Genomic DNA, 82,443 nt, shown 5'->3' with positions numbered 1-82,443 from the left:
CGAGCAGGCTCCCTCCCACAGTTTTCGTAAAGGCACTATGGACGAGCAGCGCAGCACACAACAGATTCACCTGAAACGATAAAAACCGTATCAGGGCGCGGCAGAACGCCGCAGTCAGCACTCCAATCTGATCCGTACAAATGAAAGATTCCTGAGCCTGTTTTGTTTCTGGCGGTATTCCTACAGTGCAGCTCGTGCCAGACCAGGGTGGCCTGGCAAGACTTTGCAACCGTGGAAGAACTGACCATGAGCACAGCAACAATCGGACAGGCTTATAACTACAAGGTCGTCCGCCAATTCGTTATCGCGACGGTGTTCTGGGGTGTCGCCGGCATGGCGATGGGGGTATGGATCGCCTCGCAACTGGTGTGGCCGGAGATGAACCTCGACCTGCCCTGGACCACCTTCGGCCGCTTGCGGCCATTGCACACCAGCCTGGTGATTTTCGGTTTCGCCGGCAGCGCGCAATTCGCCGCCAGTTACTACGCGGTGCAGCGTACCTGCCAGGTGCGGCTGTATTCGGACAAGCTCGCGGCCTTCACCTTCTGGGGCTGGCAATCGGTGATCGTGATCATGCTGATCACCCTGCCAATGGGCTACACCACCACCAAGGAATACGCCGAGATCGAATTCTCCGGCGCGGTGTGGATGGCGGTGGTCTGGGTGGCGTATGCCATCGTGTTTTTCACCACCGTGGTGCAGCGCAAGACCAAACACATCTACGTCGGCAACTGGTTCTTTGGCGCGTTCATTCTGGTGATCGCCATGCTGCACGTGGTCAATCACCTGTCGATCCCGGTGGACTGGTTCAAGTCCTATCCGGTGTATTCCGGGGCCACCGATGCCATGGTGCAGTGGTGGTACGGGCATAACGCGGTGGGGTTCTTCCTGACCACGGGCTTTCTCGGAATGATGTATTACTTCGTGCCGAAACAGGTTAATCGCCCGGTGTATTCGTACCGGTTATCGATCGTGCATTTCTGGGCGCTGATCACCCTGTACATCTGGGCCGGCCCGCACCACTTGCACTACACCGCGCTGCCGGACTGGGCGCAGTCCCTCGGCATGGCGATGTCACTGATCCTGCTGGCGCCGAGCTGGGGCGGGATGATCAACGGCATGATGACCTTGTCGGGCGCCTGGCATAAGTTGCGCACCGATCCGATTTTGCGCTTCCTCGTCCTATCGCTGGCGTTCTACGGCATGTCGACGTTCGAAGGGCCGATGATGGCGATCAAAACCGTCAACGCCCTCTCCCACTACACCGACTGGACCATCGGCCATGTTCACGCCGGGGCCTTGGGCTGGGTGGCGATGATCACCTTCGGCGCGACGTATCACATGGTGCCGAAAGTCTTTGGCCGCGAGCAGATGTACAGCACGCCGCTGATCAACCTGCACTTCTGGCTGGCGACCATTGGTACGGTGCTGTACATCGCCTCGATGTGGGTCAACGGCATCACCCAGGGCCTGATGTGGCGGGCGATCAACGAGGACGGCACGCTGACCTACTCGTTTGTCGAGGCGCTGCAGGCCAGTCATCCGGGCTTCATCGTGCGCTTTGCCGGCGGGGTGTTTTTCCTCAGCGGCATGCTGCTGATGGCCTACAACGTCTGGCGCACGGTGCGGGTCGCCGACGTGGCGCTGGCGCGCAGTCAGGCGCAGATCGCCTGAGGCAGGGAGCCGAAGAGGATGGAGATTTTCTTGAACGTGTTGGGGGTGGTGTTTCTGTGGCTGGCGGTGGAGTACTGCCTGCGCCATCAGACTTCAGAGAGCCTCGACGATGCGAGCATGGTGCCGTTTGCTGATGATCCGGAGGTGGCACGGCGGGTGGAACTGGCCACCGGCAAAACCGTGAAAGCGGTGGCGCCGGAAGAGGCGAAACCGGGCTGGATCAATCTGGAGATGTGAGGGGTGTCAGTGACATGCCCCTCACCCTAGCCCTCTCCCAAGGGAGAGGGAACTGACCGCGTTGTACTTTCGAGATGCACCGACCTGAGATTCCGAGCCGAACTCAAGTTTTCGAATTGCACCCGGTAGGCTCCCTTCCCCCTCGCCTCCTTGGGGGAGAGGGTTGGGGTGAGGGGGGGGTTAGCGCTTGATCTTAGGCGCGGTCGCGGGGAATCAGGCTCTGCAACTGCTGTGCAAGAAAGTCCGCATCAAACACAAAGGTGTCCGGATCCTTCAGGCCATTGGTTTTGCGCCACTGCCACTCGCCGCTCGGCAACCCCACCAGCGAAATGCTGCCATAGCGCGCCGCGGTCAGGCCCATCACCGCCAGAGAAATCTGCCCGGCGCTGCCCATCACGTCCGGCACGAATTCCACCATTTTGCCGGCGATCACGATGCTCAGTTTTTCGGTGTTGAAGGTCGAGGTTTCCACCGGGGTGCTCGGCCCGAATGCGACGTAAGCTTCGCGGCTCACCTCCAGCAGGTTCGGTGCCTGCACCGGTTCCAGCCATTGCTGGATCTGGCCGAACAGTTCGGTGATGCGGCTGGCCCACGCCTGCGACTGGGTTTGGAACAGTTGCTTCTTGTGCGCTTCACTCTCGGCATAGTGACGAAGCATTTCGCCCAGTTGTTGTACGTCGTTCATCGGTACGTTCCTCGGAGAGAGCCTGCGAGAGTCGATAGTGACAGATCGGCGTACCGGCGTACGTTTAACCTCGAACGTCGACACCGTGACACTTGGCAAATGGATCAACGGTACAGTTGCTTTGTACTGGCATCCGTCGTGCAACCGATGGACACTCGGCCGGAGCCCGACTTTTCCAATACGGGCCATTGAACGAGGAATTTCAATGCGTACCATCGGCTTGATCGGCGGCATGAGCTGGGAATCCAGCGCTGAATATTATCGACTCATCAATCAACAGGTCCGCGACCGCCTCGGTCCGCTGCGCTCGGCGCAAATCCTGATGTACAGCGTCGACTTCGGCCCGGTCGAACAGGCCCAGCACGCTGGGCGCTGGGACGATGCGGCGGCGATTCTGGTGGATGCCGCGCGCAGGCTCGAGGCCGGCGGCGCCGAATGCGTGGTGCTGTGTACCAACACCATGCACAAGGTCGCGGCGCAGATTCAGGCAGCGATCAGCATTCCGTTCCTGCACATTGCCGAGCCGGCGGCGCAGGCAGCACTGGCCATCGATGCGCGCACGGTCGGTCTGCTCGGCACGGCGTTCACCATGGAGCAGGACTTTCTCAAGCAGCGCCTGATTGCGCAGGGTCTGACGGTACTGGTGCCGGACGACGCCGAGCGCAAGGACGTGCACCGGATCATCTATGACGAATTGTGCGTCGGAGTGATCAGTGACGAATCACGCAAAATCTATCAGCGAGTGATCGAATCGCTGACCACGCGCGGTGCCCAGGCGATCATCCTCGGCTGCACGGAAATCGGTCTGCTGGTCAAACCCGAACACAGCGCCCTGCCCCTGCTCGACACCACCGAGCGGCATGCGCAGGCGGCGGTGGCGTTCGCGCTGGGTGACTGACCCCACAGGATTTTTTGGCTTATCGACGGCGCAGGCGGGCCATGCTCAGCGTGTCGACCCATTGCCCGTCGCGCACCGCGTAGTCACGGAACAGGCCTTCGTTCTCGAAGCCGAACTTGCGGTACAGACCGATGGCCGCCTCGTTGTCGGCGTACACCGAGAGTTCGACCCGGTGCAGGTTCATCCAGTTGTCGGCGACGTCCAGCGCCGCCGCCAGCAGTGTCGAACCGACCCCTTTGCCTTGCCACGCCACGGCGACCGCCATGCCGACACTGCCGGCATGGGCGCGACGGATTCGTGAATAGTTTTCCAGGCCAAGATGACCGACCACCGCGCCCTGATGCAGCGCCACCAGTTTGACCATCCGCTCGTTCTCCGCCAGCAGCCGCTGACGCCAGATCTCGGTAGATTGAAACGGCATCTGCAACACCTGCCGGGTCACCGCCGGATCGTTGTACAGAGCGGTGACGGCCTCGATGTGCGATTCATTGAAGCGTTCAAGGGTGATGGCGGGGTTGTGCTCGGGCATGGCGGATCCTTCCTGGATCGATGGGTGGCCAATCACTCTAAACTGCTTGTTCAAACACATACAAACTGTAGGAGCTGCCGCAGGCTGCGATCTTTTGATCTTGTCGTTTAAAAGCAAGATCAAAAGATCGCAGCCTGCGGCAGCTCCTACAGGGATTGTGGGCAAAGGGGATCGGGTCAGGTCTGAAACCACTCCTGGCGCTCGTTGAAGGTGTGTTGAATCAGTTCGACCAGAGTTTGCACTTCGCCGACGTGCCGGGATTCAGCATTCACCGCCAGCCATGCCTGCAACTGCATCGGCTCGTCAAACAGCCCTGGCAGCGCGATCAACCCGCGATCGAAGCGGCTCATGTACGCCGGCAGCAGGCCGATGCACGCGCTGCAGCGGATCATTTCCAGCATCAGCTCGTAAGACTGCATCTGCACCACACCGGCCAGGCGCTGTTCAACCAGTTCATTCCACGGCCGAAAGCTGTCGATCTGCCGGTCGTGCTGCCATTGCACCAGCATGAAATCGCTGAGGTCGTCGGCACTGGCCGGGCGCGCGGTGACGCGGGAATAGCGTTTGGCGATGTGCGGCAGGTAGTCAAGCCGCGCCAGCGCCTGCGGCTGGCTGGTGGCAAAGGTCGGGCCGGGGCTGGGGGTTCCGCCGTGGGCCAGCCACAGCACCACGTCGGCACTGACCGCGCGCAGCGCCAGTTCGCTGTCCAGCGCAATGATCTCCAGGCGCACGCTGGCATTGCGCCGCAGCAACGCGATCAGGTCGCGACCGAGGATGTCATGCAGAATTGATTCGGCAACCGCCAAGCGGATCAGCGGCTGCTCGACCACCGGCAGCCTGCGTTCGTGGGCCAGCGCCACCAGTTGCGCCTGCAACTGCTGACCTTCACGGGTCAGGCTCAAGACGCTGCCTTGAAAGCTGAACAGCGCGTGCTGCAGCGTTTGCTCAAGCTGCGCCAATTGTTTGCGCAGCAAGGTCGAGCGCACGTTGAGGCTGCGCGCCGCCTGCATAAAGCAACCGCAGCGAGCACTGACCAGAAAATATTGCGCGACCTCGGCTTCGATGGTCGCGGCTTGCGCCAGCCACGGCTCGCGCTCGCCCTGTGCCCAGCGATAGTCGGGGCTACCCTGTCGTCCTGCGGGTTCGGTGAATGACATCGATGACTCCCTGTCGATCTTTGTTGTTGATGCTTCCGGCGCGGTATGGAACGTCTGAACCGGTGAAGATCCTGTGGGAGCTGGCTTGCCAGCGATGGGGGACTCACATCCAGCCCCTGTGTTGCCTGACTCTCCGCCATCGCTGGCAAGCCAGCTCCCACAGGGTTATTGGTGGGTTTCGAGGACCTTGTTCAGCTCAGCCCCGTCGATACTCAGCGTCGCGGTATTGAGCATCCCGTCCAGATACGCCTGGGCAATCTGCTCCTGGCGTTGCGCCCGCAAGGCCTGGGTCAGTTGATCGCGCAGTTCGTCGAGGGTCGCGGTACGCGCCGGTTGCTGTTCGGTGAGTTTGATCACATGGAAACCCGCCGCGCTCTGCACCGGCTCGGACACCGCACCGACCTTCAGTTTCGCCACCGCACCCCGTACCTCCGGCACCAGTTGCTGCAACGGTTGCAGCCCGGTGTCGCCGCCGCGTTCGGCGGTCAGGCGATCCTGCGAATACTGAGTCGCCAGCGCGGCAAAATCCCCCGGCGTGTTCTGGGCTTTCTTGCTCAGCTCGGCCGCCTGTTTGCGCACGGCGTCCAGGCTCTGGGCATCCGGCACCGCGAGGAAAATCTGGCTGACCCGATACAACGGCGGGGTCATCCAGTTGGCTTTGCCGGCGTCGTACGCCTGTTGCAACTCGGCCGTACTCGGGTAGTCCGCCGGCACGGTGCTGACCGAGCGCAAATAATCGCGAAAGACGATCTGCTCAGTGGCAGCGCGGGTTTGCCGCACCACGTCCGGACGCTGCGCCCAGCCCTGAGCATCGGCCTGCTCCAGCACCGCTTTCTCTGCCAGACGGGTACGAATCCAGCGCTCCAGTGCTTCACGGTTGCCGCGCAGTTGCTCGGCACTTGCCGGTGGCAATGTCGCCAGCAATGCCTGCAACTCCTGTGGCGTCACCTGCTGATTGCCCAACCGCGCCACTGCCGGCCCCGCAGCAACCGCCGCCAAGGGCGACGATTGCTGGGCGGCAACCGGGTCAGTGCCCGGTCGCAGCACCAGTGCCACGGCTACCACCAACAGCGCCACTGCCCCGGCGCCGATCACCATGGCAGGCTTTTTCACAGCGCGACTTCCTCTTGTTCGGCGACCGCGACTTTGGCTGTCGAGGCTTGCGCGGCCTGGGTGAAATCACGCAGATAGACGATGAACTCCTGCAGCAAACGGTCCCACAGCTCCAGGCTGCCACGCAGGTGATCGTTGCTCACACCCGCCGCGACCACCACGTCCATTTCCATCACCAGAAATTCGCCCTGCAATGACAACCGGGCAAAACGCCGGGTGGCGTTCCACTGCTCGGCCACACCTTGTGGCAACTCACCTTGCACCCGCAGCGCGCAGCTGAAGGTGAAATCGACATAGCTGCCCTGCTCCACCGCCGGGTTGCCGAAACGCACGGCATAACCGATGCCCTGACTGGCGCTGAGCAACTGCACGATGCCGTTCTGTTCGGTCTGGTTGACGCGATAACCGGCCGCTTGCAGGACTTCGGTCAGGGATTGCGGGGACACATGGCTGATCAATTGAGTCATGACTTCTTCCTTGTTTGTTAATCAATGCGCGAGCGCGGCTCGCGGCGCGTCGAATTGAGTCTTGTAGAGCTCGTCACCGAAACCTTGGGCCAGTTCATCGAACTTGACCCGGGCGCTGCCCGCGAAGGGCTGGCGGATCTTCATCACCTCGGCGACATCGATGTTTTCGTAGGCGCTGAGGATCTGTTTGGCGACGCCGTACATCTGCTGATTCTTGACTGAACATTGCTGCACTTGTGTGTCACGTTCAGCCAATTGCGCTTGAAGCTTAGACCGTTCTGCCTCTTTGGCACGGGCCATGACCAGCAACTCGTCGTAGGCCTTCTTGAATTTGCCGACCTGTTCGCTGCTGGCGGCGACTTGCGCTTGCGCCTGGCTGTGCAGATTCTGCTGCTGGCCGGCCAACTGTTCGGCCACGCCTCTGGCCTTGGCCAGTTCAGCGGTCAATTGCTTGATCTGCGCCTGCGCGGCCTTGGCCTCATTCTGCGCCGCCAGTTGCGCGGCGCTGGCCTGGGCCTGCTGACTTTGCAGGGCCTGCAACTGCTGAGTGGTGCTGCGCAACTGGGTACGCAGACGCTCCTCCATGCCTTCGGCGTGCGCGCCATGTGCAATGAAAAAACTCAGCCCCAACAGTAAAACTCGTGCGTGCATGACCGTACTCCCGGCGCCTTAGAAGCGCGTGTTGATCTCAAGCTGCAAGACGTCGATGTCGAACGGCGCACCGTACACGGCCTCGGTGCTCATCCAGCGGCCGGTGGCGTAGACGTTCTTCGCCAGACCGTAGTTGCCGCCGAGGATATAGCCCTTGGCGTTGGTGCCGCCGAGGTGGAACGACGAGTCGTTGAAGCCATCAGGCAAGGCGTCCGGCTGGATGTACTTGTAGCCGGCGAACAGGTTCCAGTCGCCCTGCTTCTTCAGGTCCAGCGCGTTGCCAAGGGTGAACTGGACCATCCACGCATTGGCGCCGCTTTGGATCTCGCCGTTGCTGTTGAGGTTGTTGACGATCTGCCCCTCGGAGCGCTTGCGCATGTCGCCTTCGTCGTAACCGAGGTTGTGGATGTAGTTGCCCTGGCTGCGCAATTTGAAGTCTTGCGGCAGATCGGCGTCCCATACCAGGTTCAGGTCGAGCAGGTTGAATTCCGACGCAAGACCAACGAATTGCGGCTGCGGCGTGGTGGTCGGGTTGGCCGGGTTCGGCGTGATGTCGCGCAACAGGAACACGCTGTTGCCCTTCTGCATGAACGCCGCTCGAGTGCCGTCGGTGTCGCAGCCCGGAGCGCCGGCCCACGGTGCGCAAGGGCTGGAGCGTTGGCCTTGAATGTCGTCGAAACGGTAATAGGCCAACGCACCCTTGAGGCGGTTGTTGCTGTTGATCGCCCACTTGGCGCCAAGCTGCGCGCCGTACAGCCACTTGTTGTCGCTTTCTTCCTTGTCGAAACCGTTGCTGGTGGTGGTGTCGTTGGTGTAATCCACCGGGAACGCACCGACGGTGCCGAACACGCCCCAGTCGTGGTTGAGCTTGTGGTCGAAAATCGCCGCCACACCGTCGAAGTTGAGGTCGTTGGAATAGAGCATGTCGGTGGACATGAACGGGTTGGCGAAACGCCCGCCGGTCAGGGTCAGCTCATCGGTCGGTTTCCAGTTCAGGTAACCCTGATCGAGCCAGATGTCTTTCTTGGCAAAACCGCCGCCGAGGTTCTGCGTGGTCGATACCGGGTTGTTGTCCGAGCCGGTGCCGATGCGGATGCCGGCAGTCCATTCTGGCGAGATCACCGCTTTCATCCCTAGCCGCGCGCGCAGCCGGAACAGGTTGGTGCGGTCTTCACGGGTATTGAGCAACGGCGGCAGGTTGGTGCTGCTGTTGGGGTTCACGTCGTACGGGCCGTTGTTGTTGAGTTTGGCGAAGTCGACGATTTCGTTGCTGTTGCTGCCCGAGTAGTAGCGCGATTCGTCACGCAGACGAATGTCGCCGTCGAAGCTGATGCGCGATGCCCAGTCCGGGAAGGTGTTGGGCGCGGCCCAGTTTTCCTGCTTGGCGGTGGCCATGACTTCGGCCTTGACCTGATCGCGGATCTGGTCGCGTACCGCGGCCGGCACGTACTGCACGCGCACATCGCCCGGTGCGGCCACCGGACCTGCCACCACCGCAGTCGAAGCCGCAGCCTGCTTGGCCTGGGCGGCTTCGTTCTGCGCCTGGGCGATCAGCGCATCGGCCTTGTCCTGTTTCAGAATGCCCTGCTCGACCAGCAAGCGGATCAGATTGATCGTGGCGTTCTCCGAGGGCGCAGGCGCTGCCGCGGCCTGACCGACCAGGGTCGCGATGACCATGCCGACCGCCAGGGACAATCGATTCACGTTGGAAATCATCTGCACACAACTCCTTTTCATACAGCTTTATGAATTCGGTTAACCCGGACGCCGCCCTTGCAGGGACAGGCGCACAGGCAAGGTAATGGAGGCCGGTGGCCGTTCGCTCAGATGGGGCGCGTTACGCAATGCGGCCAGCACCTGAGTGTCGATCTCGGGCTTGCCGCTGGACTTGACCAGCTCGACCCGGGTGATTTCGCCGACGCTGCTCAGCCACACATCGGCCTGCAGCGAAAACGCGAGGTTGCGCAGGTCCGGGTTCTCGCGCAGCAAACGCTGAAAAGTGAACGCGAGGAACTGGCTGTAGGTGCCAGTGCCCAAGCGTCCGCCACCCGCTCCGGCCATGCCGCCGCCCTTGCCGGCGCCGATGTTGAAAGCGTCATTGCCGCTCTGGGCGTCGCCTTCGATTTGCATCGGGTTGGCCAGATCGTCCGCCGGTGAAGGCGGCGCCTCCTCCTCGGGCTTGACCTCTTGCGGCTCGGGCGTGGGCTCGGGCTCGACGACTTTTTCTTCCACCGGGGTTTCCGGCTCCGGTGGTTTTTCCGGAGGTGGCGGCGGCGGTGGCGGCAATGGAATGATCGTCGGCACCTTCGGCGCTTCACGGCGGATGCCGCTCATGTCATTGGCCCACTGCCACAGGAACCACGCGGCGAGCGCGCCGAGCAGCAGCCCGGCGCCCCACTTCAGGTAACGCAACGGCGAGCGCTTCACCGGCAGTGGCTCAATCGGGAGTTGTGCGGTCATCACTCAGCCCTGCGTCGGTTTGCCGGTCACCAGACCGACCTGAGACAGTTCGAGCCGGCGCAACAGATCCAGCACTTCAATGACCTTCTGGTACTGCACCGTGGCGTCGCCGCGCACGATCACCGGGAAGTCCGGGCTCTGCGCCTTCTCGATACGCAGGCGTTCTTCCAGCTCCGCAAGGGTCACCGGGTAGGCGTCGAGGAACACCTGACCGCCGTCATTGACCGAAATCGCCTTGGTCTTGGCCTCCGACAGCGACACCGCGGCGCTGGCCTTGGGCAGGTTGATCTGGATCCCGGAGACCTGCGCGGTGGCGGTGAGGATGAACATCACCAGCACCACCATCAGCACGTCCACCAGTGGCGTGATGTTGATGCTGTCCACCGCTGCATCTTCGTCATCGTCGTGGGAGGCATTTACGGACGCCATGGCAATGCTCCTCAGGCGGGTACGGAGTGGTTGGCGTGATGGCTGCGCTGATGCGCCGCTTCACTGGACTGACCTGCACCGTGCATCTCCGCCAGACGGGTAATGAACTCGTCGACGAACACGCGCATGTCGGCGCTGACTTCCTTGTTACGGGTGATCAAGCGGTTGTAGCCAAACAGCGCCGGGATCGCGACAAACAGACCCATCGCCGTGGCGAGCAACGCCGCCGCCATGCCCGGCGCGATGGCATTGATGTTGACGTCGCCGGCCATGGCGGTGCCGAGGAACACCACCATGATCCCCAACACGGTGCCGAGCAGGCCGATGTACGGGCCGCCAGCGATGGCGTTGGACAGGGTCGAGAGTTTCGAACTGAGGGCCTGGTTCTCGCGAGTGCGCACGCCGTCCATCGAGCAGCGAATGGCTTCGATGGTCGCGGCAGACACCGAAGAGGTATCGGCGCCCTGCTCGCGGCGAGTACGGATTTCCTTGACCGCCACCGAGTACAGGCGCCACAGCGGCGAGTGTTGCAGACGCTGGGCCAGTTGCGCGTCGTCGGCGAACATCTCCAGACGGGTGCCGACCTTGGCGAACTGCTCGCGGAAGTCTTGGTTGGCCTTGCTCACGCGGCTGAGGGTGCGGTTCTTGCGCAGCATGATGATCCACGACTGGAACATCATCAGCACCAGCACGGCGATGATCACCCAGGCGTCCACCGGTACGGCGTTGAGCAGGAAACCGAGGCTGCCGAAACCGAAGCCGGACTGCTCTTCGTCGACGCCGTAGGCCACCAGTTTCGACTCCGCGCCTTGCGAGGTTGCATCGGCCAGCAGCAACGCTGCGGGACGGGCGACTTTCGACAAGCGCAGTTCGTCGATGGCCCCCACAAATGGCTGGTACGGGCCAGCGGCCAGATCACCGCCAACCGCCATCACTGAATTGAACGCCGGCATCGCTTGCGCGAGGGTCGCGCCCTCACGACCGTTGATGTACAGGCTGACTTTCGAACCTTCGGCGGTCAGCGCGACATGCTGCCATTGGCCGGGATTCAATGGTTGAGTAGCCACCGCGCGCTGGCCGTCGATCTCCACGAACGGCACGCCTTGATTGACCCCGACCAGCAGACTGTTGGCGCCTTCACGGCGGGCCAAAATCAGTTGTTCGCCATTGGCCTGGTCCAGCCGCAGCCACGCACTGAAGGTGAACGCGCTGCCCGCGTTGTGCTGCAACGATGGGCTGGCCGGCAGCAGCAACGGCTGGCCGCTGAACTGCAAGGCGCGCCCGACTACACCGTCAATCGCCGCGCCAGTGGCGCTTTGCGCGGTGTTGCCGTAGGCGGTGGTGTCCTTGGCCGGGGTGCCGGTGGCGCCGTCGAAGTGATACAGCGCGGTGTAATTCGGATCGAACGTCAACTGGCCGTTGCCGGTGGCCGGGGCCTTCTGGTTGCCGTAATACATCCAGATGTCCTGACGCTGGCCGCCCTCGACATTCGGCACATCGACCCAGATCAGCGCCATGCCCATCAACGCGTCGAAGCTTTCGATCTGGTGATTGAGCACGGTCTTGTCATCAGCGGCGACGAAGCGCAGGTCCGCACCGTCTTCCTTGACGCCATCGAAGGTGAAATTGCCGGTGTGCAGGCGCACCAGCAGCGCGGTGCGGCCCAGCGCCTGGTTGATCCCGGCACCCTGCGGCGTGGTGTCGACGGCGATCTGTTTGCGGTAATGCCAGTCGTCCTGCCACCAGGCCTGCGCCGTGGCCGGGAGCACGAAGCCCAGGCAGATCAACAACGAAAGAATGAGGCGCTGCATGAACTTGCTCCTTTAGAACGTGGCTTGAAGGTTGAAGTGCAGGCGCGACGCCTGCTTCGAGGTGTTCGGCCCTTCGAGTAGCGGGTAGCCCCAGTCGAGGCTGCCGGACAGCCATTTGCTCAGGCTGGCGCGGGTGCCGAGGCCGACGCTGGCCAGGGCGTAACTGGCGTCCTGATCCGGCAACTCGTCACGCAGGTACAGTTGCGCGCCTTCGGCGAAGGCGTAGAAGCGCCATTCCTGCATCCAGCTGCCGGCGTATTTCGCCAGTGACGGCGTGCGCAGTTCCTGACTGAGCAGCACCCCGTCATCCCCGGTACGTTCCGCCGCCAGATAGCCGCGCACCGAAGTAGCGCCGCCGGCGGAGAATTGTTCGTTGGAGACCAGTGGCCCCGACGCCAATTGGAACGCGCCTTTGCTCGCGCTTTGCCAATCGTTGTCGAAGGTCCAGGTGAAGTTGCTGTCGCCCTTGACCACCGCGAAACTCGGGTTGGCGCGGTAGCGTTTGTAGTCGAAGTCTTCGTCGGAACTGCCGTAGCCGAAGATGCTGCGGGTGGCCGCTACCAGACTCAGGCCGAGGCCTAGCTGGCTCTTTTCGGTGTAACGGAAGCCGTTGTAGGCGAAGGTGAACGGCGCGTATTTCAGCGGCACCTTGTCGCTCTCGCCGGACAGGGTCAGGCGTTCGTCGAAATCCTTGAAGTCGATGCCGGCCGACAGCGAGTTCGACCAGTTGCCGCTGGATGGCAGCGTGTAGATTGCCGACACGCCGTAGGAATGGCCCTTGCCCAACACGTTGCTGCCGCCGAGGGTGGCGACGTTGCTGTCGGACTGATAACCGGAGAATTGCACGCTCCAGCGCTCGGTCAGCGGCGCTGTGTAGGAAGCCGACCAGACCTTGGCGTTGTCGGTGTCTTGCGGCGCGGTGAAGTACGTCAGGTTGATGCTGTGGCCGAGTTGCCAGAGGTTGTTGTAGCCGAGGCTGGTCACGGCGCGCAGCTTCTCGGTGTCGGCGCTGTAATCGTTGTTGAGGCCGACGCTGGCGCTCCACGGGTTGTGGTCTTCGACCTGCAAATCGACGTCCATGGTGCCGGGGCGCTGACCTTCGCGCACCAGCGGCATGACCTGACGGCCAGGGGTTTTATTGAGCTGCGCCAGTTCGCCCTGAACCTTGGCGAAGTCCGGCACCTCGCCTTCTTTCAGGGCCGGGACGTTGTCGCGGATGTCCAGCGGCGAATAGTGTTTGGCGCCGACCACACGCACGCGGCCGACCTTGGTTTCGCTGACTTGCAGGTAGACGATGCCGTTGGACACCGCTTGTTCCGGCAGCTCGACGAACACCGATTGGTAGCCGCGCTGCTGATAAGCCTTTTGCAGGGCATCGCGGGCGCCTTCGATGTCAGTCATGGCTTTTTGCGGGCCGAGAAACGGGTACACCGCTTCTTCAATCGCCCGCGCGTCGAGCACAGTGTTGCCGCGCACGAAGTATTCGTTGACGTCCACCAGACGTTGCGGCGCAGCAGCTTCAGCAGCTTCTTCGGCGAATGCCGGTTGCGCGCCGGCCGTCACCAGCAGCCAGCCCCACAGCGCCAGCCGTGACGTGAAAATCTGATCCACACTACCCCCTGAATTCGCGATGACCTGGTGGCGCTGTTGCGCGCCTTGTGTGTTGCGTCAGTTGCTGACTGTCGAGGCACCGCTGTGCTTGCCGAGCCAGGTGTGCAGCAGCGCGAAGTTCAAGGAGAACTCAGGCATTTGCAGCAAAGCACCGCAGAACACTTCGCCAATGATTTTTTGAATGAGCAGCACCGCACGTGGCTCGTTGAGCAGCGTGGCGATGTCGCGACTGAGGACATTGAAACTCCAGACTTTCTGGTTCAGGCCAAGACCGACGAACCAACGGAACAGCAGGTTGTAATTGAGTTGTTCATACAGTTGCTGCTCGCTGGGCACCGAATACAGCAGTTGCAGGAGCAGGATGTGCATGACGGTTTGTGCGGGGATGAGCATGCCGGGCTCGGCATTGAGTTCGTGCAGCAGGCCTTGGTGGGCCGCAAACAAGTCGTCGATTTGCGGGCGCAGCAACACCAGCGAATGGCCTGGCGGAATGTAGCTGGAGACCTCTTTCAAGGCGCCCTGCCAGTCATCCTGCGAGACGATCCAGACCCACGGTGCGCCGTAGCGATACACCGACACCGGTTTCTTGCGCGCCGCTTCGACGATCTTCGACAGGCGCTGATCGAGCTCCTGCATGCCCACTTTCGAGTAGCGTTCCATAGTCCCCATTGCCTCACTCCCGGCGTCCCGCCTCGGCTTGTGAAAAGCGCCCTGTTAGGCCCCTCAAGCGCGTTACATAGGCATGACCGGACTGGCTATGTGCTACCGAACTTTTGTCATAAAAGCTTCATTATTGGAGTTTGGCTGGCGGGAGGATTCAGGTGTAAGTAGATCAAAATGCTGGAGCGAGCCTACTCAGGAAGCGGTCTGCATCGGCTGACACACCGTAATGTTGAGCATTTGGTTTAAGAATATTGCCATTTAAAACGGTGCCATCTAAATGATAACCAACCGAGATGACACCGATAACTTTCACGGCCTGAGTTTTTTTTCATATTACCGAAGTCAGTAACTTTCAATGACAGCGCTATATTGCCTTCAAATTAAAATTTCCGGAAATTGTAAAAACATCCGGACCGGGTATGGGGCGCGGACTTCCTTCTAAACGCCCTACCATGGTAAAATCTCCCGATGCTCGGCGAGGGGAATCCTGATAGCTTTTTACTGTGACAGTTCCACTCTCGGCAATAAACACATAATCGTGCCATTCAGAATAGTCCGCATACAGGACACGCTTCAGTTGTTTGATGTCGTATACTGCAGGAGCAAGTTTATCAGGGAATTCGATAAAAAAGACCTTTGTAGGCGGCATACTTCCCGGAGGATCGTCCTTGACTCCGATTTCGAAACCCTTTTCCTTTTCTCGAAGATAGAGATCACGTTGATTGATCTGCCCGTGTCCATCCACATTTACTACAAACTCACCCGCTGCATCTGATTTTGCTTCAATGCGCTCTTTATAATCGCTTTTCATAGCTATTTACCTTTTTTGATAAATTATTCAACGGCACAATTTTTTAAATCATGCGGTCGAGGTTATTTATCACAGAGGGTAAAGTTTTCCTCAACTGTCAAATCTGACAGTTGACAAGGAAAATATTTTAAATGTGAAAATAGAGATCGCAAGCAACATGAAAGATCAAACCATCCATGCACAGTGACTACATCCGTCCCCGGCCCGACTTTATCTGCTTCATACCCAGATTAAACATTCCAACCGCCTTTTTGACGACAGGACAATAAATATGTCTGCGCCATCCCAGTCACACTTTTCTTTATACAAATAGTCCGGAGAGTTATCCGAGCTTCCAGCAGTGAAAGCCACCGCAGAAAAATGCTGACTACGATCAGAAAACCTCAAATAAAAACTTTCAGTCTTCCAATCAATATCAATAATCGCGCAAGCCATTAAATCACCTGCAATTATCGAAATCGACGTCAGGAATAAACAGGCCAATTGGTGATGACCTTGCCCTTACGCACCGCCAATAAATCACCAAACTGCAATAACACTGCTTCAGTCTGGGTCGGACGCAGGAACACTTGATCTTCGACGGTCAGGCCGACCGCGTCAGAACCGTTGACCATTTCCTGATTCGAACTGCGGCCATACACGCCGTTGCTCTGTAGTCCGGTCGGTGATTCGAACTCGGCCATCCAGTTGCCGCCGTAAATGAAAAAGGTCTGGCGCTGATTGACATCCCACCACGACAGCAGCTTCGACTGGTCATCCAGCGCCGGGATGTTCACCGCGCCGGTGCTCTTCAACACCGGGGTGGCGATGTAGGTCGCCGGCACATGGTCAACCAGCGACGGCAGGTCGTAATGCGTCGGTTTGAGCATCGCCGTGCCCACCGACACTTCGGTGCTCAGTGTCTCGTTTTCGTGAATGCGGTAACTCGGGCTGCCGGCGGTGTTAAGGCACAAGTGGTCATTCCATAACGCCGGAAACTGCTGGCGGGTGAAATCCACGCAGCGCTGATAAATCACCATCACCTTGGCGAACAGTTCCTCGGGCGAACCGAGAATCCCCGGCACGCCCATGCCCACGAACGGGTCGTAGCCCATGAACCCGGCGAACTGCAGATGCTGTGGATTGGCGCAGATCAGCGTGAGCATCTGCCCCAACACATTCACATCACTGACCCCGCCGCGATGCAGGCCGACATCCAGCTCGATGTTGATGCGCATCCGTGTGCCGAGTCCCTGCGCCAGCGCCAGGTATTGCTGCAGACGTTCGGGATTGTCGATCAGCCATTGCAGTTGCTTCGTCGGGTCGAACGGACCTTTGTGGGTTTGATAGAACAGCTGTGCCGAACGCACCGGCAGCGGCTTGCCGAGCAGGATGTCGGACTGGGGAAACGTGACAGCGTCGTGATTGAGGAACGGCTGGTGAAACGACATGAGCTTTTGCGTCCCGGCCCGTTGCGCGATGTAGCTCAACAGTCCCGGTGACGGCAGGGATTTCTCCACCAATCGCAATTGCTTGCCGCCGCGTCGCACCGACTGCATGACCACGTCGATGTTGTGGTCGAGCCGATCCAGATCGATCAAAAGCACCGGACGCATTGGGCCGTGGTCTTTCAACTCTTTATTCAGCGCGCGAAAATACTCGCTGTACGGGCCGCCACGATCACTCGGTCGCAGCCAGGCGCCCACGCCCACTAACAAAGCGCCGACACCCAGCGTGCCGAGGAGAAAATTGCGTCGATTGACCGCCATCAGTTCACCCCCAGAATTGACGACAGATGCGCATTGAGAAAACGTCCGCTCGGGTCCAGTGCCTGGCGTACGTCGAAAAACTCGCGCCAGCGCGGGTAAAGCGGTTGCAGGGTGCGCGCATTGAGCGTGTGCAATTTGCCCCAGTGCGGGCGGCCGTTGTACTTCCAGAAAATCGGTTCGACCGCGGCGAAGAAGTTGTGATGGTCCATCTCATAATGCTGGTGCACCGAGATCGAACAGCTGTCGCGGCCCTCGAACATGCTCAGTGGAATGTCGTCGGCCTTGACGTAGCGGTACTCGATGGGAAACCAGGTGCGCAGGTCCTTGTCCTGAATCAGCTTGAGGATTTCACGCAGGCAGGCTGGGCCGTATTCGGCGGGCACCGAGTACTCCATCTCGTTGAAGCGCACGGTGCGCACGTTGGCGTAGATGTCGAACGAGTCACCGACTCGATCATCGAAACTCGCCAGATGCCGCAAGCTGTTGAGCAACGAGGTGCGCAGGCCGGGGAAGTCACTGCCGTACTTGTCGATCTTCTCGATCAGGGTCACGAACTCGTTGCCACCCTCCTCCTCGGGCGGGATCGGCGGTGTGGCCGGGTCGCCGGTTTCGTTGAGGGCGATGGACAAGGCGTAGTCGGAATGGGTGACCACGAGCATTTCCCAGTGCTGGTTTTCGCGGGTGTTCTTGTCCAGATCTTCAAGCAGCTCTTCGGTCTTGGCGATCCACTGGGTTTCCCGCAGACGATACGCCGGACGGTTTTGCAAGCGGACTTTAGTGGCAACACCCAACGCACCAAGGGATACCCGGGCAGCGTTGAATACGTCCGGATGACGCTGGCTGTCGCAGTCCAATACCTCGCCACTGGCGGTCACCAGCTGCATCCCGCAGACGTGCGCCGAATAAGACTGAAAGTTTTTGCCGGTACCGTGAGTCGAGGTGGAAATGGCGCCGGCGAGGGTCTGGTAATCGATGTCGGCCATGTTTTGCAGGGCCTGGCCGATGTCCTTGAGCGGCTTGCCCATACGCGACATCGGCGTACCGGCGGCGAATTCGGCTTGCAGGGTTTTCGGGTCGTGATCGAGCAGACCGTTGAAGTAGCTCAGCGACAGCAACGTACCGTCGGTGGGCACCAGCGCACTGAAGGAATGCGCCGAACCTACCGGACGAATCTTGCCCGGTGCCTGTTGGATGACTGCGGTCAATTCATCCAGATTCTTTGGCGCTACCCGCGCCGCCGGCAGGCAACTCTGCCCGCCCGACCAGTTGCGCCAGGGAATCAGCCGTGGCGCGCGCATCAACTGGCCCAGCGCCGGATTGGAAGCCAGCGCGCTGAACGCGCCGACGATACTTGCCCGTTGCAACAACTGACGGCGTGTCAGATCCATGCTCATGCGCGCGCCCTTATTGTGGGAGGGGCTGATCGGCCATGAAGCCGATCAGTTGCAGGAATTGTTCTTCCGAACACTCGACGCACTGGCCCATCGGCGGCATGCCGTTGTAGCCGTTGATGGCGTGATCAAGCAGGGTGTCGGTGCCCTGCCGCAGGCGTGGTTCCCAGGCCTTGCGGTCGCCGGTCAACGGCGCGTTGGCGGCCGGGTTGGCGTGGCACAGCTGGCAGCTGTTGGCGTAGATCTGCGCCAGTGCCGGGTCGGAGGGCGTGGCGTTGTGAGTGGTCGCCGGCGGTGCAGCTTTTTCGCCGCAGCCGCACAGGGCGACAGACAGCGCCAGCATAAAAGTGAGTGGGATTGCCCGCATAACGATCCTCGCCTGGGTAGCGCTTATTGTTGTGATCACACCTTAAGGCAGGCACGGCAGCGGGTTGAGGGCATTGCCGGACAACGAGGGGGCCATCCGGGGCCAGCCAGGATTGAGCTCGGGCTCGGACAGCACCACAAAACTTGTGGGAGCTGGCTTGCCAGCGATAGCGGAGTGTCAGCCAATGAAAGTCGCGCAAGTGCCGGCCTAATCGCTGGCAAGCCAGCTCCCACAGGGTAAACGGCGTTGCTGATTCCGCTCTGTTCCGCCTCTCTGCGTGACATTCGCGTGACATTCACGGGTTTAAATTCCCGCGTATTCAGGCGTATAACCTGTACAGACTTTTGGATCTGCATACGGACATCAATACGGGGTAGCGACATGACCACAGCAAACATCCTTGGCAACCTGTTCCCTTCTGTCAGCGACATCCCGGAAAAATACCGCCTCGACGGTCAGGTCGAGCAACGCGAATACCTCGTCGATGGCCAACTGCGGCGCTGGGACGGCCCGCTCGCCACGGTACGCAGCCCGGTGTACCTGCACGGCGAGAATGGCGATGAACAAGTGATTCTCGGCAGCACCCCGCTGCTGGATGCCGACACCGCCCTCACCGCCCTTGATGCCGCCGTGCGTGCCTACGATCGCGGTCAGGGCCTGTGGCCGACCATGCGCGTCGCCGAACGCATTCAGCACGTCGAAGCGTTCCTCGGCCGTATGCGCCAGCAGCGCGAAGCCGTGGTCAAATTGCTGATGTGGGAGATCGGCAAGAACCTCAAGGACTCGGAAAAAGAGTTCGACCGCACCTGCGATTACATCGTCGACACCATCAACGCACTCAAAGAACTCGACCGCCGCTCCAGCCGGTTCGAACTGGAACAGGACACTCTCGGCCAGATTCGTCGCGTGCCGCTCGGTGTCGCGCTGTGCATGGGCCCTTACAACTATCCGCTGAACGAAACCTTCACCACGCTGATCCCGGCGCTGATCATGGGCAACACCGTGGTGTTCAAACCGGCCAAGCTCGGCGTGCTGCTGATCCGCCCATTGCTTGAAGCGTTCCGCGACAGCTTCCCCACCGGCGTGATCAACGTGATCTACGGCAGCGGCCGCGAAACCGTCAGCGCGCTGATGGCCAGCGGCAAGATCGATATCTTCGCCTTCATCGGCACCAACAAGGCCGCCAGCGACCTGAAAAAACTGCACCCGAAACCACACCGTTTGCGCGCCGCGCTGGGTCTGGATGCGAAGAATCCGGGCATCGTCCTGCCCGAAGTCGATCTGGACAACGCAGTCAGCGAAGCGGTCACCGGTTCGCTGTCGTTCAACGGCCAGCGCTGCACTGCATTGAAGATCCTGTTTGTGCATGAGGATGTGGTCGACGCCTTCATCGAAAAATTCAACGCCAAACTTGCCACGCTCAAGCCAGGCATGCCGTGGGACAGCGGCGTGGCACTGACCCCGCTGCCGGAGTCGGGCAAGGTCGACTACCTGCACGGTCTGGTGGCTGACGCGCAGAGCAAGGGCGCACAAGTGGTCAACCCGAACGGCGGCGCCAGTCGCGAGTCGTTCTTCTACCCCGCCGTGCTGTACCCGGTGACGCCGCAGATGCGTGTCTACAACGAAGAACAATTCGGTCCGGTGGTGCCGATCGTGCCGTACCGCCACCTCGATACCGTGATCGATTACGTGCTGGAATCGGACTTCGGCCAGCAACTGAGCCTGTTCGGCACCAACCCGGTGGCGATCGGCCGACTGGTCGACACCTTCGCCAACCAGGTCGGGCGGATCAACCTCAACGCCCAGTGCCAGCGCGGCCCGGACACCTACCCGTTCAACGGGCGCAAGAACTCCGCCGAAGGCACGCTGTCGGTACACGATGCACTGCGGGTGTTTTCGATCCGCACACTGGTGGCGACCAAGTTCCAGGACAGCAACAAGGACCTGATCAGCGAAATCATTCGCGGCCGCGATTCGAGCTTCCTGACCACCGACTACATCTTCTGACGAGGACTTTGCACTGAGCACCTTCAGCACCCACCGACTGCCACCGCTGCTGCGGCGAATCCTGCGTCCGTTGCTGGACCCGTATCGCCGCTACCAGCACGCCCGACTGATTCACGCGGTGCGGGTAGCGCTGGGTCTGCTGGCAACTATCCTGCTGACCACCGGCATCAACCTGCCCCACGGCGAGTGGGCGTCGGTGACCATGCTGGTGGTGATTGGTGGCCTGCAGCACCACGGCAACATCGGCAAAAAAGCCGCCGAACGCGCCACCGGCACCCTGATCGGTGCCGGCGTCGGACTGGTGCTGGTGGCGCAACAGGCATGGCTGGGCCTGCCATGGCTGACGTACTTTGCCATGGCGGTGGTCTGCGGATTTTTCTCCTATCACGCCATCGGCAAGGGCGGTTACACCGCCCTGCTGTCAGCGATCACGGTGTTCATTGTCGCCGGACATGGCGACAACCCGATCACCGACGGCTTGTGGCGCGGGGTCGACATCCTGATCGGCATCGCCCTGGCCCTCGCCTTTTCCTTCGCCCTGCCGCTGTACGCGGTGTATTCGTGGCGCTACAACCTGGCCGATGCCCTGCGCGATTGCGCCACCTTGTACGGGCGAATCATCAGCGGTCAACCGGTCAGCGCCGATGAACATCTGAAGCTGATGGGCCGGGTGGCCACGGTGATGGTGCAATTGCGCTCACTGATGCCTTCGGTGTCCAAGGAAGTGAAAATCTCCATGACCGAACTAGACGCGATTCAACGCAACCTGCGCATGTGCGTCAGCACGCTGGAGATCCTCGGCAACACCCGCCCGGATGCCAACGACCCCGACGCTATGGCGCACCTGCAGTCAGCGCTGCGGGCCGAGCACCGGGTGATCCGCGTGCAACTGATCGGCATGGCACGGGCCCTGAAGTCCGGCGCCACGCAACGCCTGCAGCGACCGCTGGAATTACCGGACGCCAGCCTCGACACGCCGGTGTACAACACGCTGGACGGTTACCGGTTACTGACCCGACAACTGGCCGCGAACATTGGCGAGCTGCGCCAACGCCTGGCGATGACGGCGCCGCGCTGGAACATCTGAATCAGCGGAAAAATCCATGTAACAAAGCCGACATCATCACTACAATGCGCCGCACAACGGATGTGACATGGACGCATAAATGCAATTCAGGAAGAGTATCAACGCCCTGCGGGCACTGGCCGTGCTGTCGGTCGTGCTGTTTCATTTCAAGGTGCCAGGGTTCGAGGGCGGGTTCGTCGGCGTAGACGTATTCTTCGTCATCTCCGGCTTCCTGATGACCGGCATCATCGTCAATGGCGTGCAGCAGCAGAACTTTTCCCTCCTCGGTTTCTACGCCTCCCGCGCTCGCCGCATCATTCCTGCCCTGCTGGTACTGTGCGTTACGCTGCTGGTCTTCGGTTACTTTTACTTGCCGCTGGACGACTTGCGCGAAACCATCCGCACGATCAAGAGCAGTCTGCTATTCAGTTCGAACTTCAGTTTCGCCGAAAGCGGCAATTATTTTGCCGCGCCACTGCATGAAAACTGGTTGTTGCATACCTGGTCACTGTCGGTCGAATGGCAGTTCTATCTGCTCTATCCCGTGCTGATCATGGGTTTGCACAAGTGCTTCGGCGCCGATAAAACCCGCTTTGCCCTGGTTGTCTTGGCGTTGGTTTCGCTGCTGGCGTCCGTCGTCATGACTCGCCTCAACCCGACTTTCGCGTTCTACATGCTGCCCACCCGCGCCTGGGAAATGATCGCTGGCGGGCTGGTTTTTCTGTTTCCCCTAAGATTGAGCCCGCGCGGCGGCGCGATTTGCGAAAGTCTCGGCCTACTGGCGATTGCCGTCAGTGTGCTGGGCTTTTCTGAAGCCGATCCGTGGCCGGGCTACTTGGCACTGCTGCCGGTGCTAGGGACGATGCTGGTGATTCACGGCAATACCCGGTCGGTGTTCAGCAGCAATTCTGCGCTGCAATTTGTCGGGAGTATTTCCTACTCGGTGTATCTGTGGCATTGGCCGCTGGTGGTGCTGCTGTACTTGTGCGGGCTGTTGACCAGTTGGCCACATGTGATCGGCGCGATCATCGCCTCTTTCGCGCTCGGCACCCTGTCCTTCTACAGGGTTGAGTCGAAGGTGAAGAAAGGTACGACCGCCACACGCACAGTAATCAAGTTCGCGTCGCTGACGGTGGCTGTGGTTGCCGTGTCGGCAGTCACGTCGTCGCTGGTCAAGCAGCATCCCGATTGGCGCCCGGCGCTGGTCGAACTCGGTCAGCCGGAATACACCAGCAAGCTGTATCCGCAGGAGTGCTACCCGAATGCCTATGCGGCGGCGGATTGCAAACTGGGCACGGGGGATGTGTCGGTGATTTTGTACGGCGACAGTCATGCGCAATCCACAGCAGCGGCGGTGCAGATGGACAACCCGCAAGCGGCACTGTCATGGTCACGGGGCGGTTGCCCGACCCTGACGCACTTCGCCATGCACGACAAGACCGTCGAAAGCCAATGTCGAGGCTTCAATCAGGAAAAGCTGCAACAACTGAAGGCCGGCTATGCCGGGATCCCGGTGGTGCTGTTCAGCCGCGCGGCGCTGTACGCGGATTCAGGGCGGGATAACAGCTATCGGATTTCCTTTCCCGAGCGCCAGACCGCGTTTGCCGAAGCCTATACCGAAGAGTACGTCAGCACGGTCTGCTCGATCGCTGAAAACCATCCGGTGTATATCGTCAAACCGATCCCGGAAATGCCTTTCAGCGTCTACAAGGGTTTGAATCTGAATCAGCGGTTGTTCCGGCAAACCTCGGACATTTCCCTGCCGTTACAGGCTTACGAGAGACGCAATCGCATCGCCATCGCGACCATCGAAGCTGCGGCCAGCCGCTGCAACGCGACGGTAATCGACCCGACGCCGTACCTGTGCCCCGATGGCCACTGCATGGGCTCCATGGACGGCGTCCCGCTGTACTTTGACGACAACCATCTGGTGGATGCCGGCAATCAGCAGCTTAAAGGCCTGTTCAAGGATCTGCTCAAACCGATCTGAGCTGGCGCCGGGCTTTCAAGCCCCAGCCCTGTTGCATCCCGGCGGCGGCCAGCAGAATCGCCGCCACGCCGACCCATTGCAGGATTTGCAGACGATGGCCGAAGGCAAACCAGTCGACGAAGATCGCCGCAATCGGGTAGATGAACGACAGTGCGCCGGTCAGGGCGGTCGGCAGTTTCTGGATCGCGCCGTACAGCAACACGTACATCAGGCCAGTGTGAACAACGCCCAGCGTCACCAGGCTGGCCCAGGCTCCGTTGGTTTGCGGCAGACCGTTGAAGTGCGCGAACGGCGCGAGCAACAGCACTCCGGTGCAGACCTGGATCAGCGCGATCAGATGCGGTGGCGTGCCGGTGAGACGCTTGATGATCAGCGCCGCGATCGCGTAAAGCAACGCCGCGCCCAGCGCCAGCGCGATCCCCAGCAGATATTCGTGACCGCTCTCGCCCTGCCCGCCGTGGGCGCTGACGATCGCCAGCATGCCGAGGAAGGAAATCGCTAGCCAGAACAGCTTCTGCAAGGTGATTTTATCGCCGAGAAACAGTGCCGCCAAGCCAACCAGCATGAACGGTTGTACGTTGTAGACCGCCGTGCCGATGGCGATCGAGGCCCGGGAATACGAGCCGAACAACAACACCCAGTTGCCGACAATCGCCACCCCGCTGAGCACGGCGAGCAGGAACGTGGTGCGGGTCAGAATGCCCGGACGCAGGAAGCCGAACGCGGCGCAGATCAGCAGCAAGGTACCGGCGCCGAACACGCAGCGCCAGAACACCACGTCCAGTACCGGCTGCCCGGAGACCAGCACGAACCAGCCAATGGTCCCGGAAATCAGCATGGCGGCGGTCATTTCCAATGAGCCACGGCGGATTGAGTTGTCCATCATCGATCTCCCTAAACGTTTTGACGAAAGCGTGGCCAAAGTATGCCAAGCAGGCTCTTTGCGCCTCCAGCGCAAAAAGCAGGCTAAACTCGGTTTCTACCTTTTTTATCGCGGGTGGTTTCCCGCAAATGCCTAATGCCGGAGTTGCGCCATGACCGACGATATCGACCAGATCCTCATCAGCGCCCTGATGGAAGACTCGCGCCGCTCGCTCAAGGCACTGGCGCAGATCAGCGGCCTGTCGTCGCCCAGCGTGGCCGAGCGCCTGCGTCGCCTGGAGGAGCGCGGCGTGCTCAAGGGCTATACGGTTGAGATCGACCCGAAATGCTTCGGCTATCAACTGCAGGCCATCGTTCGGGTGCGACCGTTACCGGGGCAATTGCAGGAAGTGGAACGACAGATCCTGTCGATTCCGGAATTCACCGAGTGCGACAAGGTCACCGGGGAAGATTGCTTCATCGCCCGCCTGCACGTGCGCTCGATGGAACAGCTCGACACTCTGCTCGACCGCCTCAACACGCTGGCCGAAACCAACACCGCGATCGTCAAGAAGACACCAGTCAAACGCCGGTTGCCGCCGATGGCGTGAGTGCTTTTTGCGCGTGTTCGGCGTAGATTGGGATTTTTCCGGCGAAGGATTGGCGGTAATGAAATTTCAGGCATTGATGCTGTCGGCAGTATTGCTCACCGGGTGCGGGACGGTGCAAACGGTTGCGTTCAACGACAAGTTTTCCGTGGACCAGCTGAAAACCAAGAAAACCTATTGCGGCGCCGTTCCGCGCATTTACAGCGGTGCAACCTACGACTTTTGCATGCTGCACGCCGAAAAACCGGATGGCGTCGACGCGTTCAATTACAACAATGCTTCTTTTGGTCTGGTGGTAGATGCCGCGGTTTCGGGTGTGCTGGATACATTTCTGCTGCCCTACACCATTTACAAGCAACAGGCTGATGGCAGCATCGTGATCAATTGATCCGCGTTTCGCAGACAACAAAAAACCCGCCGAAGCGGGTTTTTTGTTAATTCAGGCCAGCGATCAGTCGTCGCGGCTCATGATGCCGAAGATCTGCAACAAGCTGATGAACAGGTTGTAGATCGATACATACAGGCTGATGGTCGCCATGATGTAGTTGCGCTCGCCACCGTGGATGATCGCGCTGGTCTGGAACAGAATGCAGACCGACGAGAACAGCACGAAACCGGCGCTGATCGCCAGTTGCAGGCCGCTGATCTGGAAGAACATGCTTGCCAGCGTCGCTCCCAGCAGAACGAAGAAACCGGCGGTGATGAAACCACCGAGGAAGCTCATGTCCTTGCGGGTGATCAGCACATAGGCCGACAGACCACCGAACACCAGTGCGGTCATCGCGAATGCCGAACTGACCACTTCAGCGCCGCCCTGCATGCCCAGGTAACGGTTGAGGATCGGGCCGAGCAGGAAACCCATGAAACCGGTCAGCGCAAAGGCGGACACCAGGCCCCATGCCGAATCACGGAGTTTGTTGGTGAGGAAGAACAGCCCGTAGAAGCCGATCAGCACCACGAAAATGTTCGGGTAGCCAACACGCATCTGCTGCGCCACGAAAGCCATCACACCGCTGAATGCGAGGGTGAGCGCCAGCAAGCCGTATGTGTTGCGCAGGACGCGGCTAACCTCTAGCTGCTCAGCCTGCACGCTGTTGTGAACTGCGTAATCCTGTTCGCGCATGGCGACACTCCTGTTGGTTTGAAACGTTCAGTGGCAAAGATCATAACAGACGCTCTGTAACAAGCCATGCACAGAGTTTGACAGTGTGTTTCATTCAGGTATTATGGCGCCCGCAACGCAAACGGAGGTGTGGCCGAGTGGTTTAAGGCAACGGTCTTGAAAACCGTCGACTGTAACAGGTCCATGAGTTCGAATCCCATCGCCTCCGCCATCTTATGTACGACAAAGCCCTGATTATTCAGGGCTTTGTCGTTTCTGGCGTTTACGAAAATTTCTGCCTTTCGATATGTGTTCCATAACTTTTGTGGATGCGTTCCATAACTCCGACCGATTTCTCCCCTCTCCGGCGTCCTGCCAATCGTTAAAACACTCTTCATGTAACACGGTGCTACGCTGATTCCTTGGCCGCCAAGCAAACCAAAATGCCCAACTCCGACCTGCTCCCTTCCCTGCTCTTCAAGATCAACGAAAACTCGCCCGGGAGTGGTTGGACCCGGCCACGCGGAAAGAACGCGCCGAACAGATGGCGCTGCACCAAGGTGAACCGACAGAGGCGTTCGAGTGGTTCAAGGTTGACCGGGCCGTGGGGAACGTCCGGAATCAAGGCCCCGACCTGATTAAGCCTATCGGATGATTCAGGTCTGAGTGAGCGTCTTCAGGCGTTCAACTACGGCGGCTTCGAAAATGATGTACAGCCTTTCAGCATCGCCGGCGCGCAAAGCCCCGCCGGTTTCCAGCCCAAGCACGAAGCCATCCGCCCGTGCTCCCGCCTTTACAGCGATGATCATCGAATCAGCCCGGACAATCTGTGCCAGCAGCCGATCCGCCTCTCGTTTCTGCTTTTCACTCAGCACCACGCCTTCCACGTCAGTCACCTATTACCTTCACTACGACATCCATTAAATGGTAGGAAGAACGACTGAAACCCAGATAATCGTCATAACAATTGAGTAGCCGGCCGACTGTTTGTCCATTGCTGAACTTGTTAGCGTCGGTTATTTGTCGAGCTGGACCCGACAATTCACATATGCATCGCTACCTGGCGAGACCCCATACGAACGACACTTCGCGTCGTCATTAGCATTTTTGGCGGCGCGAAGCGCCTCAATGTTATCCACTCGTCTTTGGTGCTCAGCATAGCCATTGGTTCCCGGTAAGCAGTCAGCCCGCGGCGTGCCCAGAGCACAGTCCAAGGGATGGTTAGAACAGCCGGTGACCAACAACGCCAGAACGCATGCCCACAGGATTTTCATGGTAGCCCCTATAAAAAATAGGAGTGTGCCGCCGCGAATGCAAAAATGAGCAGCGTTACTGAGAAATTTCATGCACATAGGCTAGCTCGGAAGAATGGGTGTGGGGAGCCGGAAACGAAAAAGCCCCGGCAAATGCCGAGGCTCGTTGACTTCCTTAACACGAAAAACTCGTCTTCGCGACACTCTTTGCACGAAAAAATCGAAAATCAACTGAAATTTATAGCAGTCTTTGGCCTGCCTTCACTCGGACGACTTAACTTATGACCAATCTGCAGAGCACGTGTAATATTACGTCGCCATCAGCCCACTGCTGATCGAGCGCTTTGGAAAGCGCCGGAAACAACCAATGCTTTCAAGAATGGAGTTATAAATGCGCAAGCTCTTCGCCTTTGCACTTGCATCTGCCCTGTCTTTTACCGCCCAAGCAAACGAGTGGCGGCAGTTCACCTCAACGATGTACGTTCTCGACCCGGCCGGAGAGCAACCGTTGCTTGCGATGGCAAGCTTGTTTGAAGGCGAACACGTGGTCATGAATTTGGTGGACTTGTCGGGGGCATTTTGTGAAAAAGGGGAAAACTCTAATCCTAGACCCGCAGGCCCTTTTCAAATAAACGGAACCAATGTGAAGTTCGTTCAAGCCTGCCTCGGTGGGAAAAGAGTTCTGTCTCCGGAGACTGAAAAAGGAAAAGCCTTCTTGGCTAATGCAATCCTCGGCGGCCCAGCAACCGTAGTGATTGAGGGCGGCGACGTCGTCAAGTTCTCTTCAGAAAACTTCGAGGCTGCGAAAAAGGCAATGCTCGATACCAATTCGGCACTCTGATCCAAAAAAATGATCTAGGAGGCGCCGAGCAGGATTCATGCTCAGCGTCTCCAGCTTTAAATCTCGCCCCACCCCGAAAGCAAGTTTGAGGTCAGGGTACGCGGGCTGCCGGTGTTGATTCCGTACGTCGCACTATCCGGCTATCGATGTCCAGCCATTCCCGAGTGCTGCCCTGGCTACAGGTGAATTCGAGGCATAAAAAAACCCGCAGTGGGCGGGTTTTCTGTTACCTGACACTACTTATTTTCCTGGCGGCTACTCGCGAAACCTTGAGTACTACCAGCGCTATTAGCGCACCGACAACCCCGCCAAATAGTCCCATCTGAAATGCTGCTGATGGCTCCATCCAACAAGGGCTCAATGGCTTAAAAGGATAGTAGAGGCATGGCTCAGGAAAGAGTGCCCGCCATACTGGTAACGCACCGCCGATCATCAGCAACCCTATCGTAAAAAGCGCAAAAGCTTTCCATTGCGGTATGACGAGAAACTGCCTCCGAAGCACTGCTAAGGCGATGACTAATACAAACGAAAAGAAACCGGGAAGGTAAAGTGTCACGAAGTAGATTTGGTCGAGCTCGTGGCCGGCAGTATCCATATCACCTCAGCAAAAAAACCGGCGATTGGCCGGGCTTGAATGTCTATGTGCGTTTCGCGTTACTTTTGCACCATGGGAAAACTACCTTACAAATCCCAACATAGAAATACCTTTATGCCGCATCTTCAGAATTTTCATCAAAGATGACCTGCCACACAGGCTTTAACGCCTGAACATCCACTTCTGAAATAGCTTCACGCAGGAAATTCCACACCTCCTTCCAGTCGCGATCCCAAACTTTCGGCTCGCCATGTATGCCTATGAGTCCCTACACAGAAAGCTCACCCAGGCGCGCAAGGAGTACTGCTCGGCAGTCAGGTCTGGAGTTCGTCGCAGTGACCAAGCGCTGCGCCAAGAACAGCCGACGCAGGTGGCGGCGTGAAGCGCTTCATCCGCCGCAAGGTTGAGGCCTGGTTGATATTGGTGGCCGCGAAGATCCTCGAAGGCCGGAACGTCCACCGCTCGCCCGTCGTCTTCCGACATCACTTGTTCGACCTTGAAATGATGGGAGATGTGGCTGTCTTCGACAGGCAACTTTCGGCTGTGGATTCAACTGGTCGGTGAGGCACTGCGCGAGTCCAATCCGCTGCAACTGCCGCGTCTGATCGACGGCCAATAAGGGGTCTCACAGATGGCGGCGTCCTGATTTGACGCCGCCTCAGGTCATTACACGACTACGTTCAACAGCAACACCACAATCAAACCGACCACGGCGACGATCGATTGCACCACCGAAATAGTCTTGGTGGCTTCGCCCATCGTCATGCCGAAGGATTCCTTCACCATCCAGAAACCTGCATGGTTGGCGTAGTTGAAGAACAACGAGCCGCAGCCAATGGACAAGGCCAGCAGCGGCAGGTTGAGGCTGGGATCAGCACCGGCAAGCGGTGCCAGCAAGCCGGCAGCCCCCACGATACCTACCGTGGCAGAACCGGTCGATACCGAAAGCAACATGGCGATCAACCAACCGAGGATCAGCGGAGGGAACGCCGACTGCTGAGTCAGGTGCACAATCGCATCGCCCACCTTGGCGCTGGTCAGCAGTTCCTGAAAGGCACCGCCGCCGGCGATGATCATGATGATCGAGGCGATTGGCTTGAGGCTCTTGCCCAGCGACTCACGCAATTGCTCCGCATCGCCGCCGCGCGCGAGTACCAGACTGGCCCCGGCGAACAGCACGCCCAGCAACATCGCTATCAGCGGATTGCCGAGGAAACCGGCCATTTTCAGCAGCGCATTGTCCTTGGCCAATACCATCTCGGCGACGGCATGGATCAGCATCAGGATCGCCGGCAGCAAGGCTGCCAGCACGCCAAGGTATACGCTGGGGCTTGGTTTATCGTCGGCTTTTTCAGCCAGGGTGAACTGATCCAGCAACACCTGATCGGGCCGAGTGCTCATGCGCGGGGAAATGAATGCGCCATACAATGGGCCGCCTAAAATCATGGCCGGAATAGCCGCCAGGAAACCATAGAGCATGGTCGGACCGACCGAGGTTTTCAGCGCGGCAATGGCCGTCAACGGGCCAGGGTGCGGCGGAACCATGCCGTGCATGGCGGCCAGTGCGGCAATCACCGGAACGCCCACATAGACATACGCTGACCCCTTGAAGCGCGCCTGACTTTCCAGCTTGCGCGCCACGCTGAAAATCAGCGGCAGCATGATCACCAGGCCGACCTCGAAAAACATCGGAATGCCAATTACAAACGCGACCATCATCATCGCCCACGGAATCATCCGATCCGTTGTGCGCTTGAGGATGACCGCAGCAATCTGCTCGGTGACGCCGGCGTCAGCAAGAATTTTGCCGAGCATCGCCCCCAGCGCGATGACCACCCCCACTGCCCCCAATGTTTTGCCGGCGCCGGTGACCAAGTGGGAGACGATGCCATCTGGCTCCATACCGGTTGCAAAGCCTACGCCGACGGAAACTACCAGCAAAGCCAGCAGCGGGTGCATTTTGAGGCGCGAGACGATCAGCGCTACCAGCACCAGGACGCTGATCAATGCGGTCAGTAACAGATCTATATCTAAGGGAGTCATGAAAGGTTCTCGGTTGGGCTGGTGCCCAAATTCTTGTAAGTGGGTGAGATGAATGGCATCTGCAACGGCTGAGTTTCAGCGTTCGACTTTCTAAAAACCGAATAACCTTCGAGGCGCTTGCACCAGCAGCGAGTCGCTGGCTTGCGCCGAAAGTTCCAAGGCTTGCAACTGGTCGACGACGGTGGCGAAACCGATGCTTTGCTCATGCTGCGTATGCGGCCAGTCACTGCCCCATACCAACTGATGCAGGCCGAAGCTTTGTTCCAGCAACGGTAATGCCCTTCGAGCGAAATCAATGTTCTGTTGTGGCGTACCTCCCAAACGATAGATTCCCGATACCTTGATCCAGATCGGACTTTTAGATCCGGCCTCAAGCAACTCGCCAAACCCGGGCTGATCGAGACCCGCATTCGCGTCCGGCCGCCCAAAGTGATCGATCACCAACTTCACGCCGAACGGCGTCAATTGCTGGATCAGACCCGGCAGATCCCTGACTTCCCGGTGCAACTCGACATGCCAGTCGAGATCAGCGATATCGCTGAAAAACCCTTGCCAGGCACTGTCACGAAAATCAGGTAACGCCTTGCCGATCAGGTTCAGGCGCACGCCGACCACGCCCAGTCGAGCCATGTCATTCAAAGTAGAACGACTGACGCTTGGCTCCAGCACCACCACACCGCGCAACTGCCGCGGTGCTTGCTTCAACGCCGCCAACAGGTAGCTATTGTCGGTGCCAAGGAAACTGGGTTGCACCAATACACCGTGACTCAGACCATGCGTTTGCAAATGCTCAAGGTACTGGCCAAGCGTAGCGTCGTACTCAGGGGTGTAGCGCCGTGCACCGATCAGATGCAGATCACGGTCGAACACATGGGCATGGGAGTCGATGCCGGTGATCGACTTGGAGCGGGTATCTGACATGGGTTTTATCTACTGAAGGTTAGGATCATCACGCCCGAGCGCGTTGATTGCCGTTGATACCGGCCGAAACGGAGGTGGCATTGGCTTCAAGGTTCCTGCCCCGGGTTTCAGGCAGGCAAAGTGCGGCAAGCACCGCCACGCCGTAGGCGATCCCGGCATCGATACCAATCGCCGAACCCAGCGACATGGAGTCACTCATGTGCCCGACCAGGAATGGAAATACAGCGGACAGCACCCGGCCAAAGTTGTAGCAAAAGCCAACGCCGGCGCCACGTACATCGGCAGGGTAAAGTTCGTTGAAGAGCGCTCCCAGACTGGCCGGAATACCGGCGGCGAAGAACCCCAACGGGAACCCCAGGAACAGCATCTGCGTATTGGTCAGCGGCAAAAATACGTAGCACTGCACCGTGACCACGCAGCACAAGGCAAACAGCAGAATGTTTTTACGACGGCCAATGCGATCGATCAAATAGCCGCTGGTCACACAACCACACCAGAAGGCGAAGATGATCACCGCCAGATACGCGCCCGAGTTCAGCACAGAGAGATTGCGCTCGGTCTTGAGGAAGGTCGGCAACCAGGTCATTACCGCGTGATAGCCACCGTGCGCGCCCAGTCCCAGCAGCCCGCCAAACAGGGTCACGCGAATCAGTTCCGGGCGAAAAATGCCGGCGAGCGACTTGAAGAAACTCTGTGGGATGGCGTTGTCTTTTTGCAGACGCTGGAAGCTGTCCGGCTCCTCAACGTTACGACGTACCCAGATGATCAGGAACGACGGCAGCAACCCGACAAGGAACATCACACGCCAGGCCATGTCCTGTGGCACCCAGGTATAGATCAGCGTGAACACCCCGACCGCCAGGCCCCAACCCACCGCCCAGGCACTTTGCACAGTACCCATGACCTTGCCGCGATAGTGCGGATTGATCGTCTCGGCCATCAGCACCGCACCGGCCGCCCACTCCCCGCCAATCCCGAAACCCTGCAGCGCCTTGACCACCAACAGCTGATTGAAGCCCGTGACGAAGGCCGAGAGAAAGGTGAAGAACGAGAACCACACAATCATCAACTGCAACGTGCGCACACGACCATAGCGGTCAGACAACGTCCCACCCACCCAGCCACCGAGTGCCGAGGTGACGAGGGTAACGCCGCTGATCAATCCGGCATCGCCCTTTGTCAGTGCGAAAGCGGCGATCAGCACCGGAATCGCCAGACCGAACATTTGAACTTCCAACGCGTCGAGCGACCATCCGCCGAAGCAGGCCCAAAACGTTTTGCGCTCCCGAGGAGTGACTTGGCGATACCAGCTGAACATGATTCTTATCCTTATAGGTGTTACGCAAGGCAGCCGACAGCCAACCGCACCGCGACAGGGTCAGCTTTGGCAAACAAACAGAAATCGGGCGGCGATCTAGCCGCCGCAGAACGCTCCGCTACGCAGGCAAGCGTCAGCGAATATCCACGCTGTAGCGAAAGTGCTCCGCGTGACCGCGCGAGCGACGCCATTCCAGCGGGCTCCCCGCGTAATCGCGGGCCAGACGCTCGATCACGATCACCGGACTGTTGACCGCTACCTGGAGCAATCGGGCATGCACGTCATTCACCGATTCAGCGGTCAGCGTTTCTTCGGCCGATGCAACAACCTGTCCGCACACTTCTTCGTAGATCGGATACAGCAGCGGCCCTTCGCGACCGAGGTCGATCTCCAGCAGCGCCTGAAACCGCTGGCGGGGCAACCAGATTTCTTCGGCGAGCACCGGCTTAACATCGAGCAGACGCACACGGACAATACGAATGACCGGCGCATCGGCGGGCAACCCCAGTGCTTGCGCTACGGCCGACGGTGCGGCAACGGGCTCGATCGAGAGGATGCGACTCTCCGGGACCTGGCGCTCACCGGAAATAGTCTGGAATCGGAAGAAACGAAACAATGAGGATTGAAACTGCGCCCGGCGAATGAACGTCCCTCGCCCTTGCTGACGCTCCAGAATGCCCTCACTGACCAACGCATCAATCGCCTTGCGCACCGTGCCGGTGGACAGTTGGTATTCCGCAGACAGCGCCGCTTCAGTAGGGATCGCCTCCCCCGGACGCCAGCGATTATTGGCGATCTGCTCAGCCAATTGGTCACGCAGGCGTTGATACAGCGGGAGTCGGGCATCACTGGATAAAGAATTCATCGACTTTATTCACCTTGTTATCTAGTCATCTATATGAATCGTGCGGCGAGTATTTGCCCAGATAACTTGCCTGTCAAGGAGGGGCTTTTCGTCCTGCTGACGAATGGCTGCCCCACTGCCCTTTTCATAGACATGTGGGTTCTCGCCGGCAATGTCAGATTCTGGCCGCATGTGGACGGTCAGGAGTGACAGCTATCGACCGTTTACCGACTGTCACGACTAACTAGGTTGGCTGCAAAAATCCCACTTCAGATGAAAGTCGCTTTCCATTAAGCGCAGTCTCTCTGCAGCTATGGCCCGGCAGCGCAACAGCACCGGGCGAGGAACAGTATCCGAGGGCAATAGCCATCCAGCAGAGAGAAAATGCGAGAAATCAGCAGCAAAAGGCGCTGTATCGGGAGTCGAGAAGTTTGCGGTTGAGATGGCCAGAGTGTTTAAGCCCTCAAACAAGTCATGAAGGCCCACGAACAAGCAAGAGGTGTAGCAGAAGATCCTGAGAAATCGGATCGTCTCCGACTTCGAAACGCAAGCCTGGATGCTGTGCGGTGCCAAGACACCTTACAAGCCATGCGAAAAGGTGTTGCGACGGTTGAGCGCTACCGGGTTGCAGCACTTGGCGAAGCACCCCGGTGAACCAGAAGACGAAATCTTCGAGCCAATCCGAAACCCGATCAGGCTTCTTTAGAAATCGTTCGTCTGCCCAGCAAAACTGCGCGATAAGCATTCTGCAACTCAATGCTCGCTCGTGTAGGCACCGCTCCGACACCTGACGAATCGTGCGGATAGTCCGCCGTCATGGACAGGGCGCGCGTGATCAACTGTTCAAGATTGACTCCCTGATTTTCCGACGCAATCAGCACGGAAATTAATGCGTCTTGCAGTGCATCTTCGCGAATAACGGCCATTTCGTTCTCCATTCGGCGTCTTGCCGAACGGAAACATAACCGAATTGACACGATAGTGCCATCAAAGTGTGCCACCATTGGTCACGAAGGTGCGGTGTTCGCAGCAGCTTGACTTGAAGAGATCGCCGCGACTGGGTTCAGACCCGATCCCACTTATCGACCTCTCGCCGCGCAATCGTTATCCCGTCTTGGTAAGGGTCGACATTCCCGTGCATCTCCAATGACACTTGTAAAAAAATTGAATTAGCCAATTGCCCTCTCGGTCAAGAATTATGAACGCAGTAAATCTGACGAGGTGACAGCAATGACTATCCAAGCAGAGACACTCGTACAACTGGCCCAAGCGCTCCAGGGGCGAGGCATGAATCTGGTTTCAGATGTTCACTTCACTCGCGCGCCATACCGGCAGCACCAGCGCTGGATCTGCATCGTAGAATGACTATGCTCATTGCCAGCGGCTCGGGCCAAGACTCTATCACCCGCCCACTTTTTTCGCGCTGCGCCTTCCCCCGACTGACCCGAGTGCAATTTCTTCAACGCGTAAAGGCAGTCAGCGCAGCGGATCGATGCCGTCGAAATTTTTGGGTCATCAATGATGAAACCTCTCCAACTTGAGATGGTGCGATCGGCATGTTCAAATGAGTAATGGCCTTTTGCTACGGTACTCTCAATTGAAACAGAATCGCGGAATCATCCTATTTTTTTCGGCTATGACTTTGCTCTTTATCCTGGTACAGGTATGGCACGCAAAATCTGGCCAGGAAGAGAAAAAGCAGGAGCGGGAGCGCCAACTCAAAGGGCTCACGCTCATCATGAGTGCGCTGTCCGGAAAAGTATCTGATGACTCAACTCGCGTCGATTCTGTGACCTACAGCGATGAGGTCATGCGTATCTCTTACACACTCACAAAAGTTACCAAAGACGAAATCGATTCTGATGAATTCACCAAGGATGCAAGAGCGATTGCAGCTTCTGCATTCTGTAATGAAAAAGGTTTGGGACAGTTCGTGAAATCGGGTCTTTCCATTGACCTCCTCTACAAAGATTCAACCAGTTCACCGATCGTCAATTTTCAGATAGGCAAGTCCGACTGCCTCTGAAGCCCCCCTTGAAGCCCGCCTCTCTCGCGGGCTTTTTTCGCCGTGTCGTACCACAGTGAGTCCACGCAGCAGACACAACTTCCGGTGGCTGCATCAATCATTTCTGATCGGAAGATCTGTCAATCCCCTCACGCGCAGGCGTTGTCCAGTCAGTGGCACGCCTTTCATCAATTGAGTCGTGCTTGTGTTTTCCATAAGCAGGCATGCGGAGTTACTGCACGCCGTGCTCAGGTAACGCAAAGGCCATCACATAGTCCCCCTTTTGCGTCGTCGCCGAGTTACCGCCGGCACTGATGACCAAAAATTGTCTGCCGGTGTATGGGGAAACATAAGTCATTGGAGTCGCTTCGGCTCCGACAGGCAGACGGCCCTTCCACAGCTCTTTGCCGGTGCGAACATCAAGGGCACGGAGGTAAAAGTCCTGAGTGCCGGCCATGAACACGAGGCCGCTTGATGTAGTCACCGGACCGCCCCGAGTGGGCATGCCAATCGGCATCGGCAAGTGCGTGGCAATGCCCAGCGGACCCGTTTGCTCGGTGGTCCCCAGGGGCATCGACCAAGCCACCTTTCGAGTCGCCAGGTCGATTGCACTGATGGTGCCGAAAGGCGGCTCCTGGCACGGAATACCCAACGGCGACAGGAAGCGGCCTTGCTCGATACCCCACGGTGTCCCCGCCTGCGGAGCGTTCCCTTCATGGCCGCCGCCACTAAGGGTTTTCGCGTCATAAGCGGCACGGGGGATCATTCGGTTCCAGATGGCTACCCGGGTGTCATTGACGATCATGTAGCCGAGGTTTTCCGCAATGGACACCGATCCCCAGTTCATGCCGCCCAACCAGCTTGGGTACTGGAGCGTCAGGTGCTCGCTCGGCGGCGTGAACTCACCTTCATATCTAGCCTTGCGAAAGTCGATCCGGCATATCAATTGGTCCAGCGGCGTAAGCCCCCACATGCGCTTTTCGCTGAGCGGCTCAGTGCCGATGGCGGGCATTCCGGTCGAATAGGGTTGAGTCGCAGAAATTCGCTCATCCGCCACACCACCTTGAGGAACAGGGTGTTCTTCGACTGTCGCAATTGGATTTCCGTTACGCCGGTCAAGCATGAAGATCTGGCCACGCTTGGTGGTCTGAATCAGTGCCGGGAGCGTTCCTCCATGGCCATCAGGAACATCGTAAAGCGCTGGTTGCGAAGGTACATCGTAATCCCAGAGATCGTGGTGAACCGTCTGGAAGCGCCAGCGCTCGAGGCCAGTCGCGATGTCGAGTGCGACGACGGAAGACGAGTAGCGATCATCGGCCTCGGAGCGATGACCGCCCCAAAAATCCGGAGTGGCATTGCCGGTGGGCAAGTAGATGAGTCCAAGCGCATCGTCAAAGGCCGGTGTCGACCAGACATTCGGCGTACCTGCGGTGTAAGTCTGCCCCTCGGGAGGCTCGCGGGTAATCGCCGGATTGCCCAGATCCCAGGCCCACACCAATGCCCCCGAGCGCACATTGAAGGCGCGGACCACGCCAGACGGTTCACCTGTTTTCTGGTTGTCCCACACCAGCCCACCGACCACTACCAGATCACGCACAACCGTCGGTGCGGCCGTCGGAAAGTACAAATCCTGATCTGTATCGCCCACGCCGATACGCAGGCTTACGCTGCCATGCTGACCAAAATCGCTGCACGCCTGGCCAGTCTGCGCGTCTACTGCAATCAACCGTGCGTCAACCGTGGTCGCGATGATTCGCCGCAAACAGGGCTGCGCTGCAACAGCGTTGTTTGAGGCGGCCAGCTCGTGGGCTTCTTCGTAATAGCCCACGCCTCGGCAACGCGGGTAAACATTGTTTGCCTGGGTTTTGGGGTCGTGATGCCAAATCTCTTTGCCGGTATCCGCGTCCAGGGCGAACAACTGGCTCGACTGCGTACAACCGTAGAGCACGCCATTGACGTGAAGGGGGGTCACCACATGCCCTTGCGCACCTTTGGGTATTTCACCTGTGCGATATGTCCAGGCAAGCGTCAGATTCGACACGTTCTGCGGCGTTATCTGATCGCTCACGGCATGTCGTGTTCCTGAAGGTGTATGACCGAAATAACGCCAGTCGGTCGTGGGTTCGACTGTGCCGACCGCTTTCCCCGGTACAGGCGCCGGCATCCTCTCGGCGGTCAGAATGGGTTGCGGTTGCAAGGCTGCGTAGAGCGTTGCGCACAGCCCCACGACCATGCCCGCAGCCGCCACGCAAGCCAGCCGCGCCAGTGTGCCACGCTGGCGACTGCGCAAATACGGGATCGCCACCAGCACCGGTACGCTGATGACAGCCAGCGCGAAGAGGCGCGAAAACAGCGGCCAGAACGTCAACCCCACATCCAGAACCGACCAGCAGACAGAGCCGGCGAACACCAGCAGGTACGCCAGTGCTCCGGATCGACGTCGACGCAGCATCAACACACCACTGATGGCCAATCCTGCACCTGCCAGGGCGAAGTACCACGAGCCGCCCAGCGCAACGAGATAAAAACCACCCGCTAGCAGCGAAAGTCCGATGAGCAAGATAAAGGAGCCAAGGACAATCAGCAGCGTGGCGGTTAACCGGGAAGTGTTCGATGGCGGCATGGCTTACTCCTTTAAGTGATTACCGACAGAGCCTGCGGTTGGCCGATCGTCAGGCCGTATGTTTCGACCTACCGATACTTCGGTGGACGCGCCTCAGCGCATGACAAAACCACCATCCACCGAGATGGACTGCCCCGTGACGTAGCTTGAGGTCGAGCTGCTCAGCCAAAGCACAGCGTCAGCGATTTCTTCCGGCTTGCCGTGACGTCCCATGGGGATAGCCTTGGTCATGCCTGCCAGCGCTTCACCCTGCCCCGCTTCGACCATCCGCTCGGCCATCGGCGTCCAGATCAAGCCAGGGCACACCGCATTGACGCGGATGTTGCGTGCGGCATACTCCAGCGCTGCGCTTTTGGTCAGGCCGAGGACACCGTGCTTGGCCGCGTGATAGTTGCCCCGCTCGGCACCTCCGATCAGACCGCCCAAAGACGAGCAGTTGACGATCGTTCCGCCGCCCTGGCGGCGCATATGTTCGAGTTCGAATTTCATACACGCCCAGACGCCGCGCAAATTGACCGACATGACCCGATCGTAATCCTCGACCGTGACGTCGGCTGTCTCAGCTAACAGGTTCTGAATACCGGCGTTGTTGAACGCAGCGTCCAGACGACCGAATGTCGCGACCGTTTCCTTGACCATGGCTTGAACCTGACCGACGTCCGCCACGTCGCAGCGAATGCCGATAGCGCGATGTCCTGCAGCTATCAAGGCCTGCGCCGCTGCCTGTGCAGCGCCGCCATCGATATCCGCCAACGCTACGGCAGCGCCGGCCCGTGCGAACGCCTGCGCGGTGGCCAGACCGATACCGGAAGCCGCGCCGGTCACCAGGGCGACCTTGTTCTCGAACGAAAAACTCATCGAATGTTCCTCACTTTGCAACTGCGCAGAATGTTTATGAGCAATAGCCTCATAACGCACTGAGCAGACATTGTTTGATGCAACCAAGGTAATCGACGCTCGGAGAGCTGAATACCGGCCCTGAGTGGGATGTTCCGATGAGCAATACTCATCAATCGTGAAGAAAGGCGAGATCGCCGTGACAAAACACCGAGTGCGATGAAATAGACGATTAGTGAGCGCTGCTCATCGTTTCATGCAGGTTTTTCCCGGTAGTCGCGCGGAAGTTGGTGCACTAGCGTGGAGGCGCATTTCTTCAATCAACAGGAATCTGCCGATGAAAACACGTGTCGCCTTACCCATGCTGGCAATGACCTTGATGCCTGCGTTCGCAAGCCATGCTGCCGAACTGCCTGCCGACGAGACTATGAGCGTGGTCAGAAATGGCGAACAAGCATCCATCACCGGGGCGCCCGGCAACTTCGTTGGCAACGCGCGCATCGATCCACTGTTTGCAGCGCAGGCACCCTCGACTGTTTCGGCAGGCGCAGTGACGTTTCAGCCCGGCGCACGCTCGGTCTGGCATACCCATCCTCTGGGCCAGACGCTGGTGGTCACCTCAGGCACAGGCTGGATACAACAAGCCAGGGGCGAGAAGATCGTCATCAAACCGGGTGATGTGGTCTGGACACCACCGGGCGTGAAGCACTGGCACGGCGCCACATCCACGAACGGCATGACCCACATTGCCATTCAGGAAGCTCGGGACGGCAAGAACGTCGAGTGGCTGGAACCGGTGACCGACGCGCAGTACCAGGCATTGCTTGGCACACAACACTGAAACGTTGCGCCGAGCTCAGGCGTGGGCGCATCGATGCCCGCCGCGACACCTCGCGGGTATCAGGCCGGAAGCAGGCAACGCGTCACGGGCTTACGCCTGGTAATCGCCGATGGGCTGAAGCTCACGGATCAAGTCAATCAACAGACGCAGCCCTACCGGCAATTGACGGTGACTGGGATAGTACATGTGAAACCCGGAACCTGTGCTGGACCAGTCGTCGAGCACCCTGATCACCTCACCACTTTCGAGCAGCGGCATCATCGCCGGCTCAGGGGCGTACATGAGGCCCGCGCCTTGACGAGCCAGTGAAAGTCCGACGCGAGTTTCATCGATGGTGATGCCCCCCGGGACAGCAATGGAGAGCTGCTGTCCTTCTTTCTCGAACTCCCAATCGTACATGGCGCCATTGCCCAGCCGAATCCGCAGGCAACGGTGGTGCATCAAGTCGTTCGGATGTTGGGGAACGCCGAAGCGTTCAAGATAGTCCGCGCTACCCGCGACCACCCAGCGGATATCCGGTGACAAGCGCTGAGCGATCATGTCTTCCGGTACCGTTCCGCCATAGCGGATCCCGGCATCATGGCCGCCGCCGATCACATCGACGATGAGATTGGTGACCGTCAGATCGACCTGGATTTCCGGATACCGATCATTGAGCACCGGCAATACGGGCCCCAGTAACAAGTCGGCAGCATCGCTTAAGGTATTCAGACGAATACGTCCGATCGGTTCATCGCGAAAGCGATTAAGCGCTTCCGTCGCCAAACCGATTTCATCCATGGGTTTGCTGATGACGCTGTGCAGCTCCTCGCCCGCAGCGGTCAAGGTGACACTGCGCGTCGTTCGGTTCAGCAGACGGACCCCCAACCGCGACTCAAGCCCCTTGATCGCATGGCTCAACGCCGAAGCACTGATACCGACTTCCTTCCCGGCGCGACTGAAACTCTGGTGGCGAGCAATGGCCAGGAAATAAACGAAATCGGCAAGATTGGCACGACTGGCCTGCATTGGATGCCTCAATGGGGTGACGGGAGAGAATCATTCGCGGTGCGGCGGCTTCGTGCTTGATACTAACCAAGACAAACCGCAAACACTAATCAACTGGATTCGACAGACAGCGGTGCTTGGCTCACCGGTCTTGACCTGCCTGCAAAATACAGTTGAAGCCTGACAAGCCGCTCAAGACCGTGAAAGCGTTTTCAGACGCTCCACCAAAGCCGCTTCAAAAATGACGTACAGCTTTTCAGCATCGCCGGCACGCAAAACCTCACTGGTTTCCAGCCCAAGCACGAAGCCATCCGCACGCGCCCCCGCCTTCACCGCAATGATCATCGAATCTGCCCGGACAATCTGCGCCAGCAGCCGATCAGCTTCACGCTGCATCTTTTCGCTCAACACTACGCCTTCCACTTCCTCACCTTGCCTTCAATGCGATATCGAACAAATGTGTGTTCAAGGCTACGCCGCCGAAAACGGCGCCTCAAGCCACACGCAAACGATCCTTCATTATGGTAGCCATCAGAACCCTTCAAGTGAACGAATCCGTTTTGCCGGGAATCCAACGCGAAGTTTCAAACGCGTTTAGCCGTTGCCAGCTCGAACAATCATGACCGGAGCACACTGCATGCCTCTCAGTGACACCATTCACAGAGCGTTGCTAAGCGCAGAGGAACGTTCCTCTATCGCTGAAATTGAAGCCACTACCAATATTCTGCAACTGGTCACACGCATGACCGGGACGCGCTTCGCGGCGATCGCCAAATTCACCGACACGGAATGGATTGTCTGTTCCGCGTACGATCCGATCGAGCTTGGAATCCACACCGGTGACACGCTGGAACTGGAAACCACGCTGTGCAGTGAGTTTCGCAGAGACCCTCAAGTGCTGTTCGTGCCACAAATCAGTCGCGATGGCAGGTTTTCCACGCGTCCCGTGGTGAAGCAATATTTGATTGAAAGCTACGCCGGCGCGCCCATTTTCCTTCCCGATGGACAACTGTGGGGTGCGCTGTGTGCCTTGGACTCCAGGGCGGTCATATTCGACGACCCGGATCTGGCGGACACGTTAGGCCTGTTCGCGAGGCTGATCGGCTGCATCTTTTATTCGAATCTGACGGACATCGGCAGCGGCTACAGCAAGAACGGATGAAGTATTTTCGAATAACTAAAAAACAGCCCTGAATATTCAGGGCTGTTTCATTTCTGGCGTGTGAGATTGGCGCTCCATCCATGGATCACAAGAGCATCGAGATCAAACGGTCGAACGGCAGCCTGATCATCAGGGCGAGTAAGTTTCGCGCTGTCGTACCCCTTGCCGGGAAACCGGCAAGGGTTTTTTACCGCCGCCCTTTGCACAACTACTGCAAACGCTGGCCGGACGGACTCACTATTTGCGGCTGGCCTTTTCCAGCATCCGGCTGGCGCGTTCATTGGCCTCATCGGCCGTACGTTGTGCCTGACTGGCTGCAGTGGCTGCCTGATCCGCCCTGGAGTAAGCCGCGTCGGCACGGGATTGTGCCGCGCTTGCAGTGCTCTGGGCAGCGTCGATTCGCGTGTCCATTTCCTGCGCCTTTTTATTGCTGCACCCGGCGCTCATCGCCAAAAGGACGCTGAGCAGAACCACAGATAAACGCTTGTTCATGATGACTCTCCTTGGGTCATTGCGCCGGGAAAAATCCGGCCACCCCTGAAGTATCTGGCGTGAACACGGCCGGCCTCTGATTTTTGTCAATGAACGGCTAACCGGCAGGCAACTGCCTGTTGGCAGTGTGAATCACCGGTCGACACTGAAATCAGCGCAACAAGTCCATCACGGCATTTGTCGTGGGCAGACGTCGCTGTCAGACCGCCAACAGATTGCACGGCACCTGATAAAGAATATGTTCGGTGGTGCTGCCCAGCAGCTTGTCCAGCCCATGGTATTGCACCCGGCCCATGACGATCACATCCACATGCTGTGCATCGGCGAACTCACTGAGTGCGGCAACCGGGTGGCCGACCACGAAATGCCGGCGCTCGGCGGGTACTCCATAGCGCTTGGCCAGGTCGATATACGCGCTCTCGAACTCTCTGCGCAGTTCCTTGGTCAGCTCTGAAACCGTCAAGCCTTCGCCCAGTTCCTCCAGGTACTCCTGCGAAATGTCGTAGGCGTACAACAGATGCAACTCGGCGTCACACTGGATCGCCATGGCCGTGGCCTGATCGATGATGCGCTTGTTCAATTGGTCGTTGACCGGGTCGCTTGCAGAGGCGTCGACCGCTGCCACGATCTTGCGTGGCAATGCCTGGCCTGCCCCGCCCAGCAGATAGACCGGGACCGGGCAATGACGCAACAGGTGCCAGTCCAGCGGGGTGAACAAGGCGCGTTTGAGCAACGACTCATGCTGCACTTGCTTGATCAGCAGGTCGGGCATCATCTCGGTGACGAGGTCGAGGATCTCTTGCTTCATGTCATCCGACCAGGCGACTTCGACTGTCACGTCAATGCCTCTGTCGCGCAGGTTGCCGGCCTGATATTTGAGCCAGTCGCGGTGATCCTGCAAATAGTTCGCCCGGGCTGTTTCCCGGTCGCCTTCTTCAAGCAACCAGAGAATGTCCAATGACTTGACCAGCGCCACGATATGCAAGGTCGCCCCGCTGGCCTTGGCCAGAGCAGCCGCATGGCTGATCGCCGGAGAGCGGCGCAGAGCCGGATTGATTACCAGCAACAGACTTTGATATTGGCTCATGAATGTTCTCCAGTCGGATGAACCATGCGGGACGGTCAAGATCGTCACCAGCGGATTTGACGCTGTCACTCCTGCCGTTCGGCTGAAGGCGCATCGGCACCCAGTTCGGCGCTGTCCCGGTACTCCGGCACTGACACCGACCAGCCCAGTTCCAGGCTGATACGCCGCCGCAAAACATCCGAGGCGTTGGGTTCGCCATGCACCACGTAGGTGTGTTTCGGTGCACGTTTGAAACCGCGCAGCCACTGGATGATTTCATCGGCATCGGCATGCGCCGACAGGGTCTGCATCGGTACCACTTCGGCGCGGATCGGCACCTCCTGACCGTGGATACGCACTGACGGCGCACCGGCAACGATCTGTGCGCCCCGCGTGCCGCCGGCCTGGAAACCGGGCATCAGCAGCGAGTTGACCGGATTCGGCGCCAATGCCTTGAGGTGGTGCAGCACCCGTCCGCCGGTGGCCATGCCGCTGGCGGCAATGATCACGGCCGGAATGCGCTGATGATCGAGATCGATCGACTCCTGGGTCGAACGTATGAAACGCGTGCCTTGGCACATTCCCTCGCATTCTTGCAGCGACAACCGGTGCTCACTGCTAAAACGCTGATACAGACGCGTGACATCCGTCGCCATCGGGCTGTTGAGGTAGATCGGCAGATCCGGAATCGCGTGTTTCTGCTTCAAGCGATACAAGTGATACATCAGCAGTTGCGCCCGACCGACCGCAAATGACGGTACCAGGGTAATGCCGTGGCGCAACGCCGTGCGGTTGATCACGTCGGTCAGTTGTTGCTCGGGGTCGTCGTCAGGGTGCTGGCGGTCACCATAGGTCGACTCGATCAACAGGTAATCCGTGTGTTCGATGGTTTCGGGGGCAAGCATCAACGGGTCGTTGGGCCGCCCCAGATCGCCGGAACAGACCAGCGTGACACCGTCGGCAACCACCTCGACCGTGGCCGCGCCCAGAATGTGTCCGGCACCGCGCAGCAAGATGCTCAGGCCGGGAACAATCTCGACCCGATGATGCAGCTCCACCGGCTGCAACAGTTTCAATGCCTGCTCGGCGTCCTGCTCGGTGTACAGCGGCAACGCCGGCGCATGCCTGGAAAAACCATGGCGGTTGGCGAACCCGGCCTCTTCTTCCTGCAGGCGCCCACTGTCGAGCAACAGAATTTTCACCAGCTCACAGGTCGCAGCGGTGGCATAGATCGGGCCACGGTAGCCGTTGCGCACCAGCACCGGCAGGTAGCCACTGTGATCCAGATGAGCGTGAGTCAGCACGATCGCGTCGAGATCCCGCACGGGCAGCTGGAAAGGATCCCAGTTGTGCAGGCGCAATTGCTTGTAACCCTGAAACAGCCCGCAGTCGATCAGCACATGCCGGTCGCGGTGATCCAACAGGTATTTGCTGCCGGTGACGGTGCCAGCCGCCCCCAGAAAAGTGATTCGCATGGCCGTCTCCTGAATGTGGATGAGAACGCCGACGCCTTCAGCCATACGCCGATTCATGGCTGCTTCGGGATTGTTGCCAGCTACAACGCACTCAGCACGACAATCGGCAAGCGCTTGTTCATGGTTGTTCCCTCGATTGCTCACGACGGCAAAGGTAATGATTCGAGTATCTGGCGTTATCCGGTCACCACTCTGATCTTTGTCAAACAATCACCGACTTGCAGACGCCATCAGCCAATGCGAGGGCGAGGGCGAGGCCGGCATTGTTGATATACCTCAATGCGCGCGCGTCGCTGCGGTGTAGAAAAACAACAACAGGCACGTTTGACCGATCGACACCTGCCCGGAAGAGGACACCGCCATGAGCGACTTGAACCTGCGCAAAAATATTCTCGAAGAACTCGAGTTTCAGCCTGAAATCGATGCCGAGCGCGCGGCCTGGTCAGTGCCCGACGTCGGCAGGGTCGAAGACCATCTGCTGCTGGCGTGACACGCTCGTCTTCCTGGAGCCAGGCCAATGCTTGCCGTCACGCTGATCAACAGCCTGGTCGTGATCATCGCAGTAGTGATCCACTATGAGTGCCTGCTGCGCCTGAATGACTGGATGCCGCGCCTGAAAATCTGGAGCCGGTTCAGAATCGTTGTCGGTGTGTTGGGCAGTCTGTTGGCCCATGCCATCGAGGTCTGGGCGTTCGCCGTGGTTTATTTCCTGATGTCCCGTGCGGGCGAATGGGGACAGCTGACCGGCAACTTCGACGGTTCTTTGATGGATTGCGTGTACTTCTCCTTCACGACGTACACAACCATCGGTTTCGGCGATATTTCGCCGGTCGGCCACCTCAAGTACCTGACCGGGCTTGAGGCCTTGACCGGCCTTGTCCTCATAACCTGGACGGCGTCGTTTCTGTTTCTTGAAATGCAGAAATACTGGAAGCACAAATAGCCGCTCATGGCGTCTGGCGGGGTGTCCATTGCCAGTTGCGTACTTCGGGAAGGTCTTCGCCGTGCTCAATGAGGTACCGCTTGTGTTGCTCCATGTCTAACGACTCAGTGGTCGCGCGCTCCTCCTTGAAACCTCCGGTCATCGAATGACGCCCAAAGACTTTGCGGGATACGCCCGACGCCACTGATTGACAACGTCCTGTTCGCCCCCGTCACCACTCGGCCGGTACAAACCGGTTACGTCCCGACGTCTTGGCGTTATACAGCGCCTGGTCGGCCACCTCGATCAAACCTGGCAGGTGATCCAGTCGTGCCCCCGACGCCGCCGCAATCCCGATGCTCACGGTCACACGCCCGACCGGGCTGGAGGCGTGCGCAATATGCGCTTGCGCCAGACGATCAAGGATCAGTTGCGCAACGACCGTTGCACCGGCAACGTCGGTGTCCGGCATGATCACCGCCATTTCTTCTCCGCCATAACGCGCCAACAGATCCGACGGACGCCTTACACAACCCTCGAGGATTCTGCCGACCTTCTGCAGGCAAGCATCGCCGGCGACATGCCCGAATGAATCGTTGAACAGCTTGAAGTAATCGATATCGATCATCAGCAACGCCAGCGTCGTGCCGTCACGTTGGCCGCGCCGGGCTTCCATGGCGAGGCTCTCATCGAAGCAGCGCCGGTTGGCCAGACCGGTCAGGGCATCCTTCATCGCCAGCAACTCAAGCTGGCGATTGGAGGAGAGCAACTGTTGCTGCGTGCCGCGCAGTTGCTCTTCAGCCCTGGTACGCCGGCGGATATCCAGCATCAGGCACCAGCCGATCAGCCCGGTAAGCCCCAGCAATCCCGTGACCACCACAGCCGACAACCAGGCTTCCATGCGCCACGCCGCGAGCGCCTCGCGCTTGCCGAGAGCGACGGTGGTAATCAGCGGCAGCCGGTCGCTCTTGCGGAAGGCGTAAAGCCGCTCGACGCCGTCCAGGCTGGAGGTAAACGACGCGGTGCCGACGGATCGATCGACCAGATACTTCGCATAGATCGGCGACTTGGAAAAGTTGCGCCCCATGTCCTGCTCGCGGAAGGGATAGCGCACCAGCAACGTGCCGTCGGTGTAGGACAAGCCGATGGCGCCCTCCTGCCCCACATCGATCTTGCCGAACAGGCGCAGAAAGTTTTCGACCCCCAGCGTCACCGCCACCACCCCGGCAAACTCGCCGTGCGCATCGTTGAAACGGCGGCTGACGGTAATCACCCACTCCTGATTGGAGCGGCTCTGGATCGGCGGACCGATAAAGGTCTCGCGGCTCGGATCGTCGCGATGATGGATGAAGTAGGCGCGATCACGGCTGTTGGCCCCGGCCGGAATCGGTCGGTTGGACGACATCAGCCAGCGGCCCTGATTGTCGTAGATGGTGATGCCACTAAGCTGCGGCATCAGCGGTTCCTGACGGTTGACCAGTGCGCTCAGACGCTGGATCTGTGCGGGGCCACTGCCTTCGGTTTCCAGACGTTCGACGAGTCCGAGCAGCAGCAACGAACTCTGGCGCACGATCCCTTCGGAATACGTCGCCAGCGCCTGGGTCAGGTTCAAGCCATGAACGTTGACTTCCTCCAGCGCACGCTCGCGAGAGGCCAACACTTTCCATACTGTCAGCGACGCGAGGGAACAGCCGATCACCAACAACAACAGCACTACCAGGCGGGTATCACGCTTCACATCACTACCTTTGGGAAAATCCGGTTTCCGTTCCTGCGGCGGGTCGACCGACTCGATGACTACAGCCGCTTGTCCTTGTCGCGGGCAAGGATACAAGTCGCACGGGCTTGCTGCAGCAACAGAATAGGTGGCGCAAAAAAACACGCCGCAGACTTCAGAAAAGCCATCGCGCCTGGGGAAACGATGACAAGCATGCCAGACCAAACCATCGCCAGGCTTTCAGGATTGGACGGGTGAAGCGCGGCAGAAGCCAACTTTCTGACGCCTGTTTCACGACCCTTGCCCGAAGATTCGCCGAGCAAAAAAAATTGGCACTTTTGCACAACAAGTTGACATCCAAAAGCATGCTACGGGCGACCGATATCATTAGAGTATGCGCCCTTAAAAAGGAAAGGACTCTTGATGACTCAGTCACTCTCACGGCGCGTTGTGGCGATTACCGGCGCCCTGGGGAATCTCGGCGAGACCCTGGCGGACATGGCCGCCGCCCGGGGCGCGGATCTGGTGCTGATCGATCAGGCGACGATTACGCTGCCCAGTTCCCATAACCGACTGGTCCTGTCCGGCATCGATCTGACTTCCTTTGCCGATTGCCAGGAAGTCGCCCACCAGATCAATCGCTACTTCGGGCGCCTCGATGCATTGGTAAACGGCGCTGGCGGTTACGCGTGGGAGCCATTGCTCGGTGGTGCGATAGAGGCTTGGGATCGGCTCTACTCGCTGAATCTGCGAACCGCCTTGAATGCCAGCAAAGCCCTGCTGCCGTTGCTGCTGCAATCCTCGGCGGGGCGCATCGTCAATATCGGCGCGAGCATGGCAGCCAGGGCCGGACTGGGGATGGGCGCTTACGCTGCGTCGAAATCCAGCGTACTGCGCCTGACCGAAAGCCTCGCCGAAGAGCTCAAGGACATGAGCATCACGGTCAATGCCGTGCTACCGAGCGTGCTCGACACCCCGCAAAACCGTGAGGCCATGCCCGACGCCGAGCACCAGCGCTGGGTGACACCCGCGCAGCTGGCGGCGGTCATTCTGTTTCTGATTTCGGAACAGGCGTCTGCGGTCACCGGCACCGGCATTCCGGTGATCGGGCGCATGTAGGGTCTACTGACGCCGCGCGCCTTGGCGACGTCGCTTTCTTCACCTTTCGGAAAAGCAAGATCACCGGATGACCGGACTTCCCCTCCCCCCATGCGACCCGCCACTTCCAGCGCTGCTTTCGTGAACCACGTCCTTGATGTCGCCGAGCAACACGGCTGCGATGGCGACTGGCTGTTGCAGCAGACCGGACTCTCACGCGAGCAGTTGTCCGATTCGATTGTGCGCATTCCCATGCGCCAACTGCGGACCTTGCTGGAACTGGCGGCGCGCAGCAGCAACTTGCCGCATTTCGGTCTGCTGGTCGGCGCCGCCGTGCGCCCCGGCACCTACGGCGTACTGGGTTACGTGCTGATGACCAGTGCGACGCTCGGCGAGTCGCTGAACATGATTCTGCGGTTCGGCAAGATCGTTTACGACAGCCCGTCCAGCCAGACCCGTATCGTCATCGGCGACGGCCGCGTAACCCTCGAAGATCAGCGCATCAATGAACTGGAGCCTTACTGCGCCCTGCATCAGGAAACGTTAATGGCCGGCTGGGCGGCGTTCGGCCGCTGGTTGATCGCCAGCAACTCGCCGATGCTGGAGGTCAGAATGAGGCATCCGGCGCTCGGCGAGCCGGCACTCTACGAAGCGTTTTTTGGTTGTCCGGTGCAGTTCGAAGCCGGGAGCAACGCGCTGGTGTTCGCCGAGTCGACCCTCTCGTCACGCATCCAGGGCGCCGACCCGCGCATGCATCGCAGCATGCTGCTGGAGGCCGACTGGCAGCTGTGTCTGTCGTACCCGGCATTTTCCGTGACCGACCGCTTGCGTGCCTTGCTCACCGAACAGTTGCCGACCGGCGATTTCAGTTTGAAAAGCCTGGCCCGGCAGCTGGCGATTTCGCCGCGCACCTTGCAACGCAAACTGGCGGCGGAAGGGGAAAACTTCAATCAGGTGCTGGAAACCATGCGCATGGAACTGGCTGACCATTACCTGCGCCGCACCGAGACCAGCATCATGAACATCGCCCTGATGCTGGGTTACTCGCAGGCCAGTTCTTTCAGCCATTCCTTCCGTCAGGCCCGCGGGATTTCGCCGGTGGATTACCGCAAGTTGCTGCGCGCCAGATAAGCCCGATCACGGTTTCAGCTCCAGCAGCGGCTGGCCCTTTTTCACCACATAGGTCGCCAGTTCCACGCCGTGGTCCTGGCCGACGTTCCTCGCCACATGGGCCACGCCTGCCGGGATGAACAGTGAGTCGCCGGCCTTTAGCGTGACCGCCGGGCGCCCCTCCAGTTGATACTCCAGCGTGCCGCTGAGCACATGCGCCACCTCGACACCCGGATGCGCATGCCGCGGCGCCGTCACGCCCGGGTCGAAGTCGATACGCGCCTGGATCACTTCGCGATCCGCGTCACCCAGGTCCTGACGCATCAGCTCGGTACGGCTCAGGCCCTGTTGCCAGCTCATGGCCTGAGCGTCCGCCGCTTGCACCAGACCGGTGAATGAAACCAGCGCGGCCACAGTGGCCAGAATCAGTGTGCGTTGCATGCAGTTGCCCTCTCGACAGTGGTGGTGTGAAGGCCTGCACTGTGACCGCCGGGTGTAGCGCCGATGTGTCGAAAAACCCGGGTTTGGTCTCGCCATGTATCGTGCGCAACGCTGAATACACGGCCATACAAAGCACACTGGCTATGTATCACAGTGTGTACAGACACCCCGGCGATACATGAACTTGAATCACCGCGTTTTTTCGACATGGGCCAGATACGTCCCGGCGTTCCAATGCCTGCAAGGTTTGCCGGGCTCAGCCCGCACCTGCCCCCGACAGGTTTGCCAAGGAGACTTCAACATGAAAAACGCAGCACTCAACCGTATGAACATCCTCGCCGTGGCGCTGTTCGGCGCGCTGGCGGCGACGCAAATGCCAGTGGCCGCCGCCGCGCAGCCGGCTCCCGCTAACCCCGGCGTCAGCTATGCCGCGCCCTCGCCGTTCGGCCCGCTCAAGCATGTGCAGGCCGGCCTGCTGGATGTAGCCTACGCCGAAACCGGTCCGGCGCAGGGGCCGGTGGTGATTCTGCTGCACGGTTGGCCGTACGACATTCACAGTTACGACGAAGTCGCGCCGTTGCTGGCCGCCAAGGGTTATCGGGTGTTGATGCCATATGCGCGCGGTTATGGCGACACGCATTTCCTCTCCGATCAGACACTGCGCAACGGGCAGCCTGCGGCGCTGGCCAGCGACGTGATCGACTTCATGGATGCCCTGAATATCCAGCAAGCGGTGCTCGGTGGTTACGACTGGGGCGCGCGTTCGGCGGACATCGTTTCGGCGTTGTGGCCGGAGCGGGTCAAGGCATTGGTCTCGGTCAGCGGCTACCTGATCGGCAATCAGGCTGCCGGGCAGAATCCATTGCCGCCCAAGGCCGAATTGCAATGGTGGTATCAGTTCTACTTCGCCACTGAACGTGGTCGTGACGGCTACCGGAAAAACACTCACGACTTCGCCAGACTGATCTGGCAGCTCGCCTCGCCGAAGTGGGCGTTCGATGACGCCACGTTCGACCGTAGCGCCAAAGCGCTGGAGAACCCCGATCACGTCGCGATCACCGTGTTCAACTACCGCTGGCGTCTGGGCCTGGTGCAGGGCGAACCGCAATACGCGGCGCTGGAACAGAAACTCGCCAGCGCCCCAACCATCAGCGTGCCGACCATCACCCTCGAGGGCGATGCCAACGGCGCGCCGCACCCGGCGCCCGAGGATTACGCCAAGCGTTTCACCGGCAAGTACCAGTTCCGCCTGATCAACGCCGGCATCGGCCACAACCTGCCGCAGGAAGATCCGCAGGCGTTTGCTCAGGCGGTGATCGACGCCGATCACCTCTGAGACCGAAGGCAGAAAACGCCACGGTCTATTTGACCAGGCGTTTTTCCTTGGACGGTCGATAACCGAAAAACGCGCTGTAGCACTTGCTGAAATGGCTCGGCGAAACGAAACCACAGGCCACCAGCACTTCCATCTGCGACAGCTCGGTGTGCTGCAACAGGCGCCGGGCTTCAGTGATGCGCAATTCCAGGTAATAGCGTTGCGGCGTGGTGCCCAACTGCTCCTTGAACAAACGCTCCAACTGGCGCCGCGAGCGCCCGGCGTAGACCGCCAGTTGCTCCAGCTCCAGCGGCTCTTCGAGGTTGGCGTCCATCAGTTTGACCACCTCGCGCAACGGTGCGCTGACGCAGAGGTTTTCATCCGGTTTGATCCGCCGATAGCGCGACTCCTCGAACGCCAGAATGTCCTCGATACCCTCGACCAGCGCCTTGCCGTGCAGGCCCTTGATCCAGTCCAGCGCCATGTGGAATGCGCCGGACGGGCTCGACGCCGTGAGCCGGTCGCGATCGATCACATAAGGTTCGCTGCTGACCTGGGTGGCCTTGGCAATTTCCGTGAGCGCCGGACGGTGTTCCGGATGAATCGCGCAACGGTAACCATCGAGCAGGCCGGCCCGCCCGAGAAACCACGCACCGTTCCACAATCCAGCCAGACTGACACCGCGTTCCGCTGCCGTGCGCAGCAGGCTGATCAACTCTTCGCTGGCCTTCAGCTCAGTGCGGTAACCGCCACACACCACCAGCAAGTCCAGATCCGCAAGGCTGGCGGCGTCAATCCGCGCATCCGGGCGAATCACCAACCCCAGGTCGCTGATCACCTCTCCCTCGCCCAGCCCGAACGTACGCGAGCTGAACAGTCCGGCGCGCAACAGATTGGCGGTGATAATCGTGTCCAGCGTCTGGGTGAAGGCCGGCAGTGAAAAGTGCTCCAGCAACAGGAAACCGGTGCGGGTGATGCGGGTCTCGGCGGCTTGCTCATTCAGATAGCGGAGGTTTTTGCCCTTCATGCCTCCGCTGAATTGACGTCGTTCGATCAAGGTCTGGCCCATCGGTCATGTTGTTATGCGCCGATAGTTGGCTTGATGGGCCAAAGAGTCAATCACGCTTGCGGCTGATGACTGGTCACGCAGTGAATCCCGCCGCCACCGGCAGCGATCGCATCGATGTTCAGCAGCTCGACTTTGCGCTCCGGGTACAGCTTCGACAACAAGTCGTAAGCCTTCTGATCGGCTGCCTTGTCGCCGAATTCCGGGGCGATAATCGCACCGTTGATCACGAAGTAGTTGATGTAACCGGCGGCGAAATCCGGGTTGTTCTGGTTGAACTTGCTCTTGCGCGGTTTGAGTGGCGGCGAAATCGTGTGGACCTGCAGCGGGCGACCGTCAGCGTCGGTGGCTTTCTTGAGAATTTCCAGGTGCGCCAGCGTCACCTGGTGATCGTAGGACTGTGGATCGGTGTCGAGGTTGACGATCACCACGCCGGGCCTGACGAACCGCGCATAGAAATCAACGTGGGCGTCGGTGATGTCCTTGCCCTTGATCCCCGGCAGCCAGATGATTTTGCGCAGGCCCAGACGCTCCTTCAGTTCGGCCTCGACATCGGCCTTGCTCCAGCCGGGATTGCGATTGCTGTTGATCCAGCTGCTCTCGGTCATGATCCCGGTGCCGTGGCCGTCGACTTCGATGCCGCCACCCTCGCCCACCAGCTCGCTACGCAGGTAGGTCGCCTGTGCATCGGCGGCCACTCGCGCGGCGATTTTCGCGTCCTTGCTGTGCCGCTGCTTGTTGCCCCAACCGTTGAAATTGAAGTCCACGGCGCCAAGCCCGCCCTTGTCGTCGATGACGAAATTGGCGCCGATGTCACGCATCCAGATGTCGTCGAGCGCGGCGGTCACGTAGGTGACGTTGCGGGTGCCGCAATATTCTTCGGCGAGGCTGCGTTCGCCACTGCGACACAACACCGTGACCGGCTCATAACGGGCAATGGTGCGGGCGATGCGGCCCAGCGCGGCTTGCACATCTGCGGTGAAATCCTCCCAGATTGCATCCTGCGCGCCGAACGCGATGAAGGCGCGCTCGTGCGGGTCGCCCTCGTCGGGCATGAACCAATCCCCCGCGCTGGCCGCCAGCAGTTTGCCGGGGGCCAGGCCAAGGCCCATGACCGCGGCGCTGACACCTGCAGCGACCGATACCTGTTTGATGAACTCACGACGCGTCGACATAACGGGCTTTCCTGAAAGGGGCCGGCGACCGGGCGCCGGCCGTTGAATCATGGGTGGGTGGCGGTTTTGAATTTGGTCCAGGTGCGCATGCGGGCGCGCATATCAGCCTGAGGAATGTCCTTGCCCGGGATCAATCGAGCATAGGTCGCCTCGTCGAGGTAGATGTCCGGGTTATTGCGCATCGCCGCGTCGACGCTGGCCCGTGCCTTGGCGTTGGAAGTCGGGTAACCGGTGAAATTACTGATCGCCGCCATGTTCTCCGGGCGCATCACGAAGTTGATGAAGGCGTAGGCGTATTCCGGATGCCGGGCATCGACCGGAATCGCCATGGTGTCCATCCACACCGTGGTGCCTTCGCGCGGGATGCGGTACTCGAAGCGGGTGCTCTTGCCAGCGCTGTCCGAGGTGCGCTGGGCCTGGGTCATGTCGCCGCTGTAACCCAGCGACAGGCACAGGTTGCCGTTGACCAGATCGGTCACCGGTTGCGACTGAAACTTGCGCACGTACGGCCGCAGCTTCATCAGCACCTCACTGGCCGCCGCCAGATCCGCCGGTTTCGCGCTGCGCGGGTCTCGGCCCAGATAATTGAGCACGACTGCCAGCACTTCGTCCGGCGAGTCGATCAACGAAATGCCACAGTCGGCAAACTTCGCCGCCAGCTCCGGTTTGAACAGCATGTCCAGGCTATTGACGGGTGCATCGGCCATGCGCTGTTTGATCTGCGCTGCGTTGTAAGTCAGGCCGATGGTGCCCCAGGTGTAGGGCACGGTGGCCTGGCTGGAATGTTGGTAATGGCTGCGCAGTTTCTGCAGACCGGGCTCGATGTCGGCCAGCGCTGTCAGCTTCGATTGATCCAGCGGCATCAGGCTGCCGGCACGCATCAGGCGCTCGGCCACGGTGTCGCCGGGGAAAATCAGGTCATAGCCGCTGCCACCTGAAAGCATCTTCGCTTCGAGGGTTTCACTGCCGTCCATGACGTCGTAGATCACCTTGATCCCGGTTTCGGCGGTGAAGCGGCTCAGGGTGTCTTCGGCAAAATAATCGGCCCAGTTGTACAGCCGCAGGGTTTTGTCCTCGGCATGCAGCGACGGGATCACGCAAATCAATGTCAAGCCCAGAACACCGAGCGGTCGTTGGTGGTGCGAAGCCATGTTCAAACCCCTTGAGTGGTCCAGCGTGCGTGGAGGTGGTGGCCGTCCTGACTGAGCAGCGCGCCATACATGTCCGGGCGCCGGTCGCGGTAAATGCCCCAGCTCAGGCGCTCTTCGCGCATCGCGTCGAGATCGAGGCTGTGCACCAGCACGCCAGTGCTGTCGCGGTCGGCTTCGGCCAGCAACTTGCCCTTGTGATCGCTGATGAACGACGAACCGTAGAAGTTCATCTGCAGCGCCTGATCGGTGCTCGCCACTTCTCGCCCGACCCGGTTGGCCGCCACCACCGGCAGCAGATTGGCGGCGGCATGGCCGCGCATGGTCATCTGCCAATGGTCGCGAGAATCCAGCGCCACGCAACCCGGCTCAGAGCCGATGGCCGTGGGGAACAGCAACACTTCAGCGCCCATCAGCGCCAGACAACGCGCGGTCTCGGGAAACCATTGATCCCAGCAGATGCCCACGCCGAGGCGGCCGAACGCGGTGTCCCAGACTTTGAAGCCGCTGTCGCCGGGGCTGAAATATTCCTTCTCCTGATAGCCGATGGCGTTGGGGATGTGGGTCTTGCGATACACCCCCGACAGACGCCCGTCGGCGTCGGCCACGCTCAGCGAATTGAAGTAGGCATTGCCAGCCTTTTCAAACCAGCTCAGCGGCAGCACCACGCCCAGCTCTTTGGCCAGCGCGGCGAAACGCTGCAGCAGGCGGCTGTCGCGATACTCTTCGGCCAGCGCCTGATGTTTGTGGCTCTGTTCGATGCAGAAATACGGGGTGGCGAACAGCTCCTGCAACAGGATCACCTGCGCGCCCTTCGCGGCGGCCTCACGCACCAGTTGCTCGGCCTGATCGAGGTTGCGCGGCAGGTCCCAGGTACACGACATCTGGGTGGTGGCGATGGTCAGATGGCTCATCGCTCAACCCTCCACTGGCCAGGCGGGTTGCTGCTGGGTGATGCAGTGCACCCCGCCGCCGCCATGGGCCAGATGATTGATGCGCACCGGCACCACTTCGCGTCCGGGGAACGCCTGCGCCAGCACTTTCGCCGCCGCTTCGTCGGCCTCGATGCCGTAGGCCGGCATGATGATCGCGCCATTGGCGATGTAGAAATTGGTGTACGAGGCGCAGAACACTTCGGCTTCGGTATCGACGGCTTCGCTGGCTTCGTAGAGTTCGATCAGCTCGAACTTGCGCCCCTGAGCGTCGGTCGCCAGCTCCAGTGCGCGGCGGTTTTCGCGCACCACTTCGGCGTACACCGAGCTTTGGTCGTGGGTCGCATCCACCAGCAACACGCCGGGACGGGCGAAGGCGCAGACGCCATCGACGTGGCCATCAGTCATGTCGCCGGTGACGTAATCAGGATCGCCCGGCAACCAAATGGTTTTCTTCACGCCGAGCAAGCGACTGAAGATTTCTTCCATCTCAGCCTTGCCGATGTCCGGGTTGCGATTGGGGTTGAGCAGCACCGACTCGGTGGTGATCAGCGTGCCTTCGCCATCAACGTGAATCGCCCCGCCTTCGTTGCTCAGCGGCGTGCCAAAGCATTCCAGCCCCAGGTGATTGAGTGCCCGGCGTGCCAGGCTTTCGTCCAGCTCGTGCGCCGACTTGCCGCCCCAGGCGTTGAAGCGCCAGCTGACACCGGCCAGCCCTTGTTGCGGGTGGCAGACGAAGCTCGGGCCAGAGTCGCGGCACCAGCTGTCGTTGACCGCCAGCGGGATCAGCTCGATGTTCGGCCCGCACAGCGCTTTGGCACTCGCCAGCGCCGACGGATCGACGACCATTTTCACCGGCTCGAAACGGGCGATGGCGTTGGCGACCCGGGCGTAATCCTCTTGCACCTGCGGCAAAGTCACACGCCATCCCGATTCCCACAGCGCCTGATTGTGCGGCCAGACCATCCAGGTGGCAGCGTGGGTGGCCCACTCCGCCGGCATCATCCAAGCGCTGCTTTTATTGTCATTGTGCTGCATGATATGTCTCGCAAGTTAAGCCAATGTGTTCACGCAGACCATGCTACGGACGCGCAAACAGGCAAACAAACGATGGATTTTGCGCAGAAATGATTAGAGGAACTTATCGATATGCTCAAACACTGGCCACCGCTCAGCTCCCTGCGCGGCTTTGAAGCGGCGGCGCGCCTCGGCAGTTTTCACAAGGCGGCCGATGAGTTGCACCTCACCCAATCGGCAATCAGCCAGCAGATCCGCAGCCTTGAGGCGTACCTCGAACAGCCGCTGTTTTTTCGCAGCGGACGCAGCGTCGCCCTGACCGATGCCGGCCACGATTTGCTCAGCACCACTCAGGCGATGTTGCAGCAACTGGCGGTCGGCATCCGGCGTCTGGGGCAATATCAGAAGCCCAATCAACTGGTGCTCAACACCACGCCAGCCTTCGCCCGACATTGGTTGTTGCCGCGTCTGGCGGATTTTCGCGCTCGATATCCAGAGGTGGACCTGTGGATCTACAGCACCGATGAAGTGCCGGACATGGCCACGCAAACCATCGATCTGGCAGTGCGCGACGACATCAGCTCGCAGGCTGAATGCAGCTTCAAGGTGCTGCATGCCGACCGCCTGTTTCCGGCGTGTCATCCAAGCGTTTTGGCGCAGCCTGCCGCGCAGCGCACCACCCTCCACGGTGAGCGGGAAATGGACTGGAGCCATTGGGCAGTGGAAGCCGGGGTCGATGTCGGGCAGCAGGATCAGGGGCTGAATTTTTCCGATCCGGGCTTGTTGCTCGATGCCGCTGCGGCAGGGTTGGGGATCGCGCTGGTCAGTCAGTTGCTCAGCCAACAGGCGCAGCAAAACGGACTGTTGCTGCCCCTGGTGGAGCAAACCATTCGCGGCCCGAACTGGGCGCTGCTGACCCATCGCGACAGCGAGAATGACCCGATGGCGCGATGCTTCAGCGAATGGCTTTCAAGCCAACTGGCGGGACCTGATCACGGTCAGACCACGGTGAGATAGCCCGCACCAAGCCGGCCTTCCAGACGACCGAACAGCACGTAATGCTGATATCCACTGGTGAACGCGCCGGTGGAAATCGCGTTTTTGACGTCCTGGTTCATCTGCAGGTATTGCGCTTCGTCGAAGTTCTCCGCACTGACTTCGCCGGCTCTTCCAAGCTTTTCGCTTTCGACCGGCAGCCCCATGATCGTGCGCCGCTGGAAGTCGATAATGCGGTTGACGGCGTGACTTTCCAGCGGCCCCCGATTGGATTGGGTCGAGTAGATGTGCAAGCCGTTTTTTGCGCAACGATTGCACATGTCGATGCAATTTTTCTGGGTGGACTTGAGGCCGGTCAGGTGCGCCAGAGGCATGTCCAGATACTTGCCGACCTGGTATTCGGTCTGATTGAAAACCGAACAGCACAAAACGGTATTGCCGTTGCAGTCGAGCACCAGCCAGTCATCCTTGAGCGAGCACGCCTGCTTGGGATACTGACGGACCAGATTGACCAGATCGTCGAAGGGCGGCAGCGCCAGTCTTTTCAGGGTTTCATGATCGGTATCCGTCACCGAAGGATCGCGTTCGATCAGCGCCAGCGTTTTCTCCAGCGGCATCATCACTGAATATCCGGTCGAGAACTCGAAACCCAGACGCTGGGCGAATTCGCGCATCAGCCCTTCTTCTTCCATGTTGTCCAGATAACGGTGGTAGTACACCTCGATCCGCGTACTCAAACCATGTTGCTGTTTGAGTTCATGCAGTTTGATCATATTGGCCTTGACCACTTCAATGTCGCCGCCCACGTGCCCCTGTTGGTAAGTCTCCTGGTAAAACCCGGACAACGAAATACGGAAGAACCATGGATTGGCCAGCATGGCGGTTTCCATGTTCTTGGCCAGGTTCAAGTTGGAACTGATACCGCTCTGCAAACCGGCGGCATTGATGATCTCGACAAACTCACCGATTCGCGGGTGGATCAACGGCTCGGTCCAGTTGTACAGAAAGATCGTCTCGACACCTTCGTTGCGGGCCTTCTCGACGATCTTGCGGAACATGTCGACTTGCATGGCTTTCTTGAAGTTGACGTTTTCCGAGTTGCCCATCGGGCACGAAGGGCAGCTTAAATTGCACGCGCCGACAATATCGATGTACATGTTCATGACGGGTGACGCTCCTTGAGTGAATAGCGGTGCATCCAGAGCAAGCGACTGTCATGGTTGGCGTTATTCGTTAGTTATTTGACAGTCCCGGAGCGCGGCTCAGCAAGTTCTGGGCCATTGCCATGGTGCGCCATCAATTCCACGATCCAATCGATAAATACCCTTAGCTTTTGGCTGATATGCCGGTTCGGCGGGTACGCCACATAGAGCGGCATCGGCTCGAGTTGCCAGTCCTCGAACAGCGGCACCAACTCACCCCGAGCCTGATGCGCGTGCGACATGTACCGGGGCAACCAGAGCACGCCCATGCCGGCCAGCCCTGCCGCAAGGTAGGCGTTACCGTCATCGACGGCCAATACGTGGCGACCCTTGATCTGCAGGTGTTCGCTGCCATTGCGCAAGGCGTAAGGCACGGGTTTGCCGGTGCGCGCCCAGAGAAATCCAACCACCCGATGATGGGAGTCTTCCAGCTCGCGGGGATGCTGCGGCGTGCCGGCGCGGGCCAGGTAAGTTGGCGCGGCGAAGACCCCGAGCTGCAGGTCGGCCACCCGCCGGGCCATCAGTGACTGATCGAGCAGTTCACCGCCGCGCACCACGCAATCGACGTTCTCATCGATGATGTCGACGATGCGGTCGCTGACGCCCATGTCGATCTGGATATCCGGATAACGCGCGTGAAACTCAGGCAACGCCGGCATCAGAATCAGCCTCGCCAACGGGCTTGGCACATCGACGCGCAAGCGCCCTCTTGGCAATGCCGAAGCGCCGGACAGACTGGTTTCAGCGTCGTCCATGTCGGCCAACAGTTTGATCACTCGCTCGTAATAGATCGCACCGTCGGCCGTAACGTTGACCTTGCGCGTGGTGCGGTTGAGCAACTTGACCCGCAGCCGTGCCTCCAACTGCTGCACCAGCTGCGTCACCGTGGTCTTGCTCATGTGCAAGGTCTCGGCGGCCTTGGTGAAACTGCCCGCCTCGACCACCCGGGCGAACGCCTGCATTGCATCGAAACGGTCCACTTCGCGCCCTCTGATTGTTTGGAAAATGCAAACAGTGAACGCCAAGGTTGCGCGTTTATCCCCCCTGCGCAAGCCCCTAAAGTCACTCCATCAACAACCACCAAACAATGATGGAGACACCCATGACCCAACGCGACGTCGTTTTCCCGCCTGCCCGCCATGCGCTTTATGAGCGTCATCGCTATTCACCGGCCATTCGTTCCAATGGCTTTCTGTTCGTCTCCGGGCAAGTCGGCAGCCGTGAAGACGGTTCGCCCGAGCCGGATCTGCAGGACCAGGTACGCCTGGCGTTCAACAACCTCAATGCGATCCTCGATGCCGCCGGTTGCAGCTTCGCCGATGCGGTGGACGTCACGGTGTTCATGATCGATCCGCAAGCGACCTTCGAAACCATCTGGGCAGTGGTCCCGGAATTCTGGGGCAGCGCGCCTTATCCGACGATTACCGCGGTCGGCGTGACCTGGCTGGCCGGGTTTCAGTTCGAGATCAAGGTGATTGCCAGAATCCCCGTGTAGGAGCTGCGGCACGCTGCGATCTTTTGATCTTCAATCGAAATGTAAAGATCGCAGCCTCGTTTCACTCGACAGCTCCTACAGGTGTTTTCGTGGTGACAGCGGCAGTGGGCTGCAGGAAATGTGGAGCAAAACATCGCCGGACAAGCGCGCTGGCCTTTCACGGCGCGGCTGCGTATAACCTGGCCGTTTCGTCTAACCTGATTGAGCGCCCGCGCGCGACACCGCGCCCGGTGGCGCTTAGAATGCGACGCTCATGAAACGGAGATTTCCATGCTCAAACGAACCCTGGCACTGACTGCTGGTCTGGCCCTGTCTTTTTCTGCTTTGGTGGCGCATGCCGCCGATGTGTTGCGGGTCAGTGCAATTCCCGATGAAGCCCCGACCGAATTGCTGCGCAAATTCGAACCACTGGGGGCCTATCTGGAGCAGCAACTGGGCATGAAAGTGCAGTTCGTTCCGGTGGCCGACTACCCGGCAGTGGTGGAAGCGCTGGCGACCGATCGCCTCGACATGGCCTGGCTGGGCGGGTTCACTTTCGTTCAGGCACGCCTGAAGACCGACGCCACCACCCCGGTGATTCCGCTGGTGCAGCGCGAGCAGGATGCGCAGTTCACCAGCAAGTTCATCACTGCCGACCCGAACGTGAAGAGCCTGGCCGACCTCAAGGGCAAGACCTTTGCCTTCGGCTCGGTGTCGTCGACCTCCGGCAGCCTGATGCCGCGTTACTTCATGCTGAAGAACGACAACATCAAGCCTGAAGCCTATTTCAGCCGTGTCGCCTACTCCGGTGCGCACGACGCCACCGTCGCCTGGGTCCAGGCCGGCAAGGTCGATGCCGGTGTGCTGAACGCCAGCGTCTGGCAGAAACTGGTGGACGCCGGCAAGGTCGATACCAGCAAGGTGCACGTGTTCGCCACGACTCCGGCCTACTTCGATTACAACTGGACCGTGCGCGGCACCCTCGACCCGGCGCTGGCAGCGAAGATCAAAAAAGCCTTCCTCGACCTCGACCCGGCCAACCCGGAGCAGAAGAAGATTCTTGATCTGCAGGCGGCCAGCCGTTTCATCGACACCAAGCCCGAGAACTACAAGGGCATCGAGGAAGCTGCTCGCGCCGCCGATCTGTTGAAATGACCCTGAGCCTCAAACAAGGCCGCCTGCACCACGCCAATGGGGTCGACGCACTACGTGGCGTCGATCTGCAGATTGCGGCGGGTGAACAGGTGGCGATCATCGGTCCGTCCGGGGCCGGTAAATCCAGCCTGTTGAACCTGCTCGCCACCGCGTTACGCCCCAGCAGCGGTGAAATCGAGGTGCTGGGTGAACGCCCCTGGCACCTCCCCGCCCGTCAACGGCAACGCCTGCGTGCGCGCATCGGTCTGGTGCACCAAGCACCACCGCTGCCGCCGCGCCAGCGCGTGGTGACGGCGGTGCTGGCCGGCAAACTCGGGCAGTGGAGTCTGGGCAAAAGCCTGCTCAATCTGCTGCATCCGACGGATATTCCCGGTGCCCGTGCCGCCATCGCCCGCCTGGATCTGGGCGACAAACTCTTCGCTTACTGCCAGCAATTGTCCGGCGGCCAACTGCAGCGCGTGGGCATTGCCCGGGTGCTGTATCAGGCACCGGAAATTCTGCTGGCGGACGAACCGGTGTCGGCGATGGACCCGGTGCTCGCCGGGCACACCCTGTCGATCCTCTCCCAGCACGCGCGGGCGCATAACGTCACGCTGGTGGCGAGCCTGCACGCGGTGGAACTGGCGCTGGCGCACTTTCCGCGCATCATCGGCTTGCGCGACGGCCAGATCCTGTTTGACAGCTCTGCCGAGCAGGTCAGCCGCGAAATGCTCGACACGCTGTACGCCAATGAGCAATTGCAAAGCCCGACGACGCCCAGTGCGCCGCTGATTGTGCAGATCCCGCGATGCTGACGGCTGATTCCCGCGACCCGGCCGCCGCGCCGCGACTGCTGCTGACCCTGCTGGCAATTGCCCTGCTGTGGCCGGGCATCCAGCTCAGCGAACTGGACCTTGGCGTGCTGCTGCACAGCGACAGCCAGACCGAAATGGGCCGCTTTATCTCCGGGTTCTGGCCACCGGCGCATGACCACGATTTTCTCCAGTTACTGCTCAAGGCCACCCTGCAAACCCTGGCCATCGCCACTGCCGGCATGGCGTTGGCGTTGCTGCTGGCGGTGCCGGCCAGCCTGATAGCCAGCCGCGCGCTGTCGTTGTCGGCGGCGTCCCGCAGCGGCATTCCCAGTCGGCTCGGGCGCTTGCTGCGTTGGCCGGTGCGCGGACTGCTGATCTTCTTGCGCAGCGTGCCGGAAATCGTTTGGGCGCTGCTGTTCGTGCGTGCCGTGGGCCTCGGCCCGGCGGCGGGTGTACTGGCGATCGCGATCACCTACAGCGGCATGCTCGGCAAGGTCTACGCGGAGATTTTCGAGTCCACCGACCAACGCCCGACGCACGCCTTGATGCAGGCCGGCAGCGGACGACTCGCGGCGTTCGCCTACGGGATTCTGCCGAATGTCGCGGCGGAGCTGCTGTCGTACACGGTGTATCGCTGGGAGTGCGCGATTCGTGCCTCGGTGGTGATGGGGTTTGTTGGCGCTGGTGGCCTCGGCCAGCAGATCGACCTGTCGCTGCGCATGTTCGCCAGCGGTGAAGTGGCGAGCATGTTGCTGACGTTCCTGATTCTGGTGCTCGGTGCCGACCAACTCAGCCGCCTTTTGCGCTGGAGGCTGACATGAATCGCCTGATCAATCTGCTGCTGGTGGTCGGCATCGGCGTCGCGGTGATCGCCTCGTTCGGTTACCTCGAACTCGACCTCGGTGAACTGGGCAGCGCCACCAGCCTCAAGCAGATGGGTGCCTACGCACAGCGCTTTCTCAGCCCGGACCTGAGCGCCACGCACTTGCAGGCGATCATCAAGGGCGCGCTGGAAACCCTCGCCATGTCGGCCCTCGGCACCCTGCTCGCGGCCGTGTTCGGCATTCTCCTCGCGCTGCCCGCGGCCGGGCGTTTCGGCTGGCCGCTGCAAAGCGCCTCGCGCCTGTTGCTTAACGGTTTGCGGGCGATTCCGGAACTGGTGTGGGCGGCGCTGATGGTGCTCGCCGCCGGCCTTGGGCCGAATGCCGGCACTCTGGCGCTGGCCCTGCACACCACCGGCGTGCTCGGTCGACTGTTCGCCGAAGCGCTGGAGAATACCCCGCCGGAACCAGCCGAAGCGATACGCTTGCAGGGCGGCAATCCCGTGCTCGCCTTCTGCTACGGCACCCTGCCCAACCTCGCCCCGCAATTGCTCGCCTATTGCCTGTATCGCTGGGAAAACAACATCCGCATGGCCAGCGTGCTGGGCTTCGTCGGGGCCGGTGGTTTGGGGCAGATGCTGTATGTCAGCCTCAGCCTGTTTCAGGAAGCGCAGGCGAGCACGGTGATTCTGGCGATGCTGATTCTGGTGCTGGGCGTGGACTCGCTGAGTGCCTGGAGCCGGCAGCGCTGGGTCAAGGCCTGACGGACCAGCCTTATTGCGTCGTCGCCAACCGATACTGGCGCGGGGTGAATCCGGTCGAGGCCTTGAACTGCCGGGTGAAAGCGCTGTGGTCGGTATAGCCGCACTGCAGCGCCACCTCGGTGATCGGCAACTCGCCATGCAACAGCCGATGCGCGTGCTCAAGACGCACTTTCTGGATCATCTGCCGCGGCGTCAGGTGGAACACCCGTTTGCAGTAACGCTCCAGTTGCGCCACTGAAATTCCGGCGATGCGCGTCAGTTCGCCAAGACTGACGCGGCTCGCGAAGTTCGCCCGAATGTACTCATCCACCGCCGCCAGACGCTGATACGCCGGATGAGTTTCGCTGGCGGTTTGCAGGTCGACGGAAATGCCCGCCAGGCCAATGATCCGGTTATCACGATCGTACAGCGGACGTTTGTGGGTCAGGCACCAGCCGGGTTCGCGGCTGCCGTACAGGTGCAACTCCAGCTGATCCTCCAGCACCAATCCCTCTTCCAGCACGCGCCGATCCTGCTCGGTGTAGCCCGGGCCCAATTGCGCCGGAAACACCTCGGCGCTGGTCTTGCCCAATAACGGTCGCAGGTCTTTCAGACCGCAGCGTTGCACCAGTGTCTGGTTAGCCATGACGTAGCGCGCCTGCGGATCCTTGATGAAGATCGCCGCGTTGGGAATCACATCCAGCATGGGCAACAGCAGCGCCATGCTGGCGAGCAGATCGTCGAGGCATTGCGGTCGGCTCGCTTCGTTCTGCTGACTCAGGATCGCAAACGCATTCTGCGTCATGACTGTCACTCCCCACGGTGCGCATTGGCTTGCGCGCAGATTGCCCCATGGCTGGCGGCCTGTCGAGCCGGGCCTTTGCCGTTGGCCATTGTGCTGATTTCGTCATCGTCACCGGCAAAAAACATCAATCGCGCAGCGCCTGACAAGTTCACTGTAGCGCCACTGCACGCCCCTCCAACAACCAACAAGAAGGCGACGCTATGACAGGCCAAGGCAAGTTCAAGAAACAACTTTCATTAATAGACCTCACGTTCATCGGGCTGGGGGCAATCTTCGGTTCGGGCTGGTTGTTCGCCGCCAGTCACGTGTCCGCCATCGCCGGCCCGGCGGGGATCTTTTCCTGGCTGCTCGGCGGTTTCGCCGTGTTGCTGCTGGGCATCGTCTACTGCGAATTGGGCGCTGCGCTGCCCCGTGCCGGCGGCGTGGTGCGTTACCCGGTTTACTCCCATGGCCCGCTGCTCGGTTATCTGATGGGCTTCATTACGCTGATTGCGTTTTCCAGTCTGGTGGCGATCGAAGTGGTCGCCTCGCGGCAATATGCGGCAGCATGGTTTCCCGAGTTGACCAAGGTCGGCTCCAGCGACCCGACCGTGCTTGGCTGGTTCGTACAGTTCGGGCTGTTGTGCCTGTTTTTCCTGCTCAATTACCGCAGCGTGAAGACCTTCGCCATGGCCAACAATCTGGTCAGCGTGTTCAAGTTCATCGTGCCGCTGCTGGTGATCGGCGTGTTGTTCAGCTTCTTCAAACCGGCGAATTTCGACGTGCACGGCTTTGCGCCGTTCGGCCTGTCCGGCATCGAAATGGCCGTGTCGGCCGGCGGGGTGATCTTCGCGTATCTGGGCCTGACACCGATCATTTCGGTGGCCAGTGAAGTGAAGAATCCGCAACGCACGATTCCGATTGCGCTGATCCTGTCGGTGCTGCTCTCCACCGCGATCTACGTGCTGCTGCAGACCGCTTTCCTCGGCGGCATCCCGACTGAAATGCTCGCCAATGGCTGGGCCGGCGTCGCCAAGGAACTGGCCCTGCCGTATCGCGACATCGCGTTGGCACTGGGCGTCGGCTGGCTGGCGTATCTGGTGGTGGCCGATGCGGTGATCTCGCCCAGCGGTTGCGGCAACATCTACATGAACGCCACGCCACGGGTGATCTACGGCTGGGCGCAGACCGGGACCTTCTTCAAGATTTTCACCCGCATCGACGAGAAGTCCGGCATTCCGCGCCCCGCGCTGTGGCTGACCTTTGGCCTGTCGGTGTTCTGGACCCTGCCGTTCCCGTCATGGGAAGCGCTGATCAACGTGGTCTCCGCCGCGCTGGTATTGAGCTACGCCGTGGCTCCGGTGTCGGTGGCCGCCCTGCGCCGCAGCGCGCCGGGCATGCCGCGTCCGTTCCGGGTCAAGGGCATGAATGTGCTCGGGCCACTGTCGTTCATCATCGCCGCGCTGATCGTCTACTGGTCAGGCTGGGGCACCGTGTCGTGGTTGCTCGGCCTGCAAATCCTGATGTTCGTCATCTACCTGCTGTGTGGCCGCCTGGTGCCGACCGCGCACCTGAATCTGGGCCAGCAAGTGCGCTCATCGGCGTGGCTGATCGGCTTCTACGCGCTGACCATCCTCCTCTCCAAACTCGGCAGCTTCGGTGGTATCGGCGTGCTCAGTCATCCGTTCGACACCGTGATCGTCGCGGTCTGCGCCCTGGGCATCTACTACTGGGGGGCGGCCACCGGCGTACCGGCACACCTGATTCGTCTGGAAACCGAAGACGACGAAAGTGAAGCCGCTGAATCCTCCACCCATGCGGCAACGGGCCAACGCCCGGCGCACGCCTGATATTCACTGAAGGGACGCGTTCATGAAACGACTGCACATCATCGACTCCCACACCGGCGGCGAACCCACACGCCTGGTGATGAAGGGCTTCCCCGACTTGCCCGGCAACAGCATCGTCGAGCAGCGCGATGCCTTGCGCGAAGGCCACGATCAATGGCGCCGCGCCTGCCTGCTGGAACCGCGCGGCAACGACGTGCTGGTCGGCGCGCTGTACTGCGCGCCGGTCTCGCCGGACGCCACCTGCGGGGTGATTTTCTTCAACAACGCCGGTTACCTCGGCATGTGCGGGCACGGCACCATCGGCCTGGTCAACTCGCTGCATTACCAGGGCCTAATCGAACCGGGCGTGCACCAGATCGACACCCCGGTCGGCCCGGTCAGCGCCACCCTGCACGAGGACGGCGCGGTGACCCTGGGCAACGTCCCGGCGTACCGCTATCGCAAACAGGTGCCGGTGGACGTGCCCGGCCACGGCCGAGTGTTCGGCGATATTGCCTGGGGCGGCAATTGGTTTTTCCTGGTTTCCGAGCACGGCCAGGACCTGCAGATGAGCAACGTCGAAGCCCTCACCGAGTACACCTGGGCGATGCTCAAGGCCCTCGAAGCCCAAGGCATCCACGGCGAGAACGGCGCGCTGATCGACCACGTCGAATTGTTCGCCGACGACGCCCACGCCGACAGCCGCAACTTTGTCATGTGCCCGGGCAAAGCCTACGACCGCTCGCCCTGCGGCACCGGCACCAGCGCCAAACTCGCCTGCCTGGCCGCTGACGGCAAACTCGCCGAAGGCCAGGTCTGGACGCAAGCGAGCATCACCGGCAGCCAGTTCGAAGGCCGCTTCGAATGGCATGGCGAACGCGTGCGCCCTTTTATTACCGGCCGCGCCTACATGACCGCCGACGCCACCCTGCTGATCGACGAGCAGGACCCTTTCGCCTGGGGCATCTGAGTGCCCCGCTTTCTACCGATCTGAATGAATGTCCCGAGGAGCTACAACAATGAGCGATAACATCTTCACTGGCTGCATTCCCGCGCTGATGACCCCGTGCACCGCCGCGCGTAAACCCGACTTCGACGCCCTGGTGGCCAAGGGTCGCGAGCTGATCGATATCGGCATGAGCGCGGTGGTTTACTGCGGTTCGATGGGCGACTGGCCGTTGCTGACCGAGGCGGAGCGTCAGGAAGGCGTGGCGCGTCTGGTGGCCGCCGGGGTTCCGACCATCGTTGGCACTGGCGCGGTCAACAGCCGTGAAGCGGTGTCCCACGCCGCGCATGCGGCGAAAGTCGGCGCCCATGGCCTGATGGTGATTCCACGTGTCTTGTCCCGTGGTGCTTCGGCCACCGCGCAAAAAGCCCACTTCGCCGCGATCCTCAACGCCGCGCCGAACCTGCCGGCGGTGATCTACAACAGCCCCTACTACGGCTTCGCCACCCGCGCCGAGCTGTTCTTCGAACTGCGCCGTGAACACCCGAACCTGATCGGCTTCAAGGAGTTCGGCGGTGGCGCCGACTTGCGCTACGCCGCCGAAAACATCACCTCGCAGGACGATGCCGTGACCCTGATGGTCGGTGTCGATACGCAAGTGGTGCACGGTTTCGTCAACTGCAACGCCACCGGCGCGATCACCGGCATCGGCAACGCCCTGCCCCGCGAAGTGCTGCAACTGGTAGCGCTGAGCAAGCAAGCGGCCAAGGGCGATGCCAAGGCCCGGCGTCTGGCGCGCGAACTGGAAGCAGCGCTGGCGGTGCTGTCGTCGTTCGATGAAGGCTGCGATCTGGTGCTGTATTACAAGCATCTGATGGTGCTCAACGGCGATCGCGAATACGCCCTGCATTTCAACGAAACCGACGCCTTGAGCGATGCCCAGCGTCGTTACGCCGAGACCCAGTACGCGCTGTTCCGTCAGTGGTACAAAAACTGGTCCGCCGAACAGAACCTCGCCTGACCGCAGTCCCTGCCCCGGTGCGATATCGGGGCTTCACCTCTTTTATCAAGGAAGCGCCATGACTCTGAAAGGCCATATGTTGATCGGCGGCCAAGCCATTGCCGGCAGCCGTGAAGCGATCCGTGCGATCAATCCCGCCACCGATGTGGTGCTGGAACCCGCGTACGCCGGGGGCAGCAGCGAGCATGTCGACCAGGCCTGCACACTGGCGTGGCAAGCGTTTGATCCATATCGCGAGACATCCCTCAGTGCTCGCGCCGAATTTCTCGAAACCATCGCCGATGAGATCGAAGCCCTCGGTGATGCGCTGATTGACCGCGCCGTGGCCGAAACCGGCCTGCCGCGCGCACGGATTCAAGGCGAACGCGGACGCACCTGCGGGCAATTGCGCACTTTTGCCCGTACCGTCCGTGCCGGCGAATGGCTGGACGTTCGCGTCGATCAATCACAACCACAGCGCCAGCCGCTGCCACGTTCTGATTTGCGCAAGCGGCAGATTGCGCTGGGGCCAGTGGCGGTGTTTGGCGCCAGCAACTTTCCGCTGGCGTTCTCGGTGGCCGGCGGCGACACCGCTTCGGCGCTGGCCGCCGGTTGCCCGGTGATCGTCAAGGCGCACAGCGCGCATCCCGGCACCAGTGAACTGGTCGGCCAGGCGCTGACGCGCGCAGTAAAAACGTGTGGATTGCCCGACGGCGTGTTTTCGCTGCTGTTCGGTTCCGGCAACGAAGTGGGCATCGCCCTGGTCAGCGATTCGCGTGTCAAGGCTGTGGGCTTCACCGGCTCGCGCAGTGGCGGCCTCGCCCTGAGCCGAGCGGCGCAAGCGCGGCCGGAACCGATTCCGGTGTACGCGGAAATGAGCTCTATCAATCCGGTGCTGCTGTTTCCCGCAGCGCTTGCTGCTCGCGGTGAGGCGTTGGCGCAGGGTTTTGTCGCCTCGCTGACTCAGGGTGCCGGGCAGTTCTGTACCAATCCCGGGCTGGTCATCGCTCACCAAGGGCCGGCGCTGGACAGTTTCATCGCCACCGCCGCCGAAGGGGTCCAGCGCAGCCCGGCGCAGACCATGCTTACGCCGGGGATCTTCCGCGCCTATTCGAGCGCAGTCGCCGCGTTGGCCGAACATCCGCAGGCGCAACACGTGGCGAGCGGTCTAGCGGCTGAAGGGCCGAACCAGTGCCAGACGCAATTGTTCATGACCCAGGCGCAGGACTTCCTCGCCGACGCACGCCTGCAAGGTGAAATCTTCGGCGCCGCGTCGCTGATCGTACAGTGCGCCAACGACGATGAAATCCGTCAGGTCTGCGAACACCTCGAAGGCCAATTGACCGCCACGCTGCACCTGGATGACGCCGATCTGGATCACGCCCGGGCCTTGTTGCCAACACTGGAACGCAAGGCCGGACGCCTGCTGGTCAACGGCTGGCCGACCGGGGTCGAAGTGTGCGATGCGATGGTACATGGCGGGCCGTTTCCGGCCACGTCGGACGCGCGTAGCACCTCGGTTGGCACCGCGGCGATTCTGCGTTTCCTGCGCCCGGTGTGCTATCAGGACTTCCCTGACGTTTTGCTGCCGCTACCGTTGCAACAGGCAAATCCGCTGCAATTACGGCGCTTGCTCGACGGTCAGAGGGAAGCCTGAACATGCCCGACAACCTCACAGCGGACCACGCCGATATCGCGGTGATCGGTGCCGGCATCATCGGCGTCGCCTGCGCTCTGCAACTGGCGCGTCAGGGTAAACGGGTGGTGGTCATCGACAAGCAGCCGCCCGGTCATGGCGCCTCGTTCGGCAACGCCGGACACTTGGCCACTGAGCAGGTGTTTCCGATTGCCGACGCGTCGATCCTCAAGCGTCTGCCGGCGATGCTGATGGACCCGATGGGGCCGCTGCGCCTGGACTGGAAGTACCTGCCGTGCGCCGTGCCGTGGTTCACCCGCCTGCTGCTGAACCTGCGCCCGGCGCCGTTCCAGCGCACCATCGCCGGCCTGCGCGCGCTCAACGAAAGCAGCCTCGACGCCTGGAAGCGCTTGCTGCACAGCATCGCCCGACCCGACCTGCTCAAGGAGGACGGCTCGCTGCTGGTGTTCGAGCGCGCCGAATCGCGACAAGCCGTCGACGCCTTGCAGGCGCGCATGCGTCAGCAACAGGTGCCGGTGGAAATCTGGTCGGCCAGCGTCGTGCGAGAAAGCGCGCCGCAGCTCAGCGAACAGATTCAGGGCGGATTGTTCTACCCGCGCACCGGGCATTTTCTCGACCCGTATCAGGTGGTGTGTGAACTGGTGAGTGCGGCCAAAACGGCCGGCGTGCAGTTTCTCCAGCAGGAGGTTCGGGGTGGCCAAGTGCAGGAACATGGCGTGTCGTTGCTTACCGATCAGGGGCGTTTCAGCGCGCGGCAGGTGCTGATCGCCTGTGGTGCGCACTCGGCGAAGCTGACTGCCGCGCTGACCGGCAAGCAGGTGCCGCTGGACACCGAGCGCGGCTATCACCTGATGTTGCCGCACGAGCACGGGCGCCTGCCGTTTGCGGTGACGTCACTGGAGCGCAAGTTCATCATGACGCCAATGACCGGCGGTCTGCGCCTGGCCGGTACGGTGGAATTCGCCGGCCTGCAGCGTCCGGCGTTCATGGAGCGCGCCTGGCAGTTGCACCGTTTGAGCAAAGGTTTGTTCCGTCATGATTTGAACGCTGAAGACGCGACGCCGTGGATGGGCTTTCGTCCGTCGCTGCCGGACTCGCTGCCGATCATCGACCAGGTTTGCGACGGCAAGGTGCTGCTCGCCTTCGGTCATCAGCATCTGGGGCTGACGCAGGCGGCGGTGACGGCGCAGATGGTCGCGCAGCTGGTATCCCCTTCGGCAAACGCTGGCTTGCCGGCACAGGATGCCTATCGACTGGATCGCTTCTGAGATACCGATGAAACGTTTTTGGTTTCATACTGAGCGCCGACCTTGGCCCCGCGCATATGGAACCGACGATGACCTCAGCAATGGATACCCCCGAGCCGCAAGCGATCTGCAACCCCATCACCAGCAGCGCGATCTTCATCGTCGCCACGTTGCTGCCCGGCAGCGACGCCGCCAGTCAGGTGCGCGGCTGGTGCGGCGACATCGCCGCCCTCACCCGTTCGGTCGGCAAACGCGTGCCCAACGGCAACCTGTCGTGTGTCTGCGGGTTCAGCGCCAGCGCCTGGGACTCGCTGTTCGGCAGCCCGCGCCCGGCCTCGCTGCATCCGTTTCGTGAGTTCGGCGTCGAGGGTCGCCGTGCGGTGGCGACGCCGGGGGACATCCTGCTGCACATCCGTGCCGAGCAGATGGACCTGTGTTTCGAACTGGCTACGCAGTTGTGCAGCGCACTCAACGGCGCAATCACGGTAGTCGATGAGGTGCAGGGTTTCCGCTACTTCGACATGCGCAGCATCATCGGTTTCGTCGATGGCACCGAGAACCCGGTGGGCCGCAAGGCCGATCACTTCACGCTGATCGGCAACGAAGATCCGGCGTTCGAATCCGGCAGTTATGTGCTGGTGCAGAAGTACCTGCACAAGATGGAGGCGTGGAATGCGCTGAGCGTCGAGGCTCAGGAGAAGGTGATCGGCCGGACAAAACTGGCCGACATCGAACTCGGTGAGGAGGTGAAACCGAGCAACTCCCACAGCGCCCTGACCACCATCACCAAGGACGGCCAGGAGCAGAAGATCCTGCGCGACAACATGCCGTTCGGTCGCCCGGGGGCTGGCGAGTTCGGCACTTATTTCATCGGTTACGCGCGCTCGCCGGAACCGATCGAGCAGATGCTGGAGAACATGTTTGTCGGCAAACCCGTCGGCAACTACGACCGTTTGCTGGACTTCAGCACGGCAGTCACCGGGGGGCTGTTCTTTGTGCCGTCAGCCGACTTGCTCGAAGACCTCGCGGAGCGCGAGCCCGCGCAGGCGTGACACCGTAGCGCCACGCCCGCCCGTCACTCAGTGTGGCGCGCGCGGGATGGTTTTCAGCAGGTCTTCAGGGCTGATGTGACCCACCACGCTGCCCGGCTGCGGCATGTTGAGGATGTGGCCTTTCATCTTGCCGATGATGTGCATCTCGCACGGCTTGCAGTCGAACTTCAGGGTCAGCACTTCGTCGCCGTGAATCAGCTGCATCGGTGCGACCTTGGTGCGCACACCGGTCACGCCCTTGGCCTGTTTCGGGCACAGGTTGAACGAGAAACGCAGGCAGTGCTTGGTGATCATCACCGGCACTTCACCGGCCTCTTCGTGGGCCTCGTAGGCCGCATCGATCAGTTTCACGCCGTGACGGTGATAGAAGTCGCGTGCCTTCTGGTTGTAGACGTTGGCCAGGAACGACAGGTGCGACTCCGGGTACACCGGCGGCGGCGTGGTTTCGGCCTTGCGGCTGCCACGCGGGTGCGCCGCAACGCGGGCGGCGGTCAGCGCTTCGATGACTTCACGGCGCAAGGCTTTGAGCTGCGAGTTCGGGATGAAGAACGCCTGCGGTGCGTCCAGTTTCACGTCGATGGCGTGATATTGGGTAGTGCCGAGCTGGCCGAGCAGATCCTGCAATTGCTCCAGCGCCTGCTCCGGCTTGTTGGCCACACCGAACGGGCCGTTCAAGGTCACGCTGGCGCTGATGCCCTCTTCACTGGTGGCGGTCAGTTCCAGCTGCTCTTCACGCAGGCGCGCCACCCAGCTCAGGGCCACGCGGCGTTCGGCGGAGGTCTTCAGCAGTGCCTGTTGCCAGTTGTGGTCGAGGTTGCGGTTCAGCGGATGGTTCGGGCGCAGCTTGTACAGGCCTTCGGGCATTTCGTTCGGCTCGACGCGGTAGCGGTAGCGCTTCTCGCCGTCTTCTTCGAACTCGCCCTTCGGCTCGGCGATGTTGGCGCGGAAACCCACCACTTCACGCTTGACCAGCACGTTGAGGCCATCGCCGTTGGACAGCGGCTCCTGCGTCACCACCTGCATGTCACGCTTGCCGACTTTCTCGACGGTGCCCACGGGCAGGCCGGTGAAGGTCGGCGAGTCGAACGCGCCGATGTCGATCTTGCGATCGGTGACGAAGTAGTCGGTGCTGCCACGGTGGAAAGTCTTTTCCGGGTCCGGCAGGAAGAAGTGCGCAGTGCGGCCGCTGGAAGCGCGGGCCAGGTCCGGGCGGTCTTCGAGCACATCGTCGAGGCGCTGGCGGTAATAGGCCGTGATGTTCTTCACGTAGCCCATGTCCTTGTAACGACCTTCGATCTTGAACGAGCGCACACCGGCCTCGACCAGCGCGCGGATGTTGGCGCTCTGGTTGTTGTCCTTCATCGACAGCAGGTGTTTTTCGTAGGCGATCACGCCACCCTTTTCGTCTTTGAGGGTGTACGGCAGACGGCAGGCCTGGGAGCAGTCGCCACGGTTGGCGCTGCGCCCGGTCTGCGCGTGAGAAATGTTGCACTGCCCGGAGAACGCCACGCATAGCGCGCCGTGGATGAAGAACTCGATGGCGGCATCGGTTTCATCGGCGATGGCGCGGATTTCTTTCAGGTTCAGCTCACGGGCCAGCACCAGTTGCGAGAAACCGGCCTGATCGAGGAACTTCGCCCGCTCCAGGGTGCGAATGTCGGTCTGGGTACTGGCATGCAGCTCGATCGGCGGGATGTCCAGCTCCATTACGCCCAGATCCTGAACGATCAGCGCGTCGACGCCGGCGTCGTACAACTGGTGGATCAGCTTGCGGGCCGGCTCCAGTTCGTTGTCGTGCAGAATGGTGTTGATGGTGGTGAAAATGCGCGCGTGATAACGGCGGGCAAATTCCACCAGTTCGGCGATTTCACTCACTTCGTTGCAGGCGTTGTGGCGCGCGCCGAAGCTCGGGCCACCGATGTACACGGCGTCGGCGCCATGCAGGATGGCTTCACGGGCGATGGCCACGTCACGGGCGGGGCTGAGCAGTTCCAGGTGATGCTTGGGCAAGGACATAGTTTTTTTAGTCAGGCGGTCACGGTCAAGGCGCGCATTGTAGCCGCGAAACGCCCGAGCGGCACGCTTGTGCTGCCAAGTGGCACATGTCCCGACGCCACTGAAAGACACATCCCCTGCGATAACCGGCTTGCCAGCGCTTAAGGCCTGTCAATTGCCGGATCGGTCGAACGTGTCCGGATCTTCGTCTTCAGGAAGACCCTCATCCGGTTCTTCAGGATGGTTTGTGGTGTGTGCCGGACTATCGGGTTCCGGATGCGTAGGCACCGGGTCGAAAGCGCCCTGCTCTTCACTGGGAAATCTGGGTGTGTTCATGAGGCACCTCGCAAAGAGTCGCTAAGTGAAGACTCTGTACATTCGAGGTGCCGGTCGGGGGCGGCGTTCAGTCATTTCACCATCGCGCAGCGGTGAAGCGACTGACGGTCAGGATCGAGCCTGCAACTGGGCGACGATCTTGTCTTTGACCTGCAGGCGTTTTTCTTTGAGTTTTTTCAATGTGTCATCGCTGGGCGCATCCGAGGTTGCCGTCTCGGCCTTGACGACGTCGGCGTCCGCCTCGGAATACTTGTTGATCAGTGCATCCAGAAATGGATCCTCGGAGCGTTTTTGCTGGACCTCTTCCTTCGTTAGCTTCAAATCCTGATACAGGTCATGAGTCACCGGCATGGAACACCTCCGTCAGTTGATCGGCAGCCAACGCGACCGATGGCGTCAGCCTGTATCAGAATGGCCTCGGTTGAGGGGTTCTGTCGACCACCTGTCAGACCAGCGGTGGCCGTTCGTCGCCCTGTCGTAAACGCGATCAAACCTTTGCCCGCGCCATTGCCTCCATTGCATAACGTCAACAAAAACCTGTGTGGAGAAATACCAATGGACGGATTCAACCTGCGTCACCTCGTTCTGGCTGTCGCGTTGAGCAGCGGTATGGGCAGTGCCTTTGCCGCCACTTCCAACAGCTTCGTCGACAATGCCGCAGCCGGTGGCATTGCGGAGATCGAGACCAGCCGTCTGGCCCTGGAAAAAAGCCAGTCGGCCGACATCAAGGCCTTCGCCAACATGATGATCACCGACCACGGCAAGGCCAACGATGAACTGGCGAGCATCGCCAAGGCCAATGACATCGAGGTGCCGGACAGCACCACCCTGGTCAAGCAGGCCAAGGAGAAGATCCTCGACATGCGCGATGAGTCCTTCGACGCGGCCTACGCCAACAATCAGGTCAAAGCCCACGAAGAAACCATCGAATTATTCAAGAAAGAAGCGAATACGGTGACCGACGACAAGGTCAAGGGCGCCACGGAATTGAAAGCCTTCGCGCAGAAGATGTTGCCGGCGCTGGAAAAACACCTGACGGCCGCCAAAGAGCTGCAAGCCAAGCACCCAAGCAAGTAATCCGCGCGCCTGCCCCACAAAGCCGCATCCTGCCGATGCGGCTTTTTTCATTCTGCGCCCCGCACCCTGCGCACGCCCGGCGCGCAAAAAACCGCCAAATGCGGCCATCCCGACTAGAGTTACCGGGGCCTTTCTTGCGCCAGATCAAAAATATCCTTGCGCAATGGAACAACTATTTTGAACGGCAAAGGTCACTGACTTCGCACCGGTCATTTTTTACAGAACCGGCCCCCATACGCTACGGAGTAACAGGCACATGGCAGCACTGCAGAACAGCACATTCGATGCGATGAAAAACAAACAACCCCAACTGCTGAGCGAATGGATCAACGGCCTGGAAGCCAGCGGCGCCACCCGCAATCTCAAGGACCATGACCTGCAACAACAGACCAGCGACTTCCTGCAACTGGTCATCAATGGCCTGCAGGATGACAACGGCACCAACATCAATGCGCCGGGTTGGGAAGCCACCCGCCAGTTCCTCGAAAAGCTGTCCCATAGCCGCGCCCTGCTCGGTCAGGATTCGCAACAGACCGCCAGCTTCATTTTCGCGCTCAAAGGCCCGCTGTTTGCCTTGCTGCAAAGTCACTATCGCGAACAACCGGCACTGCTGGCCGAACAACTCTGGGAGATTTCCGAACTGTTCGACGCCTTCGGCATGCACACCATCCGTACCTTCCAGAAGTCCCGCGAAGCGGTGATCAAACGTCAACAGGAAGAACTGCTGGAGCTCTCCACGCCAGTGGTCAAGCTGTGGGATGGCGTGCTGGCGCTGCCGATGATCGGTACCCTGGATTCGCAACGCACCCAGGTGGTGATGGAGTCCCTGCTACAACGCATCGTCGACACCGGTTCGGAAATCGCCATCATCGATATCACTGGCGTCCCCACCGTGGACACCCTGGTCGCGCAACACCTGCTGAAAACCGTGACCGCGATTCGCCTGATGGGCGCCGACTGCATCATCAGCGGCGTGCGTCCGCAGATCGCCCAGACCATCGTGCACCTGGGCCTGGACCTGCAAGGCGTGGTCACCAAGGCCAACCTGGCCGATGCATTGAAACTCGCGCTCACCCGCCTGGGCATCAGCCTCGGCAAAGCGGTCTGAGCCGATGGAGCGTATTCCGATTCTTCAAATGGGCGACTTTCTGCTCGTCACCATCCAGGTCGACATGCATGACCAACTGGCCCTGACCCTGCAGGACGACCTGTCCGAGCGCATCAGCAGGACGTCGGCGCGCGGTGTGTTGATCGACATCTCGGCGCTGGACATGGTCGACTCGTTCATCGGGCGGATGATCGGCACCATCTCCGGCCTGTCAAAAATCATGGATGCCGAAACCATGCTGGTAGGCATGCAACCCGCCGTGGCGATCACTCTGGTCGAGCTCGGCCTGACCCTGCCCGGCGTCAGCACCGCGCTGAACGTCGAGCGCGGAATGAAACTGCTGCAGGAACGAGTACGCCAACAATGACCGTGCGCAGCAGCGGTACTCAACCGATCAGCATCGAGCAGGACGTGGTGCTCGCCCGGCAGACGGCGCGCAAACTGGCCACCGAATGCGGCATGCGGCTGATCGACCTGACCAAACTGGTGACGGCCGTTTCAGAGCTGGCGCGCAACACCATGGTCTATGGCGGTGGCGGCGACATGGACTGGCAGATCCTCGACGAAAACGCTCGTGTCGGCCTGCGCCTGACCTTCCGCGATGAAGGCCCGGGCATTCCCGACATCAAACTGGCGATGACCGATGGCTGGACCTCCGGCAGCGGTCTGGGCCTGGGGCTTACAGGCGCGAAACGGCTGGTCGATGAATTCGAACTGGACACCGAGCCCGGCAAGGGCACTCGAATAACGATCACCCGATGGACATGAATATCGCTGGGTCGCTGACCCAGGTGCTGCTGATCGAAGACAGCAGCCAGATCGGCCACGCCCGGCGCACCGCGCAACGGCTCGCCGAGCAACATGGCTTCGATGCGACCGAAGCCGGACGTGTGGCGCTGGTCGCCACCGAACTGGCCAGTAATGTGCTCAAGCATGCCAGCCGTGGCGAGTTTCATCTGCGGCTGCTACCGCGAACCGGCGGCTTCGGTATCGAAATGCTTGCGGTCGATCGCGCTCAAGGCTTTGACCTGGACGCGTGCCTGACCGATGGCTTTTCCACCGGTGGCACCCAGGGCATCGGGCTGGGCACCGTGGCGCGCCAGACCGACGTGTTTGACGTTTATGCCGATACCCGTGGCGCGGTGCTGCTGGCGCGTTTGTATCCACGCGCAGACCGTCAGCCCGACCTGCGTTACGGCGTCAGCCAGCATTCACTGCACAACGATCCGGCGTGCGGCGACGCCTGGCACCTGGCGTACAACGGTGCCAACGTCAGTGCGCTGATCATCGACGGCCTCGGCCACGGTGAAGACGCCGAACGGGCGGCCAAGGCCGGCGAACAGGTGTTCGCCCAGAGCCCGTTCGCCAGCCCGGTGCTGCTGATGGAGGACATGCACCGCGACATGATCGGCAGCCGCGGTGGTGCTGCCGCGTTCGCGCAGTTCAATGCCGCCCGCGACGGCCTGACCTTTACCGGCGTGGGCAACATCGGCGCCAGCCTGATCAGCGCCGACAAGTCGCGCGGGCTGGCCTCTCATCCGGGGATCGTCGGCGGCCAATACCGGAAAGCCCAGCCCTTTGACTATGCTCACGTGAACGGACATCTATTGATCATGTACAGCGACGGCCTGCAGTCCCGTTGGAATCTTCAAGACTACCCCGGTCTGGTGCACCGCCATCCCGCCGTGATAGCCAGCGTCCTGCACCGCGACTTCTGTCGCGGACGCGACGACGTAACGGTGCTGGTCGTTGCCCTGGAGGCCGCCCATGGCTGAGTCGCCCACCCTGAACGCGGCGGAGCAGGCTGCGCTGATCGCCCAGTTGCAAAGCGAGACCGCCGCCCTGCGCGACGAACTCGACGAAACCAATCAGGGCGTGCTTGCGCTTTACGCCGAGCTCGACACCCAGGCCGAACAACTGCGCCAGGCTTCGGATCTGAAAAGCCGTTTCCTGTCGTACATGAGCCACGAGTTCCGCACACCGCTGGGTTCGATCCTGAGCGTCAACAGTTTGCTCGCCGACGAGCTCGACGGTCCGCTCAGCCCCGAGCAGCACAAACAAGTGGCGTTCGTCAGCAGCGCCGCCCGGGAACTGAGCGACATGGTCGATGACCTGCTCGATCTGGCGAAGATCGAAGCCGGACGAATCAGTATTTCTCCGGCGTGGTTCGACATGTTCGATCTGTTCAGCGCGTTGCGCGGCATGTTCCGGCCGATCGTCGATGCGTCGGCGGTTGATCTGATTTTCGAAGAGCCGGTCGGATTGCCGCGCCTGTACACCGACGACAAGAAACTCGCGCAGATCTTGCGCAATTTCATTTCCAACTCGCTGAAATTCACCACCCGTGGCGAAGTCCGGGTCTCGGCGCGCCTGGAAGGGGCGGACAGAGTACGTTTTGCCGTCAGCGACACCGGCATCGGTATCGCGCCGGAGCTGCATGGTGCATTGTTCGAGGACTTTTCTCAGGTCGACTCGCCATTGCAGAAACGCCTGCGCGGCACCGGTCTTGGCTTGTCGCTGTGCAAGCGCTTCGCCGCCCTGCTCGGCGGCGAGGTCGGAATGGACAGCACGCCGGGTGTCGGCTCGACCTTTTTCGTGATCATTCCACTGGCGCTTGCCCTGGAGAATGTCGATGAAACGTGACATCCGTCTGTTGATCGTCGACGACAACGTTGCCACTCGCTACGCCTTGCGCCGGCGTCTGGAGCGCCATGGCTATGAGGTGCTGGAGGCCGGTACCGGCAACGAGGGCCTGGCGCTGATCGCCAGCGAAGCGCTCGATGCCCTGATCCTCGACGTCAATCTGCCGGACATGAGCGGTTTCGATATCGTGCGCATCCTGCGGGCCGATGCACACACCGCGCTGCTGCCGGTGATCCATGTGTCTGCCGCGTCGATCCAGACCGGCGACATCATCACCGGGCTGGACGCCGGGGCCGATGCCTACCTGATTCACCCGGTGGACCCGGACGTGCTGTTGGCGACCCTGCGCACCCTGCTGCGAGTGCGTGATACCGAAAATGCGCTGCGTGAGAGCGAGGCCCGGTTCCGTGAGATTTTCGTCAACGTCTCGGCACCGATTGCCGTGCTCGATGCCAACCTGAAAGTGCATGAATGCAACCACGCCTTCACGCAAATGATTCAGGACAACCGCAACCCGCACACCCTCAGCGAATGCTTCGACGATGACCAGGGCGCGATCCTCAACGAGTTGCGCCTGCGACTGGTCGATGGTGAGCGCTGGAAAGGCACGTTGAACATGCGCGTACAGGGCGAGATTCGCGAAACCGAGTGGCAGATTTCGCCGTACCGCACGCCGCAGCTCAGCCTGGTATTCGTCGAAGACGTCACCGAGCATCGCCACCGCGAACGCTCGCACCTGGCACAGCTGGACGACACCACCACACAACTGGCCAAGGAAGTCGCCGAGCGCGTGCGTGCCGAATCGCAGCTGCTGCAAGTGCAGAAAATGGACGCGCTGGGCAAGCTCACCGGAGGCATTGCCCACGACTTCAACAATCTGCTGACCGGGATCATCACCAGCCTGGAACTGATCCAGAAACGCGTGGCCGATGCGCGTCCGGACAAGGTGCAGTTCTACGCCGAAGCCGCACTGAATTCAGCGATGAGCGCCGCGTCACTCACTCATCGCCTGCTGGCCTTCGCTCGCCAACAGCCATTGGATACCCGACCGGTAGACATCAATGAGCAAGTGCGCTCGCTGGAAGAGTTGCTGATGCGCACCATCGGTGAACGCATCACGCTCAAACTGGAGTTGACCAACAAACCGGCGATTGCCCTGGTCGATCCGGTGCAACTGGAAAGCGCGGTGCTGAATCTGGTGATCAATGCCCGGGATGCGCTGCCCAGGGGCGGTAATATCTGGGTCAACACCTATGCGGCGTATTCCCACGGCGACCCGAACCTGGCCGATGGTGCGTATGTGGCGCTGTCGGTGCGCGATGACGGCACCGGTATCGAGCACAGTGTGATCGACAAAGTGTTCGATCCGTTCTTCACCACCAAACCGCTGGGTCAGGGGACCGGTCTGGGGCTGTCGACGATCTACGGTTTTGCCCGCCAGTCCGGCGGCGATGCGCACATCCGCAGCGTGGCACGGCGCGGCACCGAAGTGACCCTCATGCTGCCGGCGACCAACGACCCGACCGGGGCCGATATCCCGGCGCCGAAAGTTGATCCGCAGGGCGCTGGTGAGCACGTCCTGATTGTCGAAGACATGCCGGCGGTGCGCATGTTCGTCACCGAAGTGCTGGAGGATGCGGGTTATCGCTGCACCCAGGCGGGGGATATCGAAACCGCGCTGGAGCGCTTGCAGAATGATCCGACCATCGACCTGTTGCTGAGCGACGTTGGCCTGCCGCGCATGAGCGGCCGGGAACTGGCGGACGTGGCGCGGGGCTGGCGCGAAAACCTGCCGATTCTGTTCATGACCGGTTATGCCGAGACCGCGATCAATCGTCAGGTATTCCTGGGCAGCGGCATGGAAATGCTGGTCAAGCCATTCCAGATCAGTGAACTGCTGGACAAGGTCCGGCGCACGCTTGATGGCGCCTGACACACCGCCATCGCCAGCAGGCTGGCTCCCAAAAGGGTTATGTACACCCGATAACCTGTGGGAGCGGGCTT

Annotated in this window: 79 protein-coding genes, 1 tRNA gene and 1 pseudogene; 38 read left to right on the top strand and 43 right to left on the bottom strand. The window is 60.3% G+C overall.

The features are described 5' to 3' along the window. The first annotated feature begins 246 nt into the window (after positions 1-246). A complete protein-coding gene (gene ccoN, locus OC71_RS19930; protein WP_041072670.1) occupies positions 247-1,674 on the top strand; it encodes a cytochrome-c oxidase, cbb3-type subunit I in 1,428 nt (475 codons plus the stop codon). A gap of 18 nt (positions 1,675-1,692) precedes the next feature. Continuing rightward, positions 1,693-1,911 (top strand): hypothetical protein, encoded by a 219-nt coding sequence (locus OC71_RS19925; protein ID WP_041072662.1) that lies wholly within the window; start codon positions 1,693-1,695, stop codon positions 1,909-1,911. A 193-nt stretch (positions 1,912-2,104) separates the two neighbouring features. On the opposite strand, the gene OC71_RS19920 is transcribed toward OC71_RS19925, so the two are convergent. Next, positions 2,105-2,596 carry a hypothetical protein gene (locus tag OC71_RS19920; RefSeq protein ID WP_041072660.1) on the bottom strand — a complete coding sequence of 164 codons (492 nt, stop codon included), beginning with the start codon at positions 2,594-2,596 and terminating at the stop codon, positions 2,105-2,107. 205 nt (positions 2,597-2,801) lie between these two features. Here OC71_RS19920 and OC71_RS19915 point away from each other — a divergent pair, with 205 nt between their 5' ends. Further along, positions 2,802-3,494 (top strand): aspartate/glutamate racemase family protein, encoded by a 693-nt coding sequence (locus OC71_RS19915; RefSeq protein WP_041072658.1) that lies wholly within the window; start codon positions 2,802-2,804, stop codon positions 3,492-3,494. 19 nt (positions 3,495-3,513) lie between these two features. Here the strand turns inward: OC71_RS19915 and OC71_RS19910 are convergent, their stop codons facing one another. The 15 genes from OC71_RS19910 to OC71_RS19840 form a co-directional block, all read right to left on the bottom strand. Continuing rightward, positions 3,514-4,023, bottom strand: coding sequence for a GNAT family N-acetyltransferase (locus tag OC71_RS19910; RefSeq protein WP_041072656.1), 510 nt, complete (start codon positions 4,021-4,023; stop codon positions 3,514-3,516). 176 nt (positions 4,024-4,199) lie between these two features. Continuing rightward, on the bottom strand, positions 4,200-5,180 hold the full coding sequence (locus tag OC71_RS19905) for a LysR family transcriptional regulator (RefSeq protein ID WP_041072654.1): 981 nt from the start codon (positions 5,178-5,180) through the stop codon (positions 4,200-4,202). 165 nt (positions 5,181-5,345) lie between these two features. Continuing rightward, the gene (locus OC71_RS19900; RefSeq protein ID WP_041072652.1) at positions 5,346-6,293 is read right to left on the bottom strand and encodes a peptidylprolyl isomerase; all 948 of its coding nucleotides are present in this window, start codon (positions 6,291-6,293) and stop codon (positions 5,346-5,348) included. After that, on the bottom strand, positions 6,290-6,760 hold the full coding sequence (locus OC71_RS19895) for a YbjN domain-containing protein (protein ID WP_041072651.1): 471 nt from the start codon (positions 6,758-6,760) through the stop codon (positions 6,290-6,292). The genes OC71_RS19900 and OC71_RS19895 overlap by 4 nt, the downstream gene beginning before the upstream one ends. 21 nt (positions 6,761-6,781) lie before the next feature. Continuing rightward, positions 6,782-7,411, bottom strand: coding sequence for a hypothetical protein (locus tag OC71_RS19890; protein WP_041072649.1), 630 nt, complete (start codon positions 7,409-7,411; stop codon positions 6,782-6,784). Positions 7,412-7,429: 18 nt separating this feature from the next. Further along, entirely contained in the window at positions 7,430-9,127 is a 1,698-nt protein-coding gene (locus OC71_RS19885; protein ID WP_041072647.1) for a putative porin, read from the bottom strand. Positions 9,128-9,166: 39 nt separating this feature from the next. After that, on the bottom strand, positions 9,167-9,871 hold the full coding sequence (locus OC71_RS19880) for an energy transducer TonB (protein ID WP_041072646.1): 705 nt from the start codon (positions 9,869-9,871) through the stop codon (positions 9,167-9,169). A gap of 3 nt (positions 9,872-9,874) precedes the next feature. Continuing rightward, a complete protein-coding gene (locus tag OC71_RS19875) occupies positions 9,875-10,300 on the bottom strand; it encodes a biopolymer transporter ExbD (protein WP_041072644.1) in 426 nt (141 codons plus the stop codon). An 11-nt stretch (positions 10,301-10,311) separates the two neighbouring features. Beyond that, the gene (locus OC71_RS19870; RefSeq protein ID WP_041072643.1) at positions 10,312-12,111 is read right to left on the bottom strand and encodes a DUF2341 domain-containing protein; all 1,800 of its coding nucleotides are present in this window, start codon (positions 12,109-12,111) and stop codon (positions 10,312-10,314) included. A gap of 12 nt (positions 12,112-12,123) precedes the next feature. Beyond that, entirely contained in the window at positions 12,124-13,722 is a 1,599-nt protein-coding gene (locus tag OC71_RS19865; protein WP_041072641.1) for a ShlB/FhaC/HecB family hemolysin secretion/activation protein, read from the bottom strand. Positions 13,723-13,779: 57 nt separating this feature from the next. After that, on the bottom strand, positions 13,780-14,391 hold the full coding sequence (locus tag OC71_RS19860; RefSeq protein WP_084234246.1) for a transposase: 612 nt from the start codon (positions 14,389-14,391) through the stop codon (positions 13,780-13,782). Between the two features lie 358 nt (positions 14,392-14,749). Continuing rightward, a complete protein-coding gene (locus tag OC71_RS28000; RefSeq protein WP_152620455.1) occupies positions 14,750-15,196 on the bottom strand; it encodes a hypothetical protein in 447 nt (148 codons plus the stop codon). A gap of 464 nt (positions 15,197-15,660) precedes the next feature. Beyond that, entirely contained in the window at positions 15,661-16,869 is a 1,209-nt protein-coding gene (locus tag OC71_RS19850) for a DSD1 family PLP-dependent enzyme (protein WP_161794913.1), read from the bottom strand. 74 nt (positions 16,870-16,943) lie between these two features. Further along, complete coding sequence (locus OC71_RS19845) at positions 16,944-18,272, bottom strand: D-arabinono-1,4-lactone oxidase (protein WP_161794912.1); 1,329 nt, start codon at positions 18,270-18,272, stop codon at positions 16,944-16,946. Positions 18,273-18,348: 76 nt separating this feature from the next. Then, complete coding sequence (locus tag OC71_RS19840; RefSeq protein ID WP_041072631.1) at positions 18,349-18,702, bottom strand: cytochrome c5 family protein; 354 nt, start codon at positions 18,700-18,702, stop codon at positions 18,349-18,351. A 381-nt stretch (positions 18,703-19,083) separates the two neighbouring features. Between OC71_RS19840 and OC71_RS19835 the strand changes: the two genes are divergently transcribed. The 3 genes from OC71_RS19835 (at position 19,084) to OC71_RS19825 (ending at position 23,765) form a co-directional block, all read left to right on the top strand. Continuing rightward, positions 19,084-20,709 (top strand): NADP-dependent glyceraldehyde-3-phosphate dehydrogenase, encoded by a 1,626-nt coding sequence (locus OC71_RS19835; protein ID WP_041072629.1) that lies wholly within the window; start codon positions 19,084-19,086, stop codon positions 20,707-20,709. A 46-nt stretch (positions 20,710-20,755) separates the two neighbouring features. Beyond that, positions 20,756-21,796 (top strand): FUSC family protein, encoded by a 1,041-nt coding sequence (locus OC71_RS19830; RefSeq protein WP_177327924.1) that lies wholly within the window; start codon positions 20,756-20,758, stop codon positions 21,794-21,796. Positions 21,797-21,875: 79 nt separating this feature from the next. After that, positions 21,876-23,765 carry an acyltransferase family protein gene (locus tag OC71_RS19825; protein ID WP_041072625.1) on the top strand — a complete coding sequence of 630 codons (1,890 nt, stop codon included), beginning with the start codon at positions 21,876-21,878 and terminating at the stop codon, positions 23,763-23,765. On the opposite strand, the gene OC71_RS19820 is transcribed toward OC71_RS19825, so the two are convergent. Then, entirely contained in the window at positions 23,752-24,648 is an 897-nt protein-coding gene (locus OC71_RS19820; protein ID WP_041072623.1) for a DMT family transporter, read from the bottom strand. The two genes, OC71_RS19825 and OC71_RS19820, sit on opposite strands and share 14 nt — an antisense overlap. 151 nt (positions 24,649-24,799) lie before the next feature. On the opposite strand from OC71_RS19820, the gene OC71_RS19815 reads away from it, so the two are divergent. After that, a complete protein-coding gene (locus OC71_RS19815) occupies positions 24,800-25,237 on the top strand; it encodes an Lrp/AsnC family transcriptional regulator (protein ID WP_007915449.1) in 438 nt (145 codons plus the stop codon). 58 nt (positions 25,238-25,295) lie between these two features. Continuing rightward, positions 25,296-25,622 (top strand): YceK/YidQ family lipoprotein, encoded by a 327-nt coding sequence (locus OC71_RS19810; protein ID WP_041072616.1) that lies wholly within the window; start codon positions 25,296-25,298, stop codon positions 25,620-25,622. Between the two features lie 63 nt (positions 25,623-25,685). On the opposite strand, the gene OC71_RS19805 is transcribed toward OC71_RS19810, so the two are convergent. Further along, positions 25,686-26,357, bottom strand: a complete 672-nt coding sequence (locus OC71_RS19805; RefSeq protein ID WP_027613775.1) for a Bax inhibitor-1/YccA family protein — start codon at positions 26,355-26,357, stop codon at positions 25,686-25,688. Positions 26,358-26,480: 123 nt separating this feature from the next. Between OC71_RS19805 and OC71_RS19800 the strand changes: the two genes are divergently transcribed. Together OC71_RS19800 and OC71_RS28545 are read left to right on the top strand one after the other, a co-directional pair. After that, positions 26,481-26,568, top strand: a tRNA-Ser gene (locus OC71_RS19800). A gap of 258 nt (positions 26,569-26,826) precedes the next feature. Next, positions 26,827-26,991, top strand: a pseudogene (locus tag OC71_RS28545) (DUF159 family protein); the annotation flags it as partial. Position 26,992: 1 nt separating this feature from the next. Here OC71_RS28545 and OC71_RS19795 read toward each other — a convergent pair. Beyond that, positions 26,993-27,223, bottom strand: coding sequence for a hypothetical protein (locus tag OC71_RS19795; protein WP_041072614.1), 231 nt, complete (start codon positions 27,221-27,223; stop codon positions 26,993-26,995). A 757-nt stretch (positions 27,224-27,980) separates the two neighbouring features. On the opposite strand from OC71_RS19795, the gene OC71_RS19790 reads away from it, so the two are divergent. Further along, positions 27,981-28,430: a hypothetical protein gene (locus tag OC71_RS19790; protein WP_041072612.1), complete on the top strand. Its 450-nt coding sequence runs from the start codon at positions 27,981-27,983 to the stop codon at positions 28,428-28,430. 1,261 nt (positions 28,431-29,691) lie between these two features. On the opposite strand, the gene OC71_RS19780 is transcribed toward OC71_RS19790, so the two are convergent. From OC71_RS19780 to OC71_RS19760, 5 genes are all read right to left on the bottom strand, one after another. Next, positions 29,692-31,068: a GntP family permease gene (locus tag OC71_RS19780; RefSeq protein WP_041072608.1), complete on the bottom strand. Its 1,377-nt coding sequence runs from the start codon at positions 31,066-31,068 to the stop codon at positions 29,692-29,694. A gap of 90 nt (positions 31,069-31,158) precedes the next feature. Continuing rightward, entirely contained in the window at positions 31,159-31,989 is an 831-nt protein-coding gene (locus tag OC71_RS19775) for an amidohydrolase (RefSeq protein ID WP_041072606.1), read from the bottom strand. Positions 31,990-32,017: 28 nt separating this feature from the next. Beyond that, complete coding sequence (locus OC71_RS19770) at positions 32,018-33,307, bottom strand: MFS transporter (protein ID WP_041072604.1); 1,290 nt, start codon at positions 33,305-33,307, stop codon at positions 32,018-32,020. Positions 33,308-33,440: 133 nt separating this feature from the next. After that, complete coding sequence (locus OC71_RS19765) at positions 33,441-34,172, bottom strand: GntR family transcriptional regulator (RefSeq protein WP_041072602.1); 732 nt, start codon at positions 34,170-34,172, stop codon at positions 33,441-33,443. Between the two features lie 671 nt (positions 34,173-34,843). After that, positions 34,844-35,077 carry a hypothetical protein gene (locus tag OC71_RS19760; protein WP_041072600.1) on the bottom strand — a complete coding sequence of 78 codons (234 nt, stop codon included), beginning with the start codon at positions 35,075-35,077 and terminating at the stop codon, positions 34,844-34,846. A gap of 671 nt (positions 35,078-35,748) precedes the next feature. Here OC71_RS19760 and OC71_RS19755 point away from each other — a divergent pair. Continuing rightward, positions 35,749-36,177, top strand: coding sequence for a hypothetical protein (locus OC71_RS19755; protein WP_256198930.1), 429 nt, complete (start codon positions 35,749-35,751; stop codon positions 36,175-36,177). A 211-nt stretch (positions 36,178-36,388) separates the two neighbouring features. On the opposite strand, the gene OC71_RS19750 is transcribed toward OC71_RS19755, so the two are convergent. Then, the gene (locus tag OC71_RS19750; protein ID WP_041072598.1) at positions 36,389-38,779 is read right to left on the bottom strand and encodes a membrane-bound PQQ-dependent dehydrogenase, glucose/quinate/shikimate family; all 2,391 of its coding nucleotides are present in this window, start codon (positions 38,777-38,779) and stop codon (positions 36,389-36,391) included. A 93-nt stretch (positions 38,780-38,872) separates the two neighbouring features. After that, positions 38,873-39,637 (bottom strand): SDR family NAD(P)-dependent oxidoreductase, encoded by a 765-nt coding sequence (locus OC71_RS19745; protein WP_041072597.1) that lies wholly within the window; start codon positions 39,635-39,637, stop codon positions 38,873-38,875. A gap of 358 nt (positions 39,638-39,995) precedes the next feature. Between OC71_RS19745 and OC71_RS19740 the strand changes: the two genes are divergently transcribed. After that, a complete protein-coding gene (locus OC71_RS19740) occupies positions 39,996-40,457 on the top strand; it encodes a cupin domain-containing protein (protein ID WP_371260439.1) in 462 nt (153 codons plus the stop codon). 90 nt (positions 40,458-40,547) lie between these two features. On the opposite strand, the gene OC71_RS19735 is transcribed toward OC71_RS19740, so the two are convergent. Both OC71_RS19735 and OC71_RS19730 read right to left on the bottom strand, forming a co-directional pair. Continuing rightward, on the bottom strand, positions 40,548-41,465 hold the full coding sequence (locus OC71_RS19735; RefSeq protein ID WP_041072593.1) for a LysR family transcriptional regulator: 918 nt from the start codon (positions 41,463-41,465) through the stop codon (positions 40,548-40,550). 171 nt (positions 41,466-41,636) lie between these two features. Next, entirely contained in the window at positions 41,637-41,867 is a 231-nt protein-coding gene (locus tag OC71_RS19730) for a hypothetical protein (RefSeq protein WP_027613841.1), read from the bottom strand. Between the two features lie 214 nt (positions 41,868-42,081). On the opposite strand from OC71_RS19730, the gene OC71_RS19725 reads away from it, so the two are divergent. Next, positions 42,082-42,606 carry a GAF domain-containing protein gene (locus OC71_RS19725; RefSeq protein ID WP_041072591.1) on the top strand — a complete coding sequence of 175 codons (525 nt, stop codon included), beginning with the start codon at positions 42,082-42,084 and terminating at the stop codon, positions 42,604-42,606. Between the two features lie 237 nt (positions 42,607-42,843). On the opposite strand, the gene OC71_RS19720 is transcribed toward OC71_RS19725, so the two are convergent. The 3 genes from OC71_RS19720 to OC71_RS19710 all read right to left on the bottom strand — a co-directional run bounded on the left by OC71_RS19720 (position 42,844) and on the right by OC71_RS19710 (position 45,639). After that, positions 42,844-43,098: an Lpp/OprI family alanine-zipper lipoprotein gene (locus tag OC71_RS19720; protein WP_041072589.1), complete on the bottom strand. Its 255-nt coding sequence runs from the start codon at positions 43,096-43,098 to the stop codon at positions 42,844-42,846. A gap of 199 nt (positions 43,099-43,297) precedes the next feature. Continuing rightward, a complete protein-coding gene (locus tag OC71_RS19715; protein ID WP_041072587.1) occupies positions 43,298-44,185 on the bottom strand; it encodes a universal stress protein in 888 nt (295 codons plus the stop codon). A 65-nt stretch (positions 44,186-44,250) separates the two neighbouring features. Then, positions 44,251-45,639 carry an MBL fold metallo-hydrolase RNA specificity domain-containing protein gene (locus OC71_RS19710; protein ID WP_041072665.1) on the bottom strand — a complete coding sequence of 463 codons (1,389 nt, stop codon included), beginning with the start codon at positions 45,637-45,639 and terminating at the stop codon, positions 44,251-44,253. A gap of 361 nt (positions 45,640-46,000) precedes the next feature. Between OC71_RS19710 and OC71_RS28540 the strand changes: the two genes are divergently transcribed. Together OC71_RS28540 and OC71_RS19705 are read left to right on the top strand one after the other, a co-directional pair. Next, positions 46,001-46,129 (top strand): hypothetical protein, encoded by a 129-nt coding sequence (locus OC71_RS28540; protein ID WP_256198929.1) that lies wholly within the window; start codon positions 46,001-46,003, stop codon positions 46,127-46,129. A 27-nt stretch (positions 46,130-46,156) separates the two neighbouring features. Continuing rightward, entirely contained in the window at positions 46,157-46,582 is a 426-nt protein-coding gene (locus tag OC71_RS19705; RefSeq protein ID WP_041072585.1) for a potassium channel family protein, read from the top strand. Between the two features lie 211 nt (positions 46,583-46,793). On the opposite strand, the gene OC71_RS19700 is transcribed toward OC71_RS19705, so the two are convergent. After that, a complete protein-coding gene (locus OC71_RS19700; RefSeq protein WP_041072583.1) occupies positions 46,794-48,299 on the bottom strand; it encodes a sensor domain-containing diguanylate cyclase in 1,506 nt (501 codons plus the stop codon). Positions 48,300-48,701: 402 nt separating this feature from the next. Between OC71_RS19700 and OC71_RS19695 the strand changes: the two genes are divergently transcribed. Continuing rightward, positions 48,702-49,397, top strand: coding sequence for an SDR family NAD(P)-dependent oxidoreductase (locus tag OC71_RS19695; RefSeq protein WP_041072581.1), 696 nt, complete (start codon positions 48,702-48,704; stop codon positions 49,395-49,397). A 120-nt stretch (positions 49,398-49,517) separates the two neighbouring features. Next, on the top strand, positions 49,518-50,507 hold the full coding sequence (locus OC71_RS19690; RefSeq protein ID WP_256198928.1) for an AraC family transcriptional regulator: 990 nt from the start codon (positions 49,518-49,520) through the stop codon (positions 50,505-50,507). A 6-nt stretch (positions 50,508-50,513) separates the two neighbouring features. On the opposite strand, the gene OC71_RS19685 is transcribed toward OC71_RS19690, so the two are convergent. Beyond that, the gene (locus OC71_RS19685) at positions 50,514-50,927 is read right to left on the bottom strand and encodes a cupin domain-containing protein (protein WP_041072577.1); all 414 of its coding nucleotides are present in this window, start codon (positions 50,925-50,927) and stop codon (positions 50,514-50,516) included. A 301-nt stretch (positions 50,928-51,228) separates the two neighbouring features. Here OC71_RS19685 and OC71_RS19680 point away from each other — a divergent pair, with 301 nt between their 5' ends. After that, positions 51,229-52,263: an alpha/beta fold hydrolase gene (locus tag OC71_RS19680; RefSeq protein WP_041072575.1), complete on the top strand. Its 1,035-nt coding sequence runs from the start codon at positions 51,229-51,231 to the stop codon at positions 52,261-52,263. A gap of 25 nt (positions 52,264-52,288) precedes the next feature. Here the strand turns inward: OC71_RS19680 and OC71_RS19675 are convergent, their stop codons facing one another. The 5 genes from OC71_RS19675 to OC71_RS19655 are packed head-to-tail and all read right to left on the bottom strand — an operon-like array spanning position 52,289 to position 57,601. Then, on the bottom strand, positions 52,289-53,311 hold the full coding sequence (locus OC71_RS19675) for a GlxA family transcriptional regulator (RefSeq protein ID WP_041072573.1): 1,023 nt from the start codon (positions 53,309-53,311) through the stop codon (positions 52,289-52,291). A 50-nt stretch (positions 53,312-53,361) separates the two neighbouring features. After that, on the bottom strand, positions 53,362-54,483 hold the full coding sequence (locus OC71_RS19670) for an agmatine/peptidylarginine deiminase (RefSeq protein ID WP_041072571.1): 1,122 nt from the start codon (positions 54,481-54,483) through the stop codon (positions 53,362-53,364). Between the two features lie 47 nt (positions 54,484-54,530). Further along, positions 54,531-55,634, bottom strand: coding sequence for an extracellular solute-binding protein (locus tag OC71_RS19665; RefSeq protein WP_041072569.1), 1,104 nt, complete (start codon positions 55,632-55,634; stop codon positions 54,531-54,533). Positions 55,635-55,636: 2 nt separating this feature from the next. Next, complete coding sequence (gene aguB, locus OC71_RS19660) at positions 55,637-56,545, bottom strand: N-carbamoylputrescine amidase (RefSeq protein WP_041072567.1); 909 nt, start codon at positions 56,543-56,545, stop codon at positions 55,637-55,639. A 3-nt stretch (positions 56,546-56,548) separates the two neighbouring features. Next, on the bottom strand, positions 56,549-57,601 hold the full coding sequence (locus OC71_RS19655; protein ID WP_041072565.1) for an agmatine/peptidylarginine deiminase: 1,053 nt from the start codon (positions 57,599-57,601) through the stop codon (positions 56,549-56,551). A 111-nt stretch (positions 57,602-57,712) separates the two neighbouring features. On the opposite strand from OC71_RS19655, the gene OC71_RS19650 reads away from it, so the two are divergent. Further along, positions 57,713-58,597: a LysR substrate-binding domain-containing protein gene (locus OC71_RS19650; protein ID WP_041072563.1), complete on the top strand. Its 885-nt coding sequence runs from the start codon at positions 57,713-57,715 to the stop codon at positions 58,595-58,597. Here OC71_RS19650 and OC71_RS19645 read toward each other — a convergent pair. Both OC71_RS19645 and OC71_RS19640 read right to left on the bottom strand, forming a co-directional pair. Next, entirely contained in the window at positions 58,579-59,739 is a 1,161-nt protein-coding gene (locus OC71_RS19645; protein ID WP_041072561.1) for a radical SAM protein, read from the bottom strand. The genes OC71_RS19650 and OC71_RS19645 overlap by 19 nt on opposite strands. A 74-nt stretch (positions 59,740-59,813) precedes the next feature. Then, positions 59,814-60,758, bottom strand: a complete 945-nt coding sequence (locus tag OC71_RS19640; protein WP_041072558.1) for a LysR family transcriptional regulator — start codon at positions 60,756-60,758, stop codon at positions 59,814-59,816. A 122-nt stretch (positions 60,759-60,880) separates the two neighbouring features. Here OC71_RS19640 and OC71_RS19635 point away from each other — a divergent pair, with 122 nt between their 5' ends. From OC71_RS19635 to phnE, 5 genes are all read left to right on the top strand, one after another. Beyond that, a complete protein-coding gene (locus tag OC71_RS19635) occupies positions 60,881-61,273 on the top strand; it encodes a RidA family protein (protein ID WP_041072556.1) in 393 nt (130 codons plus the stop codon). A gap of 270 nt (positions 61,274-61,543) precedes the next feature. After that, positions 61,544-62,407 carry a putative selenate ABC transporter substrate-binding protein gene (locus OC71_RS19630; RefSeq protein WP_041072554.1) on the top strand — a complete coding sequence of 288 codons (864 nt, stop codon included), beginning with the start codon at positions 61,544-61,546 and terminating at the stop codon, positions 62,405-62,407. Beyond that, positions 62,404-63,201 carry a phosphonate ABC transporter ATP-binding protein gene (locus OC71_RS19625; RefSeq protein ID WP_041072552.1) on the top strand — a complete coding sequence of 266 codons (798 nt, stop codon included), beginning with the start codon at positions 62,404-62,406 and terminating at the stop codon, positions 63,199-63,201. Before OC71_RS19630 ends, OC71_RS19625 begins: the two co-directional genes overlap by 4 nt. Continuing rightward, positions 63,195-64,022 (top strand): ABC transporter permease, encoded by an 828-nt coding sequence (locus OC71_RS19620; protein ID WP_041072550.1) that lies wholly within the window; start codon positions 63,195-63,197, stop codon positions 64,020-64,022. The genes OC71_RS19625 and OC71_RS19620 overlap by 7 nt, the downstream gene beginning before the upstream one ends. Then, on the top strand, positions 64,019-64,786 hold the full coding sequence (gene phnE, locus OC71_RS19615; RefSeq protein ID WP_041072548.1) for a phosphonate ABC transporter, permease protein PhnE: 768 nt from the start codon (positions 64,019-64,021) through the stop codon (positions 64,784-64,786). Before OC71_RS19620 ends, phnE begins: the two co-directional genes overlap by 4 nt. A 10-nt stretch (positions 64,787-64,796) precedes the next feature. Here phnE and OC71_RS19610 read toward each other — a convergent pair whose 3' ends face one another. Further along, positions 64,797-65,570 carry an AraC family transcriptional regulator gene (locus tag OC71_RS19610; RefSeq protein ID WP_041072546.1) on the bottom strand — a complete coding sequence of 258 codons (774 nt, stop codon included), beginning with the start codon at positions 65,568-65,570 and terminating at the stop codon, positions 64,797-64,799. Between the two features lie 200 nt (positions 65,571-65,770). On the opposite strand from OC71_RS19610, the gene OC71_RS19605 reads away from it, so the two are divergent. The 6 genes from OC71_RS19605 to OC71_RS19580 all read left to right on the top strand — a co-directional run bounded on the left by OC71_RS19605 (position 65,771) and on the right by OC71_RS19580 (position 73,280). Then, positions 65,771-67,399, top strand: a complete 1,629-nt coding sequence (locus OC71_RS19605; protein WP_041072544.1) for an APC family permease — start codon at positions 65,771-65,773, stop codon at positions 67,397-67,399. Positions 67,400-67,421: 22 nt separating this feature from the next. Continuing rightward, positions 67,422-68,348 carry a 4-hydroxyproline epimerase gene (locus tag OC71_RS19600; RefSeq protein WP_041072542.1) on the top strand — a complete coding sequence of 309 codons (927 nt, stop codon included), beginning with the start codon at positions 67,422-67,424 and terminating at the stop codon, positions 68,346-68,348. Between the two features lie 49 nt (positions 68,349-68,397). After that, positions 68,398-69,345, top strand: coding sequence for a dihydrodipicolinate synthase family protein (locus OC71_RS19595; protein ID WP_041072540.1), 948 nt, complete (start codon positions 68,398-68,400; stop codon positions 69,343-69,345). Positions 69,346-69,403: 58 nt separating this feature from the next. Then, positions 69,404-70,981 (top strand): aldehyde dehydrogenase (NADP(+)), encoded by a 1,578-nt coding sequence (locus OC71_RS19590; RefSeq protein WP_041072538.1) that lies wholly within the window; start codon positions 69,404-69,406, stop codon positions 70,979-70,981. A gap of 2 nt (positions 70,982-70,983) precedes the next feature. Then, positions 70,984-72,249 (top strand): FAD-binding oxidoreductase, encoded by a 1,266-nt coding sequence (locus OC71_RS19585; protein WP_041072536.1) that lies wholly within the window; start codon positions 70,984-70,986, stop codon positions 72,247-72,249. Positions 72,250-72,317: 68 nt separating this feature from the next. Then, positions 72,318-73,280 carry a Dyp-type peroxidase gene (locus tag OC71_RS19580; RefSeq protein WP_041072534.1) on the top strand — a complete coding sequence of 321 codons (963 nt, stop codon included), beginning with the start codon at positions 72,318-72,320 and terminating at the stop codon, positions 73,278-73,280. A gap of 27 nt (positions 73,281-73,307) precedes the next feature. Here OC71_RS19580 and OC71_RS19575 read toward each other — a convergent pair whose 3' ends face one another. Together OC71_RS19575 and OC71_RS19570 are read right to left on the bottom strand one after the other, a co-directional pair. Continuing rightward, positions 73,308-75,296, bottom strand: coding sequence for a U32 family peptidase (locus OC71_RS19575; protein WP_041072532.1), 1,989 nt, complete (start codon positions 75,294-75,296; stop codon positions 73,308-73,310). Between the two features lie 423 nt (positions 75,297-75,719). Further along, entirely contained in the window at positions 75,720-75,962 is a 243-nt protein-coding gene (locus OC71_RS19570; protein WP_041072529.1) for a DUF465 domain-containing protein, read from the bottom strand. Positions 75,963-76,166: 204 nt separating this feature from the next. Here OC71_RS19570 and OC71_RS19565 point away from each other — a divergent pair, with 204 nt between their 5' ends. From OC71_RS19565 to OC71_RS19535, 7 genes are all read left to right on the top strand, one after another. After that, the gene (locus tag OC71_RS19565; protein WP_041072527.1) at positions 76,167-76,688 is read left to right on the top strand and encodes a DUF4142 domain-containing protein; all 522 of its coding nucleotides are present in this window, start codon (positions 76,167-76,169) and stop codon (positions 76,686-76,688) included. A 256-nt stretch (positions 76,689-76,944) separates the two neighbouring features. Next, positions 76,945-77,796 (top strand): STAS domain-containing protein, encoded by an 852-nt coding sequence (locus OC71_RS19560; protein ID WP_041072525.1) that lies wholly within the window; start codon positions 76,945-76,947, stop codon positions 77,794-77,796. Between the two features lie 4 nt (positions 77,797-77,800). Further along, positions 77,801-78,163 carry an STAS domain-containing protein gene (locus OC71_RS19555; protein ID WP_041072523.1) on the top strand — a complete coding sequence of 121 codons (363 nt, stop codon included), beginning with the start codon at positions 77,801-77,803 and terminating at the stop codon, positions 78,161-78,163. Then, entirely contained in the window at positions 78,160-78,564 is a 405-nt protein-coding gene (locus tag OC71_RS19550; protein ID WP_041072521.1) for an anti-sigma regulatory factor, read from the top strand. Before OC71_RS19555 ends, OC71_RS19550 begins: the two co-directional genes overlap by 4 nt. After that, the gene (locus OC71_RS19545; RefSeq protein ID WP_041072664.1) at positions 78,561-79,571 is read left to right on the top strand and encodes an ATP-binding protein; all 1,011 of its coding nucleotides are present in this window, start codon (positions 78,561-78,563) and stop codon (positions 79,569-79,571) included. Before OC71_RS19550 ends, OC71_RS19545 begins: the two co-directional genes overlap by 4 nt. Then, the gene (locus OC71_RS19540; RefSeq protein WP_041072519.1) at positions 79,564-80,439 is read left to right on the top strand and encodes a sensor histidine kinase KdpD; all 876 of its coding nucleotides are present in this window, start codon (positions 79,564-79,566) and stop codon (positions 80,437-80,439) included. Before OC71_RS19545 ends, OC71_RS19540 begins: the two co-directional genes overlap by 8 nt. After that, positions 80,429-82,372: a response regulator gene (locus tag OC71_RS19535; protein ID WP_041072517.1), complete on the top strand. Its 1,944-nt coding sequence runs from the start codon at positions 80,429-80,431 to the stop codon at positions 82,370-82,372. Before OC71_RS19540 ends, OC71_RS19535 begins: the two co-directional genes overlap by 11 nt. Positions 82,373-82,443: the final 71 nt, after the last annotated feature.

Origin of the sequence: Pseudomonas sp. W15Feb9B, from assembly GCF_000828175.1 — a bacterium.
GTDB classification, from domain to species: domain Bacteria; phylum Pseudomonadota; class Gammaproteobacteria; order Pseudomonadales; family Pseudomonadaceae; genus Aquipseudomonas; species Aquipseudomonas parakoreensis.
This window is presented reverse-complemented; position numbering and strand designations above follow the sequence as displayed.

Bases quoted from the DNA above. Each gene is read 5' to 3' on its own strand.
- ccoN (WP_041072670.1), top strand. From the start codon at position 247: ATGAGCACAGCAACAATCGGACAGGCTTATAACTACAAGGTCGTCCGC.
- OC71_RS19925 (WP_041072662.1), top strand. From the start codon at position 1,693: ATGGAGATTTTCTTGAACGTGTTGGGGGTGGTGTTTCTGTGGCTGGCG.
- OC71_RS19920 (WP_041072660.1), bottom strand. From the start codon at position 2,596: ATGAACGACGTACAACAACTGGGCGAAATGCTTCGTCACTATGCCGAG.
- OC71_RS19915 (WP_041072658.1), top strand. From the start codon at position 2,802: ATGCGTACCATCGGCTTGATCGGCGGCATGAGCTGGGAATCCAGCGCT.
- OC71_RS19910 (WP_041072656.1), bottom strand. From the start codon at position 4,023: ATGCCCGAGCACAACCCCGCCATCACCCTTGAACGCTTCAATGAATCG.
- OC71_RS19905 (WP_041072654.1), bottom strand. From the start codon at position 5,180: ATGTCATTCACCGAACCCGCAGGACGACAGGGTAGCCCCGACTATCGC.
- OC71_RS19895 (WP_041072651.1), bottom strand. From the start codon at position 6,760: ATGACTCAATTGATCAGCCATGTGTCCCCGCAATCCCTGACCGAAGTC.
- OC71_RS19890 (WP_041072649.1), bottom strand. From the start codon at position 7,411: ATGCACGCACGAGTTTTACTGTTGGGGCTGAGTTTTTTCATTGCACAT.
- OC71_RS19885 (WP_041072647.1), bottom strand. From the start codon at position 9,127: ATGATTTCCAACGTGAATCGATTGTCCCTGGCGGTCGGCATGGTCATC.
- OC71_RS19880 (WP_041072646.1), bottom strand. From the start codon at position 9,871: ATGACCGCACAACTCCCGATTGAGCCACTGCCGGTGAAGCGCTCGCCG.
- OC71_RS19875 (WP_041072644.1), bottom strand. From the start codon at position 10,300: ATGGCGTCCGTAAATGCCTCCCACGACGATGACGAAGATGCAGCGGTG.
- OC71_RS19870 (WP_041072643.1), bottom strand. From the start codon at position 12,111: ATGCAGCGCCTCATTCTTTCGTTGTTGATCTGCCTGGGCTTCGTGCTC.
- OC71_RS19860 (WP_084234246.1), bottom strand. From the start codon at position 14,391: ATGGGGACTATGGAACGCTACTCGAAAGTGGGCATGCAGGAGCTCGAT.
- OC71_RS28000 (WP_152620455.1), bottom strand. From the start codon at position 15,196: ATGAAAAGCGATTATAAAGAGCGCATTGAAGCAAAATCAGATGCAGCG.
- OC71_RS19840 (WP_041072631.1), bottom strand. From the start codon at position 18,702: ATGCGGGCAATCCCACTCACTTTTATGCTGGCGCTGTCTGTCGCCCTG.
- OC71_RS19835 (WP_041072629.1), top strand. From the start codon at position 19,084: ATGACCACAGCAAACATCCTTGGCAACCTGTTCCCTTCTGTCAGCGAC.
- OC71_RS19825 (WP_041072625.1), top strand. From the start codon at position 21,876: ATGCAATTCAGGAAGAGTATCAACGCCCTGCGGGCACTGGCCGTGCTG.
- OC71_RS19820 (WP_041072623.1), bottom strand. From the start codon at position 24,648: ATGGACAACTCAATCCGCCGTGGCTCATTGGAAATGACCGCCGCCATG.
- OC71_RS19815 (WP_007915449.1), top strand. From the start codon at position 24,800: ATGACCGACGATATCGACCAGATCCTCATCAGCGCCCTGATGGAAGAC.
- OC71_RS19810 (WP_041072616.1), top strand. From the start codon at position 25,296: ATGAAATTTCAGGCATTGATGCTGTCGGCAGTATTGCTCACCGGGTGC.
- OC71_RS19805 (WP_027613775.1), bottom strand. From the start codon at position 26,357: ATGCGCGAACAGGATTACGCAGTTCACAACAGCGTGCAGGCTGAGCAG.
- OC71_RS19790 (WP_041072612.1), top strand. From the start codon at position 27,981: ATGCGCAAGCTCTTCGCCTTTGCACTTGCATCTGCCCTGTCTTTTACC.
- OC71_RS19780 (WP_041072608.1), bottom strand. From the start codon at position 31,068: ATGACTCCCTTAGATATAGATCTGTTACTGACCGCATTGATCAGCGTC.
- OC71_RS19775 (WP_041072606.1), bottom strand. From the start codon at position 31,989: ATGTCAGATACCCGCTCCAAGTCGATCACCGGCATCGACTCCCATGCC.
- OC71_RS19770 (WP_041072604.1), bottom strand. From the start codon at position 33,307: ATGTTCAGCTGGTATCGCCAAGTCACTCCTCGGGAGCGCAAAACGTTT.
- OC71_RS19765 (WP_041072602.1), bottom strand. From the start codon at position 34,172: ATGAATTCTTTATCCAGTGATGCCCGACTCCCGCTGTATCAACGCCTG.
- OC71_RS19760 (WP_041072600.1), bottom strand. From the start codon at position 35,077: ATGGCCGTTATTCGCGAAGATGCACTGCAAGACGCATTAATTTCCGTG.
- OC71_RS19750 (WP_041072598.1), bottom strand. From the start codon at position 38,779: ATGCCGCCATCGAACACTTCCCGGTTAACCGCCACGCTGCTGATTGTC.
- OC71_RS19745 (WP_041072597.1), bottom strand. From the start codon at position 39,637: ATGAGTTTTTCGTTCGAGAACAAGGTCGCCCTGGTGACCGGCGCGGCT.
- OC71_RS19740 (WP_371260439.1), top strand. From the start codon at position 39,996: ATGCCTGCGTTCGCAAGCCATGCTGCCGAACTGCCTGCCGACGAGACT.
- OC71_RS19735 (WP_041072593.1), bottom strand. From the start codon at position 41,465: ATGCAGGCCAGTCGTGCCAATCTTGCCGATTTCGTTTATTTCCTGGCC.
- OC71_RS19725 (WP_041072591.1), top strand. From the start codon at position 42,082: ATGCCTCTCAGTGACACCATTCACAGAGCGTTGCTAAGCGCAGAGGAA.
- OC71_RS19720 (WP_041072589.1), bottom strand. From the start codon at position 43,098: ATGAACAAGCGTTTATCTGTGGTTCTGCTCAGCGTCCTTTTGGCGATG.
- OC71_RS19715 (WP_041072587.1), bottom strand. From the start codon at position 44,185: ATGAGCCAATATCAAAGTCTGTTGCTGGTAATCAATCCGGCTCTGCGC.
- OC71_RS19710 (WP_041072665.1), bottom strand. From the start codon at position 45,639: ATGCGAATCACTTTTCTGGGGGCGGCTGGCACCGTCACCGGCAGCAAA.
- OC71_RS28540 (WP_256198929.1), top strand. From the start codon at position 46,001: ATGAGCGACTTGAACCTGCGCAAAAATATTCTCGAAGAACTCGAGTTT.
- OC71_RS19705 (WP_041072585.1), top strand. From the start codon at position 46,157: ATGCTTGCCGTCACGCTGATCAACAGCCTGGTCGTGATCATCGCAGTA.
- OC71_RS19695 (WP_041072581.1), top strand. From the start codon at position 48,702: ATGACTCAGTCACTCTCACGGCGCGTTGTGGCGATTACCGGCGCCCTG.
- OC71_RS19685 (WP_041072577.1), bottom strand. From the start codon at position 50,927: ATGCAACGCACACTGATTCTGGCCACTGTGGCCGCGCTGGTTTCATTC.
- OC71_RS19680 (WP_041072575.1), top strand. From the start codon at position 51,229: ATGAAAAACGCAGCACTCAACCGTATGAACATCCTCGCCGTGGCGCTG.
- OC71_RS19675 (WP_041072573.1), bottom strand. From the start codon at position 53,311: ATGGGCCAGACCTTGATCGAACGACGTCAATTCAGCGGAGGCATGAAG.
- OC71_RS19670 (WP_041072571.1), bottom strand. From the start codon at position 54,483: ATGTCGACGCGTCGTGAGTTCATCAAACAGGTATCGGTCGCTGCAGGT.
- OC71_RS19665 (WP_041072569.1), bottom strand. From the start codon at position 55,634: ATGGCTTCGCACCACCAACGACCGCTCGGTGTTCTGGGCTTGACATTG.
- aguB (WP_041072567.1), bottom strand. From the start codon at position 56,545: ATGAGCCATCTGACCATCGCCACCACCCAGATGTCGTGTACCTGGGAC.
- OC71_RS19655 (WP_041072565.1), bottom strand. From the start codon at position 57,601: ATGCAGCACAATGACAATAAAAGCAGCGCTTGGATGATGCCGGCGGAG.
- OC71_RS19650 (WP_041072563.1), top strand. From the start codon at position 57,713: ATGCTCAAACACTGGCCACCGCTCAGCTCCCTGCGCGGCTTTGAAGCG.
- OC71_RS19645 (WP_041072561.1), bottom strand. From the start codon at position 59,739: ATGAACATGTACATCGATATTGTCGGCGCGTGCAATTTAAGCTGCCCT.
- OC71_RS19635 (WP_041072556.1), top strand. From the start codon at position 60,881: ATGACCCAACGCGACGTCGTTTTCCCGCCTGCCCGCCATGCGCTTTAT.
- OC71_RS19630 (WP_041072554.1), top strand. From the start codon at position 61,544: ATGCTCAAACGAACCCTGGCACTGACTGCTGGTCTGGCCCTGTCTTTT.
- OC71_RS19625 (WP_041072552.1), top strand. From the start codon at position 62,404: ATGACCCTGAGCCTCAAACAAGGCCGCCTGCACCACGCCAATGGGGTC.
- OC71_RS19620 (WP_041072550.1), top strand. From the start codon at position 63,195: ATGCTGACGGCTGATTCCCGCGACCCGGCCGCCGCGCCGCGACTGCTG.
- phnE (WP_041072548.1), top strand. From the start codon at position 64,019: ATGAATCGCCTGATCAATCTGCTGCTGGTGGTCGGCATCGGCGTCGCG.
- OC71_RS19610 (WP_041072546.1), bottom strand. From the start codon at position 65,570: ATGACGCAGAATGCGTTTGCGATCCTGAGTCAGCAGAACGAAGCGAGC.
- OC71_RS19605 (WP_041072544.1), top strand. From the start codon at position 65,771: ATGACAGGCCAAGGCAAGTTCAAGAAACAACTTTCATTAATAGACCTC.
- OC71_RS19600 (WP_041072542.1), top strand. From the start codon at position 67,422: ATGAAACGACTGCACATCATCGACTCCCACACCGGCGGCGAACCCACA.
- OC71_RS19595 (WP_041072540.1), top strand. From the start codon at position 68,398: ATGAGCGATAACATCTTCACTGGCTGCATTCCCGCGCTGATGACCCCG.
- OC71_RS19590 (WP_041072538.1), top strand. From the start codon at position 69,404: ATGACTCTGAAAGGCCATATGTTGATCGGCGGCCAAGCCATTGCCGGC.
- OC71_RS19585 (WP_041072536.1), top strand. From the start codon at position 70,984: ATGCCCGACAACCTCACAGCGGACCACGCCGATATCGCGGTGATCGGT.
- OC71_RS19580 (WP_041072534.1), top strand. From the start codon at position 72,318: ATGACCTCAGCAATGGATACCCCCGAGCCGCAAGCGATCTGCAACCCC.
- OC71_RS19575 (WP_041072532.1), bottom strand. From the start codon at position 75,296: ATGTCCTTGCCCAAGCATCACCTGGAACTGCTCAGCCCCGCCCGTGAC.
- OC71_RS19570 (WP_041072529.1), bottom strand. From the start codon at position 75,962: ATGCCGGTGACTCATGACCTGTATCAGGATTTGAAGCTAACGAAGGAA.
- OC71_RS19565 (WP_041072527.1), top strand. From the start codon at position 76,167: ATGGACGGATTCAACCTGCGTCACCTCGTTCTGGCTGTCGCGTTGAGC.
- OC71_RS19560 (WP_041072525.1), top strand. From the start codon at position 76,945: ATGGCAGCACTGCAGAACAGCACATTCGATGCGATGAAAAACAAACAA.
- OC71_RS19555 (WP_041072523.1), top strand. From the start codon at position 77,801: ATGGAGCGTATTCCGATTCTTCAAATGGGCGACTTTCTGCTCGTCACC.
- OC71_RS19550 (WP_041072521.1), top strand. From the start codon at position 78,160: ATGACCGTGCGCAGCAGCGGTACTCAACCGATCAGCATCGAGCAGGAC.
- OC71_RS19545 (WP_041072664.1), top strand. From the start codon at position 78,561: ATGAATATCGCTGGGTCGCTGACCCAGGTGCTGCTGATCGAAGACAGC.
- OC71_RS19540 (WP_041072519.1), top strand. From the start codon at position 79,564: ATGGCTGAGTCGCCCACCCTGAACGCGGCGGAGCAGGCTGCGCTGATC.
- OC71_RS19535 (WP_041072517.1), top strand. From the start codon at position 80,429: ATGAAACGTGACATCCGTCTGTTGATCGTCGACGACAACGTTGCCACT.